We start from the raw sequence: 115,343 nt of genomic DNA on the forward strand, positions 1-115,343 counted from the left end.
CCTCATCGAACCATTGCTGCAGTACACGCTCGGCTTCGCGCCGGTTCGGCAGCGCCGTCAGCACGTCGTGGCTGGCGCGGTATTCCAGCTGGCGCATCAACGCTTCGCGTTCCTGGCTGGCCTGCTGCAGCGCCAGGTTCTTGTCGCTCAGTTCGCGCGTGCGCCGGTCGATGACGGTATTGAGCTGGCGCTGACGCAGGCGATAGCTGGCGGTACGCCACAGATACAACCCGTAGATCACGCTGGCCAGGCCGAGGATGCCCAGGCCGACCACTTCGCCGCGGCGCCACCACGGCGGCGCCAGTTCGATGACCAAGCTGGCTTCGCCCAGCAGGTCGTTCTGCCGCCAATCCACCGGCAGCGACATCGCTTGCACGCGGAAGCGGAAACGGCCCGGCGGCAAATTGGTGTAGACCGCTTCGCTGGCATTGTCGGCATCCACCCACTCCGGGTCGAAGCCCTCCAGCCGGTAGCGATACCGCACCTTGTCCGGGCCGCGGAAATTCAGCCCGGCATACACGATCGCGATACGCCGGGTCTCGGCGCCGAACCGGTGCGGGCCACTGAGCGGCTGCACCATGCCATCGACCAGCAGGCGCTCGAAGACGATCGGCACCCGATGGCCTTGCAAGGTGCCCACGCGGGCCGGGTCGATCACGCCCAGGCCTGCGGCGGTGGGGAACAGCAACTGCCCGGACTGGGTCAGCCAGCCAGCCGGCGCGCTGCTGCCGTTGCCCTGGTTGCTGGGCATGCCGTCGCTGCGGTCGACCACTTCCACGCTCAATTGCTCGCGCGTGCCCGCATCGAGCTGGTCGAAGTTATCGCGTGCGATGCGGAACACCCCGTGGTTGCTCGACAGCCAGAAATAGCCACGGCCGTCGTCGATCACGCGAAACACCTTGTCGCGCGGTAGCCCGACCCGGTGGTCGTAGACGCGGAAGCTGTCGCCGCGCAACCGCAGCAGGCCGCGATCGCTGGCAATCCACACATCGCCAGCGGCATCGCGCAGGAAATCGAAGGCGTTCTGCCCGGGGAAATCCTGCTCGCCCAGCCAGGCGCGGGTACTGCCGTCCGGCGACAGCGCAGTCACGCCGCGATCGGTGCCGATCCAGACGATGCCCTGCGCATCGCGGTACAACACCTGCACCGAGCCATCCGGTACGCCGTCGGCTGCGGTGTAGCGGCGTGCCTTGCCGTTGCGCCACCGCACCAGCCCGGCGGTGGTGCCGATCCACAGATCGTCGCCGTCCGGCAACACCGCACGCACCGACATGGAGGGCAGGCCATCGGCCGCGCCGATGCGCACCAGCACGTGGCCTTGCGCGTCCAGACGCACCACGCCCTGGCTATAGGTACCGGCCCACACGCCGCCATCGCCAGCATCGGCCAGCGCCAGCACCGATTGCTCGAGCACGCGCCCTCCTTCGCTGGGCGACAGCGACACGCGGCTGATGGTGCCCTCGCGCCAACGATCCAGGCCGACGGCATTGCCCACCCACACCGTGCCCTCGCCGGTCTGCAGCACGCAGCGCACGTAGTCCGAACTCAGACCCTCGTCGTGGGTGACGCCGTGCGCGGCGCCCTCGGCAATGCGGAACAGCCCGTGGGTGCTGCCGACCCAGATCAGGCCTTCGGCGTCTTCCAGCAGCGCCGGGCTGGCGACGCCGGAAATGGCGATCTGCTCGTCCGGGTCGTTCGGCCCGCTGTGCACCACCAGCGTGCCCGAAGACAGGCTCATCCACAGGTGCCCGCGGCGGTCCAGCAACACCGAGTCCACGCGTTGGCCCTGGCGGAAACGCTGCAGGCCACCGCCACGGCTCCACCACCACACGCCATCGTCGCCGGCGACCAACAGGCCGCCCTGACGGTCGCTGGCCAGCCGCCGTACCGGCGCATCGCGCATCCCGTGCCCCCTTCCCCAGGCCACCGCCTGGACGCCATCGTGCGGCAGCCGATACAGCCCGACCTCGGTACCAACCCACAGGTCGCCGCGTTCGTCCGCAGACAATGCCGTGACGCGCGCACGCGGCAAGCCGGTCTGGCGGCCGACGTCGACCACCCGCCCGTCGCCCTCGATGCGGTACAGCGTCTGCGGCGTGCCCACCCACAGCGCGCCATCGGCACGCCGCAGCAGGGCGCTGACCGCAAGATGCCGCGCCGACGCATCGCCCAGTTGCTGCCAATGACCGTCCTGATAGTGGTAGACGCCGTCGAACGCAGTGCCGAACAGCATGCCGCCGGTGCTGTCGCGAACCACCACAAATACCCCGCCCAGCTCGACGCCGGGAGTGTTCTGGCGGTCGTACACGGTGAAATCGCGCCCATTGAAGCGCGCCACGCCTTCCCAGGTACCCAGCCAGATCAGCCCGTCTTCGCCCTGGGCCACCGCGTGCACCAGGTTGTGCGGCAGGCCGTCGTCCATGTTCCAGCGCGTGACGGTGTGGTACGCGGCGTGCTTGAGCACCTGCGCGGCCGCGGGCCAGGCGTTGAGCAGTGCGCAACACAACAGCAGCCACAGCCACGCCAGCCCGATCCGCCGCACGCACGTGCTGCGAACGCAGCTTATGTGCGCCTGCGTACCGCCCCTTCCCACGCTCCCCGTCCCCTCGTCCGTGCTCGCTGGAGATACCTGCCCGTATGCACCGGCAGGCCTACGGCCAATTTATCACCGGGGTTTTTGTGCTGCCTTCGGTGGATCCCTGACAGCTGCCGGGAGCGGCACGACACCGGGAACCGGGCAGGCGGAACCGTTAACGTAGCGGTCGGGCGCCGAGTATAAATATAGAACCCGATGGTCTAGTATTGACGGCATGTCCAGCTCGTCCCCCCTCAATTCCAAGACCAAGAGCAATGGCCCTGGTCGTCCCAAGGATCTTGGAAAGCGTGCCGCCATCCTGGGTGCCGCCCGCACCATGTTCATGGAGCAGGGCTATGCAGGGGTCAGCATGGATGGGATCGCCGCGCAGGCCGGCGTCTCCAAACTGACCGTGTACAGCCACTTCGGCGACAAGGAGAGCCTGTTTTCCGAGGCGATCCGCGCCCAGTGCCAGCACATGATGCCGGACGACCTGTTCGATCACGCCCCCAAGGGCGCATTGCGCGACCAGCTCACCGAGATTGCCCATGCGTTCTTCGCCATGGTCAGCACCGAATCGGCCATCTCCACCCACCGCATGATGATGGCGCCCGGGACCGGCGACGTGCATATCCGCGAGATGTTCTGGGATGCAGGCCCCAAGCGCACGCAGCGGGCGCTGGCGGATTTCCTGTCTGCGCGGGTGGCCGACGGCCAGCTGGAGATCCCGGACGTGGCGCGCGCTGCCTCGCAATTCTTCTGCCTGCTCAAGGGCGAGCTCTACGCCTTGATGATGTGCGGCCTGCACGGCCAGCCCACCCGCGCCCAGGTCAATGAGCACATCGACACCAGCGTGGACTTCTTTTTGAGGGCCTATGCGCCGCGCTGAGCGCCCCCGGCCTTTGGTGGCGATGACTTCCGGCACTGCGCCGGATGGCAGCGCGCGGCGATGCTAGATGCGCCAGGTGCCTCGCGCACCGGTAAAATGTTCGCCCCACCGCGTTGGATACCCGCACCATGACGATCGATTTCACCCAGGCCCGCGAAAAGATGGTCGAGCAGCAGATCCGGCCGTGGGACGTGCTGGACCTGCGCGTACTCGACGTGCTGGCGCGCATGCCGCGCGAAGCCTTCGTGCCGGAGGCCTACAAGACGCTGGCCTATGTCGACGTGGAAATTCCGCTGTCGGCCGGTCACAAGATGATGAAGCCGGTGGTCGAAGGCCGCATGTTGCAGGCACTGGACCTGCAACCGGGCGAGGACGTACTGGAAATCGGCACCGGCAGCGGCTTTGCCACCGCCTGCCTGGCCGCACTGGCGCGCGAAGTCCTCAGCCTGGAGATCGACCCGGCGCTGGCCGCGGCTGCGCGCGCCAATCTGGACCGCACCGGCCTGGGCAGCAACGTCCGTATCGAAACCGCCGATGTCTTCGGCTGGCAGAGCGAGCGTCGCTTCGACGCCATCTGCGTGACCGGCGCGGTCGACACGCTGCCCGTCCAGTGGCTGCAGTGGTTGCGCCCGAACGGCCGGTTGTTCGTCGTGCGCGGTCACGACCCGGTGATGGAAGCGGTCCTGGTCCGTGGCGAGGTCAACGCCCCGCGCATCGAATCGTTGTTCGAAACCGACCTCGCCTATCTCCAGGGCGCCGCACCGACGCCCCGATTCCAATTCTGATTCCCAAGGAAGCTCCCCCGATGATCCGCCGATCCCTTGTCCTGGCCCTGGCCGCCGCCCTGTCTCCGATGGCTGCGCACGCCACCGACCTGCTGCAGGTCTACGAAATGGCCCGCAACGGCGATCCGCAGCTGGCCGTGGCCGAGTCCACGCGCCTGGTCAATCGGGAGGGTCAGGTGCAGGCGCGTGCGGCGTTGTTGCCGCAGCTGGACGGTAGCGCCAGCTACACCCAGTCGCATCGTGAGCTGGAGGGCGTCGATGGCCGCTCCACGACCAAGCAGCGCCAGTACGCGATTCAAGGCAGCCAGACCATCTTCAATTGGGCGCAGTTTTCCAACCTGCGTGCGCAACGCGAAGTGGCCAAGGCTGCGGATTTCACCCTGGCATCGGCCAATAACGACCTGATCACCCGCACCTCGGCGGCATATTTCCAGGTGCTGGTGGGGATCGAGTCGCTGGCGGCAGCCGAGACCAACGAGGCGGCCGCAAAGAAGCAGTTCGACTACGCCGACAAGCGTCTGGAAGTGGGTCTTGCACCGATCACCGACGTGCACGAGGCCCGCGCCCAGTACGACCAGGCACGGGCAGACACCATCAACGCGCGCAATACGCTCAAGGACTACTACCAGGCACTGACCGAGCTCACCGGCCAGCCTGTGGTCGGCTTGCGCGCATTGCCAGATGAGTTCCGCCCCGAAGTACCGGCCGCCTACAGCAACGTAGATCAATTGGTTGCCACCGCGATCGCCGACAATCCGGCGCTGAGGGCGCAGCAGTTGCAGGTCAGTGCTGCCGAGGCGCAGGTCAGTGCCGCCCGTGCCGGCCATCTGCCCACGCTGAGCCTGGGTGCCAATGTCGGCCGCAGCAATAGCTGGGGTGGTCAGGGAACGGTGGATGAGGCGGCGGGCAACTTCACCACCGCAGGCCGCGACATCGACACCGATTCCGTGGGCATCACGCTGACGATTCCGATCTTTGCCGGCGGCGCGACCCAGTCGGCCGTGCGTCAGGCACTGTCGCAACGCGATATCCAGCAGGACACCTACGAGCAGCAGAAGCGCGCGCTGGATCGCAACACCCGCAATGCCTACCAGACTGTTGTTGCCGGTATCAGCGAAGTGGAAGCCCGCCGCCTGGCCGTGGTGTCGGCGCAAGCCGCCTACGACGCCTCGCAAGTGGGTCTGGAAGTGGGCACGCGCACGGTGCTGGACGTGGTGCAAAACCAGCGCACGCTGTTCCAGGCGCAACTGAACTACGCACAGTCGCGTTACAACTTCCTGCAGAACCGCCTGCTGCTGGGCCAGGCCATCGGCAAGCTCGACATCACCGATCTGCAGGACGTCAACCGCCTGCTATCGCAGGACGCCGAATCCAAGCTGCAGGGCAGTGGGTCGTTGCAGTAAGGCGAGCTGGATGCACAAAAAAAAAGCGGGCTAAGGCCCGCTTTTTTTGTGCGCGATGCAACCGCATGCGCGCCTGTCGTGACGGCGGCTGCAAGTGCGCTAACCCGGCCACGCCGGCGTGCAGCATCCGGTGCAAGTGAACCCACCACGCGTCTCACTGCCCGGCGCAAGTTCTCACCGTTGAGCGCAACGAGGGCTGCACTCCGGCGACAGGCTCGGCGGAGTGTGGCACGGCCATGCACGCAGCCACGCAGCGAGCGACAAACCTCATGCCACAACGCCCGCGCTCGCCAGCGGCGGCAGATCGGCAGCGATCTGCACCAAGGTGCGGGCCACCGCGCCCTTGCCGTTGGCGACCAGCGCCAGGCCTGCAGTGGTCATCGCCTCGCGTTGTGCGGGGTCGGCGAGCAGGCGCGCCAAGGCCTGGTAGACGCACTCGGCATCCTCGCAGATGGCAACCGCATCGGCTTGGCGCATGCGCCGCGAAATCTCCGAGAAGTTATGCAGATGCGGGCCAGTGATTGCCGGCGTTCCGACGGCGGCCGGCTCAAGCAGGTTATGCCCGCCGATCGGCTGCAGGCTGCCACCGACGAAAGCCACCTGCGCGCACGCATAGAAGCTCATCAGCTCGCCCAGGGTGTCGATGACGAATACCTTGTCGCCCGCCTGCGGCCATTGCTGCGCCTTGCGCGTGGCAACGCGCCAGCCGCGCTCGCGTGCCAACGTCTCGACCTTGGGAAAGCGCTCGGGATGGCGCGGTGCCCACAACAGCAGCAAATCCGGAAATTGCAGCAGCAACCGTGCGTGGATATCGGCAACGGCGGCCTCTTCGCCTTCGTGCGTGCTGGCGGCGATCCACACCGGGCGCGTGGCCGGCACGTGCATGCGAAACTGCGCGACCAACGCCTGCAATTGCGTTGGCGCTGCGATATCGAACTTGAGATTGCCCAGCGCGATCACCTGATCCGGGCGCGCGCCCAGGGTGACGAACCGCTCGGCATCGTCCTGCGACTGCGCCGCCACGCAGGTGACGGTGCGCAGCGCACGACTGATCAACGGCGCCAGCAACCGATAGCCGCGCAACGAGCGCGCCGACAACCGTGCGTTGAGGATGTACACCGGAATCTGGCGATCGCGGCAGCCGAACAACATGTTTGGCCACAGCTCGGTTTCCAGGATCAAGGCCAGGCGCGGGCGGAAGTGTTCGAGAAACCGCCCCACGCTGCCCGGCACGTCGTAGGGCAGATACACATGGTCCACCGCATCGCCCCACAGCGCGCGCACGCGCTCGGAGCCGGTGGGGGTGATGGTGGTGATGACCCAACGGATATCCGGGCGCTGCGCTCGTAGCGCATTGACCAGCGGCGCGGACGCGTTGACCTCGCCCACCGACACCGCATGCACCCACACCCGCGGGCGCCCGCAGGCGTGCGTGTAGGACGCATAGCGCTCGTTCCAGCGATTGAAGTATTCGCGCACGCGGAAACCGCGCCACACCAGGTGGTACACCGTGACCGGCAACAACAGGTAGAGCAGCGCCGAGTACAGCCCGCGCAACAGCCATTCGATCGGATCTTTCCGCATCCGTGCAGGATACGGGAGCGTCCGTGCGTGCGCATGTGCACGCTGCCTGCTGGGCGCAATCCCTTAGAGCGTGTTATGCACGTTGAGGTGAGTGCGAAGCGTCTTGTGGCGCGTCGAGACACCGCGTGCGCCTTGCCCAGGCGACCAGCCTGGGCAAGGCGCGCAACGCAGTATCGGTGTGCCACAGGGCGCTCCCGGAGGGTTGGCCGTCAGCGGCGCGGAGCGGGCACCGCGCCGCTGACGGCCAACGCATCTCATCTCAAAGTGCATCACACGCTCTAGAATTGACGCATGTCCGAGCCCGCCAACGTCGCCGTCCGCCCTTCCCTGCGCAACCCCAAGCACTGGCCGATGTATCTGGGCCTGGCGGTGATGGTGGTGGCAGGGCGCCTGCCCTGGACGCTGCAACGTGCCGTGGGCCGCGGCGTGGGCTGGATTGCCATGCGCCTGGCGGGCACGCGTCGGCGCGCGGCCGAGGTCAACCTGAAACTGTGTTTCCCCGAGCAGGACGATGCCTGGCGGGCGCGGCTGTTGCGCGACAGTTTCGACGCGCTCGGCGTGGGCCTGTTCGAGTTCGCGCGCGCCTGGTGGGGCAGCATCGATGTCATTCGACCAGGCGTGCAGATCGAGGGCCTGGAGCATCTGCAGCAACTGCAGCAGCAAAAACGCGGCGTGTTGCTGGTATCCGGCCACTTCATGACGCTGGAAATGTGCGGGCGCCTGCTATGCGACCACGTGCCGCTGGCCGGCATGTACCGCAGGCATCGCAACCCGGTGTTCGAGTGGGCGGTCAAGCGTGGGCGCTTGCGCTATGCCACGCACATGTTCGCCAACGAAGACCTGCGCGCCACCATCAAGCATCTCAAGCGCGGCGGTTTTCTGTGGTATGCGCCGGATCAGGACATGCGCGGCAAGGACACCGTGTTCGTGCCGTTCTTCGGACATCCCGCCTCCACCATTACCGCCACGCATCAGCTGGCACGGTTGACCGGCTGCGCGGTCGTGCCGTACTTCCATCGTCGCGAAGGTGGCCGTTACATCCTCAAGATCGCACCGCCGTTGGCCGACATTCCGTCCGATGACGTCATCGCCGATACCACGCAGGTCAATGCCGCCATCGAAGACATGGTGCGCGAAGCGCCGGACCAATACCTGTGGATCCATCGGCGCTTCAAGCGCCAACCGGGTGGACGTAGCGATTTCTATCGCTGACGCCGGCTCGGCGAACGCCTGCAACGCATGTGTGGGCGTCGCCGCCGCAGCTCGCGAAGGGAGGAAGTGCCGATCAACCGCGTGCGCCGCGCTACTGCGGCGCGCGGTCCGCATCGTCGTTGAGCAAGGCGCCGGCATACAGCCCGGCCAGCATCAGGCTCAGCCCGCCCCAGAAGCTGGAATAGAACGCCAGATGGGTGTTGAACGGAAATACCGTGGCCACCAACGCAATCATCGCCGGCCGCGCCTGCTCGCGTGCCACCACGCTTGAGTAGCGCCACGCACGCCATGCCTGCGCCGCGCCAGCCAGCCACAGCAGCAAGCCGATCACGCCGGTTTCGGCCAGGATCTCCAGCACGATCTGATGCGCATGAAAGGCCGGCCCGCCGCCCCAGGCCGGCGCTTGGCCAGGTGCCGGATTGCAGGCCGGATAGGCCTGCCGGAACCCGCGCACGCCCACGCCGTTGAGCGGATGCGCGCGGATCATGCACAGCGATGCCCCCCATATCTGGGCACGCCCGGACAAGGCCTGGTCCACGCCCTGTTCGCCATTGCCGAACGCCAGCGTGGTGCGCTGGATGCGCTCGCGCGCCTGTGGCGCCACCGCCACCACCGCCACGGCCAACAGTGCGCCGACCACCGCCGCGGCCAGCAAACGACGCCCGCCCAGCAGCTGCCAACCGGACAACAGCATGATCACGCCATAGGTGATCCACGACGCGCGCGAGCCGGCCAGGACCAACACAATGCCGACCGCCGCCGCGCCGACAAGCCAGGCCAAGACATGACGCCGCCCCAACGCCAGCAACAGGAACGGCGACAGGCTGGCCAGGGTCTGCCCGAATTTCAGATTGCAGGGGCCCAGCACGCCGCTCAACCGGTCCACCAGCGCCAGTTCCTGGGCCGTGCACAGGCCATGGCCGCTGATCAGCTGCTTGATCTGATCGATGCCAAAAAACAACGGGCTGGTGCCGAAGGCGGCCTGCAGCAACGCGTCCAGCGTCCACACCCCACCGATGACCGCCAGCCCGGTAAAGGTGCGACCCCGACGCTGTGCATTGGCCACGGCGATGGCGCATAACCACATGAACGGCAGGTAGCGCAGATCGGTGGCCGACTTGCGTAGTGCGCGGCCGGCATCCATCGCGTCGAACGCCGACAGCATCTGCGGCAACCAGTACGCCAGGAACAACACGCTGGTCAGCGCCCAGGCTGCGCCGCTGAGCAGGCGCGTGCCGCCGCGAAAGCGCGCATGCAACAGGCGGTACGCCGCGAACAACGCACCCAGCGACAACACCGTTTCGGCCAGGCCGGGCGTAGGCCATAGCGCCACGAACACGATCACCCACAGCGGCGCCCAGCGGCCGGCATCGGGCGTCAACACGGGCGCCCGCGGGAGGGCCTCAGCGGCGGAGTTCGTCATAGACCTTCAGGGTGGCCGTTTGCATGGCCTGCAACGTGTAGGGGATCACGGCCGGCGCTGCCGGGGCGTGCTGCAGCAACTGCAGCGCCTGCGTGCATAAGGCCCGGGCATCGAAAGCGGCGACCGCACCACCGGGCTGCAACTCGGCCAGCAATTCGCCAACGCCGCCGTGTGCCCAGCCCAGCACCGGACGGCCGACCGACAGCGCCTCCACCACGGTGCGGCCGAAGGCTTCCGGCTTGCGCGAAAGCTGCAGCACCAGATCGCTGGCCGCATAGGCCTCGGCGATGCGGGCAGTGGGCTCGGTCAAGGCGATTGCCTCGGCAACGCCCAGCCTCGACGCTTCTGTCTCCAGCTCCCGCACGTACGCCTCGCGCCCGGGCTCGCATGCGCCGGGCAACCACAAAAAGGCCGGCACGCCGGCTGCACGGATGTCGGCGAGCAGCTGCAGGCCATCGGAATGCCCCTTCAGGCGCGTGCCACGGCCCGGCAGCAATAGCAGCGGTGCATCGGCCGGCAGAGCGGGCAGCAGCGTCTGTGCCCAAGCACGTGCGCGGCGGTCCGGCTGCAGCCGGCGCGGGAACTGCGCGATATCCACCCCACGCGGAATGGTGCGCAGCCGCGCCGGATCGGTCTGCGGGTAATGCGTGCACACGTATTCGCGCACCGTCTTGGACACGCAGATCACGCGCTCGCCGTAGGTCATCACTGCGCTGTAGCGGCTAGGCGAATTAAGCCCGTGCACGGTGGTCACCAGGCGCGGCCGCGTTGCCTCGGGCATGCCGCGCAGCGCGTACCAACCCAGCCAGGCCGGCAGCCGCGAACGTGCATGCACGATGTCGGCCCCGAGTTCGGCGAACAAGCGACGCAAGCCGATCACATGCCGCAGCGTCAGCAACGATTTGCGGCCGATCTCTAGAGTGAGATGCTCGCCACCCACATCCAACAGCGGCTGCACCAGGCGTCCGCCGGCCGACACGACGACGGCGCGATGACCGGCGCGCACCAGCGCGGCAGCGATTTCCAGGGTGGAGCGCTCGACGCCGCCGGACTGCAGTGCCGGCAGCAGTTGCACCACGGTCAGGCGGTGCATCCGGCCAGTATCAGTCGGCGAGCACGAACAGCGCGCCGCAATACGGGCACTTGGCTTCGCCGTTGGGCTCGTCTTCGATCGGCAGGTACACGCGCGGATGCGAGTTCCACAGCGCCATCTGCGGCGTCGGGCAGCTCAGCGGCAGGTCGCCGCGGTGCACGGTGTAACGCTTTTCGGCATTGGCGGGCGCGGTGGCGGTCTGGCTCATGGCGGTGCGATCGGAAGGCAAAGGCAGAGCGCGGATTCTAGCAGCCCGCGTGGTGATCGGCCCATCGACCGGGCGGTACAGGCCCGCGCGGGGGTGAGTTGCAAGAGTTGCCAATCCAATCGCCGAGGCCGCTATGGAATCGGCGATTCTGCAGCAGCCCCCAATCGGCGGCGCGACAGCGCAACGACACCGCACCGCGCATGCCGCCTATCATCGGGAGCCGGCGTCTATCCAACCGGCGACGTGAACCATACCGGGCGCAACATCGGCCCAGCGCACGTGCCGTTACGTGCCCCAAGGAGACACTGCCCCGTGACCTTGCCTGTTGTCCTGCTGCATAAGCGTGGTCTGCCGCGCACCATCGCCATTGCCCTGTTCTGTCTCGCTGCGCTGCCGGCGATGGCCGCCACGCACTTCGCAAGCGCGTTCGAGGACGGTGACCCCTCACCGATGCCGGTGACCGACACTGCCGTGCAGGTTGCCGTCGGCGCCGGCCCGGCAGCGCCGTACGCCGCCAAGCCAAATGCCGGCTACAGCGGGGCGCATGCGCTGCGTTACGCGAGCAACGGCGCAGGTGGGCGACGCGCGTTGTTCACCACCGATCTGCTGATCCAGACGCAGACCACGCTGTCGTGGATGGTCTTGCCGGAAAGTGTCGGCAACGACCATGTGGCATCCACGTATGTCTCGCTGGACCTGCTGCTGGACGACGGCACACATGTCTCTGCCAGCGCAGCGCGCGATCAACATGGCGTGGCATTGGGTGCGCAGGCGCAGGGCGATTCGAAGACGCTGTACCCGCAACAGTGGGCGCGCAAGCAGGTGCGGTTGGGAGATGTGCCCGGGCTGCGTGGGCGGCGTGTGCGTGCGATCGAACTGGACGTGGCGCCGCCTGCGGGCGCGCGCGCTGCCGGGTGGATCGACGATATCACCATTGCCGAGGTGCCGCTGGCAACGCCGGCGCGGCCCTCGGATCGGGTGCTGACCACGCGCGGCACGCAATCCAATGGCACGTTTTCGCGCGGCAATAATTTTCCCGCGACGGCCGTGCCGCACGGTTTCAACTTCTGGACGCCGGTCACCGATGCGGGAACGCTGACCTGGCTATATCGCTGGAACGAGCACAACGGTGCAGACAATCGCCCGCGTCTGCAGGCGCTGTCGCTGAGCCATCAACCGAGCCCGTGGATGGGCGACCGGCAGACGTTTCAGGTGATGCCCTCGCTCACTGCCGGCGTGCCGGACGCCGATCGCAGCAGGCGTGCACTGGGGTTTTCGCATGACGACGAACAGGCCCGCCCCTATCGCTACGCCGTGCAACTGGACAACGGCATCCATGCCGAGATCGCACCGACCGATCACGCGGCGCTGTTTCGTTTTCGCTTCCCGGCGCGGGGCGATGCCAACCTGCTGTTCGACAACGTGGACGCGCGCGGCGGGCTAAAGTTGGATGCTGCGACCCAGACACTGTCCGGTTACACCGATGTGCGCAGCGGTTTGTCGACGGGCGCAACGCGCATGTACGTCTATGCCAGCTTCGACAGGCCCTGGCACAGCAGCGGCCTGCTCGACACTGGCCGCCCGACCGGATGGATCAAGTTCGATGCCGGCAGCACGCGACAGGTGCAGATGCGCATTGCCACTTCGCTGATGTCGGTGGATCAGGCAAAACACAATGCAGAACTGGAAATTGCCGCAGACGCGAGCTTCGAGCAGGTCGCCGCGCGCGCGCAGGAGGCCTGGGATGCATTGCTGGGGCGCTTCGAAGTGCCCGATGCCACTGCCGACCAGGCAACCACGCTGTATTCCAACCTGTACCGGTTGTACCTGTATCCGAACTCGGCGCATGAAAACGTGGGCACTGCGACTGCCCCGGATTGGCGCTACGCCAGCCAGAACAGCTGGTCGGACGACACTATCGACGGCAGCGCGGTGCGCAGCTTCGCACCGATCCGCGATGGCCGGGTGTACGTCAACAACGGGCTGTGGGATACGTTTCGCACGGCCTGGCCTGCGTATGCGCTATTTGCGCCCGATGATGCCGGCGCCCTGGTGCAGGGGTTTGTCGAACAATCCCGGGCGGGCGGCTGGATTGCGCGCTGGTCGTCGCCCGGTTATGCAGACCTGATGGTGGGTACCAGCTCGGATGTGGCGTTTGCTGATGCCTGGCGAAAAGGCGTGCAAGGCTTCGACCCGGCCGAGGCCTACGCCGCTGCACTGAAGAACGCCACGGTCGTTGCGCCGGACCGGCATGTCGGGCGCAAGGGCATGGCGCGCTCGACCTTCCGCGGCTATACCGATACCGACACGCATGAAGGCATGTCGTGGTCGATGGAGGGCGCCCTCAACGACTTCGGCATTGCCAACATGGCCGAGGCGTTGTCCATCCAGGCCAACACTGCCGCAGCGCGCGAGCGCTATGCGACCGAAGCGCTGTATTTTCGCTACCGCGCAGCCGGGTATGCGGCGCTGTTCGACCCGGCGGTCGGCTTCTTCCAGGGGCGCAAACCCGACGGCACGTGGCGCGTGGACGCGGCGCAGTACGATCCACGCGTGTGGGGCAACGATTACACCGAATCCAGCGGGTGGACGTTTGCATTCACCGCGCCACACGATGGCGAAGGCCTGGCTACGCTCTACGGTGGCCGCGCGGCACTGGCCGCCAAGCTGGACATGTTTTTCGCCACGCCCGAGACTGCCCAAGCGCAGTTTGCAGGCTCGTATGGCAACACCATTCACGAGATGACCGAAGCACGCGATGTGCGCATGGGCATGTACGCGCACAGCAACCAGACTGCGCACCACATTCCATGGATGTATTTGTATGCAGGGCAACCGTGGAAGACACAGCGCATTACGCGCGAAGTTCTGGCGCGCCTGTACTTGGGTAGCGAGATCGGCCAGGGTTACCCTGGCGACGAAGACAATGGCGAGATGTCGGCGTGGTATCTGTTCGCTGCGCTGGGGTTGTATCCGTTGCGGATGGGAGCGCCGGAGTATGTGATCGGCTCGCCGCTGTTCAAGCAGGCGCGCGTGCGCTTGCCGGGCGGCGGTACGCTGACGATCAATGCGCCGCAGAATTCGCCGGAAAATGTGTATGTGCAATCGCTCAGGCTCAACGGCAAGCCATGGCGCAAGACCTGGTTGCCGCATGCGGCGATCGCCAAGGGTGCCACGCTGGACTTCGAGATGGGGCCCACGCCCTCGCGCTGGGGCAGCGCACCAGAGGATGTGCCGCCGTCGTTGACCGCGCCAGGCAAGCGCCCTGCCCCGTTGCGTGACCTGCTGGGTGCCAGCGCACGCGTGACGCAGGCCGATGGTCGCGCGCTGACGGCTTTGCATGACGACGATGCGGGCAGCGCGAGCGCGGTGTCGCCCGCCACGGTGCTGACGTTGAGCGGTCTTGATCGCGGTGAGGCCATGCTTTACACCGTGACCAGCGGCGACGCTGCGATTGCGTCGGCCGCGTGGACGCTGGAAGCACGCACTGCAGGAGGCACGTGGCGCGTCGTCGATACGCGCCGCGAGGAGCGTTTTCAATGGCCGCTTCAAACGCGCCCGTTCCGGATCGCGACGCCCGGTTCGTATGCGGAGTATCGGCTGCATTGGACCGCGCCTGCGCGTGCACAGGTGGCGGAGATCGAGTTACTGGGTGCGGTGCCGGATGCGCGCTGAGGACTGAGGTTTTGGGCGTGATCGCTGGGATGATGACGCCCCGCGACGCCTGCTGTTTGCGTCGCTCGTCAACGTTTTGGATGGTCGACGCTGAGTCGCTGCCAAGGGTAGGCCGTACCCTCACCCCAACCCCTCTCCCGCGGGGAGAGGGGCTTGTGGGTTATTGCTGCAGACTGGGGACTAAGAGCAGCTAACAAAACTACTGCGCTACGTTTTGTTAGCCGCTCTAAGTGCCTGGGCGCCTTGCAACACCCTATCGAGGAAGACACTTCTCGGCCGTTGTCTTGCCGGCCGAGCGCTTGCTGCTTCAAATCAAGCAGCACTCGGCCAAGTCTTGGACACCTGGCAAGTCTGAACATCTCGAGTCAGTCGGTGCCCTTGTCGGCTGCCGCCTTTTCCGCATCGCGCTGCCTGCGGATCTGCGCATCCACCGCTGCGATGGCGGTCATGTTCATCACCCGGCGCGAGGTGGCGCTGGTGGTGAGGATATGCACCGGCTTGGAGATGCCCATCAGGATCGGGCCGATCGCCACGCCATCGGTGAACACGCGCACCAGGTTGTAGGCGATGTTGGCCGCTTCCAGGTTCGGCAACACGAACAGGTTGGCGCGGCCCTTCAAGGTGCTGTTGGGCATGATCTGCTTGCGTAGCGCCTCGTCCCAGGCGGTGTCGCCCTGCATTTCGCCGTCGATGTTGAGCTCGGGCTTGCGCTTGAGCAGTGCCTCGCGCACCTGGCGCATCTTCAGCGCATCGCGCGAGTCGTGGCTGCCGAAGTTGGAGTGCGACAGCAGCGCGATATTCGGCTCGATGCCGAACAGCTTGAGGCGGTACGCGGCCTGCAATGTGGCTTCCACCACCTGCTCCACCGTGGGGTCTTCCTGCACGTGGGTGTCCAGGAAGAAGAACACGCCGAGCTGGTTGATCACGCCGGTCATCGCCGAGGTGGAGCTCACCCGCGGTTCCAGCGGGATCACGCTGCGCGCGTAGCCCAGCTTCTTGTGGAAGCGGCCAACCACGCCGGACAGCATCGCGTCGGCTTCGCCGCGCGCCACCATCACTGCCGCGATCAGGGTCGGGCGCGAGCGCATCAACTCCTTGGCCGCGGTGACGGTCACGCCACGACGCTCGGTCAGCGCGTGGTAGTACTGCCAGTAATCGTTGAAGCGGGGGTCGTCGAGGATGTTGGTGATCTCGAAATCCACGCCGGCGGTCAGGCGCAGGCCCATGCGTTCGATGCGTGCTTCGATCACGTCCGGGCGGCCGATCAGGATCGGGAAGGCCAGGCCCTCGTCGACCACGTTCTGCACCGCGCGCAGCACCACTTCTTCTTCGCCTTCGGCATACACCACGCGCTGCTTGTCGGCGCGCGCGCGGTCGTAGACCGGCTTCATCATCAGGCTGGTGCGGTAGACGAACTGGCCGAGCTTGTCGCGGTAGGCCTCCATGTCGGTGATCGGGCGCGTGGCCACGCCCGAATCCATGGCCGCCTGCGCAACCGCAGACGACAGTTCCACCAGCAGGCGCGGGTCCAGCGGACGCGGAATCAGGTAGTCGGGGCCGAAGCTCGGGGTCTCGCCGCCATAGGCCGCACCCAGGTCGGAGGCCTCGCGCCGCGCCATCGCCGCGATCGCCTTGACGCAGGCGATCTTCATTTCCTCGTTGATGCCGGTGGCGCCCACGTCCAGCGCGCCGCGGAACAGGTACGGGAAGCACAGCACGTTGTTGATCTGGTTCGGATAGTCCGACCGACCGGTGCCGATGATGCAATCCGGACGCACCGCCTTGGCCACTTCCGGGGTGATTTCCGGATTGGGGTTGGCCAGCGCGAAGATCACCGGCTGGCGCGCCATGCTGGCGACCATCTCCGGCTTGAGGATGCCGGCGGCCGACAGGCCCAGGAAGATATCGGCGCCTTCGACGATTTCGGCCAGGGTGCGCTTGTCGGTATCGCGGGCGTAGCGCTGCTTGTCCGGGTCCAGATCGGTGCGGCCGGTGTGGATCACGCCATCGCGGTCCAGCGCCAGGATGTTCTCCGGCTTCAGGCCCAGCGATACCAGCATGTTGACGCAGGAAATGCCGGCCGCGCCCATGCCGGTGGTGGCCAGCTTGACCTCTTCGATCTTCTTGCCAGTGACCACCAGCGCATTGAGCACGGCGGCGCCAACGATGATCGCGGTGCCGTGCTGGTCGTCGTGGAACACCGGGATGTTCATGCGCTCGCGCAGCTTGCGCTCGACGATGAAGCATTCCGGCGCCTTGATGTCTTCCAGGTTGATGCCGCCGAAGGTCGGCTCCAGGCTGGCGATGATGTCCACCAGCTTGTCCGGGTCGTTCTCGTTGATTTCGATATCGAACACGTCGATGCCGGCGAACTTCTGAAACAGCACGCCCTTGCCTTCCATCACCGGCTTGGAGGCCAGCGGGCCGATGTTGCCCAGGCCCAGCACCGCCGTGCCGTTGGTGATGACCGCCACCAAATTGCCGCGCGCAGTAAGCTCGCTGGCCTGGGTGGCATCTTCGACGATGGCCTCGCAGGCGAACGCCACGCCCGGCGAATACGCTAGCGACAGATCGCGCTGGGTCAGCATCGGCTTGGTCGCGGTGACCTTGATCTTGCCGGCCGGCTGCTGGCGGTGGTAGTCGAGGGCGGCCTGTTTGAAGTCGTCGGTGGACATCGGTGGTGTGGTTCTCGAAGGCGCAGGAGGCTGAATTCTACCCTCCTGCCTGAACAAGGGCCTGTCGCGCAGCTGTCAGCGCGGCAGGGAAATCACGGGTGCGGCGTGACGCGCAGCGCAGCCGGCGTGGAGGCCAAACAAGAACGGCCCTGCATCCCGTCGCTAACACCGACGGAAGACAGGGCCGTAGGAAGCATCAACGCAGGCTGGCAGGTGCCACGCCGGGTTGGCCGACCGGGGCCAGCAGCGGCGGTTCGCCGCCGTCCAGCACCAGCTTGAGCCGGTCGCGGTCCAGGGCGTTTTCCCAGCGCGAGACCACCACGGTGGCGACCGCGTTGCCGATGAAGTTGGTCAGCGAGCGGCATTCGCTCATGAAACGGTCCACGCCCAGGATCAGCGCCATGCCGGCCACCGGCACTTCAGGCACCACGGCCAGCGTGGCGGCCAGGGTGATGAAGCCGGCACCGGTGACGCCGGCCGCTCCCTTGGAGCTGAGCATCGCCACGGCCAGCAGTGCGATCTGGTGGCCCAGGGTCAGTTCGGTATTGGTGGCCTGGGCGATGAACAGCGCCGCCAGCGTCATGTAGATGTTGGTGCCGTCCAGATTGAACGAGTACCCGGTTGGCACCACCAGGCCCACCACCGACTTCTCGCAGCCGGCCTTTTCCATCTTCTCCATCAGCGACGGCAACGCCGACTCCGACGAGGACGTGCCCAGCACCAGCAGCAGCTCGGCCTTCAGGTAGCGGATCAGCTTGAGGACCGAAAACCCGCACAGCCGGCTCACCAGCCCCAGGATCACCAGCACGAACAGCAGGGATGTCAGATAAAACGAACCCACCAGCCAGGCCAGGTTGACCAGCGACTCCACGCCGTACTTGCCGATGGTGAAGGCGATGGCGCCAAAGGCACCGATCGGGGCGGCACGCATCAGGATGTGCACCAGCTTGAACACCGGGGCGATCAGCGCTTCCAGCAGGTTCAGCACCGGCTTGCCGCGCTCGCCCACCAGCGCCAGCGACACGCCGAACAGCACCGCCACGAACAGCACCTGCAGGATGTTCGGCCCGGTCAGCTTGCCGTTGACGACCTGATCGCCGGTGAACGCGCCGATCAGCGAGTTGGGGATGATGTCCATCAGGAAGCCGACCAGGGTCAGGTCATGCGACTTCTCGACGTAGCTCTTGACCGCACTCTGGTCCAGATCGGCCGGATTGATGTTCATGCCGGCGCCGGGCTGCACCACATGGGCAACCACCAGACCGACCACCAGGGCCAAGGTGGAAAAGAACAGGAAGTAGGCCATCGCCTTGCCGAACACCCGGCCCACCGTCTTGAGATGGGTCATGCCGGCGATGCCGGTGACGATGGTCAGGAAGATCACCGGGGCGATGATCATCTTCACCAGCTTGATGAACGCGTCGCCCAGCGGCTTGAGGCTTTCGGCGAAGGCGGGCTCGAAATGGCCCAGCAGGGCACCGAGAACGATCGCCACCACCACCTGAAAATACAGTTGGCGATAGAAGGGGACGGATGCCGGCAGGGGGCCGGCAGGCTTGCTGATGTGCATGACACCACTCCGAGAGACGAGAGAGGGTGCCGAGCAGGCACCCGTTGCACGCATTCTGGCCGCACGTCACAGCCCCGGCCGATAGCCCATTGGTACTACCCCGTGTCCAGCGGCTGAACGTGGGCTTACACTTCAGCCGCGCCGCCGCCGGCCGTTAATTCCGTTTAACGCAGACACCGTTTCTGTGCTGCCGTCGTCCGGACCCTGCGCGCTTGCTGAAGACATTCATTGCGACCGCCATGGCAGGACGCCCGGCCCCTTTTCATTGCCGAAGACCATACCTATGCGCCTCAATCTGCTTGTCCTGGCGTTGGCTGCTGCCATCGTCCCCGCCGCTGCCAATGCAGCCACCTCGATCGAAAACTGGCCGACCAAGTACACCTTCGGTGACGGCACCGAGCTTGGCCTGACCGGCAACTACGCCTACGACGACAACAACTTCTCCGGCGACGACCGCCTGGAAGACCGCAACGACTTCCGCCGCAAGGAATTCGGCGCCACCATCAAGAAGAAGGGCGTCTACGACGCCATGGTGTACTACGACTTCGAGTCCAAGCTGTGGCTGGACGTGTTCTACCGGTTCGAGACCAAGGCCCTGTTCGGCCAGGATTACGGCCGCGTGCGCCTGGGCTACATGAAGGTGCCGGTGGGCCTGGAAGCGGTGCAGAGCTCGCGTGCGGGCAGCTTCATGGAACTGGGCCTGCCGATCCAGGCGGTGTTCCAGGGGCGCCGTACCGGCGCGGAATGGACGCTGGAACGTCAGCAGTACCTGCTGCAGGCCGGCGCGTACGGCGGCAAGGATCTGCAGGGCGACAACCCGGGCACCACCCAGGCCGTGCACGCGGCATGGACCCCGATGAAGGCCGAAGGCGACGTGCTGCACCTGGGCATCGCCGGCTCGATCGAAAACCCGCGCGGTTACAGCGACGGCCGCGGCGTGTCGTTCAGCCCGCGTGTGCGCCTGCGTGCGCGCCCGGAAGCCGGCCTGACCGATGTGCGCCTGATCGATACCGGCACCATCCTCGATGTGGACCATGTGATCCGCACCGGCCTGGAAGCGGTCTGGATCCACGGCCCGTTCTCGCTGCAGAGCGAAGCCCTGCGTGCCGAAGTGGCGCGCAACGCGAACCAGCCGCACTTCATCGCCCAGGGCCAGTACGTCTACGGCACCTGGACGCTGACCGGCGAATCGCGCAGCTATGCCGGCGGCGTGCCGGGCAACATCAAGCCGTCGCACGACTACGGCGCGGTCGAGCTGACCGCCCGCTACAGCCGCCTGAACCTGGAAGACAACAATGTGCATGGCGGCCGTCAGCACGACACCACCATCGGCGCCAACTGGTACCTCACCAGCCACTTCAAGTTCCAGGCCAACTACAGCTGGGTGGATTCCTCGCGCAATGGCGTGCATGAAACCCCGCACGTGATGGAACTGCGTGCGCAGGTGCAGTTCTAAGCTGCACTGAGCAAAAGCAGCGCGCCGGCGATTCGCGCCGACGCACTGCCGCGTCATGGCCGCGCGCCGGTTCGCCGACGCGCCGCCGGAATCGCACCGCCACAGGCATTCGACACGGCCGCATCCATCCCGGGTGCGGCCGTTGTCGTATTCGGCGCTTGCCCAGCGTGCGATCAGAGCGGCTGACACAGATCGCGAGCAGCGGCCAGGCAACTGCGGGCCGAGCGCCCGGAACCGTCGTCGACGCGTAGCACATGCGGCACCCAGCGCCGGCTGCGTCTGTCTGGAGGTGAGCGCAACCGTTTCTTGTTGGCCGTTACGCGCCGATGGCTACGCGATCCGGCAGCAGACCGCATACTTGCGCCCATGTACGCATCGCAACGCCGTCGCCTGCTGCTCACCTTGTCCATCGTGCTGGGCGGGATGGTGGTGGCCATGGTGGCGGCCGGGCACTTCGTCGAACAGAGCGCGCTGCACGATGAAAGCGCGACCGTGCGCCGCCAGCTACGGCTCTACGCGCAGGCGCTGCAGCAGCGCGTGGACCGCTATCGCACGTTGCCGCAGATTCTGGCGCTGGACCCGGAGTTGCGCGCGGCCGTGTCCGGCCCGCTGTCGCCGGCACAGGTGGATGCGCTCAACCGCAAGCTCGAACGCGCCAACAATGTCACGCAGTCGTCCACGCTGACCTTGATCAACCATGACGGCGTGGCACTGGCCGCCAGCAACTGGCGGGCGCCACGGAGCAACGTGGGCGTGGATTACGCCTTCCGTCCGTATTACCAGCAGGCGCTGGCCACCGGCAGCGGCAGCTTCTACGGCATCGGCATGACCACCAGCGAGCCAGGCTATTTCCTGTCGCAGGCCATTGTCGATGGCGCCGGCCGGGTGCAGGGCGTGGTGGTGATCAAGATCGCGCTGGCTGCGCTGGAGCGCGAGTGGCTGCAGACCCCGGATATCGTGCTGGCGTCGGACGCGCACGATGTGGTGTTTCTGGCCAGCCAGCCGGAGTGGCGCTACCGCGTGCTGGCCCCGCTCAGCGACCGCGATCGCCGCGAACTGCAGAGCACCCGCCAGTACGCCGACCAGGAATTGCTGCCGCTGCGGCGCCGGCTGATCGAGCAGACCGGGTACGGCGGCGTGCTGGCCGACGTGCGCGACCCGCCGCTCGGTGCGCAGGTGCTGTGGCAGACCCTGGAAGTGCCCGAAAGCGGCTGGCGCCTGCATCTGCTGCACGACACCCGCGCCAGCGCCGCTGCCGGCCGCGCCGCGGCGATTGCCGCCGCCGGCGCGTGGCTGGCCTTGGCACTGCTGTGGTTGTTCGTGCAGCAACGGCGGCGGCTGTCGGCGCTACGCCAGCGCAGCCGGCACGAACTGGAAACCTTGCTGCAGCAACACGCCGAAGAACTGCGCACGGCCCAGGACGGCGTGGTGACCGCCGCGCAGCAGGCCAATGCCGGCCTGAGCCGCAGCCTGGAACATCTGCCGCAAGGCGTGGTGGTGATCGACGAGGCGCTCAACCTGGTGGCGTGGAATTCGCGCTATGTGGAGCTATTCCGGTTCCCGCCGGAACTGCTCAAGATCGGCCGCCCGATCGAAGACCTGTTCCGCTTCAATGCACGCCGCGGCCTGCTGGGGCCGGGGCCGATCGAGGCGGCGATCGAGCGGCGCCTGAATCATTTGCGCAGCGGCAAGCCGCATATGCGCGAGAGCGAAAAAGAAGACGGCACCGTGCTGGAAATCCGCGGCAATCCACTGCCCGATGGCGGCTTTGTCACCAGTTACGCCGACATCACCAGCTACAAGAACGCCGCACGCGAACTGCGTTCGCTGGCCGACGCGCTGGAACACCGCGTGGCCGAGCGCACCCGCGACCTGGCGGCGGCCAAGCGCGAAGCCGAAAGCGCCAACCGCTACAAGACCCGCTTCGTCGCCTCGGCGGTGCACGACCTGCTGCAGCCCCTCAACGCCGCGCGCATGTTCGTCTCGGTGCTGCGCGGGCAAGTGCGCGAGGCTGGCAGCGCACGCGTGGTCGACAACATCGACGGTGCGCTGGCTGCGCAGGACGCCATCCTCAACAGCCTGCTCGACATCTCGCGCCTGGAAGCGGGCAGCCTGAAGACCCAGGTGCGCGACTTTGCGCTTGCGCCCTTGCTGGACACCCTGGCGCGCGACTTCGGCATCCTGGCCGAAGACCGCGGGCTGGTACTGGAATCGGTACCGACCTCGGCGGTGGTATTGAGCGATGAAAACCTGCTGCGCCGCATCCTGCAGAACTTTCTGTCCAACGCCATCCGCTACACGCCGCGCGGGCGCGTGCTGATCGGCTGCCGTCGCCGTGGCGGCTGGCTGCGTATCGAAGTGCACGACCAGGGCCCCGGCATCCCCGACGCCTTGCAACACGAAATCTTCGAAGAATTCCGCCGCCTCGACGACGGCGTGGCCAACGACCGCGGCGCAGGCCTGGGCCTGGCCATCGTCGAGCGCATCGGCCGTCTGCTCGGCCATCGCATCGGGCTGCGTTCCACCCTGGGCGCCGGCAGCGTGTTTTCGGTGACTGTCCCGCTGGGCGATCGCACCGCCATCGCACGGCAACTGCCAGCGCCGGCCAGCACTGCCGAACACGGCAACGACCCCATCCTGCACGGCTGCCGGGTATGGTGCGTGGACGATGAGCCATTGGTGTGCGAAGCCACCCGCACGCTGCTGGAACGCTGGGAATGCCGCGTGGATTTCGCCGGTGGCCCGGATGAGGCATTGAGCGCGGCCAATGCCGAGGAGGTGCCGGAACTGCTGCTGCTGGATGTGCGCATGGGCGCACACCACGGCCCCATGCTGCTGTCGCAGTTGGTGGAACGCTGGCAACGCGAGCCACGGGTGATCCTGGTCACCGCAGAACCCGACCCTGTCCTGCGCGAGCATGCGCTGGATCTGGGTTGGGGATTTTTGTCCAAACCGGTCCGCCCGCCCGCCTTGCGTGCGCTGGTGACGCAGATGTTGATGCGGCGCGGGTAGCGCGCTGCCAGCGCTGCCTGCTTGCTCTCATGCGCCCAAGAACGGCAGCGCACGCACCAATCTAATTGGCGCATCGGCAGGCCGCCAGCGCACCTGCGGCGACGGCATGGACGGATCGACCTTCAGGTCAGGCGGCAACGCCAGTGGCCGATGGCGAATGCGGCATGGGCGTCGTGGCGAGGTCACTGCGCGTCGCGCACTGCAGCCGCGAGGGCCGATGTTCAACGCGCATCAATCGATGAGAAAGCAGCAATTATCAACATCGACCATCTGGACCAGAATCGAGTGCCTCAGGTGTCAGACGTCCATGCATACCTATCGTGGAGGGCGATTTATGCACAGTTCCAGCGGTGAGGCAACGCAACAGTCCAAACTCGGGATGGTGCTGAGGGTGACCTCGGGCAACTTCCTCGAGCAGTTCGACTTCTTCCTGTTCGGCTTTTACGCAACGCAGATCGCCGCGGCCTTCTTCCCGGCGAGCAACGAATTCGCGTCCCTGATGATGACCTTCGCCGTGTTTGGCGCGGGCTTTCTGATGCGGCCGCTGGGTGCGGTGATCCTGGGTGCCTACATCGACGATGTCGGGCGCCGCAAAGGCCTGATCGTCACCTTGGCGATCATGGCCAGCGGTACCGTGCTGATCGTGCTGGTGCCAGGCTACGCCAGCATCGGCTTGTGGGCCCCGGCCCTGGTGCTGCTCGGGCGCTTGCTGCAGGGCTTTTCGGCCGGCGCGGAAATGGGCGGCGTGTCGGTGTATCTGGCCGAGATGGCGACACCGGGCCGGCGCGGCTTCTATGCCAGTTGGCAATCGGCCAGCCAGCAGCTTGCCATCGTCGCGGCGGCCGCGATCGGGTTTGCGCTCAACCAGCTGATGGCGCCGCAGGATCTGGCGCAATGGGGCTGGCGGATTCCGTTCGGCATCGGTTGCGTCATCATCCCTTTCATCTTCTTGCTGCGGCGAAGCCTGGAAGAGACTGCCGAATTTGCGCAGCGCCGGCAGCCGGTCACGATGAAGCAGGTGATGCGCGGGCTGGCGAACAATGCCGGCATCGTGATTGCCGGCGGCTTGATGGTCGCGCTGACGACGACCGCGTTCTATCTGATCACCGTGTACGCACCGACGTTCGGCAAGACCGTGCTCAAACTCAGCACCGGCGATGCATTGATCGTGACGCTGCTGGTGGGCGTGTCCAATTTCATCTGGCTGCCGATCGGCGGCGCGCTCAGCGACCGCTTCGGCCGCAAGCCGCTGCTGGTGACCATGGCGGTGGTGTGCATCGCGACGGCCTATCCGGTGCTCGCGTTGCTTGCGGCCGCGCCGAGCTTTACGCATATGTTGCAGGCGCTGCTGTGGCTGTCCTTCATCTACGGCCTCTACAACGGCGCCATGATCCCGGCGCTCACCGAACGGATGCCAGCGCATGTGCGGGTAGCAGGATTTTCGCTCGCCTACAGCCTGGCAACCGCGGTGTTTGGCGGTTTTACGCCGGTGATCTCCACCTGGCTGATCCATGTCACCGGCGACAAGGCGGCGCCCGGCTATTGGCTGGTCTTCGCGTCGGCGTGCGCGCTGGGGGCCACGCTGTTTCTGTATCGCCGCCAAGGCAATCCAGCGACGGCGACCGGCCTGGATGCTGCGGCAGGAGCGACGAAATGATGCGGAGCAGGTGGAAAAAATGGTTGGCTGCGATCGTTGCAACGGTTCTGCTGTCCACAGCGGCGGGCGCACAGGAGTTGACCGTGATGACCTCCGGCGGTTTCACGGCCGCCTTCGATCGCCTGGCGCCGCAATACAGCAAGCAGACCGGGGTGAAGGTCACCACCCTGCTCGGTCCTTCGATGGGCGAAACGCCACAAGCCATTCCCAACCGGCTTGCACGCGGTGAGCATGCCGATGTGGTGATCATGGTCGGCAGCGCGCTGCAGACGCTGATCGACACAGGCGTGGTCGACCCGGCATCGCGGGTGGAACTGGCCGATTCCAGGATCGGCATGGTGGTGCGCAGCGGTGCACCCAAACCCAAGATCGACAGCGTCGAGCACTTCAAACAGACGCTGCTGCACGCCGATTCGGTGGCCTATTCCGACAGCGCCAGCGGCGTCTACATCGAAACCACGCTATTCAAAAAGTTGCAGATCGAAGGCCCGATGATGGCCAAGAGCAAGAAGATTCCGCGCACCCCGGTGGGCACGGTGGTGGCCGATGGCAGCTATCAGCTCGGCTTTCAGCAGGTGGCCGAGCTGCTTCCGGTGGCAGGCGTGGAGTTTGTCGGCAAGATCCCCGAACCGCTGCAGTCGATCACGCGCTATGCGGCAGGCGTTCCGGTCAACGCGGAGCATCCCGAGGCGGCCAAGCGCCTGCTTGCGTACCTGCAGTCGGGCGATGCGCAGGCGGTGGCGCGCGCGACCGGTCTGGACCCGGTGTCACCCTGAACGTGCGGGCATCCGTCGCACCAGTTCCGCCAGTTCCAGCGCGGTCGGTGTCAGCGTGCGTCCGCGACGTTTCAGCAGTCCCACGTTGCGCGACACCTCCGGTTCGACCAGCGGCACCGCCGCCAGCACCGGATGCGGGCCGGACGGCATGGCAATCGACGGCACGGCGGCAATACCGACGCCGGCCTCCACCAACCCCAGCAACGTGGTGACATGCCGGGTCTCGCAGATGCTCGGCTTGTCCGGCGTGAATGCAGCCAGCGCCCGATCCAGCACCAGCCGGTTGCCCGATGTCTTGTCCAGCGTGATGTAGTCGTAACCGTAGGCTTCCTGCCAGCTGACCTGCGCGCGCCCGGACAGCGGATGGTCCTGGCGGCAGGCAATCACATAGCGCTCCTGCAACAACGGTTCGAACTCCACCTCCGGCGCCAGGTTACCGCTGAAGCTGACCCCGAAATCCGCTTCGCCGGAGGCTACTGCCGCGCTGACATGACTGGCGCTGCCGTCGAACAGCCGGATGCGGATCTTGGGAAACAACTGATGCAGCCCGTGGATCGCCTGCGGCATGAAGTAGTACGCCGCAGACGGCACGCAGGCCACGGTCACCGTGCCCACCCTGCTGGACCCTGCATCGCCGATGCTCATCAGCGCCATGTCCAGATCGTCGAGCATGCGCTCGACCTGCGGCATGAACGCCTGGCCGACGGTGGTGAGCGTGACCTTGCGCGTGGTGCGCTCGAACAGTTTGACGTTCAACGCCGACTCGAGCTTGTCGATCCTGCGGCTGAGTGCCGGTTGCGTGATGCGGATGCGTTCGGCAGCGCGGCGAAAGCTGCCGTTTTCGGCAACCGCACGGAATGCCTGCAGATCGTTGAGGTCGAATTTGATGGTCACGGTGCCGCGGCTTCAGTGTTCGATGGCGGTCGCCATAGCATAGACGCTTGCCTGCGGTGCTGCGTCTGACGCCAAGAGAGCCGCTGCATTCGGGCGCAGTGCATGCATCGGCAGGGGAACAGCCATGACTAGCCGCGGCCATTCGGACGATCAGGCAAGGATGCCGGATAACCAGGCTCACGCTCGCCCCCCGCGCCGCGGCACAGTGGCTGGCAACACGCACCACGTCGCTACCGGGAGACATCACGCATGCATCAGCCACGCTCACTGGACCACTACCGCCTGCTCGGCCGCTCCGGCCTGCGCGTCTCGCCCCTGTCGCTGGGCACCATGACCTTCGGCGAAGCCTGGGGCTGGGGCGCAGATGCAGGCGAAGCCAAACGCATCTTCGACGCCTATGCCGACCGCGGCGGCAACTTCATCGACACCGCAGTGAACTACACCAACGGCGGCTCCGAACGCATCCTCGGCGAGTTGATCAAGGACCGACGCGAATGCTTCGTGCTGGCCACCAAATTCACCATGGCGCGCGATGCGGACAACATCAATTCCGGCGGCAATCATCGCCTGAACCTGATTCGCTCGGTTGAAACCAGCCTGCGCCAACTTGCCACCGACCGGATCGACCTGCTGTACCTGCACGCCTGGGACTTCACCACCGCACCGGACGAGGTGATGCGCGGGCTGGAGCATCTGGTGCAATCGGGCAAGGTGCTTTATCTGGGCATCTGCAATACGCCGGCCTGGCGCGTGGCGCAATTGCAGACCCTGGCCGACCTGCGCGGCTGGTCGCCGTTGGTGGCGCTGCAGATCGAGTACAGCCTGGTCGAACGCAGCGTCGAACACGAGCTGCTGCCGATGGCGCGCGAACTCGGCCTGGGCGTGTTGCCGTGGTCGCCGCTGGGCGGTGGCATCCTCACCGGCAAATACAGCCGCGCCGATCTGACCGACGACAATGCGGCAGAGGTGTCGAGCAGCCGCAAGGGCGTGATCGCCTCGACCGGGCATCTCAATGCACGCGCGCTGGAGATCGCCGATGTGGTCGGTGCGGTCGCCGATGAACTGGGCGCATCGCGCTCGCAGGTGGCGCTGGCCTGGACCTTGCGCAACCCGGCCGTCGTGTCGCCGGTGATGGGCGCACGCACCTTGCAGCAGGCCGAAGACAACTTCGGCGCGCTGGAGATCGTGCTCAGCGACGCGCATGTCGCGCGCCTGGACGCGGTCAGCGCAGTGCCGCCGATCTTTCCCGAACGCTTCATCGGCAGGCCGATGGCGCAGCAGTTGATCTACGGCACCCATCACGTGCAGCTGCGCACCTAACCACCACGGAGCAGCCATGACCAGACTCCCAACCATCACGGCAGCAGCGCTGCTTGTCGCCGCAGCGTTCGCAGGCAATGCCGGCGCGACATCCAAGGATGCTGCATCCACAGACACCTGCGCAGAGCAACTCGTGCCCATCTGCAACAAGCGCATCGTCGAAGCGGCCTTTGCGCAGTGGCGAAACGGGGGCAGCGGTATCTTCGAGACGCTGCTGTCGCCCGAGGTGGTGTGGACCATCGAAGGCTCCGGTCCGAGCGCCGGCACCTTGCGTGGTCGCGAGGTGTTGGTCGACGCCGCGGTGCGTCCGCTGAGCGAGCGCCTGGCCTCGCCACTGCGGCCGGTGCAGCAACGCATCTGGGCCGATGGCGAGCACGTCATCGTGCAGTGGGAAGGCGTGGCCACGCTGCGCGATGGCGGCAGCTATCGCAATCGCTACGCATGGATCATGCGGATGGCCGGTGGCAAGGCGGTCGAGGTCAACGCGTTCCTGGACCTGCCCGTCTACGACGCCGTGCTGCAGCGCGGTCGCAGCCAAATGCAACGCAGGGCCAGCCCATGAGCGACAGGCCGATGAAAGCCGCCATCGTGGTGGCGCTGGGCGCCGGCTCGGCGCTCGCCTGCCCGTTCGCGGCAGCTGCGCAACCGCCCACGGCACCCGCCACGATCGCGACCCAGCAACCAGGACATCCGATGCAAGCACACCCCTATCTCGGCATGTGGGTCACCGGCGACGGACGGATCCGGCAGGAACTCCTGCCGAACGGCCGCTACGACGAGGCCCGCGGCACGCGCCAAAGCGCCTACCAGGGCCGTTACGAAATCACCGGCACGCACATCGAATACTGGGACGACACCGGCTTCACCGCCGATGGCCACTTCGTTACCGACGACGAGCTGCATCATGGCGGCATGGTGTTCTATCGGCAGCCGCCGGCCTAGAGCCAATAGACACTGCGGCAGTCGCCATGCGGCTGGTGCTCGCTGCCGCATGTAGCTGCGCGTGCACCGAGGGTCCGAGTACGCAGTCCATGCTCACCTGACGACTGCGCGCTGCGTTTTGCCAGCCGCTCTTGATGCGCAGGCGCAATGCCTGCATGCGTTCTGCGGGATGTGTCATGCGGGCTGCAGACGGCAATGCGCGGCCACCCGTTGCGCAGGCTAGCTCAGCCCTCGCCTTCCGGCTCCAGCGCCTTGACCAACACCGCGGCCTGGGTGCGGCTGTAGCAGTCGAGCTTTTTCAGGATCGCGGTGACATGCACCTTGACGGTGTTCTCGGCCAGGCCCAGTTCGTGCGCGATCTGCTTGTTGAGCAGGCCATCGGCCAGGCTCAGCAGCACACGGAACTGTTGTGGCGTGAGCTGGGCGAGTTTGGAAGCCAGTTGTGCGTCGGCCTCCGAACGCTCGGCGGTCATCGGCGGGAACCAGGTGCCGCCTTCCAGCACGCTGGCCACCGCGGTGCCGATCGATTCGGCCGGCGTGGATTTGGGAATGAACCCGGCCGCGCCGAACTGCTGCGCACGCCGGATCACACGCGGATGATCGTTGGAGGAGATCACCACCACCGGAATGTCCGGGTGTTCGCCACGCACGTGCAACAACGCCGAAAAACCGCGTGCACCGGGCATGGCCAGATCCAGCAGCACCAGCTCGGCCTGCGGATGCGAACGCAGCATGGCACTCAGGGTGGCAGCGCTGGAGGCTTCCACCACGTTGGCCTGCGGCAGGGTCTGCTGCAGCACGTGGATGACGGCGGCGCGGAACAGCGGGTGGTCGTCGGCGACGAGAATGGTGAGATCAGCCATGCGCCAAGTCTGGCACAGCGCCGCCGCCGATGCCTTGCACTAGAGCGTGTCATGTACGTTGAGGTGAGTGCGAAGCGGAGGGTTGGCCGTCAGCGGCACGGAGCGGGTGCTGCGTGGCGCCGGCTTGGCTGGCGCGCCAAGACAAGCCAAGCGGTGGCCGCTCCACACCGCTGACGGCCAACGCATCTCATCTCAACGTGCATCACACGCTCTAACGCGGCGGCTGCGTGCTCGCCCGCCAGGCGTCCAGGAACTGGCGGCGTTTGAGCTTGTCCAGATATACCAGCAGACCGGGGCCGAGCGGGATCGGGCGGAACGGTGGCTGCGCCGAACCGCCGCGGCCACCGGCGGCCGGCAGGATCGGCATCAGCCGCGCCTCGCGCGACAGCACCTGCTGGCCGCGCGGCGAAAGCAGGTAGTCGAGAAACCGGCGCGCCTCCGGCGCATGCGGCGCCGTCTTGGGGATCACCGCCGTGCGCAGCGCCACCAGCGTGTAGTCCTGCGGCTGCACGATGCCCAGCGGCGCGCCCGCATCGATGCGGGCCTGCGCGTAGGAGCCAAGCACGTTGTAGGCCAGCAGGAGCTCGCCACGGCTGACCCGGTCGAGCAGGCTGCCGGTGCGCTCCTCCAATACCACCCGGTTGGCCCCCAGCGCCGCGAGCAGCGCGCCGGCGATACTGCCCACCTGGCCGTCCTGGGTCGCGAACAGATACCCCACGCCGCTGCGTTCGACATCGTAGGTGCCGACCTTGCCGCGCAGCGGTGCATCGGGCGCGCGCAACAACGCCAGCAACTGCCGGCGCGTGCGCGGCACGCGGGCGGCATCCAGCTTGCGCGTGTTGTAGACGATGGCCACAGGCTCGTAGCTGATGCCGAACACTTCATGGCGCCATTGCGCCCATGCCGGCAAGGCTTCGGTCTGTGCGGAGCGATGCGCCAACGCGTGGCCGTCGTTCACCAGTTTGGTCTGCAGATCCATGCTGGCGCTGATCAGCATGTCTGCAGCAGGTGCGCCATGACTTGGGTGCAGATAACGGTCATAGATGTCCCAGGCAATCACGTCTTCGTAGATCACCTCGGTGCCCGGATGCAGCCGCTGGTAATCCCGGATGACTGCCCCGAACACTTCCAGGTCGGTGGAGCCCTGCACGCGCAGCTGCACACGCACCGGGCCCTGTGCAGGAAAGCGCCGCACATCGCCGGCCGCCGCGCAGGCCAGGCCATGGACCAGCAGCAACAGCAGCATCCACATCGCCCGCATCACGCGTCTCCTCCGGGAAAATGCAGCGAGGCGATCAAGCCGCCACCGATGCGGTTGGACAGATCGATGCGCCCGCCATGCGCTTCCACCACGCGCTTGACGATGGCCAACCCCAGCCCGGCGCCGCCGGCCGGGGCATCCGCCCCCCGCACGAAACGCTCGAACACACGCTCGGCTTCGGCCGCCGGAATGCCCGGGCCATGATCGGCAATGGTCAGCACGTGGTGGTTGCCGTCGCTGGTGAGCGCCACCTGCAGCGGGGCACCGGCACCGGCACCGTATTTGCAGGCGTTGTCGATCAGGTTTTTCAGCGCCTCGCGGAGCAGCAAGGCATCGCCGCGCAGCAGCGCCGGTTTCGGGTCGATCGCCAGCTGCACGCGCGGTGCGCCTGGGCTGCGCGGCAGCGCTTCGTGCAGGGCCTGATGCAGTACATCGGCCAGATCCACGGTGGCAAAGCGCTGCAGGTTGGCACGGTGGATCACGCTGGCATCGCTGAGCAACTGATTGAGCAGCCGGCTCATATGGCTGGCGTTGCGCTCGATCGCCACCAGGCTGCGTTGCATCTCGTGCAGGTCATCGTCGTCCATCGCCAGCTGCGCCTGCGCGCGCAAGGCCGCCAGCGGTGTGCGCATCTGGTGCGCGGCTTCGGCCATGAAGGCGCGCAGGGTTTCGTTGCTGGACGATAGCCGCGCCATGAACCGGTTGAGCGCGGTCACCATCAACTGCATTTCCTGCGGCGCCGGCACGTTCAGCGGCTTGAGGTCGGAGGGTTCGCGCCGCGACAGATCGCGCTCGATGCGCTGCAGCGGCCGCAACGCGCGGTAGACACCCAGCCACACCAGGCCCAGCGCCAGCAGCGACAGCACGCCGATCGCCACCAAGGCGTTGAGCACCACATCGCGCGCCACCGCATCGCGTGCGCGCCGGGTCTGGCCCACCTGCACGCGCACCTCGCCCTGCCCCGAGGCCGACGCCACCCGATGCATCACCACCGCAAAGCGCACCGGCTCGCCGCTGTACTGCGCATCGAACAGCAGCGGCCGCTCGTCGCGGGGCGCACGCGGCGGCGGCGGCAGCGTGTCTTCGCCGGTAATGGTGCGGCCCTGCGCATCGAACACGCGATAGAACACGCGGTCTTCCGGCGCCATGCCGAGCAGATCCAGCGAGGCATACGGCAGATCCACCTGCCAGTCGCCGCCGACCAAGGCCACACTGTCGATGATCGACAGCGCCGAGGACACCAGCAGGTGATCGTAGGACCGATTGGCCGCCCGCTCGCCGTAATCGCGTGCGGCAAAGAACAGCACCACCGCACCCAGCAGCGACAGGCTGCCCAGGTACAGGAGCAAGGTGCGCCGGATCGACGGTGCCACCACTAGCGGCTCAGCCATCGGCGCCCGGCTCCACCGGCGCATGCGGGTCGGCTTCTTCGAGTTTGTAACCGGCACCGCGCACGGTGACGATACGCACCGGCGCGGCGGCCAGCTTGCGCCGCAGCCGGCCGACATACAGCTCGATCGCATTGGGGCCGGCGTCATCGTCGAAGCCGAACAAGCCGTTGCCGATCTCGTCCTTGCCAACCACCTGCCCGAGCCGTCCGATCAGGATCTCGAACAGGCGATATTCGCGATTGGGCAACTCGATCGGCACGCCATCCAGCAGCAGCGTGTGCGCGGCATTGTCGAAGACGAATCCGCCGATCTGCACCACCTCGCTGGCCTGCCCCCGGTTACGCCGCAGCAACACGCGGCAACGCGCTTCGAACTCACGAAAGTCGAACGGCTTGCCCAGATAATCGTCCGCGCCGACATCCAGTGCCTGCACGCGGTCTTCGATGCCATCGCGCGCGGTCAGCATCAGCACCGGCGTGGTATCGCCCCGCTCGCGCATGCCGGCCAGCACCCGCAGCCCATCGAGTTTGGGCAGACCGATATCCAGCACCACCAGATCGAAGCTCTGATACCGCAGCACGCTGGCCGCCGCCAACCCATCGGCCTGCCAATCCACCGCATGCCCGCTACGGCGCATGCGCCGCACGATGGCATCGGCGAGATCGGCATTGTCTTCGACCAGCAGAAGGCGCATGGGGCAGGGATTCGTGAATAGGGATTGGGGATTCGGAACAGCGGTTGGTCGCGGCCGGAAGGTAACAGGCCACGCGTACAAAAGCTCGCCGCTGTTGCAACTCTGCTTTTACGAATCCCAAATCCCGACTCCCCAATCCCCGCCCCCAAACGACAGGTCCATGACAGCTTCGCCGGACTAGGCTGCTGCCAACGCGCCGCGGCGGTGTGCGGTGCATTGCCAAACGTGATTCACACCTGTACCTGGGAGGGTCTGTGAGCAACGACACCTTGCGTTTGCGTGCCTTGGGCGCCTGCGCGGCGATCTGCCTGGCACCGGCGGCACATGCAGCCGACGAGGCCGGCCCGGTCACTGCCGAAGTGGGCGGGCGCGTGCATTGGGACTTCACCATGTTCGACAACGACGACCGTGGTGCACGCGAGCACAACGACACCCAGTTCCGCCGCGTGTGGCTGGACGTGTCCGGCAAGTTCTACGGTTTCAACTACAAGGCCGAGGCGGATTTCGCCGGCCTGCAATACGAGGCGGGCAGCCGCGGCATCCTGGCGCGCGATGTCTATATCTCCAGGAAGTTCTCGGCCGGTACGTTGACCGTTGGCCAATTCAAGCAGTACTTCTCGCTCGACGATCGCACCGGCTCCAACTACGGCCCGTTCCTGGAACGCGGCTACGCCTCGACCACGCTGGCGCCGATCTACCGCAAGGCCATTTCCTGGCAGACCAATCGCCCGGATGCAACCTGGTCCACGTCTGCATATAGCCTGGAAAGCATCGATAATTCTTCGACCAAGGGCGGTGCGCTCGGCACGCGCCTGACCTACGCGCCGGAGATGGGCCAGGCGCGCTTGCGCCACCTGGGTGTCTCGCTGGCGCACGAGCGCTATTCGCATCCGGGCAGTGGGGGCGCTTCATCGCTGCTGATCCGCCCACGTCCGGAAAACGATCTGGCCAACAATAGCCGCATCACCCTGGCGCGCTTTGCCGATGGCCGCGATACCGATTTCGACAAATGGTCGCTGGAATATGCCGAAGTGCTCGGCCCGTGGTCGTGGCAGAGCGAATTCAGCGGTGGCCTGCTCGACGATGGCGCGCAGCACGCCAAGGTGTTGGCCAGCTATGGGCTGGTCAGCTGGTTCGTCACCGGCGAATCGCGCGGGTACGACCGCAAGACCGGCCGCTTCAGCCGCATCGCCACGCCCAACCGCCCCTCCGGTGCGTTCGAGCTGGCATTGCGCTACGACTACATGCGTGGCGGCCAGCATCTGGACGGGCAGCCGGACTTCATCAACGCCAGCACGCAGTCGTGGACGCTGGGCGGCAACTGGTATTTCAAGCCGAACCTGCGCGTGATGCTCAACGTGATCGATAGCCACAACCGCGACCGCATCGCCAACGCAGTGGTCGACCACACGCTGGCGGTAACCGGCCGCTTTCAGTACGACTTCTGATGCGCAACTGCATCGTGTCGGCAATCAGAAACACCGACGTGCGCACGCTGTTCGCGCATAGCGGCGCAACGCGCCGCTACCGCGGCAGGCCCGCGCGCAGCGCCGCGCTTGCGCTAGCTCGCGTACGTCCAGCAGCAACCGCATACCTGCATCGTCGGCGCTGCGCACCCTGCGCAACGCTGAGCTCCACTCTCCCCCTGCCGTACGCCTCAAAGGATTCGCCCGCATGCTGACCGCGCTCGGTTTCGGAATGGTGATCACCTTCATGTACCTGATCATGAGCAAGCGGTTGTCGCCGCTGGTAGCTCTGATCACGGTGCCGATCGTGTTCGCGTTGTTGGGCGGCTTCGGCACCGGCATCAACGAGATGATGCTCGAAGGCATCAAGAAGATCGCGCCCACCGGCGTCATGCTGATGTTCGCCATCCTGTATTTCGGGGTGATGATCGATGCCGGGCTGTTCGATCCGCTGGTCGGCCGCATCCTGCGCCTGGTCAAGGGCGATCCGCTGAAGATCGTGATGGGCACGGCGATCCTGGCGCTGCTGATCTCGCTCGACGGCGACGGCTCCACCACCTACATGATCACCGTCTCTGCGATGTTGCCGCTGTACCAGCGCCTGGGCATGAACGCGCTCAACCTCACCTGCGTCACCATCCTGTCCAGCGGCGTGATGAACCTGACCCCGTGGGGCGGCCCCACCGCGCGTGCCGCTACCGCGCTGCATGTGGATCCGGCCGATGTGTTCGTGCCATTGGTGCCGGCCATGGTGTTGGCGATCGCCGGCATTCTCACGCTGGCCTGGTATCTGGGCATGCGCGAACGTCGCCGCCTGGGCGTGGTGCGCCTGCCGGCGGACGGCAAATGGCTGGACACCAGCATCCCCGAAGACAACGACGCCCTGCCGCGCGTGGAAGACACCGAAGACATGAAGCGGCCCAAGCTGCTGTGGGTGAACCTGATCCTGACCCTGGCGCTGATGGGCGCGCTGGTGGTGGGCGTGCTGCCGATGCCGGTGTTGTTCATGATCGGCTTTGCGCTGGCGCTGATGATCAACTACCCGAACCTCGCCGAACAGCGCCGCCGCCTGGTCAATCACGCCGGCAACGTGCTGTCGGTGGTGTCGCTGATTTTCGCTGCGGGCATCTTCACCGGCATCCTGTCCAACACCGGCATGGTCGAAGCGATGTCGCGCAGTTTTCTGGCCGTCATTCCCGACAGCTGGGGCCCGTATCTGGCGGTGATCACGGCGATCGTCAGCATGCCGTTCACGTTCTTCATGTCCAACGACGCCTTCTATTTCGGCGTGCTGCCGATCCTGTCCGAAGCCGCAGGCCATTACGGCATCACCCCGGTGGAAATGGCCCGCGCCTCGCTCGCCGGCCAGCCGGTGCACCTGCTCAGCCCCCTGGTGCCATCGACCTATCTGCTGGTCGGCCTGGCCAAGGTCGACTTCGCCGACCATCAACGCTTCACGCTCAAGTGGGCGGTGCTGATTTCGCTGTTGATGCTGGGCGGCGGGTTGTTGTTTGGCTTGTTTCCGCTAGCGCGTTGACCGCCGCCGGGAATGGGGAATCGGGAGTGGGGAATCGGTAGAGCAATGCTGCGCTCGCATTTCGATTCTCAACTTCCAATTTGAAAAAATCGAACTCGCAACAGTGGCTCCTGCTTTTCCGATTCCCCATTCCCCATTCCCCATTCCCAATTCCCCATTCCCCAACTCCGAAGGAGTGACACCCAATGACTCTCCGCATCGCATACGTCACCAGTGGCATGGGCAGTGTCGGTACCGCGATCTGCCAGAAACTGGCGCGCAGCGGGCACACCGTGGTTGCCGGTTGCGGGCCCAATTCGCCGCGCAAGGCGTCGTGGCTGCGCGAGCAGCGCGAGTTGGGCTTCGATTTCGTGGCATCCGAAGGCAATGCCGCCGATTGGGAATCCACCGTGGCTGCGTTCGCCAAGGTCAAGGCCGAAGTCGGCGAGATCGATGTGCTGGTCAACAATGCCGGCGGCAGCCGCGACACCTTGTTCCGGCAGATGAGCCGCGACGACTGGAATGCGGTGATCGCCAGCAACCTGCATTCGTTGTTCAACATCACCAAGCAGGTGGTCGATGGCATGACCTCGCGCGGCTGGGGGCGCATCGTCAATATCGGCTCGGTCAGCGCGCACAAGGGGCAGATCGGCCAGATCAATTTCGCCACCGCCAAGGCGGCGATGCATGGTTTCAGCCGTGCGTTGGCGCAAGAGGTCGCCTCGCGCGGGGTCACCGTCAACACCATCTCGCCCGGCTATATCGCCAGCGCCTCGATCAGCAGCTTTCCGCCGGATGTGCTCGATCGCCTGGCCACCTCGGTGCCGGTGCGCCGGCTCGGCAAACCGGCCGAAGTTGCCGGACTGTGCGCCTGGCTCGCCTCCGATGAGGCCGCCTATGTCACCGGCGCCGATTACGCGGTGAATGGCGGGCTCTACATGGGCTGAGCGAGCGCGCAAACGAGGCCCGTTGCGCTGTACGCACAACACGCTCTCGCCGCGCACCGCTGCATGTCTCGCTGCCCACCTGCCCCGCACGTCCGGCGCCCGATCTGCGGCAGCGCCCACAAGGCCAGCAGATCCGTGCGCGTGCGCGCCGCGCCCGCGCGTACAAGCAGCCGCCACCGTGCGAACAACCCGCCTCTAGTGCGAACTGATTACACTCTGGCTTTTCCGCAGCGCGCTGCCATGGCCAAACCTTCAGACCGCACCACGCTCACTGCCCGTCCGCAGATGGCCGACATCGCGCGCATGGCGGGCGTGTCCGAATCCACCGTGTCGCGGGCCCTGGCCGGCAGCCCGGTCGTGGCCGAACGCACGCGCGCCTACATCAAGCAGATTGCGGCCGATGCCGGCTACCAGGTCGACCCGGTGGCACGCAGCCTGCGCGCCAAACGCTCCAACACCGTGAGCGTGGCAGTGCCGATGATGCATGCGCTGGATCAGCCGCTTTCGGACCCGTTCCTGATGACCATGCTGGCGCTGCTGGCCGAAGAACTCACCGGACGCGGCTACAGCATGCTGCTCTCCAAACTGGACCGGCATCAGGATGGCTGGGTGGAACAACTCGCGCGCGGCAGCCGCTCCGACGGCGTCATCGTGCTGGGGCAAAGTTCCGAACACGCCGCGCTGGATGCAGCCGCACGCGACGGCCTGCCGATGGCGGTATGGGGCAGCCGCATCGATGGGCAGTCGTACATCAGCGTGGGCAGCGACAATTTCCAGGGCGGCGTGCTCGCCACCGACCATCTCATCGCCAGCGGCCGCCAGCGCATCGCCTTTCTGGGCGACGACCAATTGCCCGAGGTGGCACCGCGGTTTGCCGGCTATCGCCACGCGCTGGAGCGACACGGGCTGGAATTCGATACGCGGCTGCACGCGCGCAGCCATTTCGTCAGCGAAGATGCCTACCGCCTTACCCGCGCGATGCTCAAGAAAGCCGACCCGCCCGATGGCCTGTTCGCCGCCTCCGATGTCATCGCCGTGGGTGCAATCCGCGCCCTGGTCGAGGCCGGCCATCGCGTGCCGCAGGACATTTCGCTGGTGGGCTTTGACGACATCCCGCTGGCCGCCTACAGCCAACCGCCGTTGACCACCGTGCAGCAGGATCTGGGCCTGGCCGCGCGGCTGTTGGTAGACCGGCTGCTGGCGTTGATTGCAGGCGAGCAGGTGCAATCGGTTGAAATGCCGGTGAAGCTGGTGGTGCGCGAGTCGGCGTGAGGCGGAGATTCGGGATTCGGGATTGGGAGATACCAGACCGGCAACCCGCTTCCTTCTCCCGCCTGCGGGAAGTGCCCGAAGGGCGGATGAGGGCCGGCGGCCAGCCGATCCACCGTACTCGCCACCTCAGGCAACCCTGCAGGCACTCGCGTCTGGCATCTGCGGCAGCCAGCGATGTCAGCCCCGCATTGCTACGCCCCTGCCGGGATCGTCCCCTGCTTGCGGCCCCGCACGCACAACATCGCCGCTGCCGCTGCCAGCATCAGCGCGCCGGCCAGGCGGACCACGTTGCGCGGGTCGCCGTGCAACACATGCTCGTAATACAGCGGCAAAGTGACGATCTGGATCAGCATCGGCAGTACGATGAACAGGTTGAACAAGCCCATGTACACGCCGGTGCGCTCGGGCGGGATGCTGTCGGCCAGCATCAGATACGGGTTGCCCATCATGCTGGCCCAGGCCAGGCCAATGCCGATCATCGGCAGCAGCATCAGCCAGCGATTTTCGATGCCAGGCAGCAGCCACATGCCGATACCGGCGGCGATCAGGCAGGCCGCATGCGTGTACTTGGGACCGAAGCGACGCACCACCGGCACCATCGCAAACGCCGCCAGAAACGCAACGAAGTTATAGAACCCGCCGATCTGCCCATTGACCAGGCCGGCCTCGCGGAAACCATGCGAGGTGGGGTCGGTGGTGCCGAACAATGTGGTCGACAGCGACAGCACGATGTATTGCCAGTAGCAAAAGATCGCGTACCACTGAAACAGCATCACCGGGGCCAACTGGCGCATGGTGGGCGGCATCTCGCGCAGCGCGCTGCCGATTTCGCGCACCGTCGCACCCAGCCCGGCGCCGCGCTGGCGGATGCGTGCGATCTCTGCCGGCGCGATCGCCGGCTCGCGCACGCTGCGTGCGGTGAGCAGGATCGAGCCTGCTGAAAAGCCCGCGCCGATCACGAACGCGGCAATGGTGACGTAAGGGATGTGGTGTGCGTTGGCAGCGTCCTGGTTCATGCCCATCCACACCAGCAACGGCGGCGTGAGGTAGGCCAGCGTCTGCGCAAGGCCGGTAAATGCGCTCTGGGTGAGATATCCCAACGGTCGCTGCGGCGGCGCCAGGACGTCGCTCACCAGCGCACGGTAGGGCTCCATCGCCACGTTGTTGGCCGCATCCAGCACCCACAGCAGGCATACCGCCATCCACAGCGCGGTACTGAACGGCATCGCCAGCAGGCACAGGCTGCACACCAGCGCGCCTAGCACCATGTACGGCATGCGCCGGCCCCACCGCGTCACCGAGCGGTCGCTCCACGCCCCTACGAACGGCTGCAGCACCAGGCCGGTGATCGGCCCGGCCAGCCACAGGTACGGCAGGTTGGCGTGGTCGGCGCCCAGATAATTGTAGATCGGGCTCATGTTGCTCTGCTGCAGCCCGAAGCTGTATTGCACGCCAAAAAACCCGGCGTTGAGCGCCAGGATGCGCGCGAAGGAGAGCTTAGGAACGGTCGACGACATGCAAGGCCCTGGGCATCGGTGCGGCTCCCGGTGGCCGCAGCGCACTGTACCCTGCCGTTGATGCAATCGATTGTAACGCTGCATCGCAGCACGTTTCCCCATCTGAAATAAATCAGATGCAACTTGCCATTTATGCTGCGACGCAAGATTGCAATCGATTGTATTACAGCGTATTACTGCGCTCGCACTGCAGGCCACATGGCCACTCCCTGGGAGGGGACGATGCAGGCGTCGGCACACCACCATCTGTGAGAGAGAGAATCGCAATGTCCACCTTGCACACCATGCGCCTGCATGCCCTGGCCTGCGCGGTCGTCTCCTGCCTGTGCGCGCCCGCCGCGCTGGCCCAGGACACAGCCGCCGCTGCGCCGGCCACGCCGCCGGCTGCCGACAGCGCCGCGGTCAATCTGGATTCGGTGTTCGTCACCGGCACCTCCACCGCCACCACCAAACTGAAATCCAGCGTCTCGGTCAGTACCGTCGGCGCCGAGGCGATCGAACAATCGGCGCCGCGCAGTACGGCAGAAATCTTCCGCAATATCCCCGGCATCCGCTCAGAATCCAGCGGTGGCGAAGGCAATGCCAATATCGCCGTGCGCGGTTTGCCAGTGGCCTCCGGCGGTGCGAAATTCCTGCAACTGCAGGAAGATGGCCTGCCGGTGATGGAGTTCGGCGATATCGCCTTCGGCAACTCGGACATCTTCCTGCGTTCGGATTTCACCCTGGACCGCATCGAAGCCATCCGCGGCGGTTCGGCGTCCACCTTCACCAGCAACGCGCCCGGCGGCATCATCAACTTCATCAGCAAGACCGGTGACACCGCAGGCGGCAGTGTCGGCGTCAGCCGCGGCCTGGACTACGACAACACCCGCATCGACTTCAATTACGGCGCACCGTTCGCCGAGCAATGGCAGTTCAACATCGGCGGCTTCTTCCGCCAGGGCGATGGCGTGCGCGATGCCGGCTACACCACCGACAAGGGTGGCCAGCTCAAGGCCAACCTCACCCGCCTGTTCGACAACGGCTACGTGCGCCTGTACGGCAAATACCTCAACGACCGCGCCGCCGGCTACCTGCCGGTGCCCACCTCGGTGCGCGGCCGCGATGGCTCACCAGACCTGGGCGGCTTTCCCGGTTTCGATCCCGGCAACGACACCTTGTACAGCCGCAACTTTCGCACCGACGTGGGCCTGGACGGCAACAACCAGCCGCGCCGCACCGATCTGGGCGACGGCATGCACCCCATCTCGCGCACCATCGGTGCCGAGGCCTGGTTCGACCTGGGCAATGGCTGGAACCTGAGCGAGAAGTTCCGCGTCGCCGACAACAGCGGCCGCTTCGTCAGCCCGTTCCCGGCCGAAGTCACCGACGCCGCGTCGCTGGCCGCTTCCATCGGCGGTGCCGGTGCGCAACTGGTGGAAGCCGGCGGACCCAATGCTGGCCAGGCCTACACCGGCAACGCGATTCGCACCCACCTGTTCAACGTGGCCATCAACGACCTGGGCAACGTCACCAACGACCTCAGCGTCTCGCGCGAGTTCGGCGGCGACGGGCGCACGCTGAACCTGCGCATGGGCTATTACAGCTCACGCCAGACCATCGACATGGACTGGACCTGGAACTCGTACGTGCAGAGCCTGGGCCGCAACTCGCGCTTGCTCAACGTGGTGGACGCGGCCGGCGTCTCACGCTCGCAGAACGGCCTATACGCCTACGGCACGCCGTTCTGGGGCGACTGCTGCGTCACCCGCAGCTACGACGTGCGCTACGACGTCAACGCGCCCTACGTTGCGCTGACCTTCGACAGCGGCAAGTTCAGCGTCGACGGCAGCCTGCGCTACGACATGGGCGATGCGCGCGGCAGCTACAACGGCACTGCCATCGCACAGAACCTGGATGTCAACGGCGATGGCGTGATCCAGCCGGTGGAACAGCGCGTGGCCACGGTGGACACCGCCAATTCGCGCCCAGTGGACTACGACTGGAATTACCTGTCGTACTCGCTGGGCGGCAACTATCTGATCACCGACGACCTGGGCGCGTTTGCGCGCATCAGCCGCGGCGCACGCGCCAACGCGGACCGGTTGTTGTTCGGCGTGGTGCGCGACGACGGTTCAGTGTCTTCCGAGGAAGGCGTCAACGTGGTGCGCCAGGCCGAAGCCGGCCTGAAGTGGCGCCGCGACGGACTGAGCCTGTTCGCCACCGCGTTCTCGGCACGGACCCAGGAGCAGAATTTCGAAATCACCAGCCAGCGGTTCTTCAATCGCAGCTATGAAGCGCACGGCGTGGAACTGGAAGCCAGCTATCGCTACCAAGGTTTCACCCTCAATGGCGGCCTGACCTGGACCGATGCAGAAATCTCGCGCGATCAGATCACCCCGGAAAACACCGGCAACGTGCCGCGTCGCCAGGCCGATGTGGTGTGGCAGCTCACGCCCAGCTACCGCGGCGACAGCTACCAGTTCGGCGTGAACCTGATCGGCACCACCGACGCGTACACGCAAGACGCCAATCAGTTGAAGATGCCCGGCTATACGCAGGTGAACCTGTTCGGCGACTACCGCGTCACCGACGCGCTCACCGTGGCGCTCAACGTCAACAACCTGTTCAACACCTTTGGCCTGACCGAAGCCGAAGAGGCGACCATTCCGGCCAATGGCATCATCCGCGCGCGCTCGATAGCCGGCCGTACCACCAGCATCAGCCTGCGTTACGACTTTTAAGGACCCCGCGCCGGGCCCTGCCCGGCGGCCTCTGATGAGCACCTCCCCGATCGATTCCACCGCACTGCGCGCGGCCTTCGCCGCGCCGCTGGACCCGCAACGCGCCGACGTGCTGTTGTCGCGCTACGACCAGCACGCGTCGCGTTTGCTGGATGCCTTGCACGCGCTCTACGGCCAGCGTGCCGACTATGCATCGTGGCTGGCGCAGTGGCTGGGCGAGGTAGGCACGATCGCCCGGCAACGCCCGCAAGCCTTGCAAGCGCTCGACAGCACCCGGCACGCCGGTTGGTTCGGCGAACAGCACATGCTCGGCTACAGCGCCTACGCAGACCGCTTTGCCGGCACGCTGCAGGGCGTGGCCGAGCGCGTGCCGTATCTGCAGGAACTGGGCGTGCGCTACCTGCATCTGCTGCCGTTCCTGCGCGCACGCGCTGGCGACAACGACGGCGGCTTTGCGGTCAGCGACTACGGCCAGGTGGAACCCAGCCTGGGCACCAACGACGACTTGATCGCACTCACCACCCGCCTGCGCGAAGCGGGCATCAGCCTGTGCGCGGACTTCGTGCTCAATCACACCGCCGACGATCACGCCTGGGCACAGGCGGCCCGCGCCGGCGATGCACGTTATCTGGATTACTACCACCACTTTGCCGACCGCAGCCTGCCCGACCGGTACGAAGCCACGCTGGGGCAGGTGTTTCCGCACACAGCGCCTGGCAACTTCACCTGGGTGGACGACACCGCGCAGTGGATGTGGACCACATTCTATCCGTATCAATGGGATTTGAACTGGAGCAACCCGGCCGTATTCGGCGACATGGCCCTGGCGATGCTGCGGCTGGCCAACCTGGGCGTGGAAGCATTCCGCCTGGATTCCACGGCCTATCTGTGGAAGCGTATCGGCACCGATTGCATGAACCAGCCCGAAGCGCACACCTTGCTGGTGGCTCTGCGCGCGGTGACCGATATCGTCGCGCCGGCGGTGGTGATGAAGGCCGAAGCCATCGTGCCGATGACGCAACTGCCTCCCTACTTCGGCAGCGGCACGGACCAGGGCCACGAATGTCATCTGGCCTATCACAGCAGCTTGATGGCGGCCGGCTGGTCGGCACTGGCGTTGCAACGCGGCGACATCCTGCACAACGTGATCGCGCACAGCCCACCGCTGCCGCGCCACTGTGCATGGTTGAGTTATGTGCGTTGCCATGACGATATCGGCTGGAATGTGCTGCAGCACGAAGCCAGCGGCAATGCAGCGCAGCCGCCGTTTTCGCTACGCGATGTGGTGCGCTTCTATGCCAACGCGGTGCCTGGCAGTTACGCGCGCGGCGAGAGTTTCCAGAGCAGCGGCGACGGCGTGCATGGAACCAATGGCATGGCTGCTGCACTTGCGGGCATCCAGGCCGCGCAGGAGGCAGGCGATGCGGCGGCGTTGGCGGTTGCAGTGGACCGGCTGGTGTTGCTGTATGCCATTGCGCTTGCCATGCCGGGTGTCCCGCTGATCTACATGGGCGACGAATTGGCGATGGTCAATGACCCCGGCTATCGCGACGATCCGCTCCGCCAGCATGAAGGCCGTTGGCTGCATCGGCCGGCGATGGATTGGCAGCTTGCCGCGCAGCGTCACGATGCCAACAGCCTGAGTGGCACGGTGTACCGACGTTTGCGTGGATTGATCCGGCAACGTACCGCACTCACCGCGTTGGCGGCGGATCGGGCACTGGGCAGCATCGCGTTGAACGATGCTCGCGTGTTCGCGTTGACGCGTGGCGAGAGCTTTATCGCCTTGCATAACTTCAGTGACCAGCCGCTCGACGTGGAGCTTGCGGCGGTCGGCGTCGATGGATGGATGCTGCTGGCCATCGACGACGCGGTTGATGCCGCGGCCATGAGCGACGATGTATCGATCGTGCTTCCGCCTTACGGCGTGCGTTGGTTGCAGCGTAAGGGCTGAACATGTGCCCGCTAAGCGTAAGCGGTGATTGGCCGCGCGTTTGGTGAGCCGCATCTTCGCCTAAGCTCGCTCCGCGCAATCACCTACTGATGCAAGCGCAGCATGGCCCGCGCACCAGGAGCGCGCGGGCCATGCCTTGAGCTCCGACGGGAACGGGGCTTTTTCAAGACCCGTCAATTGCCAGGAATCAGCGCTTTGCCAGCGCCAGCAGGGTTTCTGCGGTTTTCTCCGAAGACGCCGGGTTCTGACCGGTGACCAGGGTGCCGTCGGTGACCACGTACACGCCCCAGTCGGCGCCCTTTTCGTACTTGCCGCCGAGTTCGGTCAGCACGTCTTCGACCAGGAACGGCACGATCTTGGTCAGGCCCACGCCCTCTTCTTCGCTGTTGGTGAAACCTGTGACGCGGCGACCATTGACCAGCGGCTTGCCGTCGCTGCCCCTGACCCGACGCAGCGCGCCTGGTGCGTGGCACACCAGACCATGCGGCTTGTTGGCCTTGGCGAACGTCTCGATCAGCGCGATGGAATCGGCGTCTTCAGCCAGATCCCACAGCGGGCCGTGGCCGCCCGGGTAGAACAGCACATCGAAGTCCTCGGCCTTGATGTCGGCCAGACGGTGCGTGCTAGCAAGGGCCTTCTGCGCATCCTGGTCCTGCTTGAAGCGCTTGGTGGCGTCGGTTTGTGCGTCGGGCTCGTCGCTCTTGGGATCCAGCGGCGGCTGGCCACCCTTGGGCGAGACCAGGGTAATGTCCGCGCCTGCATCCTTGAACACGTAATACGGCGCGGCAAATTCTTCCAGCCAAAACCCGGTCTTCTTGCCGGTGTCACCAAGCTGGTCGTGGGACGTCAGCACCATCAAAACTTTCATCGCATTGCCTCGTGTCATGGCCCAACTGGGCAAGGCGGCCAGTGTGCAGTTCAGCCCGTTGCAGCCTCGTGTAGAGCGCGTGGTGCCCGCTGCATGTGTTCATGAATGTTGCGATCGCGTCCAACAAGCCAATGCAGTTGACAGGCGCGCCGCCGGTGCTCCGGGCGCCGCACGTGTCTTTTTACATGCCGGCTTTTGCGCGCCATTCGCGCCCACCCAACAATGTCTCGCCAGCTGTGTCAGCAACTGTCGGGCGCTGCGATGCGCCGCAACGGCAGCAAACGCCTCGCCTCACACATTCATTGCCGGCGGCTGCAGCTGATCCATGCGGATGCGGTTGGCGAACAACGAAAACGCCAGCATGCCGGCCAGCCCGCTGACCCGGCTCACCCACGGCGGCAGCCAGCGCGGCGCGACCAGCACGCCGCTGTCGAACAACGGCGCAAAGCGCGCCACATCGCCCAATGCCATCTTGCCGGCGAACAGGTAACGGCACAGCTGCAGCTGGTCGCGCTGCAAGGAATGGCGGAAGAAGGTGTGCACCGCGACCAAACCACGCAGATACACGGTGTCCTTGGTGAACGCACCGCCGCCACTGGTCGGCACGCCGCGGAACACGCGCTGCGCCGACGAAAAACTTTCTGCAGCGCTCTGCCCGCCTGCGGTGAAATAGCGAAATACCTCGATGAAATCCGCACCCGAGCGTGCCATCGCAATCGCTTCGATGCGCAGGCTGATGCGCTTCATGCGCTCGATATCGATGCTGCCGGTGATCTGCTCGGCAAACGTGGCCAGGCCCTCCTGCGTTGCGGTCGTGCGCGGGGACGAAATGCCCAGGCTGGGCAGATGCACCTGCGCGCGCCCGTTGAGCGCGGTCAGCGAATGCACCAGCGCTTCGTGATGGAACAGCTGCGCGCGGTCGTAATCGCTGAACGTGGCACCGGTGCGCAAGCGGATGCGATGCGCGCCGGCCGCCGCCTTGGCGAGCAGATCCGGATCGAGCGTGACAGTGATGACGCGCCCCTCGAAAAACCCGTCCAGATCGTTCTGCAACTGCATGCGCAAGGCGGTGGCCGAGACCGGCACCTGCTCTTCCGGCGCCATCAGTTCGCGATCCAGCTCCTGCGCGATCTGGATGAAATGCTGCGCCGCTTCGCGTGTGCTCGGCCCGTTGCCCGGCATCGGGTCCTCCGGCACGCCGAACAATTGCGCCGAGTATTCGCTCACCGCCGGGGTGCCCAACGACTCCAGCAAACCTGCTGCAAGACTCCAGCTATGCGCCGAATCGATGAGGTATTCACCCAGCGGATGATGCGGGTCGGCGTCCTTGGCGATGGCGGCCAATTCGCGCCGGGTGTCGCCGAAATCCAGCGATGGATACTCGACCTGCGGCAATTCCGGCTGCCCGCGCGCCACGCTGTTGAGAAACGGCTCCTGCAGCGAGCGCGGCCAGCTGGCCAGGGCCAGCAGACGCACACCGCGCACGGCCTTGACCAGGCGCGCATCCAGCCCCGCGTGATGGACGATGTCCGGCGGCCCCTTGCGCGAGGGCATCAGCGCCGTCCGGGACGATCGACGCTGGCCGGCCGCTTGCCCGACCCCTTGCCGCGATTGTTCTGCGCAACGCGAGTGGCGAGCTTCTCGGCGGCGCTGGCCACTTCCACCCGCAGCTTCATGTAGTTGGCAACACGCTCCGGGTCCAGCTCGCCTGCGTCGATCGCCGCCCGCACCGCACAGCCCGGCTCGGCGATATGCGCGCAATCGTTGAAGCGGCACTGCGCCGCCAGGGCCTCCACGTCCGAAAAACCGCCTTCGGCCAGATCCTCTTCGCCGGTCGGCTTGAGCTCGCGCATACCAGGCGTGTCGATCAGGCACGCCCCGGACGGCAATGGAATCAACGCGCGATGCGTGGTGGTGTGGCGGCCGCGCGAATCGTTCTCGCGCACCGCATTGGTCTTCATCTTCTGCGTGCCGAGCAGCGTATTGGTCAGGGTCGATTTACCCGCACCGGACGAGCCCACTAGCACCGCCGTGCGGCCATCGCCCAGCCACGGCCGCAACGCGGCCACGCTGTCCGGATCCTTGGCATTGACCGCGCGTAACGGAATGTTCTGCGCCTCCAGCTCTTCCAGCACCGCCAACGCATCCTCGGCGTATTCGGTCTGATCGGCCTTGGTCAGCACCACCACCGGCTGCGCACCGCCGCCGCCCACCAGCAACAGATAGCGCTCGATGCGACGCGGGTTGAAGTCCGCATCCAGCCCGCACACGATGAACACCGTATCGATATTGGCCGCGATCACCTGCTGGTGGTAATGCTCGCCGGCCGCCCCCCGCTTGATCGAGGTGCGCCGCGGCAGCAACGCCACGATGCGCTTGCCCTCCATCAACACCCAATCGCCCACCGACGCCCGCTCATGGCTGGGAAACCGCGGCCGCTGCCACTCCGGCAACGACTCGGCCTTGAGACCGGCCTCCGGCGTATCGGCCACCACATAGCCGGTGCGGTGCTGCTCCACGACCCGCGCCGGCAACGCCTGCGGATGCGCGGCGAACACAGCCTGCCAAGCCGGCTCCTGCGGCGGCCCCGGCCAGGGCCAGCCGATGGATTGGAGGGTGGGGTAATCGGGGGGGGTGTCGCTCATGGGGCGATTCTAGCTGGCTGGCCGCAGCGGCTTGTGCAAGCGCGTGCTGCACCGCGCCTGACGCGCCGCTTGACATCGTTGCCGATGCAAGCATGCCCGCCTGTCATATTTCCGCTACCATGCCAAGCCTCACGCCTACCACCGGCCCGTCGCATGTCCACTGCCCCGCAAAAGCCGCTCGCCATCCGCGAGCGTCTGTCCGAAGTCCGCTACGAGATCCGGGGCGAACTGGCGCGGCGAGCGCGGGAGTTGGAGGCGCAGGGCCGCAAGCTGATCAAGCTCAATATCGGCAACCCCGGTGCGTTCGGATTCCGTGCGCCGGAGCATCTGCAGCGCGCCATTGCCGACGACATGGGCCGCACCGATCCCTACACCCATCAGCAGGGCCTGCCGGAAGCGCGCGAGGCGATCGCCAAGGCGTATTCGCGACGCCAGCACCCCGATGCCCATCCGGACCGTATCTTTGTCGGTAACGGGGTCAGCGAGCTGATCGACCTGTCGCTGCGCGCCCTGCTCAACCCCGGCGATGAAGTGCTGGTGCCCTCGCCCGACTACCCGCTGTGGTCGGCGGCGACCATCCTCAACGACGGCCGCCCGGTGTATTACCGCTGCGCGCCGGAGAATGGCTTCCAGCCGGACCCGGTGGAGATCGAAACGCTGGTGTCCTCGCGCACCCGCGCCATCGTGTTGATCAATCCCAACAACCCCAGCGGTGCGAGCTATTCGCGCGAGTTGCTGGAGCGCATCGTGGCGATCGCCACCAAGCACAACCTGCTGCTGATGGTCGACGAAATCTACGACCAGGTGCTGTACGACGACGCGGCCTTCGTGCCGGTGGCGCCGCTGGCCGGTGCGCACCCGTGCATCACCTTCAGCGGGCTGAGCAAGGTGCACCGCGCCTGCGGCTGGCGGGTGGGCTGGGCGCTGCTGTCGGGCGAGCAATCGCGCATCAACGATCTGCGCAACGCGATGGACCTGCTCGGCGCGCTGCGCCTGTGCGCCAACGTACCGGGCCAGTACGCCATCGATGCGGCCGTGAACGGGCCGGACACCATCTCGGCGCTGTGCGCGCCGGGCGGCCGCCTGTATGAAACCCGCCGCGCGGTGATCGAGGCCTGTGCGGCCAGCGAGCATCTGCAGCTGGTGGCACCGGCCGGGGCGCTGTATGCGTTCCCGGCGGTGGTGGGCGCGGCGGCGCGCAACTTCGACGATCATGCGTTCGCACTCGATCTGATGAACGAGGAAGGCGTGCTGGTGGTTCCCGGCTCCAGCTTCAACGTGCCGTATCGCCACCATTTCCGCGTGACCCTGATGCCGGAAGCCGGTGTGATGCGCGATGTGTTCGCCCGCATCGACCGTGCATTGGCACGCCGCGCCGAGGCCATTACCAAGGTGGTTCCACTCAAGCCACGCAGCGTGGCCTGATGACTGCGCCTGGCGCGCCGCTGCGCTATCTGGCGCTCGGCGATTCGTACACCATCGGCGAAGGCGTTGCGCCTGACCAGCGTTGGCCTTCGCAACTGGTCGATGGCTTACGTGCATACGGTTGGAACGTGGCGCCGCCGCAGATCATCGCCACCACCGGCTGGACCACCGACGAATTGCAGGCCGGGATCGACGCGGCAGCCCCGCAGGGGCCGTTCGACCTGGTGAGCTTGTTGATTGGCGTCAACAATCAGTATCGCGAGCGCCCGTTGGACGAGTACCGCCAGCAATTCGACGCCCTGCTGCTGCGTGCAATTGCATGCGCGAACGGCCACCCGGCACGCGTGTTCGTGCTGTCGATTCCCGATTGGGGCCTGACCCCGTTTGCGCGCGCGCGCAGTGGCGATGCCGCGTTGATCGGTGCGCAGATCGACGCGTTTAATGCAATCGCTGCCGACCGCTGCAGTGCGCATGCGGTGCGCTTTGTCGACATCACGGCCACCAGCCGCGATGGCGGCGATGCGGTGGACATGCTGGTGGACGACGGTTTGCATCCTTCCGGCGCAATGTATGCGCGTTGGACGGCACTGGCGCTACCGGCAGCGCGCGATGCGTTGGGCGCAACTGGGTCGTTGGACACGATCGTCTAAGCGTAGCTGGGCAACACAGACCGGGCTGCTGCCAGGTAGCTGCGGCCGGCGCCCGGAATCAGGATTCACCAACCGCACGCTGCAGTTCTTGCATGCGGCCCAAGCCCATCTGCTGGCTGCGCGCGACATCTTGGCAAGGCACCAAGTCACAGCGTTTTGCTGCGCTTCTCTGCCGCGGTTGTGCGCGCTTGGGTTTGCACGTGCCTCCACAGCGCGAGATGTCGCACGCGATCACTGCCAGCCCTCTTTACGTCGATGCGGTAGCAACAGGCGTTGCAGCCAGGTCTTTCGATCCGCGCAGGTCGGATACCAGCCACCGATGCATCCGTGGGCACGCATCGCAAACTGCCAACCCGCCCTACCCCAACCAGCCCGGCAGGCCCTAAGCTAGCCGCGCAGCACGCCTGATTGCCAAGGAACGACATTGCACACCACTGCCACCCAACCGATGAGCCGCGCGCAGGCGTTGACGATTGCACGCGCATTTCTGCCGGCGCATCCGCTGGGCAACCGCTACGACTACTACTACACGCAAGCCAAGCTGCGCACCGACCCGCTGTATCCGGGCGTGCTGGCCGAGCTGCGCACGACCACGGCGCCGGTGCTGGATCTGGGCTGCGGGCTCGGCCTGCTGGCCCATGCACTGCGCGCCGATGGCCAGGCCTTGGCCTATCACGGCGTGGATGTGGATGCGTCCAAGATTCGCCGCGCACAGCACATCGCGCAGCGCTCGAACCTGGGCGCTACCAAGTTCGAAGTGGTCGATCTGAGCGTGGCGTGGCCGCAGCATCGGGGCAGCGTCACCATCCTGGATGTGCTGCAGTATCTGCAAGCGGACATGCAGGCCAGTCTGCTGCGCAGCGTGGCGCAGATGCTCACGCCCGGCGCGAAGCTGGTGATTCGGAGCGCGCTGGGCGATGCCAGCAGCCGTGGTCGCACCAGCCGTGTCACCGACGTCCTGGCGCACCTGAGCGGCTGGATGCAGCGGATGCCGCGCAGCTATCCCACGCGCGAGAGCCTGCAGGCGCACCTAGACGCGGCCGGCCTGCGCGCCACGTTTGCGCCGCTGTATGGCAACACGCCCTTCAACAACTGGCTGATCGTTGCAGAGCCACGCTGAGCGCAGCAGGCGACGGGGCACACGTTGCGAGCAATCGTCGACCAGACGTCGAAGGGGGAAAGGACTGTCATGTCCGGGCGGCGCATGCAGCGCCAACACCGGCAGCGCCCGCCAGGCGGCGACTGCAATTGTTTTGTCCGTCGCGCTTAATCCGGCCGCCGCCCCACCAACCCGCGCGCCTGCATCGCCTCCAGCACGCCGCGCAGGATGGTGAGGTTGTGGCCGTGCGCCGCGCCTTCATGCAGCAGCACGATGGCGCCGGGTCGCAGGTCGCGCACGATGCGGGCGACGGTGGTGTCCGGCTCGCATTGCACGCCGTCGAAGCCGCGCGCGCTCCAGGCCACCCGGGTCAGCCCGTGCGCGCGCAGCGGCGAGGCGACGAAGGGGTTGGTCATGCCGACCACCGAGCGGTACAGCCGTGGCGCCTGGCCGGTAATGCACGCCAGCACGCGCTGCGCCTGGCCGATTTCCTGCGCCATCCGGCGCGGCCCCAGCGCCCAGAACCAGGCTTGCGGATGGGTGTGGCTGTGGTTGCCGATGCCATGCCCGCGCCGCACCATGTCGCGCACCAGCTCGGGCCGCTGCTCGGCACGCGCGCCGACCAGGAAGAACGTTGCCTTGGCGTCGTAGGCATCCAGCAGGTCGAGGATGGCTGGGGTGTCATCGGACGGGCCATCGTCAATGGTCAGCCAGACATGCGGCGCGCGACCGGGTAACCGCGCCAGCACCGGCGCATACAGCCGCGCGCGCGGCAGGAACACCGGCACCACGAACAGCGCGTGCGACAGCAGCAGCGCAGGCAGCCCCCAGGCCCAGCCCAGATGCCACCACAGCAGTGCCACCGCTGCCTGCGAGAGGGCCAACAGGCCCACCCAGCGGTAGGGGCGCGAAGGGGTGCGATACAGCGTTTCCGGCGTGGTCATGCCCAATGATGCCATGCGGCGTAGAATGCCCGGTCTCCACGCTGCCACCCAAGTGCTGCCATGTCTCTCGATCCCGCCCTGCGTTCCCGTATCGATACGCTGCTGCAATCCAGCCGCGTGGTGCTCTTCATGAAAGGCCAGCCCGGCATGCCGCAGTGCGGTTTTTCGGCCAAGGCGGTCGGCGTGCTGGACGGCCTGGGCATCGACTATGCCCACGTCAACGTGCTGGCCGACCAGGAAATCCGCGAGGGCATCAAGGCCTATGGCGACTGGCCGACCATCCCGCAGCTGTACGTGGACGGCGAGCTGATCGGCGGCAGCGACATCATCGTGCAGATGGCCGACAGCGGCGAGCTGAGCAGCATGCTCGGCCTGCAGGCGCCCGACCGCAGCCCGCCCAAGATCACCATCACCCCCGCCGCGGTCGAGATGCTCAAAAGTGCGCTGGCCGATGCGCCGGATGCCTCGCTGACGCTGGCCATCGATGCCAATTTCCAGCCCAATTTCCAGCTGGCGCCGACCAACCCGAACGCCATTGCGGCTGAATCCAACGGGCTGCGCGTGCAGTTCGACCTGGCCAGCGCGCGTCGTGCCGACGGCATCACCATCGACTGGGTCGACGACATCCGCGGCCGTGGCCTGGCCATCGATAACCCCAATGCGCCCAAGCCGGTGCAGGAGCTGTCGGTGCGCGATGCCGACGACCGTCTCAAAGCCGGCAGCCTGACCCTGGTGGACGTGCGCCCGGCCGACGAGCGCGCACTGGCCACAGTGGCCGCACCGTTCCGCACGCTGGATGCGCACGAGCGCGCCGCCATCGAACAGTTGCCCAAGGACACCCCGCTGGCGTTCCTGTGCCACCGCGGCGGCCGCAGCCTGCAGGCCGCCGAACATTTCCGTGGGCTGGGCTTCACCAATGTCTACAACGTCACCGGCGGCATCGATGCGTGGTCGGACGAGGTGGACAACGGCGTGGCGAAATACTGAGCAACACATCGGCGGTCGTCGCACGGTTGCGGCTGCCGCTCGCCGGTCATGCGTCCTGGGTAGACTGCCGCGCCTGCGACAACCACGCGACCGCGGTTCGCCCAGACGCAGCCTAGGCCGGCACACCGCAGACCGAAACGGGCGCTCCCTGGAGCGCCCGTTTTTTCATGGATCACCCAGCACAAGGACATCGCTGCAATGCATACCCGCCTGCTCTCTGTCGCCCTGGCCGCGCTGCTGCCGTTGGCCACCCACGCCGCCGAACCGTCGCGCGCGGTGCTACTGGTCCAGACCTACGACAACCAGCCGACCGACGATCCGCTGGAATACATCCCGGTCTGGCTCGGCGAGGGTATCGCCAGGGAATCGACCCTGCCCAAGGCGCTGCTGGGCCAGCCGTTGCGGGTCTTCAACGCAGGCGTTTCCACCGGCAACGTGCGGCTTGCGGCACTGACGGTAGACGACAACAGCATGTGCGGCGGCACCGCGAAGCTGCGCATCAAGGGCAACCCCACGCTGTCCGACTCGCCGCTGCTGTCGACCGTGGATGTGAATCCCGGCAAGCGCTTTGCCGGCCGCGCAGCCACCGTCAGCGAACGGGCCGAGCTGTTTGCACAGGTCAACAACACCGCGCCGCTGCGCAAGCGCGTCAAGCCGGCAGCCCTGGCGCAGGCGCTGGCCGCGTTCGATGCCGATCGCGCGCAGGATCTGGCGGCGCTGCAGATCGTCACCGATACGCAGCAACCGCAGCGACGCGTGGCGATCCTGACCTCCAACCATCCCATCGAGACCGGCAACCCGGAAAACCCCACCGGCGTGCTCGTCGTCCTTGCGATCTTCGAGCATGACGGCAGCCGTTGGCAGTTCCGCAAGGGTCACGCTGCCAGCGGCTGCGACGATTGCGAAGACCTTCCGCTGCGCACGCATCTGCTGCAGTTCGGGGATATCGACGGCAACGGCACGCTCGATTTCGTGCTGGCCGAAAGCGGCTACGAAAGTTACGGGTTTTCTCTGCTGCTCGGCGAAGGCGCCAGCTGGCGGTCGGAAGCATTGCCGGGCGGCTGCTGATCGGTGTTGACTGCTTGCACGCTGCCCGGTGCGGCATGCGCAGGGCGGCATCTTCTGCGTTGCGATGCCCACCTGTGCCCGGCTGCAGCAGCGTCGTTACCCACGCTGCACGGCAGACCTCGATCATCGACATGCAGATCGCCGATGCAGGTCTTCAACCGGCAAATCCACCCTCATCCAGAAACTGCTGCTCTTCTGCCGTGGTCTCACGTCCCAGCACCGCATTGCGGTGCGGGAACCGGCCAAAGCGCTCAATGATGCGCTGATGCTCCAGCGCCCAGTGGGTGGTCTGTGCATCGCCCAGTGCAGTGATCAGCTGCACCGCGCGCGCCTGCTCATCGGCGTGTTCGGCATGCTCGAAGGGCAGATAGAAAAACAGACGCAGTTGCGCCGACACCTGTTGATCGAAGCCGCTGGCGAGCGCCTGTTTGGCGTACCGCAGTGCCAGGCCATCGGTGGCATAGGCATGCGCACTGCCGCGAAACGCATTGCGTGGAAATTGATCCAGCAGGATCAGCAAGGCCAGTGCATCTTCGGCGCGTGCCATCCACTGCGCGTACTCACCCCGTGCGGCGGCAAAATGCTGCTCGCTGAATTGTTGGCGAAAATTGGCATCGAAGGCGTCGTTGTGCGTGAACCAGCGCGCCGCGCCGGCAAGCTCCCAGAAAGCCAACACCACATCGGCCTGCTTGTTGCGCTCTGTTTTGGCAATCATCGGCACATCCCCTGACGAATTCGGCATAGCATGCACGGGTGCATGTGATGAGCCCGCCGCTCTCGACCTCCAGCACTTGGCAAGCACGCCGCCGACGACTAGGTTGGCGGCTGACGTTTTCGTGTTACCGGGGAAATCCATGCGTTCCATCCTGTTCGCCGCGCTGGGCGCGGCGGTGCTGTGCGGGCCTGCGTCTGCGGCATCGGCCGCATCGCGCTTCGTGCAAGATCCCTACCCCAGCACCTATCGCGCGCTCGCGTCCGCTCCGGTGCTGATCCAGCACGCCACCGTGCTCACCGGCACCGGCGAGCGGCTGGACGATGCCGACGTGTTGCTGCGCGACGGCAAGGTGGCTGCGGTGGGCAAGGCGCTCCAGGCGCCCGCTGACGTGCGCCGTATCGACGGCACCGGCAAGTGGGTGACGCCCGGCATCATCGATGTGCACTCGCATCTGGGCGTGTATCCCAGCCCGGGCGTCAGCGCGCATAGCGACGGCAACGAGATGACCGCACCGGTGACGCCCAACGTGTGGGCCGAGCATTCGATCTGGCCGCAGGATCCCGGCTTCGGCACTGCGCTGGCCGGCGGCATCACCTCGCTGCAGGTGTTGCCGGGCTCGGCCAATCTGATCGGCGGGCGCGGCGTCACGCTCAAGAACGTTGCTTCCACCACCTATCAGGGCATGAAATTCCCCGGTGCACCATGGGGCCTGAAGATGGCCTGCGGCGAAAACCCCAAACGCGTGTACGGCCAGAAAGGTGGTCCCGGCACGCGCATGGGCAACGTGGCCGGTTACCGCGCTGCGTTCATCGACGCGGCCGAGTATCTGCAGAAGAACGCGCCGAAAAAGAAAACCGCCAAAAAGCGCCATTGGTGGAGCCGCGGCGGCGACAACGACAGCAGTGGCGATGCCGGCGGCAAGCGCGATCTCAAGCTCGACACACTGGCCGGTGCCATCAACGGCGACATCCGCGTGCACATCCACTGCTACCGCGCCGATGAGATGGCGACGATGCTGGATCTGTCCAAGGAGTTCGGCTTCCACATCGCCGCCTTCCATCACGGCGTGGAGGCCTACAAGCTGGCCGACCGCCTGGCGCAGGACAACGTCTGCGGCGCGCTGTGGGCCGACTGGTGGGGCTTCAAGATGGAAGCCTTCGACGGCATCCAGGAAAACATCGCACTGGTCGATCGCCCGGCCAACAGCTGCGCCATCGTGCATTCGGATTCGGAAGAAGGCATCCAGCGGCTCAACCAGGAGGCCGCCAAGGTGATCGCCAACGCGCGCCGCAGTGGCATGGAGATCCCGCCGGAGCGCGCCATCCGCTGGCTCACCAGCAATGCCGCCAAGGCGCTCGGGATCGAGCAGCAGACCGGCGCACTGGAGCCGGGCAAGATGGGCGATGTGGTGGTCTGGAACGGCAACCCTTTCAGCTCGTATGCGCTGGCCGAGCAGGTGTATATCGACGGCGCGCAGGTCTACGACCGGCACAACCGCGCACTGCAGCCGGTGTCGGACTTCATGCTCGGCCAGGAGGTGGCACGATGAGCCGCGCCACGCACATGCCCCCGCGGTTGCGCGCGATCGCGGCATTGGTGATGGCCACGCTGGCATTGCCGGCCTTTGCGCAGCAGGTGCTGATTCGCGGCGCCACCGTGCACACTGCCACCGCGCAAGGCACCCTGCAGAACACCGACGTGCTGGTGCAGGGCGGCGTGATTCGCGCCATCGGCCGCAACCTGGCAGTACCCACCGACGGCCGCGTGGTCGAAGCAAACGGCCGCCCACTGACGCCGGCCTTGTTCGGCGGCATCACCGAAATCGGTGTCGAAGAAGTTTCCGGCGAAGAAAGCACCGTGGACAGCGGCGTCAAGCTGGCCGATCAACCGATGCGCCCGGAATTCGACGTCACCCTGGCCTACAACCCCGATTCGGTGCTGGTGCCGGTGGCGCGCGTGGAGGGCATCGGCTTTACCGCGTTGGGGGCGACCACCAGTGGCGCCTTCATCGCTGGCCAGGGCGGCATCGTGCGGCTGGATGGCAGCCCGGATCCGGCCGGCCCGCACGCCTTGTTTCTTCGCATCGGAGCGGCGGCGTCCGATCTCACCGGCAGCTCGCGCGCCGCGCAATGGATGTTGCTGGATCAACTGGTTGCCGAAGCACGCGGGCGTATCCCGGCCGATTGGCCGCATGCATTACTGACCCCGGTTGGACGCGGTGTACTGGCAAACTACCTGGCCGGCCAGGGGCGCATCGTGGTGCAGGTGGAACGCGCAGCCGACATCCGCCAGCTGTTGCGCTGGGCGCAGCGCGAAAAGGTGCGCATTGCCATTGCCGGCGGCGCCGAAGCCTGGAAGCTTGCGCCGCAACTGGCGCAGGCCAAGGTCCCGGTGTTGGTCGACGCGCTGGCGGATCTGCCATCGACCTTCGACCAGATTGGCGCGACGCTGGAAAACGCCGCACGTCTGCGCGCTGCCGGCGTGGAGGTCAGCTTTACCCAAAACGGCGATGCCTCGCACAACGCACGCAAACTGCGCCAGCTCGCCGGCAATGCGGTCGCCAATGGCTTGCCATGGGAAGCCGGCCTGGCCGGCCTGACCCGTGTGCCGGCAGACATCTTCGGCGTGGGCGATCGCATCGGCAGCATTGCGATCGGCAAGCAGGCCGACCTGGTGCTGTGGGAAGGCGACCCGCTGGATGTGGCGCATTATGCCGAGCAGGTCTGGCTGGGCGGCCGCGACATGCCGATGCGATCGCGCCAGAGCGAGCTGCGCGACCGCTACATGCAGCAGGCCGGCCCGCTGCCGCGCGCCTATCTGAAGTAAGCGTGCGGTGGATTGCTCAAGCGCCACCTGAGCATGGTCTTTCATCGTTGGTGTGCCGGCACAGCGGGTACCGGCGCACCGCTTCGCTGCTGTGCACAGGTGATGTGCTGTCATGGCGTCCTGCCGCATCTTGCTGGCGGCCTTCGCTGTCGTGATGTTTCCCACTAGGCCTATCGCATGTTTTCGGTTTCGCTCCTGATAGCGCTTGGCCGCCTTGGCGTCTTGCCACTGCATATGCCGCGTGCCCACCTCGCCGTTGCACGCCCGTGAGCTCGCTCTTCCACGGTAGCGGCTTGCGTTCGATCGATCGGGCGGTATTGCGCCAGGCACCTGCCAATCTGCAGCGCGGGATGGAAGCGGTGGGCGGGCGTCTGATTCTCACCGCCGATGCGCTGCTGTTTCAGCCGCACGCGTTCAATGTACAGCGCCAGACGCTGAGCCTGCCCTTGCGGCAGATCGTGGCGATTCAGTCGTGCTGGACACGCCTGTTCGGCCTGCTGCCGATCGCGCCGACATCGCTGGCAGTGCGGCTGGAGGACGGAAAGCGATACCGCTTCGTGATCGGCAAGCGCACGCAATGGATGGCGGACATCGCCTCGGCGCGGGATGCCCTGCGCTGAGCCGTGCAAGGACGCCGGTGCGTCGCAGAGGCAGCTGGCAAGGCGACTGCGTCACCGCCAAGCCGGAGGCGGCCGCCGAGCCGTGCGGCATGTCCCGCTCGTGCAGCGCGGTGGCCGTGCGCCGTCCACGACAACCGACAACCGACAACCGACAAAGGCTCTCGAGGTTTTGGTAGCCTCTCCATGGCCGATGCCGGAACTGCGTATTGCAGTTGCCCACTGCGGCGACAGTCAGCGATGCCCGCAGGTAACCAACGACGCCACCCTTGATCGCTGGAATTTCGAACAGTGCGTACATTCTCTGTCTTCGGTACTGGCCTAGCATCGCGCGCACGCATCGCCACCATGCCTTGCTTCCGACAGCTTACCCGCATGCCTCGCAATCTTCGACATCACTTCGCCTGCGCACTGCTGCTCTATGCCGGCATCAGCGCACCTGCACTGGCCGACTTCGGGGTCAGCCGCAGCGGCAACCGCGTGATCGTCGACAGCGGCGCCGAGCTGGTGTTTGCGGTCGATGCCCGAAATGGCGACATCGTGTCGATGCGCTATCGCGACAACGAACTGCAGACCACCGAATCGAAGGGCTCGCACATCGCTTCGGGGTTGGGCAGTGCCAGTGTGGATGCACGCATCGTTGGCGGGACGATCGTGGTGTCGGCCAAGGCCGGCGACTTGGTCCAGTACTACATCGCACGCAAGGGCCGCAACGCGATCTACATGGCCACCGATGCGCCCACCTTGCTGCCAGTGGGCGAATTGCGCTTCGTCGCCCGCTTGAACGTGTCCAAGTTGCCCAATGCGCAGCAGGAGCCCGATTCCAATGTCGGCAGAGCGATCGAAAGTGAGGATGTCTTTCTATTGCCGGATGGGCGCACCAGCTCCAAGTTCTATTCTGCACGTCGAATGATGGACGACCAGGTGCATGGCGTCAGTGGCCCTGGCGTTGCCGTGTTCATGCTGATGGGCAACCGCGAGCGCAGCGCGGGCGGCCCGTTCTTCAAGGACATTGCGACGCAAAAAACCAGCCTGACGCATGAGCTCTATAACTACATGTATTCCGATCACACCCAGACCGAAGCCTTTCGCGGCGGCCTGCACGGGGTGTACGGGCTGCTGTTCACCGATGGAAGCTTGCCGTCGAGTGCGCAGCTGGACACCGCGTTCGTCGATGCCACGCTGGGCCTGAGCGGTTATTTGCCGGCAAGCGGGCGCGGCACCGTGAGTGGGCACGTCGGCGGCGTGCTGCCGGGCCAGCCGGCCGTCATCGGCCTGCGCAACGCGCAGGCGCAGTACTGGGCCACCGCCGACGGCAGCGGGAACTACCAGGTGACGGGTGTTCGCCCGGGCAGCTATCGCATGACGCTCTACCAAAACGAACTGGAGGTCGCACAACGCAACATCGAGGTTTCTGCCGGTGCCACTGCGCACGCCGCACTGCAGGCGGTCGTTTTGCCGGGCACGGTGAAGTGGCAGATCGGCATTCCCGACGGCACGCCGGTGGGGTTCAGCGACGCGGACCTGCTGCCGCGGGCGCACCCTTCCGATGCGCGCATGCACTGGTCTGCGGTGACCTACACCGTGGGATCGAGCAGCGTGAGCAGCTTTCCGGCAGTGCAGTGGCGCGGCATCAACACCCCGAGCCGGATCGACTTCACCCTGCCCGCCAACGAGGTGCGCGGCTATCGCCTGCGTCTTTTCGTGCCGTTGGCACAGGGCGGCGCACGTCCGCAGATCAGCGTGAACGCACGCTGGAACGGCCCGCTGCCTGCCGCGCCCACGCAACCGAAGACACGCGGCATCACGCGCGGCACTGCGCGCGGCAACAATACCCTTTACGAAGTGGACATCCCCGCCTCGGCGTTGCAGGCCGGCAACAACCGCATCGAGATCGGCATCGCCTCCGGCTCCCCGGATAACGGCTACCTCAGCCCGGCAATCGTGTTCGACAGCATCCAGCTGGTGGCGTTATAGCAACGTCCGAACACACGATTCGCGCAGTGGCCAGGCACGCGCGGCTGGTAGGTGGCGTCGGCATGCAGCGCTCAACCGTTCCGATGTTCTTCGGGCCGGCACTGCCCGCGTAGCGGCGCGTTGTTCGCCGCTCCAGATGTGCGCGCCAGCGCATCCGCGGCCACGCGCGGCGCAGGCGCAGTGATCCATGCACATCGCTCACGTGAGCTCATCCGAAATCCGATATCGAGGCGACAGGCGCCACACACCGCACGTGGCTGTCACATGCGCAGCGCTGCGCCGCCAGCCGCTCGAACAATGCACAGGCGGCGACTTGTCCAACGTTGAAAAAACCCGCGTGCGTGCCGATCGATACCGCCGACACGCACGATACAGCCGGGCTGCGCTTACTTCGCATCCAAGGTCGCGCTGACCTTGGCCCATCCATTGCCGCGTACCACTTCAAAGCCCGCTTCGGCCGCATGCAGGTACATGCTGTTGCTGTAGCGGCCATCCTTGGCGCGGTTGTTCTGCAGCCAGGTCAGGAACGGCTTGGCATCCACGTTGAGGCTGCCGCTGGTCTTCAGCGTCGGCTGGCCGGCGGTCCCGGTCGGGATGAAGGTGTAGACGTAATAGCCGGCGCCGGAATTGAAGCCTTCCCACAGATCGAAAGTGCGCCCGCCCGCGGTGATGACCTTGGTCGCGGTCACGGTGCCGACCGGCCAGGAATTGTGGTCGCCCCAGATCATCACTTCCAGCTGCGGATTGCCCTTGGCGGTGTCCCAGCGAAAGAAGATGTCGTAAGCGAAATCACCGGCCAGATTGGTGCCGCCTGCGCTGTAATTGAATTTGAATGGCAGCGAGCTGATCGAGGAGATCTGCTTGGGGAACAGCGTGTCGGTGGTCGGATTCCAGTTGTAATGCCAGCCGCGCACGATCGCTGGATAGCCGTAGAGGTTGTAGTCGGCGAAGTTGAAGGTGACCGTCAGCTCCGGCGTACTGCCGGTGCCGAACGTGCCCTGGATGATGTTGTTGGGATCGTTGAAATTGTTCACCCACGCATAGTGGTTGCCAAAGATCTTGTACGGGCCGGCGAGCGCCGCCGGGGCGAGTGCGACCAGACCGAAAGCGAGCGCCGCGGTCCACCAGCGCGAGGCGCGCCGCCGCGTGGTCGGCGCCTGGGCGCACGTCTGGACAAGGGAGCTGGATGGGCAGTTGTGCATGGTGACTCTCCGTATGATTCAGCGCGGCGGCGCTGGTGCAGCGTCGTCGGGACCTGCCGTGCGGCAGTCGGGTCGGACCGTAGCAGCGGCGCCACGCGGGGAGCTATAACGATTCCGGCGGCGCCACCCGGCCAAGCGCGATAGCGGGCGCCACCTTGCACTTGGAGCGTGCGCTGGCTAGCACTTAGGTCACCGGACACGGGCGTAGCGGCGGGTTTCGCGCCAAAGACGCCCGCGCGTGGGGCGGTAAATGGTGCACAGCCACATACGCATCGCCCGTGTCCGCACGTGCCGGCGGCGTCGCTTGCGCGTGCAATGCCTTTCAACGCAGTGCGGCGTCGCTGCCACCGGCCTGCATCAGTCCGGTCGCCATCCGCGCGATCGGCGCCCGCAACACGCTCCACCTCAGGCCTACGCGGCGGAGCCGTTTTGCGATAGCGTTCGCACTACAGACAACGCAACAGCCGGAGGGGGCGACGATGCGTATCGGAATCGTGGTGGACAGTGCGTGCGATCTGCCGCAGGACTTCATCCAACGTCACAACATCATCGTATTGCCGATCAGCGTGCGTATCGGCGAGGCCGTGCTGGCCGATCATCGCGACGAGGAAGCCACGCTGAGCTTTTTGCAGGCGCATGTGGCCGAGCGCGGGCACGAAGCGGAAACCACGCCGTTTTCGGTCAACCAGATCCGCGATCTGTTCCTGCAACAACTGGTCATCGACTACGACCATGTGTTCTGCCTGACCATTTCCAAACTCCGCAGCCAGATCTTCGACAATGCGATGCAGGCCAGCTTCGCGATCCTCAACGACTACAAGCCGATCCGGCAGGCCGCAGGCCACACCTCGCCGTTCGCGCTACGGGTGATCGACACGCTCAACCTGTTCGCCGGCCAGGGCATCACCGCCGTGGAAGCAGTCCGCCTGCGCGACCAGGGCCGGAGCGTGGCGGCCATCCGTACCCGCCTGGAACAGCTGGCCGAGCATACCTATGGCTACATGATTCCACGCGATCTCTACTACCTGCGCGCACGTGCACGCACCAAGGGCGATCGCAGCGTCGGCCTGATCGGCGCCGCGCTCGGCAGCGCGCTGGACATCAAGCCGGTGCTGCGCGCCTACCGCGGCGTTACCGAGCCAGTGGCCAAGCTCAAGGGTTTCGAACCTTCGGCCGAAAAGCTGTTCGGCTTCACCGTGCGCAAGATTCGCGACGGCCTGATGACGCCAACGGTGTGCGTGGGCTACGGCGGCGAGCTGGCCGAGCTGCATGCCCTGCCCGGCTATGCCGCACTGCAGGGCGCCTGCCAAACCCACGGCGTGGAACTGCTGGAAAGCGTGATGAGCCTGACCGGCATGGTCAACGTCGGCAAGGGCGCCTTGGCAGTCGGATTTGCTGCCGAGCCACACGCGTTTTCGGCCTGAGGCATGGGCGGGGGTGCGATGCGCTCACCAGACACGCCGTCATCCATCACGCGAGTCGATTGCTACGTTGATGCCGCCAACGGTGCCGCAATGCCGAGGCACCGCGCCAGGCAGCGTGCTGATGATTGCCTTGAATGCGGCGCAGTCCAGGACGTGGCTGCCGTCCATGGCGGCAGCCACGCCGCATTGGACACAACGAAGGACCTGCTACAGGTCGTAAGACAGCACGTCTTCGAAACCGAATGTGTCGAAATTTTCGATGCGCGAGGGATACAGGCGACCGACCAGATGGTCGTATTCGTGTTGCACCACGCGTGCGTGGAAACCTTCGGCATCGCGCTCGATCGGAGTGCCGTCGGGTGCGAAGCCGCGGTAGCGAATGAAGCGATAGCGTGGAATGACTGCGCGCAGGCCGGGAATCGACAGGCAGCCTTCCCAGCCGTTTTCCATTTCTTCCGACAGCGGTTCGATCTGCGCGTTAGCCAGGGCCGTGCGCGGCACTGCGGGCGCTTCCGGATAGCGCTCGCTGGCGTCGAAACCGAACACCATCAATTGCAGATCCACCGCGATCTGCGGTGCTGCCAGACCGACGCCACGCGCAGCGTCCATGGTTTCGAACATATCGGCCACCAGCGTGTGCAACTCGGCGCTGCCCAGGTTGCTGACCGGTGGCGCCACGCGTAGCAGGCGCTTGTCGCCCATGCGGATAATTTCGCGAATCATGCGGGTGCTCCTGACGATCGTGGCGTGGATTCTAGGGCGGCTGCCGCCCGGTAGCGAACAAGCGCCGGGCGGTGCAACGGTCCGCAGGCGCTGCAGTGTACGAGCGGTCGCTGCCGCGGGTTGTGGATGCCGGCACCGGGCAACGCTCGCGCCAGCGCACGGTGCGTGCAGCCGGCCTGCTGTGCCGCGCTCAGCAGGTGTCGTGCATGCGCAAGTGGGCGTGCAGCCGGCTTGTTCATCGCGCCGTGAATAGGCGCACTGCATCTATCGCCAGCGCTGCGGCCAGCGTGATGGCGCAACACCGGCTTGGCGCCGGTTGAACCGGCTCAAACATGTCAGCGGCCAATGCGTTGACCGGCCTCGTCCAGCACGCGTTCGCCGTCTTCCTTGATGAAGCCGTGCGTGGCTGGCGGCAACAGGTCGAGCACCAATTCGGAGGGGCGGCACAGGCGTGTGCCGCGCGTGGTCTGGACGAATGGGCGGTTAATCAGGATCGGATGGGCGAGCATTGCGCTCAACAACGCCGCATCGTCCAGGGTGGGATCGTCCAGTCCCAGTTCCAGATAGGGCGTGCCTTTTTCGCGGATGGCCTGGCGGACCGTGATGCCGGCAGCGGCGATGAGCGCCTGCAGCGTCTGGCGGCTTGGCGGATGCTGCAGGTAATCGACAATCTGCGGTTCGATGCCGGTGTGGCGGATCAGGGCAAGGGTATTGCGGGAGGTTCCGCAACCGGGATTGTGGTAGATGACGGCGTGCATGGTGGCCTGGCGCTGGATTGGCTGGTGGCTGGCGGCGCCGGCAACGGATGTCCGAACGACGCCCAGACCGGCCAGTGTACGAGTGGCGCCCGGGCATGCCGAGCGCTGCCACGACGTGCGCAGGCGCCTTGGTGACGGTGCCGGGAGAAGTGAACTCCCAGACTGCAACCCTGCCGATAACTTTTTCAGGTTGCCGCTTCGCATTCGACGGTGAATGTGTCAAAAGATTGACACGAATCACGGATTCATGATTCAGTCATGAACAGACTGAAATGGAAGGATTCTCCCGAGCGCCGGTGTCAGCACGGCGTTTTTTCCCCTGTTGGACCCAAGGAAACCCCAACGATGATGAGCTTTCGCAAGCCCGGATGGATGCTGTCCGGTGTGTTGTGTGTCGCATGCCTGCCGGCGATCGCTGCAGCGCAGGAAGCAGCTACCAGCAGTTCCAAGGTCGGTATCGACCCTGCCACCGGCAAATTGCGCCCGCTGACCGACGCCGAGAGCGCGGCCCTGGATCAGCAGGCGGCTGCAGCGGCCTCCGCAGCACGCAGCAGCGCCGCACGCAGCTCGGTTCCGCAGACCGAAGCGGCCGCACGCGCGACCGAGCGGCGCCTGCCCAATGGCACCGTGGCGCGCAAGTTGCCGGCCACCCAAATGAGTTCGCTGACGGCAACCCGCCAGGCCGATGGACGCATCGTCATCGAACACAGCGACGACGCCGACACCACCCAACCCACCCACGCCGAGCACGGAGCGCTGCCGCATGAATAAGCCCTTGTTGCTGTTGTCCCTGGCCGTGGCGGCCGCATTGGCACCGCTGCACGCCCGGGCAGCCAATGTCACGCTGATCAATGGCGATGCCGGCACCGTGGTCGGTTTGAACGACCCGACCGCTGCCGCACCGCTGGGCGGCAACCCGGGCCGCACGATCGGCGAGCAACGCCGCATCGCATACCAGTACGCCATGGACCTGTGGGGCGCGGTGCTGCAGAGCAATGTCGAGATCAAGGTGTATGCCTCGTTCGCACGGCTGACCTGTACCGCCACCGGCGGCACGCTGGGCCAGGCCGGCCCGAACTGGATCGTCAACAACTTCCCCGGCGCCAAGGCCGATACGCTGTATCCGTCCGCGCTGGGCGATGCGATCGCCGGGCAGGACCTGGTGCCGGATCCGGCCGATCCGGCCGACGTGTTTTCGCAGTTCAACGGCGACCTGGGCAAGGACGATTGCCTGGCCGGTTCGGGCTGGTATCTGGGCCTGGACGGCAAGACGCCCGAAGGCCAGATCAACTTCCTCAACGTGGTGATGCATGAGATCGGCCACGGTCTGGGCGCGGCGGGCTTTCTCAACAAGACCACCGGCGTGCTGGGTTCGGGGAGCGGCCTGACCGACGTCTACACCTCGCAGGCCTACGACAACGTCCAGAACAAGCGCTTCGACGACCCGACCATGACCAACGCCCTGCGTGCCGAAGCGATGCGCACGCCCGGCCGTACGGTTTGGGCCGGGACGCGCGTGAACCGCGAGGCGGCGCTGATCCTGGATCCGCGCACGCTGCTGCGCGTCACCGCACCGGCCAGCGCTGCGGGCAAGTTCGAAGTGGGCTTTGCCAGCTTCGGTCCGCTGGCCACCGCGGCCAATTTCCCGGCGCGTTCGGTGGTGACGGTCAATGACGGCGTGGCGGCCGCATCGGCCAGCGATGGCTGCGAAACCCCGTTCGTCAATGCGGCCGAGGTGGCCGGCAAGGTGGCGCTGATCGACCGCGGCACCTGCGCCTTCGCGATCAAGGTGAAGAATGCGCAGCTCAACGGCGCGGTGGGCGTGATCGTCGCCAACAACGCGGCCGGTGTACAGACGATGGGCAACGCAGCACCGCCCATCACCGACATCACCATCCCCGCCATCATGGTCTCGCAGGCCGACGGCGCGCGCCTGAAGGGCAGCACTGCGGTGGTTGCGGCGCTGTACGAAGATCCGCAACTGCTGCAGGGCACCGACAGCGCAGGCCGCACGCGGCTGTACTCGCCCAGCGTGGTGGCCGGTGGTTCGACGTTCTCGCACTTCGATACCGATCTGCAGCCCAATGCCTTGATGGAACCGTTCGACACGCCGGAGGTGCAGGCGCACGTGAACATCGACCTGACCCCGGCGCTGTTTGCCGACATCGGTTGGACCTTGAACACCGGGCCGGCCAAGTTGGGCACCTGCAACACCCTGGTCCCGACGGTGGAAACCGGCGGCCTGATTCCAGGTGCGAACGTGTCTGCCGAAAGCAGCCTGTGCAAGACGCAGAACGCCGGCAACCGCCTGGGTTACCTGACCTGCATGGACGAACACGCGCGCGAGCTGCAGAGCCAGGGCGTGATCAGCCGCGTACAACAGGCAGCGGTCTTCGTCTGCGCCACCAAGGTGCGTCCGTAAGCGCCGAACGCGTGATGGGATGCAATGCGAACGGCGCCGGAAGGCGCCGTTCGTTTATCTGCTGCCGCGTGGTGGCGCGCAGGCCAGGCGGTCCCTGCAGCGTGGCGGCGATGCACACCACGTCGCAGGCGAGCATGCGGACCCATGCACGCGCGGCATCCCGTCGCCTGCGCGCATCCGCTGCAGCCCCTGCTGCGCGCCTTCGGAGCGAGGCACCAGGTTTGCCGTCACCTCAATGCTCCGCCGCATACGGCGAGGTCAGCACCTGCGGCGCACGCCCCAGCGCAGCGCCCAGGCGATCCATCACGAAACGCAAGTAGAGGTTGCTGCTGAACTGGTTGTAGTCGCGTGCATTGTTGAAGGTCAGCCGCCCGCCCAGAAACAGCTGCGGGGCCACCTGCCATTCGGCCGCGCCACTGAGGTTGTAGGACACGCCGGTGCGGCTTTCGCCCGCATACACCGGGTCGGTGTAGCGATTGACCAGACCGAGCAGCGCGGCCAGCGACGCGGCGTCGTAGGCGGCCTGTTGCAAGGTCGGGTCGGTAGGGAAATACGGCGAGGCCTCGGTGCTGAAATGCTGCACACCGACGCTGGCGTCGACCTTCCAGTTCACCGTCTGCCCGGCCGTGCGCCCGCTCCAGTGCACCGGGAACCCCAGGTCCACATAGTCCTGCGGGCTGAAGTAGCCACCGTGCCCGTAAGTGAAGCCGCTGAGATTCTTGTCGTACTGCATGGTGGTCAGATTGACGCCGGCGGTGAGCGATTGATGCTCGGTCTCCAAGGCATGCACGTAGAAGCCCAGGTCGACCTGGCGATGGTCGTTGTCGGCCACGTGGTTGCCCTGCAGGCGGTGCGCGGCAAGGTTGGCGTAGCCGCCGAGCAGGCCGTTGTCGGCAGTGGCCGACAGCGAAAGACCGGTGCTGGTCACACCGCCCCATTCGCGCCCGCTGCGCGCGTCCTGCGCACCGGCAAACGACAGCACGCTATCGGTGACTGCACGCCGCGAGGCCTCGGCCGACCAGCTGACGGTGTCACCGAGCTCGCCGCGATAGCCCACGCCACCGATGAGGTTGTGCTCCTGGAACCCGATCGGCGTACTGCCCACGTCGGCACTGAAACCGCCATTGCGATACCGCACGCCGACGCCCACGCCGGTGTCGTCCTGGCTGAGCCGGCGGCTGCCGTTGCCGCTGGCGGCCATGGCATTGAGCGTGTCGGCCAGGCCGGTCGGCGTCTGCTGCGCGGCGGCCGTGCTGCCGGCCAACGCGCGCAATGCGGCCGCATCGCCTGCACCCAGCTGTTCGCTGAGCGCGGCATTGCCCAGGATGTCGCGTGCCAGCTGCGCAATCGGCGTGGTGGAGGCGTTGATGCTGAGCAGGTAGGCCGGCAGCGGCTCGTTGGCCAACGCCGCCAGCGCAGCGGCATTGCTGTTGTTGTGCTCCACCAGCAGTGCATTGAACAGGCCGGTATTCAAGCTGTAGCGGCGCAGGCGTTCGCGCGTGGCGGCGGTATCGCCTTCGGTGGCGAGCAGCTGATACACCGGCGAATCGACCAGCGTGTCGATCGGGCCACGGTTTGCGGCCAGCGCATCGCCGATGGCGCTTTGCGGGCCGGTGCCGAAGCGGCTGGCGGTGGCGTAGTCGGTGCCGAGCGTGCCGGCATCCACCACGGTCGGTGTCAGCGTGACGCCGAGCTTGCCCTCGCCGACTGCGAATTCGGCCTGCACCGGCATTTCGATGTCGTCCAGACGGCCCAGGCCGTCTTCGCCGTCGCGTGCGCGATACAGCGCGCCGCCGGCAAGGCCGCCGCTGTTTTCCGCCTGCACGGCGCGCAGTTCGTCGAGCACGCTGTTGCCGCTGCTGCGCGCAGGCAGTGCTTGCGCGAGGTTGCTGCGCGGCTGCAGATCGCTGCCCGACACAGGCGGCAGCGTGCCATGCGAGGAAGCGCGCAAGCGGCTGCCGGGCGCAGGCAACGTGGAAGGCACGGTGCTGGCGCGCACCGGTTGCGGCAACGCGTCGCTCCTGATGTCGGCGGCAGCATTGACGGGTGCGGCAGGCGCGACAGGTACGACGCTGGGCTGCATGGCGAGCGGCGCGATGGATGCGACAGGCGCGGTTGCGACATCGGTGTAGGCGCTGCCGGCGTCCATGCGTTCGGACAGCACCGCCGGCGCACGCGGCATGGCGCCGGTCATGCCGGAGAATGGGTTGAGCGGGCGACCGGATGCGGCGACGGCGGCCGGGCCACGTGCAGACGCCAGGCCATTGTCGAGCTGCCCGGCCTGACGTTGCTGCGCGGCCAGCGCTGCACGGAAATACTGCTCGGCCTTGCGGTTCTTGCCGGCACTGCGATACACGCGGCCGGCGGCCGCGAGCACCTCCGGCGACTCCGGTGCCTGCGCCAACGCGCGTTGCAGATAGCTCTCTGCATTGCGCAGGTCCGATTGCGCGGCGGCGCTGTTGGCGGCAGCGGTGAGCGTGTCCAGATCGCTGGGCTGACGTTGCAGGAGCTGCTGGTAGATCGCCAGCGCCTGGCGGTGCTCGCCGGCGGCCGCGTACAACCGCGCGAGCGCGGCCTGCGCATCGCGGTTGTCCGGCTGCTGGGCCAGTATTGGCGACAACGCGTCGTAGGCGCCTTCCAGATTGCCGAGCTCACGCAATGCATCCACCTGCCGCAGCGTGTAGGCGCTGCGCAGGCCTTGGTAGCGGCGCAGCTGCTCCGGGGTCAGGGTGGTGGCCTGCAGCTGACGCAACACCGCCGAGAGCTCGGCGTCCTGATGCGCGCGCAGCAGCACGCTGGCGTATTGCAGGCGGTCTTCGGTGCGCGGGTTGGCGCCGGTGACCAGCCGCTGGGCCAGCACCAGCGCGCGCTGGGTGTTGCCGGCGTCGGCATGCGCGCCGGCCAGGGCGGCCAGCAGTTGCGGATCGTCGAGCTGATTGCCCAGCGCCGTTTCGGTACGCGCCAGCAACTGCTGCGCCTCGCCCACCCGGCCCTGCGCAACCAGCTGCCGCGCCTGACGCGCCTGCAATTCGATCCAGGCGGTGGCGCGCAGCTGGGCCATCGCCGGCGTGCGTGCCGCCGATGGAATGCGGTCCAGACTGTCGTAGGCGCCCTGCCAGTCGCCGCTTTCCTGCGCCAGCAGCGCATTGGCGTGCAGCGCCTCGGGTTGGTCGCCATGGACCGCGAGCAGGCCGTCCATCACGCTGCGCGCCTGATCCGGGCGGCCAGCCTGCTGGTACAGGCGCGCCAGGTCGAGACGGATCCAGGCATCGCCGGGGCGTTCGACCATGGCCGCTTCCAGTTCGGTTTGCGCGCTGACCGCATCGCCGCCATCCAGAAACTGACGCGCACGGGCGCGCTGCACGTTGGAGCGCAGCAAGGCTTGGCCACCGGACTTGGCGCGCTCGGCCGCTGGCAGCCGGTCGAACAAGGCGCTGGCTTCCTGCAGACGGCCCTGGCGGCTGTACAGCCCGACCAGGCCCTGCAACGCGCCGGCATTGTCGGCCTCGCGCGACAAGGCTTTGCGATAGCTGGCTTCGGCAGCAACCGGGTCGCCGGCGGCCTGCACGTCACCCAGCGCCACGTGTCCGGCCGGCTCGTTGGGCAGCAGCTGCACCGCCTGCTCTACCAGCTGGCGCGCCTGCGCCAGATCGCCGCGCGCGCGCGCCGCTTCGGCCTGCTGCAGCTGCTGCCAGTAACGGGCACTCTCCAGCGCGCTTTTCCATTTGCCGTTGCTGGCCGCGGCCGGTCGCAGCAGTTCCTGCGCCTCGGCAAAACGCTGCTGACGCAGACGTACCGAGCCCAGGCCGCCGAGCGCTTCGGGGTCGCGCGCACGTGCACGCAAGACCTGGGTAAAGCGTTGTTCGGCGGCGCTCAGATTGTTGGCGCTCAACGCGCGAAAGCCTTCGCCCAGCAGCACGCCGTTGGGATCGGCCGGCGTGGCCGCGGCAGTGCGTTGCGCGCGCAGCTGGCCGAGTTTGGCGGCCACTTCGGCATCGTTCGGGGTACCGGCAAGAAACGCTTGGTACAGCGGCGCATCGGCCATGCCGGCGTTGAGCCACAGCAGCGCCTGGCGCCAGCTGCTGCGTGCCGGCCCACCCACGTCCGCGCGCTGGGCAAGCGTGCGCAATTGCGCAATGCCGTCGCGGCGGGTGGGTTCGCGGTAACTGAGGACCTGCGCCAGCGCCAGCTGCACGGACGGATTGCCCGGGTCGCTGGATTGCAAGCGTCGCAGGCCGTCGCGGGCGCGCTCCCAACCGGTGGGGGTGCCGGCCAGCGATTGGTAGTACTCCAGCGCCAGGTTCGGCGGCGGCGACTTGCCGGCGAAGGCGGCTTCGTAACTGCGCGCCGCTTCCACATAGCGCCCGGCAGAGGCGGCACGACGTGCATTGCGCAGATTGGAATCTTCGCCCGCGTTGCTGCTACCGCGCGCGCCGATCGCCACGCGCAGGCGCTGCGCCTGCGGCGATTGCGGATGCGCGCCTTCGAGTTGCTGCAGCCGCTTGCGCGCTTCGGATTGGCGCCCCTGCGCCAGATCGATCTGGGCCAGGCCGAGCAATGCGTCGGGTTGGTCCGGGTCGATGCCGAGCAGCTTCTTCCAGGTGTCGGCGGCCAGATCGTCGCGACCCTGGTCGTGCCAGTAATTGCCCTGCTCCACCAGCTGCTGGGCGGCGCTGGTCTGCGCGTGCGCTGCCGGTGCGGCGAGCAGGCACAGCGCGAGCATTCCGGCGAGGTAGAACGGCTTCAGGTCGTTGCGGCACATGCAGGGGTTCTCCAGGCGGGCAACAGGCGCCCGTCTGCGGCGAAGCGGTAGCGGTTCTCAAGCCATCCCTGTCCGAACAGGGCCAGCGTGCGTTCGAAATACGGCAATGCAGCGGCGGCCGGTTGCGTGGCGGCGGGCACCCGCTGCGCCTGCGCCTTGAGCAGCGCGGGCTTGCCCAGTGCGCTCAGGTACGGCAGCAAAGCCGCAGAAAATCCTACCGGCAGGGCGCCGGTGCCCACACCGCGCGCGGTGTCGATCTTTTCGGCCGGCGTCTGCTGCGCGGCGAGCAGGTCGGCCGGTCCGGACAGGTCCTTCAGCAATCGCGCGCGCAGCGGCTCGCCAGCGTCCAGCATGCCGGCCCACAGGTACACGCGGATGGCGTCGTAACTGCCGACATTGCCGCGCTTGGGATCGGCATTGAAGGTCTTGCCGTCCCACACCGTCCAATCCGGGGCAAACCCCACCGGCGCGCTGTCACGCAGCAGGCGCGCGCTGTTGGCGGCAATGGCAGCCCATGGGCCCTTGGGGTCGGCATTGGCGCAACGACGCAGCACCTGGATCGGCAGATAGCTGGGATTGAGCGTCCAGCGCCCGTTGTCGACGAAACCGGTGCGGCCCGGCAGCAGCATCGGGCCCAGCCCGGGCAGCGTGGCCACTTCCTGGGTGCGGATCAGCTGCAGCATCTGCTGGCCGGCCTTGAGGTAGCCCGGGCGGCTCCACAACCGTCCGGCTTCCAGCAGCGCATAGGCAATCCACAACTCGCCATCGCTGGCAGTGTTGGCGTCCAGCACGCGCCAGGCGCCGCTGCCATCGCGGCCCCACAGCCATGCCGGCAGGTTGAGATCCGGGCGGCCGCCGCACAGGTTGTGGCGGGTCCAGCTCAGCACCTTGTCGAACAGCACCTGGTCGTTGTTGACCAATGCGAAGAACAGCGCATACGACTGCCCTTCGGAGGTGGAGCGTTGATCGGGATTGAGAAAATCCACCACCCGCCCATCGGGCTGGATGTGCTTGTCGACGAAGGCGCTCCACAGCGGCCACGGCCCGCACTGGCTGGGCGCCGCCCGCGCGGCTGCCGGCAGCAGCGCGGCCACGCCGGCCAATGCGCCTGCATGCAGCAGGCGACGGCGCGTCATGCCACCGGTATGTGCGTGCGCGCTCATGCACCGCCACCGTCGTTGAGCCGCTCGGCGGTGTGCCTGCGCAGCAGCACGCGTGCGGCCAGGGCCAGCAACAACGCCAGCAGCACCACGGTAAGGGCCAGCCACACCGGGTGGTGCGAGAAATACCAGCGCAGCCAGGTCGGCAGCGGCAGATGCCCCACGTAATAGGCCTGGTTGCCGACCAGACTGGTGACTTTGTTCTGCTGCAGCACCACCACGCTGCCCTGGAAATCCTTGAGCAGGGTCGGGTCGAACCAGGCATCGAACAGGCGGCTCATGTTGGCCGGGTCCTCGGTCTGGAAGGCGACCACGCTGCGGCCGGCTGCCAGTGGCGACTCGAAGCCCATCAGCAGGACGTCGTCCGGCTGCGGCTGCAGGGCGATCTCGGCGGTGGTGGGCAGGTCGGTGCGGCGCGCATCGAAGGAGAGAAAGCGCGGCAATCGTTCGAACAGCCAGTCGGTCAGCGCAAAGCGGGTCGCCCGCCCGTCCTGGCCGATCGGCAGATGCGCGCGCCACTGCTTGAACAACGGTTGCGATTCGGCGCTACCGAGCAGCAACAGATCGCGGCCTGCATGCTGCTGCACTGCGCCGGCGCCGATGATCTGCGCATGCAGCGCCGGGTAACCGGTGGAAGCCCCGAAATGCCCGAGCAGGGTCAGCACATTGCTCAGGTCCTGATCGCCGGGATTGTTGGGCAGCACGATGGTGGATTCGGACAAGTCCGCCAGGCGCGTGAACGGGTAGCCGGCATTGGCGAACGCCGCCAGGTTCGGCATCGCCATGTAGTGGTGGAAGCCGCTCAGGTCGATGGTGGAATCGGCATCGATGGCACCGGACACATCCGGGAAGGTGTTCTTGCACGCTTCGCCCTGCGGGCGATCGAAGAAGAAATGGAAGCGCAGTTGGCTGTTGGCCGAAAACGCACCCACCGGCAGTGTCAGGTCCTGATGCACCGGCATGCTGCCGCGCGTCCCCAGGCTGTTCCACCAGCGCATCGGCGTGGATTGAGCGAATGGGCGACCGGTCAGCGGCAGCGTGGTCACGAACGATTCGTTGATGCTGACATTGAGCGCGGATTTGTTGTCCTGCTCCGGCAGCGTGTAGCGGTAGTTCAACGCAACCGGGATGCCGTCGCGTTCCCACACGAACAGGTCCGGCGGCAGTTGCAGGCCGACCCGGATCAGGTCGGGGTGATAGCCGGTGACGTTGAGCTGGCTGGGCTGGGTGACCAGATCGCCGAAGCGTACCGGACTCTCGCTCGACACCCAGTTGGGCGCGTCGTAGGGCCGCCGCGGCGCAGGCGCGCTGATGTCGCCGATGCGGGCCACCGCACCGGTCAACGGTGCGCGCAAGGCCAGCGCGGTGGCGGCACGCTGCAGGTCTTCGCTGTTGCGGCCGAGCACCAGCAGCAGCTTGCCGTTGCGATCGTTCGGGTTGGCCAGCACGGCCACGGTGGGGCCGCGGATGTCGGCCACGCCGCTGTCGGCGGTCGCAAATTGCGCGGGCAAGGTGCCGGGCGTAGCGAAGACGACCGCATTCCCGGACGCCGGCAAGGCCTCGGTGGAGGCCGGGAACACCGCGCCACGGTAGCCGGCCAGGCTACCGAACCACGAGGCCACCGTGCCGGCCGCCTGCAACGTGGCCGTGTCCGGGCGCTGCGGGAAATAAAACGGCAATTCCAGCCGGCGCGTGTCGCGTACATCGAAGAACGGCACCGGCAGCAACGCCAGATTGTTGGCCAAGGCCAGCGGCGTGGTGGTCAGCGACAGGCTGGTGGCCGCATCCACATTCGCCCACAGGCTGCTGTGGTCGGGATCTTCGCAATCGCGCGTGTAGTGGCCGATCAACTGCAGGTTGAGCTGGTTGTAATCGGTGACCAGGCGCGGGTCGATCGGCAGATCGGCCGAGAGCAACTTGCCGGCGTTGGCCTTGTCGGTGGGCAGCGTGGCCACGGTGACGCCGTTGATGGTGACCTTGAGGTGCGACAGGTCGGGCAACAGCGAGGGCGAGTAGCTGTATTTGAGATTCAACGTGGCCGCGGTGACGATCTCATCGCTGCGCACGCTGAAGGGCACGCCGGCGCTGCCCTGCACCCCGCGCAAGGTGATTTCGTAATCGATGCCCAGCTCGCGCAGTGTTGCCGCACGCGTGCTGCCGCCTGGCAACGGTGCCGCTGCGAAGGCGACGGGCACCTGCGCTGGGGTGACTGCCTGCATCTGGCTGCCTGCCTGCGCAGATGGCGTTGCAGGCATGGGCTGCGCCTGGGCCAGGCCTGCCAGCAAGGTCAACGCACAGCTCAACACAGCCGGGAATATCCGCATCAGCGGCATCTTGGTAAAGGAAAGGGAAACACCACGCATCACACTCACGACTCCAGATCCACCGGGCGCCTCGGACGAAAGCCCTGCCGCGCGCTGTCCACGATATGCCCGCCCAGTCGCCCGAATCCGCGTGCACTGGCTTCCAACACCTGGCCCATCGAGCGCCAGAACGCATCGCGGTCGTGCTGGCCCCACTGCAACAGCCAGATGTCGGCGCGCGCGAAGGTCGACGCCACCAGCCAGCGCTCCTGTTCCATCGACATCTGCGTGAACTGGATGCTGACCTGTCCATCGCGATCCTGGCGCACCACCGCCGGCAAGGTCTGCTCCACGCCACGGTGGCTCAGGCCGATCTGCACCGGCAGACCCGGCTCGATCGGCTGTGGCTGCGCGAGCGTGATCGCCATGCCGCCCGTGGAAAAATTCACCGAGCGACTCGGCAGCACACCGCCGTCGGGCAGATACAGGGTGACCGGCACATCCAGCGGCACACGGTGTGCGCTGCGCACCTGGCGCGTTTCGCTGGCGGTGGCAATCGTGGCGCCCAGCAGCACCATGTTGTAGAGCGTCCAGGCCAGGTTGAACCAGATGGTCTGCTGCTCGCCGCTGCCACCCACATAGATCAACCGCAGCACGCCAGCCACCACGCCCACCACGTTGAGCAACAACAGGAACAGATACGGCTTGGCGATCTGCGCGTCGAAATAGCTGCGCGACACCAACCCACCCTTGGGCGTGACGTTGAACTTGCCGAGTTTGGGATTGAGCAGGGCCACCAGCGTGGGACGGAAGATGTACCAGGCCAGCGTGGTTTCATAGACCTCGTTCCACAGCAGATGGCGGAAGCGGCTCTGCACGCGCAGGTTGGTCAGGTTGGCCTGCAGGATGTGCGGCAAGGCGTAGGCCAGGATCATCAACGCCGAGGCCTGGATCACGTGCGCGCCGAAAAACAGATAGGCCAGCGGCGCAGTCAGATAGATGATGCGCGGCAAACCATAGAAGAAGTGCAGCATCGCGTTGAGGTAGCACAGCCGCTGCGACAGTTTGAGCCCGCGCCCCAGCAAGGGGTTGTCGATGCGCGCGATCTGCGCCATGCCGCGCGCCCAGCGGATGCGCTGCGCCACGTGGCCGGACAAGCTTTCGGTGGCCAGACCCGCCGCCTGCGGCACGGCCAGGTAGGCGGTGCGGTAACCGCGGCGCTGCAGCTTGAGCGCGGTGTGCGCATCTTCGGTGACCGTTTCCACCGCCACGCCGCCCACTTCTTCCAGCGCGGTGCGCTTGATCACCGCACACGAGCCACAGAAGAACGTGGCATTCCACTGGTCGTTGCCATCCTGCAGCAGGCCGTAGAACAACTCGCCTTCGTTGGGCACCTTGCCATGCGTGTCCAGGTTGCGTTCGAACGGGTCCGGCGAAAAGAAATAGTGCGGCATCTGCACCAGTGCCAGCTTGGTGTCGTGCAGGAACCAGCCCATCGCCACCTGCAGAAAACTGCGGGTGGGAATGTGGTCGCAATCGAAGATGGCCACATAATCGCCACTGCACTTCTTCAACGCGGCATTGATGTTGCCGGCCTTGGCATGCGCGTTGTTGGTGCGGGTGACGTAATTGATGCCGACCTCGGCGCAGAACGCGCGAAACTCGTCGCGACGGCCGTCGTCCAGCAAATGGATGGTGATCTTGCCGGCCGGCCAATCGATCACGCTGGCCGCCAGCACGGTGGTGCGCACCACCGACAGCGGCTCGTTGTAGGTCGGGATGAACACGTCCACGCTGGGCCACAGGCGCTGGTCGGCCGGCAGCGGCACCGGCTTGCGGTTGAGCGGCCACAGCACCTGGAAATAGCCCAGCACCAGGATCACGAAGGCATACAGCTCGGCGCCAAGCAGGCCCAGGCCGAGGATGAAATCCACCGCGCTGCCCACGCCCATGGTCTGGGTCATGCGCCACCAGATGTAGCGGCACGACACCGCCAGCGACATCCCCATCATCATCAGGATGACCACCCGCCCGCCGCGGTTGCGCACCGCCAGCGCCACCGCGAACAACACGCCGGAAAACACCAGCTGCTGCGTCACATCCATCGGCACGGCCACCACGAACACCAGCAGCAACGCACTCAGCAACCACAGCGCCCAGGTCGCCAGCGTCGGCAGCGGTGATGCGCAATGGCGGTTGGCAGCGGTCATCAATCGTCCTTCAGGCATGGCGGCGTGCGGCACAACAAGCGACAAGCGCACCGGCGCCTGCAGCGGGAAACAACGGGCAACAGCTCAACGCGAGCGCAGGCGCTTGAGCGGGCTTTGCGCGCAGCTGCGCGCATCGGCCTGCAACAGGCGCTGGAACAAGCGCTCCAACGGCGTCTGCGCCGGCCGATCAGCCGGCTGCACGCCGCGCGGCGCAGGTTCGTCGAGCTGACGCAATTTGCGCAGCGGGGCGAGCGCATCCGGCACCGGGTCTGCTGCCGTCACGACGGGTTGCAGCGAGCGCTCTGGCGCCGGTACGGCGGCCGGCATGCCCAAGTTTGGCGTCGGCGCGGCAACCGCCACCGGCGGCTGCACGGCATCGGGCGCAACGGTGACCGGTTCGACCGCTACAGGCGCACCGGCCTGCGGCAGGCTGCAGGTGCGCGGCGACAGCTGGGTGTAGGCGAAATCGTGGTACCCCTGGCTGGCCGGCGTCCCCAAACGCGCGAACAGGCCCGACACATCGTCATGTTGGGGTGCGTCCTTGCCCTTCCTTGCTGTCATCACACTCTCCTTGCCCGATCAGACATGCTCATGCCGTGCGCGCCAACACCAGGCGGCGCAGATCGACGGTGTCGCTCGGCACGCTCTGCACCGCCAGACCCGCCAGCATCCCCAGTTGCTGAAACCACCCCTCGTAGACACCCTGCAAAAACCCATCGCTCCACGCGGCGCCATTCAGCGCGACGCTCAACGGCGCCCCCGCGTGCCGGATCTGCACATGGTCGGTGTATTCCTCCAACACGCACTGGCCCCAATCGCAGCGGTCCCAGACCGCATTGGCCGCGAGCTGCGCGTCGTCCAGCGTGGCGCACGGCGCAAGCCGCTGTTCGCGTGCGAAGCGCTGGCCGATTCGCGCCATCAACAGGGCCAGATCGTCCTCGGGCAACTCGGCGCCGAACTCCTCGGCCATCGCGCGCACAAACCCCAGCCATTGCCGGGAGCAACTGCGCGTACGGTATAGCGGCAGCGGGTCGAGTGCGCTCATTCAACAGACTTCGCAAGGAAAAAAGGGCCGTCACATGCGACGCATGCACCCGATGTGATGCATGCGTGATGACATGTTAGCGGCCGCCATCCTCGAATCGAGATCTGCGTCTCACTTTTTTCGGGCATTCCCCGACAGCGTGTAGGGAATTTCTGTAGCGGGTGGCGACGCCCGCCCGTCAGTCCCCGCCGGCATCGCCCCGAGCGATCATCCCTCTGCCATCGGCGGCAGTCCGAACACGTCGCGCAGATAGCGCAGATACCCGATGTCCTCGCACATGCTCTTGCCGGGCGAGTCGCTGAGCTTGGCCACCGGCTGGCCATTGCAGCGGACCATTTTGATCACGATCTGCAGCGGCGTCGGCCCCAGATCGTTGGTCAGGCTGGTGCCCACCCCGAAGGCCAGCCGGCAGCGCGTGTGGAAGTGCTGGTACAGCCGCATCACCTTGTCGATATTGAGCCCGTCGCTGAACACCAGCACCTTGGTCCGGGGATCGACGCGGTGCGCTTCCAGATGCGCGATGACGCGCTCGCCCCATTCGAACGGGTCACCCGAATCGTGGCGCATGCCATCGAACAACTTGCAGAAATACAGATCGAAATCGCGCAGGAACGCATCCAGCCCAACCACGTCCGACAACGCAATGCCCAGATCGCCACGGTATTCGCGCGCCCACGATTCCAGCGCCGCCACCTGCGAATCGCGCAGCCGCGGCCCCAACGCCTGGAACGCCTGCAGATACTCGTGCGCCATCGTGCCCAGCGGGGTCAGCCCGTACTGCTTGGCGAAATACACGTTGCTGGTGCCGACGAACTGTTCGCCCAGGCCATCGCGCAGCAGCGGCAGCAACTCGCCATGCCATTGCCGCGAGTAGCGCCGCCGGGTGCCGTAGTCGGCGATCTTGCAGCCGGCCGGCATGCTGCGCAGGCTCGCCACCTTCTCGCGCAGGCGGCTGCGGCCCTCTTCGAAATCCGGCTCGGAGGTATTGCGAAACCACACCTCGTTGATGATCGCCAGCAGCGGCACCTCGAACAGGATGGTGTGCAGCCAGGGGCCGCGGATGGTCAGCTCGATCTCGCCCGGATGGGTGGCCGATGCGGTCAGGCTCAGATACTTGCGATCCAGATGGAACAGCGCCAGGAAGTCGGCGAAGTCCGGCTTGATGAAGCGCAGGCTGCGCAGGTAATCCACTTCGTCCTCGCGCAGCCGCAACCGGCACAGCGCATCGATCTCGCGCGAGATCTCATCGACGAACTGCGCCAGATCCACGCCGGGGGTGCGGCACTTGAAGCGGTAATCCACCTGCGCTGCCGGGTGCTGGTGCAGCACTGCCTGCATCATGGTGAATTTGTACAGGTCGGTGTCGAGCAGCGAATGGATGATCATGCCGCCGGATTATGCCCTTGGCGGCGATGACAGCGCGTGCAGTGCGCAAGCCGCGTGAGAACGCAGCGCACCTGTGTCGTCAGGTAGACAGCCGCGATTGCCAAGCTGGGCCAGCGCGTTCCAACCCGTTCTGCGCAGCGCAGCCGCTGGCGGAAGGAGCACGTCGGAAGGCATGCAACGTGACGCCAGCACGTGCAGCTGCACCCGTCTGACGCACAGCACAGGCGCACGCCATGCACGTGCAGCGCGATCTAGCGCGACCGGCAACCAGAGCGAGCCCGCATCACGTGACGTGGCCGGCGTCAGAAGCCCAAGCGTGCGAGCGGGTTTCTGGCGATCCCGGGCACTGGCCGCGCCCCGACGCTGCGGCGAACGCAGCTGTTCGCCAGTCGCCCTCAGCGCGCCAGCACCTGCTGCGCCGGCTTGCCCTGCACGGTGAAATCGCTGTCGCCCGGGCCGCCGGCCTTGGGGTCGGTATACCAGCACCACAGCGCAATGCCTTCCACGCCATGCGCCTGCAGTACCTTGCGCCACTGCTGCAACACCTGCAGCTGTAGGCGCGTATCGACGGCGGCCGTGCGCTGCTCCGGGCTTTCCCACGGCGCCGCCAGACTACCGCGCGCCGAACGCAACCCCAGCTCGGCCACCCACACCGGCTTGCCCACGCGCTGACCCAACTGCTGCAGGCGTTGCGCCGCGGCGGTCATTTCAGCGCTGCGTGCGTCGGCAGCTTCGGACAGGCGCGGATACAGGCTGGTGCCCACCGCATCGAACAACGACCAGTAACGGAAGCTCTCGGCATGCTCCATGCCGTCGGCCACGTACAACAGTTTTCCGTGGTAGACCTTGCGCACTGCCGCGACCAACGCCGGCCATTGCGGCGCGTCCTGCAACTTGCGCAACTCGGTGCCGATCACCAACGCTTCGGCGTGTTCGTCCTGGGCCAACCTGGCCAATGGCAGCAATGCCTGCTGATAGGCCGCAAACCACGCCGCCGGGTCGGTGGGCGCGGCATCGCCGGCCCAGTGTCCCGGAATCCAGACATGCACCTTGAGCGTCGGCTGCAATCCAGCCTGCAGGCTTTGCCGCAACGCAGCGCGCATGGCGTCCACACTGCTGTCGCTGCCCAGCACCGGGTCGTTGGACTGCGGGTTGGCCTGCCACACGAACGCGACCAGCAACGCCTTGCTGGCCCCCGTCTTGGCCAGTGCGTCCAGCGACTGCGCTGCAGCCTGACTTTCCCACGGGGCGTTGGCGGACACCTTGACGTTGGCGCCCATCCAGGTCGGCGCGGCGGCATTGCAGCCGTTTGCCAGCAGACACACGCCGATCAACGTTGCGACGCTTAGAACGCGCTTGAACATGCAGCAGACACCTCGGCATTCGGCGGCGCCGCGTGCCGGGAGCACGCCGTCGCACGCAAGGATGCACTGTTCTTGTCCTGCGGCACCGCCGTGACCGCTGCCGGGTTGGCCGGCTCGGCAGTGTCGGCAGATGCCGTTGCAGCCGGGGCCACCGCAGCGCTCTGGGCCATCGCCGGCTGCATCACCCCAGCCTCCTGCGTAGCGGGAGCGGCCGCCGCACGCACCGGCAACGATACCGGCGTCGTCATGACAACGGCCTCGCCCTGCATCAGGGCCTGTTCGTCGGGCGCTGCGGCACGCATCCAGCTACCCCAACCCTGCGGTTGTGCCCAGATCGCACCCACCAGGCCCAACACCAGCAATCCGGCCGCCTGGCCGCGCTGGTCGGCGTGCAGCGCACGCAGCAACAACGCCGCCGGCACCCACAACAGCAGCAGGGCATCGAAGCCAGCCCAGCCGAACGCGAACGACAACGCAGCCGCGCAGATCACGGTGCCGGCACTGGCCACCACGCCACGCGCCAACGCACCGCTGCGCGCACGCGCCACCAGCGCAAGCACCGGGAAGCACGCCACGGCCGCCACACCCCAGCGGACCGCCGGCAACCAGCCGTCGGCATGGCCGGCCAGTGGCAACGGCAACGGATGCGACGCCTGGGCAATGCTGGACAGCGTCGGCCACGGCGCATTGAACACGACCAGATTCACGTAGGCCCACATGCCGACCAGGAATGCGAAAGGCAGATAGCACACCAGATAGAACGAGCCTGGTGCCTTGCGCAGCATCTGCGGCGGCATGACCAGCAGCAGCCACGGCGCGACCATTGTCGACAGCGCCAGCGTCTGCAGATCCAGGCACAGCAAAATGCACAACCAGCCCGCAATGCGCAGATAGGTGAAGGCTTCCACCGGCGCCTGCAAGCGGCGCAAGGTGCGGCACAAACCGTAGAAGGCCAGCAACCCCACTGCCTGGCTGCCGCCGGCAGCGATCGGCAGCAGGAACAGCGGGTTGCAGCCCACCAGCAGCGTCAGCGCGCTGGCCCAGCCGCGCCCGAACACGCCAGCCAGATCGCGCCACAGCAGCGACAGGAACAGCGCGTTCGCAGCCACCGCGACACATGGCCAGACCTGGAACGGCAGATTCCAGCGATGCAAGGTGAGATCGACCGCCCACGCCAGCAACCCGGTCGCCGGCACGCCGATGTCCGGCGCAAGCGCGGGCGTCGTGGCCACCGACTGCACCAGCAGCGGCTGGCTCAGCAGCGACAGCGCCACCACGGCGATGAGAAACGCCGGCAGCCCGCTCTCGCGACGCTGCGCAACCGGCTCACTCTTCGAGTGCGGCGCGGCGCTCGTTTTCCGAATGCTTGCTGATGCCATGCGTGGTCTTCTCCCAATAGAACGGATTGTGGATCAGCTGCCAGAGACCCTTGTAGGCGGCGATCGACTGCAACGCCCAGTAGAACGGCACCGTCAGTGCGTACGGCGCCAGCTTGAAGTAGTCGCGCTTGAACGCTGCAACCAGCGTGATGTAGATGAAGAACGCATTGGCCAGCAGCAGATTGACCAGCGAGACCCCCGCCAGCCACGGCGGGAAGAAGCGTTCGAACATCGTGGTGCCGGTCAGCGCCCACGCCGCGTACAACGCCCAGAGCACCGGCACGCCCAATGCGGTGAAAAAACCGCCGCCGATGAAGAACTGGAACCCCCAAAATCCCTTGAAGCCGGTGCTGCGATACAGATGCACCGGGTCGCGCATGTGCACCAGCCAGGTCTGCATATAGCCCTTAAGCCAGCGCGACCGCTGCCGGATCCAGTTGGGAATGCTGACGTTGGCTTCTTCGAAGGTGGTGGAATTGACCACATTGACGCGGTATCCGTTCTGGATCAGCCGCACGCCCAGATCGGCGTCTTCGGTGACGTTGTACGGATCCCACGCGCGCACCTGGCGCAATACGTCCAGACGGAAGTGATTGGAGGTGCCACCCAACGGAATCGGAATGCGCAGGTATTCCAGCGCCGGCAGGTAAAAGTCGAACCAGAGCGTGTACTCCAGCGTGAACATCCGCGTCAGCCAGTTTTCGTCGGCGTTGTAGTAGTTCAGCCGCGCCTGGATGCACACCACATCCTTTTCGGCCTTGCGGAATGCCGCAACCACGCGCTTGAGCTGGTCCGGCTCGGGCTTGTCTTCGGCGTCGTAGATGGTAAGCAGCTGCCCACGCGCAAAATGCAGTGCGTAGTTGCAGGCCTTGGGCTTGGTCTTGGGCTGCGACGGCGGCACCCGGATGATTTCGAAGAACGCTTCCAGGCCGAGTTTCTTGGCCGCTTCGATGGTGTCCAGGTCGTCCGCTTCCAGCACCAGCTTGACGTCCAGCTTGCTGATCGGGTAATCCAGCTTGCGCAGCGCGTTGGCCAGGATCGGCAGGACTTCCGGCTCCTTGTACATCGGCACCAGCACGGTATAGACCGGCAGGTCGTCGTCGCGCAGCGCGGCCACCTCGTCTTCGGTGACCTTGATGTCGATGCGATGGCGCGAGCCGAACCACACCAGCAGCAACTTCAACCCGAAGGTGGCCAGAAAGCCCAGCGCCACCAGCACGTTGACGGCAATCAGGGCCGGCACCGGGAACAGCACCAACGTCGCCAGCATCACCGCCGCCAACGCCCACAACGCGAACTTCTGCCCGCGCGTGATGACCTGGCGTGCCGAATACGTCGGCGCATGCGCCGCAAGCAGGTTCAGCGCGTTGTCGGTGAGCTGCTCGTCGGCATAGCGCTGCAGGCTCCAGATGATGTCGAATTTGGCGGTACCGACAAAGCGCACGTCTTCGCCGTAATGGGCACGTGCCCAGGCGAACAAGGCCGGATCCGGATCGGCCACCGCCAGCACCAGCACACCGTCCTCGCGCCGCCACGGCAACACCAGGCGCTGCGCGTAGCTATCCAGATCGCCGGGGGTGAGCAGCGCAGGATCCGGCGGCTGCTGCACCAGATCGATGAATTGCAGCCCGAAGTGCGCGGCAACGATGGCGTAGAACCGCTGCGCCGGCACGCCGCGCTGGGCCAGGATCACATCGCCAAGGCGCGAATTCCAGCGTTGCTGCAAGGCCAGCGCCGAGCGCAGCTGTTCATCGGTGATGACGCCTGCCGACACCAGCGCACGACCCAGCAGACCGCGTTCGCGGCCGATGTCCGGTGCTCGTCCCAGCGCGTCCGTTTCGCAGGTGACCGTCATGTGCGGCCCCTCAGAAACGCCACCAGGCGGCCACGAATGGCCCGCCCGCGGCACCGGTGTTGCGCCCCATCACCGGCTGCTGATACCCCACCTGCCATTGGCTGCCACCCGGCGCCGTGTACAGCGTGGACAACTGCAACTTGGTGAGATCGTAGTTGGTGCCGGTGGCGACGAAGCCCACGCCGCCACCGCTACCGGCAACATCGAAGTTGCCACGCCCGTTGCCCAACCCCTGGATCACATTGAGTTCGCCCAACAGCAGCCAACTCGGGGTCAGACTCAGACCTGTGGACGCGTCTACCCGCAGTTCGTCGGACGCCGCGCTTCCGCGCAGGCGGACCGCGCCCCCCAGATCGACATAGCCGTTGCGGCCGCCCAGCGTGTAGCCGCGGCCGCGGCTGTAGCGCAGCTCAAGGCCATAGTCGCCCAGGCCAAGCGCAGGGTCGGAATTGGCAGAAGGATTGTTCGGGTGGTAGGTCTTGCTGCGCCCATACGCGGGGATGCTCACCAGGGCCTGCACGGCACTGCGCCAGACATCGTTCTGCGCGCTCGGCAATGCATAGCGCAAGCCGATTTCCTGATCGGCAAAACCGGTCGTCGTGGTTTGCTGACGGCCGTTGACGGCATCGTGGTTGCTGAAACCCACGTCGTTGAAATAGAAGTTGCCGATGAAGCTGAGCTTTTCGGTCAGACCATGCTCGACGTAGACGTTGAGCTGGTCCTGACGGCTGCGGCCATTGCCATCGAACTGCTGGCCGTCGCCGAAGGTCGTGCGGTGGTGGCTGTCGTCGAACCACCCGCGGCCATCGCTATGCAGCGCCTTGACGATCACCAGGGTGTCGCCCTGCGGCTGGGTCCACGCACCGGCCAATGCGGTACCCGGCAATGCGGCCAGCACACAGCTCAGTGCAAGCGCCGATGCCAGGACCGACAGCGCACGCGGTTGGGTTGGATTGGGATGACACGGCGAGGCAATCGAACTGGACTGAAGCGGGGTAGCGCACGACCGACGTACCCGCCTTTGCGGGTCGTTCTGTAAAGACATTGCACGATTCCTGATGGGGGACCCGGAAGGGACAGGAAGCTAGGGTTGATCACACTTCGGGGCGAAACGTATCACAGTTGCGGCCGGCGCCCCATCACCGACTTATCACAAATTTAACGCGATCCAACTCATTTGTTTTGCAACAAACGCGGCACCTGGGCCACTGCGTGGATCCAGATCGCAAGCCACACGCCAAGCCGCGTCGGCAGCCCGCGTCGATCAGCCTCGAATTTACGAAAATAGCGCCACAATCCACGATGTTTGTGCCACTCCACAAAGAACGGCCGCGCGCGGCTGGAGACCCCGCGTACGTGGAGCACTTGAAGATCGTTGGCCACCGCCACCAGGGCACCGGCCTGGCGGGCGCGCCGGCACAGATCCAGGTCTTCAGCATGCAGCCGGTAACTGCCGTCCCAGCCGCCCAGCCGGTCGAACAGGCTGCGCTGCATCAGCATCAACGCCCCGGAAATGGCATCCACCGGCTGCAAGGCGCGCGACGGATCGGCCGGCACCGCCAGATTGGCGGCGGCGCGCGGCGCGCGCAGCATCGCGGCGAAGTCAGGGTCGCGGCGGCGCACGGCCGCATCCGGGCGCCCCTGCTCATCCACCTGCTCCACCCCCAGCAACACCGCCGGATGTCCCGCTGCCCGGTCGTACAGCTGTAGCAAGGTATCGCGCGCGACCATCAGGTCCGGGTTGATGAAGACCAGCCAGGGTGCCTGCGAATCGCGCGCGCCCTGGTTGCAGGCAGTCGCAAAACCAGGGTTGTCGGGATTGGCGATGAAATGCAGCCGCGCATCGGCCAGGGCATGACGCTGCACCACTTCCAGGGTGTCGTCGCTGGAAGCGTTGTCGACCACGCGGATCTCGCTGATGCCCTCGGCCGCGCGCAATCGCGACAGGCACGCATCGATGGTGCTGCTGCTTTCATAAGTGACGACGACGGCGGCGATCTGGACGGGAGTCATCCGGCCATTATCCGGTGCCGGAGCGGCGCAGCGCCATCTTGGGTTGGCCGATGCTCGCTGCGCGACAGGCGCTGCCGCGGCCGCATCGCGCCGACGTCCGGACGCGATTGGAACGGCGCCACGCTTCCGCTTGCACGCAGTGACCGGGCGCGAACGCGCCTTGCAGCATGGCGACCCACCGCCGCAAGGCGCATACTGCGCGCCCGGAGCCGCACGCGGTTTCCGTTGCCACACTTTTGTGCAACCGGCAAACCGACTGCGCAGCCAGGCAAGCGCGGGCAGCACGCGATGCATGTACCAGGGGTACATCTGCGTCAGAGCGCGTCGCCCGCTGCACCTGATCGCCAGCCGGGTTGCAGGTTGCTTTTGGTGCACTCCCACACCTGATTGTTGAGATGACGGTTAGCGACCTTGCGGTTTCGCGCTGCCTTTTCATTGCTTGCATCGCCGCGACCTGATGGCGGATGCGATGCGACAACGGCCCGGCAGCGCCGTTCTTGTTCTTGCCGGCGCGCGCGCCGCGTCCGCCGCCTTACTCCCGATAACCTGGTCTATACCACTCACCGGCGCAGCACGGTTGCCGCGCCCGTCGGGAGTCAGGCCATGAACGTGCCGCATCAGGTGCATGGCATGAGCCTGGAACTGGCATTGCCGGACTGGCCAGTCCTGACCACCGATGAAATCCATCGCGTGCTGCAGCGGTTTGCGGCGGTGGGCCGCCTCACTGCGGTGCGCTGGCATAGCGCGCGCCCGTTCTCGGCAGCGGCCTGCGTGGACACTGCAAGCGGCCCGGTCATCGTCAAACGCCACCACTGCAGTGTGCGCAGCGTAGCCGCGCTGCGCGAGGAACACAGCTTCATGGCCCATCTGCGCTGGGCCGGCGCGCCGGTGGTGGAGGTGCTGCACGACGCCCGGGGCCGCACTGCGCTGGCGCACGCCGATTGGGTGTACGAAGTGCAGCGGGTGGGTGCGGGGCACGACCTCTACCGCGATGCATTGTCATGGACACCGTTCTCCGATGTTGCGCATGCGCGGGCGGCCGGCGCTGCGTTAGCGCAACTGCATTGCGCGGCCCAGGGCTTCGATGCGCCGGCACGCTCCACCAGCGTGCTGGTCGCCAATCTGCGATTGTTTGCCCAGGCAGACCCCCTGCAGGCGTTGCACGATGCCTTGCCAACGCGGCCGCACCTTGCAGCAGCCCTGCAGGACCGCCCCTGGCCAGACGATCTGGCCACCCACGTGCTGCCCTGGCATGCGCAGGCGTGGCCGCTGCTGTCTGCGCCAGGCGCGCTACCGCCGCTGTGGACCCACGGCGATTGGCATGCGTCCAACCTGCTGTGGGACACCACCGACGGAGCCACCCGCGTCAGCGCCGTCTTCGATTTCGGATTGAGCGATTGCAGCAGCGCGCTATTCGATCTGGCCACCGCGATCGAACGCAACCTCATCCCCTGGTTGCGGCTGGACACCGGCGCACGCGCACAGGCCGAGCTCGACCAGCTCGACGCGCTGCTGGAGGGCTACGCGCAGCATCGCCCACTGGACGCAAACCACTTGCACCGCCTGGCTGCGCTGCTGCCGATCGTGCATGCCGACTTCGCCTTGAGCGAAATGGAATATTTCGCCGGCATCACGCGTTCGCCCGCCAATGTCGATATCGCCTATCACCGCTATCTGCTCGGCCACGCGGACTGGTTCGCCAGCGCCGATGGCCAGCACCTGCTCGCGCATCTGCACGCACGTGCGCGCCGGCTGCCGTGAGCACTTTCCTTTCTCTGTCGAGTCCTGCCCAATGTCCGTTGCCTTCCCCCTGCTGTCCCGCTGCCCGCTCGCGCTTGCACTGGCATTGTGCTGCGCCCCCGCACTGGCGCAGCAACAACCCGGCGCCGATGCGGTCGAACTGGACACGGTCAACGTGCGTGGGGAGCGCGCGCAGACCAGCACGGCATTGAGCGGATTTGGCGCCACCCGGCTGCTGGACGCCCCCGCCTCGATCGCGGTCATCGATCGTGCGCAATTGCTCGATCGCCAGGCACGCGTACTCAGCGAGGTCTTGCGCGCCGATGCCTCTGCCGGCGATGCGTATGCGCCGATCGGCTATTACGAAAACTTCGTGGTGCGCGGCTATTCGCTCAATGCCGCCAACAGTTACCGCATCAACGGCATGAGCGCGGTGGGCGAACAATCGATCGCACTGGAAAACAAACAGCAGGTGCAACTGCTCAAGGGCCTGGCCGGGCTGCAATCGGGCGTCAACGAACCGGCCGGACTGATCGACTACCGCACCAAGCGACCCGAGCACGTGCGCAGCGTCACCCTGGGCACCGACGAACAGGGCTCGCGCTATGTCGCCGCCGATCTGGGCGACTGGTTCGGTGCCGAACGCACGCTGGGCTTACGCGTCAACGCCGCACGCGAAGACATCGACAGCTATGTCGACCATGCCGACGGCTACCGCAATTTCCTGTCGCTGGCCGGCGACTGGAAGATCACCCCGCAGGCGCTGCTGCAGCTGGACGTGGAGTATCAGCACCGGCAACAGCGCTCGGTGCCCGGCTATCAACTGCTGGGCGGCACGCAGGTACCGCGCGATATCGATGTGCACCGCCTGCTCGGCTACCAGCCGTGGGCGCGGCCAGTGGAAATGGATGCGCTCAACGCGCAGCTGCGTTACGCCTACCAGTTCAACGACGACTGGCGCGCAACCGCCGAAGCATCGCGCAGTCGCTCGAAGATCAACGATTTCTCTGCATTCGCCTGGGGCTGTTATGGCGCGGCAAGTTGCGCCGACATCGCCACGCCGAACTTCTTCAGCGCGCAGGGCGAATACGACATCTACGATTACCGCAGCCCCGACGACACCCGCATGCACGATCAGCTGCGTGCCACGCTCGAAGGACACGTCGCGACCGGCGCGTTTGAGCAACACCTGAGCATCGGCGGCGAGTGGCTGCGCCGCACCATCGACCGTTTTGGTTCGGTCAACGAATTCGTCGGCAGCGGCAGCATCGATCGCGACCCGGAGGTCTTTGCGCAGACCGATGTTGCGCTGGACCCCAAGCAGCGCCGTCTGGACAGCCGCCAACGCGCGCTGGTCATGGCCGACCGGATCGGCCTGGGCGCGCAGTGGGAACTGTCGCTTGGCGCGCGCTACGTGCAGCTGGACGAACGCAGCTTCGATCGCGACGGCCTGCTGGAGCGACGCACGCGCAAAGACACGGTACTGCCGCAGGCGGCGCTGCTGTTCAAACCGCAGCAGAACATGTCGCTGTATGCCAGCTACGCCAAGAGCCTGGCGGCCGGCGGCACGGCGCCGTGGTTTGCCGATAACGCCGACCAGATCCTGCCGCCCACCAATGCATACCAGCTGGAAACCGGCGCAAAGATCGACCTGCAGGGCCTGCGTCTGGGCGCGGCACTGTTCGACATCCGCCAGGCCTATCAGTTCACCCAACCGCAGGCCGATGGCGGTCTGCTCTATGTGCAGCAGGGCCGCCTGCACAACCGCGGCCTGGAGCTATCTGCCGACGGTGCGGCGACCCGGCAGCTGCGTCTGTTCGCCAGCGTCGCGGCAATCCGCGCGCGTGCAGAGGACACCGACATTGCCGAGTACGAAGGCCATCAGGCGATCAACGTGCCTAAGCTGCGCGCCAGCGTGCAGGCCGATTACAGCGTGCCCGGTATCGATGGTCTGGCCCTGCTGGGCGGTGTGCAATACAGCGGGCGCAAGTTTGCCGACCGCCTCGGCAACGCCAGCGTGCCGGCCTACACCGTGGCCAACCTGGGTGCCCGCTACGCCACGGCGCTGGGCGGGCTGGCGACCACCTGGCGCGTGAACGTGGACAACGTGTTCGACAAGCGCTATTGGCGCGATTCCGGCGAATATCAGGGCGATGCGTATCTGTTCCCCGGTGCGCCGCGCACCGCACGGCTGACGGTGCAGGTGGATTTCTAACCTGCAGTGTAGGCACACATTGTCGGGCAGCGTCGACAGCCGGTCACCGGCGCTGCCAGCTCGCCTGCGGATTGTGCTCGTGGACGACGAGGTGCCGTGTTCCAAGGCTGAACTGTATGCACCGTCGTCCCAACGCCTCCTACGCCGCAACACGTTGACCTATCACGCACCAGGTACCGCATGTCGCTGCTCGAATCCATCGCTGTCGTGATCAACCTGCTGGGCGTGTGGCTCACCGCGCGGCGCATTCGCTGGTGCTGGCCGGTGGGCATCGTGGCGGTGGCGTTGTATGCGTGGCTGTTCTACCAGTGGAAGCTGTACTCGGACATGCTGCTGCAAGGGGTCTACGTGCTGACCCAGCTCTACGGATGGTGGCACTGGCAACCCGGCAACGCTGCAGACACGCGGATACGCCCGCTGCCGATGCCGTCCGCCGAACGCTGGCTTTCGCTGGGCATCGGCGCGGCGTTCGCTGCGGCGCTCGGCGCCTATATGCATTACCGCACCGATGCGGTGCTGCCGTGGCTGGACGCGGCGCTGGCCAGTTTCAGCCTGGTGGCCAGCGTATGGGCAGCACGCAAGCGCATCGCCAACTGGGTATTGTGGATCGTGCTCGACTGCGTCTACGTCGGCGTCTTCATCAGCAAGGGGCTGTACCCTACTGCCCTGCTCTACGCAGGCTTCGTGGCGCTTGCGGTGTACGGCTGGCATAGCTGGAAAACCCAACAGAAACAGAACCTGGCCGTCGCACGCTAAGCCGGTCGCGGTTTGTGCGCGCGTTCTTCTTTACCATCGCAACATGCACGCCTGCCACCTCATTGCCTTGCTCACGCCCTGCGTCTTCCGCCTGCGGTTCGCCGCATGAGCGTGTCGCGCCAACACACCATCACCGAAGCGATCTCCGCACAAATCTCTGCCGGCGAATGGGGACCGGATCAACGCCTGCCGGTGGAACGCGCGTTGGCCGAGCGATTTTCCTGCACCCGCATCACGCTGCGCGAAGCGCTGCAGCAGCTTGAAGCCGAAGGCCGCATCTATCGCGAAAACCGCCGCGGCTGGTTCGTCAGCGCGCCGCGCGTGCGCTACGACCCCACCAGCATCGCGGGCTTCATGCAGTACGTGGCGGCGCAAGGACGCAAGCCGCGCACTGAATTATTGAGCGCCACCCGGCAGGTCGCGGGCGCGGCTTACGCCGCGGCGTTGCGACTGGACAGCCCGTACGACGAGGTGTTCGTCCTGCAACGTCGGCGCTGGATCGACCGCCGCGCAGTGCTGCTGGAAACCAATGTGGTGCTTGCGGACTGGGCGCCGGGCCTGCTCGAACACGATCTGGCAGGGTCGCTGTCCAGCGTGTTCAACCAGCGGCTGGGACTGTTCCTGAGCCGCGCGCAGCTGTCGATGCATCCGGCCGGATTGGACGCGACACAGGCGATGCTGCTGCAGTCCACGCCCGGCACGCCGTGTTTTCGGCTGCAGCGGATCAGCTTTGCCGAAGACGGCCGCGCGGTGGAACTGGATATCGAATCCTGGCGCCACGACGCATTGGATGTGGTGGTGCGGACCGAGGCGCCGACGCGGTCTGCTTTTTAGGGGTGGGAATCGGGAATCGGGAATCGGGAATCGGGAATCGTTGAAGAGCGTGCCGCATTATTGCGTTCGTGGTGTGTGCGGCTTTGCTGCCACCTCGGTGTCATCAACAGCAGATTCGAAGCTGCTTGATAGGACGGATGACGTTTTCGGCCAGAACGCATCGGTGACGTGCCGGCGGCATCGACGGGGCACGGCTGCTGATTGAGCGGTGGTTCCGCCTTTTGCTTGATGCAGGTGTCACGACATCGATCCGGTCATGCGACAAGTGCGATCGCGAGAGCAGCGAGGCTGCAGCGGAGTGGAACCTGCAGTTGCCATGTGCGCATGATCGGATAACGAACGTCGTCGTGCCTGCGTGATCCATGTAGATTGCGGACGATCACCGTGCCTGACGGTGGGCAGGTCGTTCCGGCGGCGACGCTAGGCGTCGAACAACGCGCGTTGCAGATCCGGTGGCGGGAGGTGCGCCAGGAGTTGCGTCAGCTGGTCGCGCTGCGCGCGCAACGGGTCGTGCATGAGGAAATTGGCCAGGCGCGCATGCCAGGCCGGCCAGCGGGTAGCCAGCGCGTCCATGTCGCCTTCGGCCGGGCGGCCCTCGTGCGGGGAGGCAACGAAGGCGGTGTCGCACAGCACGTTACGCCAGCCCAGCCCACCCATGCGCAGGCTCAGATCCACCAGCGCCGCGTACCAGGAGCCGTAACTGCTGGCGTCCAGGCCACCGGCCTTGCGCCGCGCCGTTCCACGCAACAGCACCGCATGCCCGATCGCCGACGGCAGTTCCGGGTGCAGCGGCGGCATCGCGGCACAGGCAGCCGCAAGCCGCTCGGGTGAATCCGGCATCGGGTTGAGTTCGCCCAGCCGCGGCCAGCTGCAGGCCTCGCCCACATTGCTCCATGGCGTGGCGGTGGCGATCGCGGCGTCGCGTGCAAAACACGCGGTCAGCTGCCGCAACCACCCCGGCAACGGGCAAGCATCCAACCCCAGCACCACCACATCGGCATCGCCGCAGGCGCTGAGCATTTCGTCCAGATGCGCCACCTCGCCCAGCATGCGCTGGCGACGGGTGTAATGCGCCTGCAATGGCGTGCGTGCCAGCCAAGGTTCGATCACTGCGCGCCCGCGCGGGCCGGCCTGCGCATCATCGGCCAGCCACACGCGTGTTCCTGCAGGCGTGGCCGCATCTAATGCGCCCAGACACGCATCCAGCGCCTCGTCGTCGGTGCCCACCGGCACCAGCACGACCGGCAGCGCTGCACTCATTGCGGCTTCTGGTTGGGTTTCAGAGGTTCCATGGCCTTGAATTTCTGGCCATATTCGTCGGTGAGATTGCGCGCTTCCTGCGGGTTACGCACGATCGACGGGGTGATCAGCACGATGACTTCGCGGCGGTTGCTGGTCTTGCCCTTGGTTCCGAACAGCGCACCCACTACCGGCAACTTGCTCAGGAAAGGCACACCGTCGCTTGTATCGGACGTGGTGTCGTCGATCAAACCGGCCAGCATGATGGTATCGCCACTTTGCACCGCCGCCTCGGTCTTGACACGGCGCGTATTGATGTCGACGTTACAGGCAGCAGCGTTGATGGTGGCGGTTGCCGATGTGCACGCCGCCGGCCGATCGCCCGGGCTGCTGACTTCCTGCACGATATCCAGGAACACCATGCCGTCCTTGGTCACGCGCGGACGCACCTTCAAGATGACGCCGGTGTCGATGTACTGCACAGACGAATAGCTGGTGTCGGTGCCGATGCCGGTATTGATGGACGTTGAGTTGATCGCGATACGCGAACCGACATTCAACGTTGCTTCGGCGTTGTTGCGGACGAACACCGAAGGGGTCTGCAACAACCGTACATTGGTGACCTTGTCCAAGGCGGTGATGATGGCGGCGGCATTCTTGCCGAGGAAGCTCCAGGCAAGGCCCTCGGTGCCGGTCACCTTGCCGGCGATATCACCCCAGATGTTGCGCCCTGCGGCACTGGGCAACCCCGCGCCGCCGAAACCGTAGGTGGTCGAATCGGAGGCAGCATTCACCGCATTTTCGAAATACCAATTGACGCCGTAACTCAGCGCGCCCGTCAAGTTCACCTCGGCTACCTGCGCTTCGATATGCACTTGCATCGGCATCACGTCGAGCTTCTCGATGACGTCGCGGATCGAGCTCCATGCCTGCGGCGTGGAGCGCACCAGCAAGGTATTGGTCTCGGCCACCGCCGAGACACCCACCTTGTCGCCGGCCACTTCCAGCGTCACTGCGCCGTTGCCATTGCTGCGCGGCGACAGCTGCAGGCTGCCGTTACCCAAACCACCACTGCTGCTACCGCTGGTGCCGAAACCGCTGCCCGACGAACTGCCATCGCTGCTGTCGCCGATGCTGCCGCCGGTCATGCCGGAGCTGCTGCCCAGGCTGCTGTCGCGGTTGCCGAGCGTGCCACCGAGCACGCTGGTTTCGGACCCCGGCGCCAGCGACGCATTGGAATCGCCACCGTTGCTGCGGCCACCGAACACTTCCGAAAGCCGATCGGCCAGGTCCTTGGCCTTGATGTACTTCAGCTCGTAGGAGAACAGCCGCACGCCGCCACCGGCACTGTCGATACGGTCCAGCCATTGCTGGATCTGATCCAGATAACGCGGCTGCGGGGTGATCACCAGCACCGCGTTGGCGTTTTCCAGCGGCATGAAACGGAACATGCCGGCGCTGGGGGTCTTGCTCTGCTCGCCGAACACCTTTTCCAGATCCGCGCTGACCTTTTCGGCCTTGCCGGACTGGATCGGAAACACGCCCACCGACATGCCCGACAACCAGTCCACGTCGAAGATCTGCACGGTGCGCAGGTAGTTTTCCAGCTCCGCGCGAGTGCCGCCCAGGGTGATCACATTGCGCGCCGGGTCGGTGCCGACGATGGCGTTCGGGCGCGCGTACGGCTCCAGCACCTTTTTCATTTCGCTGGCGGAAATGAACTTCAGCGGCACCACGCGCACCTCGAAACCGCGTGCGGCAGAGGGCGATGCGGTGCTGGGCGCCACGGTGCCGGCCAACGCCTGGTCGGCCGGCACGATGTTGTAGCGGCCACCGCTGAATACCATGCGGGCGTTATTCCAGCCCAGCACCATCTCCAGCAGGTTCAGCGCCTGCGCGGGCGACACCGGATTGGGCGTGGCCAAGGTCACGGTGCCCTGCACGCCGGGCGCGATGACGTAGTTCTGGCCGAGCATGTCGCCCAGGATCGCCTTGACCACCGCCTGCACCGATTCGCCTTCGAAATTGAAGGTGGCACTGCCGCTGCTGGCCATGCCCAGCGTGGGCGCCGGCGCGGACGCGGCGCCCTGGTTGATCATGGTGCCGCTGCCGCGCCGGATCACCGGACTGGGCTTGGCACTGGCGTTGGCGTTGCCATCGGCAGCCTGCTCGGCGGCGGTCTGGGTGGCGCCGGCAGCACCGACTTGCGGATCCAGGCGCGCGTTGCGGCGCACGTCCGGCGGCGGAGTGGTGGCGCAACCGGCCAGCAGGCCAATCAGCAGGGACACGGGAAACAGGCGCGGCGTCATGCGTTCACTCATTGGGTCTGACCGGGGGTAGAGCCGCTCTGGCGCTGCTGTTGCAGCAGGCGGCGTCGGGCTTCGATGCGTTCGCGGATGGCACGCATCTGATCGTCGGAGGGGCGTGGGGCTTCCTGCGCGCCATCGCTGCGCTGCGGCGGCACGGTTGGCGGTGTCTGCCCGCCTGGCTGCTGCTGTTGCACCGGCGCGACCGGTTGCGGTTGCGGCGGCTGCGGCGGGGCAAGTGCGGCAGCGTCGGGGGACGGTACCGGCGGGGTGGCAGTGGCGGCACCCCGTGCGGCGGCATTGGCGGTGGGCGGCTGCCCGCCCTGGCCGTTGAACACATGCAATTCCAGGGTTTGCGTGCCGCTGGGGCCTTCGATGGTTGCGCTACGCGGCTGCAGGGCGAGCAGGCGCCAGCCTTTCACCGCTTCGCCGCCCAGCTGCACGCGCACCGAATCCTGCGGGTCCAGGGTCAACGTCGCCATCTTGAAGTTGTCCGTCAGCAGCACGCCGGTCAGGCGTACTGTCGAAGCGGCGCTGCTGCCATCGTTGCCGGACAGGAAGAACGGATGCGGCAGGCGGTCTTCGGCAAACGCCGGGTGCGCGGCGATTTCCGAATATTTCTCGAATGCGCCCAGGCGCTCCGGCGCCGGTGCCGGCAACGTGGGCAGACGCTGCACCAGCGCCGGGTCGTCGGGCAGCAGCTCGACGCGCTTGCCCAGGCCGGCGACGGCCAGCACGCACACCAGCAGCGCCCAACCGACCACGGTGGCCAGCAGCCAGGTGCGCAGGCCGATCATGTCAAGGCGCATTGCTGGCCTCCGCGGCGTTGGGGGCAGCAGGTGCGGCCTCGTTGTTCAGCGGTGCGGCGCTGGCGCCCGGGCGCAGATAGCCGGCCAGCTCGAAGGCGATATCCAGGCCGTTGCCGCTTTCGTTGGGCGAAAGCTGGTAGCGCTGCGCCATCACGTTGAGGTTGTCCACGAACAAGCGCGGCGTGCCGTTTTCCAGGCTGTACAGCACCGAGGCCAGTTCCGGCGTGCCGCAGCGCAGACGCACCTGCACCGCCACGCGGGTGAAGCGGTTCTTGCTCTCCGGCTGCAACGGCGAGCGGTTGCTGATGGCACAGCTGCGGTTGCCAGGGCTGGCCTCCACCACCGCGCGTTCCAGCCGCTGCACCAGCCCGGCGGAGGCGAGTTCGGCCGAGGTTTCCGGCAGGAAGCCCGGGCGGCTTTCCAGCGTCTGCCGCGCCTGCTGCAGCCGCTTGCTGACTTCCGGCGCCTGCTGCAATTGCACGCGCACGCGCAGCTCGCGTTCGCGCAGCGCCTGCAGGTCGTCCTGCACCGCGATCATCGGTTGGGTGAACCATGGGTGCACCAGCACCAGGTAGGCCACGCCGATCACCAGCAACAGCAGGCCCAAAGCGATCCAGCGATCGCGCTTAACGCTGCGTGGCATCGGCCGCCTCCTTCGCATCGGGGCCGGCAAGCTCGGCGGTGATGGTGAAACGGTCGACATTCCGGCCGGCATCGCTCTGCAGCACGCCGGTCAACGACGGCGTACGCCACAACGGCGAGCCTTCCAGACGACGCACCAGCGAAGAGGCTTCGTTGCTCAATCCGATCAACTGCAGTTGCCCGCCTTCGACCGAAAATTTTTCTAGATACGTGCCACCGGGCAGGCGCCGGCTCAGTTCGTCCCAGATTTCGACCGAGGTCGGGCGGGTGGCGCGTTGCTGCTGGAAGAACCGCGCGCCTTCGACCAGGTCCATCAATTGCTGCCGTTCGGCAGCGACCTTGCGCGCGCGCGCGGCGTTGGCCTGCACCTTGGCGCGCAGATCGTCGGCGGCCTGACGGCGGTTGTCGAGCAGCAGCCAGCCGGCAACGGCCAGCAGCACCAGCGCAGAGGCGGCCAGCAACAGATTCCAGCGCTGCATCGGGTCGCTGCGGCGCAGGCGTCGCGCCGGCGGCAGCAGGTTCACGCCCAACGGCAGGCCATTGGCGTCGGTCACATCGATGCCCGACAGCGCGCTGCTCCATGCGTCCGGCACACCGGCCGGGCCATCGACCATGCGTCGCGGCACCACCACCAGTTCGGCATCGAGCTGGCCGTCTTCGCGCACATCGAGCACGCGCGCATCGAAATACACCTGGTCGGCAGTGAACGGGGTTTGTCGATCGATCTCGAAACGCGCCACGTCCTGCAGGCGCGCCGCTGCCGCTGCGGGCAGGCGCAATGGCCGGCGCAAGGCGTGCGCGGCCGGCAACAGCCAATGCCGCGGCAGGCCTTCAAGCGCTGTCGGCAGCAAGCCATTGACTTCCTGCGGATGCACCGGCCACGGCAGGCTGGCGACGGTGTCGCAGCTGTGATCGCGCTGGCGCAGCAACTGCAGCGTGTCGCCATCCTGTTGCAACAACAGGCGTGCCTGCGACAGACCCAACTGCCATTGCCACCGCTGCGGCAGCCAGGCCAGCAGCGATTGTTGCCACCAACGCCAGAAGCCTCCGGCTCCCGGCATGGCGCGTACGCCGATACGACCCAAGGTATCCCGCCATGCGGTCATTGCACTGCTGCTCCCTCTTCCCAACGCAACACGGTATAGGCCGACCCTGGTAATGCGGACGCGCTGGTCGACACCACCGCCCGCAACACGGCCTCGCGTCCCTGACTCAGTCGCGCCCGGCTCTCGATACTATAAGTGTCAGACCCACCGACCGTCGCCTCGCTGCCCGGCAAACCCAGCGGCGCGTCACGCTGGGCCAGCAGTTGCTGCGCGTCCAACCCCATCGCGGTGAGCACCGGGGCGGGCGCAAAACGCGCTTCAGGCCGCGAACGACCGCTGTACAGCGTGACGTTGGGCAACAGCTTGCGATACAACTCGCCGTCGATGCCCAACACCAGGCGCAGTTCGCCCAGGGTTTCGAATGGACTGTCTTTTGCGCCATACGGCAGCCCGGCATCGGCGTAATCGCGATCTTCCGCGCCACCGCCGGGCTGGCTCAACGAATCGCCATCGCGCCAATCGACGATGGCACCGGCGATGCGCCCGGCACTGGCCTGCTCGCCGCCCACCGCGCGCACCAGACCGGCGAGCAAGGTGGGCTCGGCCATGTTCAGATCCACCTTGCCGCTTTCATCGGTGATACGAATCTCCACGCTGGCATCGTCCATCTGCCAGCGATAACGTCGGCCGTCCGGGCGCCAGCGTGCCTGGGTGTCGGCATCTTGCAAGCGAAACAATGCGTATTCCAGGCCAGAACGTGCGTACTCCTGCGCCTGCGCACCGTTGCGCAGCATGCTGCCCTGCAGCGCTTCCACGCGTGCGGTGAGCGCGAACGCACCGATCATCGCGGTAAGCAATGCGATCAACCACAACACCAGCACCAGCGCGGCACCGCGCGAACGACTCATTGCCCTGCCCCCGGGTTGCTGGATTGCGGCAACGCCACCACCATCGGCGGCCATGCGGCATCGTCGCTGCGGATGTCGATGCGCACCATCAGCGGCAGGCGGTCGTGCCATTCCCACTGCGGCAGCCACGCGCTCAGGCGCCCGGTTTGCGGATCCATGCCGCGATACCGAAAACTCACCTGTTGCACGCCTTGGGCAAGGATCTCCGGCGGCAGCGGGCTGCTTTCTTCGATCGACTTGCCGGACTGCAGCATGGTCAAGGCAATCAGCAGGTTGCGCCGATCGCCATCGCCGGCGACCGACAGGTCGTGCAGATACGGCCCGCCGCGTCCCAGGTAATCGGGCACGTCTGCGGCAAAGCGCAGGCGTTGCGGCTCGCCGATGAACAGGATCGGCTGCTGGCTTTGCGTATCGATGCCCATGGCGATAGGCAATGCGGCGGCCAGGCGCCGCCGCAGGAATTCTTCCACCGCACGTACGCGCTCGCTGCGCTGTGCGATCGCTTCGCCGCGCTGACTCACCGCACTGGCCGAGCGCAAGGTGGCAAACGCCAACGCCAACCCACCGACCAGCAACATCGTGGCCAGCAGCACTTCGATCAAGGTGAAGCCTGCGCTGCGCGAACGGCTCATGGCGGGCTGCCCTGCGTGTTGGCCGCCACCAGCCGCAACGTGCGCCATTGCAGCATCTGATTGGGCTGCTCGCCCCAGCGCACCACCAAGGTCAATTGCAGCAGCCGGTGCGCGCCGGGCGACATCGGCGCCTGCGGGTTGCGCCGTGGCTCGTCGTACGGGCGCACGTCCATCGACCAGCGAAAGTGGCCGTTTTCGAACGTGCCTTGTTGCTGCTCGGGCTGCAGCGGCTTGTCGATGCCCTGCACGGCCAGCAGCGACTGCGCGTGCAAGGTGGCGCGCGTGCTTTCATCGGCCGCGCGCACCTGGCGTGCGGCGCCGGACAACGACCCCAGCAACAGGGTCAATGCCAACGCCAGCAACGCGAAGGCAACGATCACTTCGATCAGGGTGTAACCGCGCTGACGCTTCATGGCGCCGGCGTCCGCAAGGGGCCAGAACGCACCTCACCGGTGATCCAGCCCACGTCCACGCGCCATCGGGCGTCCTTGACCTGCAGATCGATGCGCCCCCCGGTGGACGCACCATCCGGAAAAAACTGGATCGCGCCCTGATCCTGCCGCGATTGCACCTGGCGCGCGCCGGTGAAGCGCACTTCCAGCGACGGCGGCAGATCGCCGTGATGGCCGCCGGGTGCTTCCCAGCGCCGCTGCTGCGGGTCGATCAGAAACCGCTGCGGTGTGCCGGTGGCAATCGCCTGGGTGCGCGTGTAGCGCAGCTGCGAGGCGATGGCCTTGCCGGCAGTGCGCAGGCGCATGCCGTCGATGCCGCCGTTCAATGCTGCGGCAGCAAGCACGCCGGCCATTGCGATCAACGCGATCACCAGCAGCATCTCCAGCAACGAGGTGCCACGCGCGCGTGCCCGACCAGGGCCGACCACTCCATGCCGATGACGCAACGACTGACACGCAACGCGCATGGCGAGCGCTTATTGGTACTTGATGTCCGCGTCGTAACTGCTGCCACCGGGCTTGCCGTCCTTGCCCAGGCTGATCAGATCGAACGGCTGACCGTCGCCGGGCGCGCGGTATTCGATGGCGTGGCCCCATGGGTCGTTGAGTTCGGCCGGCTTGGCGTACGGGCCCAGCCAACCGCTGCTGTCGCCGGGCTGGGTGACCAGGTCATCGAGTTTGCTCGGCAGCTTGCCGGTGTCGAGCTGGAAATTCTCGATCTTGCCGGCCAGCGTCTGGATCTGCGACTTGGCCAGATTGGCCTTGCCGCGATCGGCACCGCCCAGCACGCGGCTGCCGACCAGCGTGAGCACCGCACCGATCAGCACGATGACGATGATGATTTCCAGCAAGCTCATACCGGCCTGGCCTGCGCGCGACGGACTGCGGGTGATGGAACGCTTGATCATGAACGATTTCCTTGCACGTCGATGAAGGATGCTGCCGCCAACACATGACACGGCGGGCATTGCAAAGGTTCCCGCATGGGTGTCGTGCGGTCACCGGAACGTTGTGGTGAATACGCTGCCCGGTCAAGCGCGTGGCTGACAGGGCATTGCGCGCGCTTGGCCGTTGGACGCGGCACACGCGCGGGATGTGCAGTGTACGAGCGCGCCATGCCGATTCCGAGCAGCGGCTGTGCTCGGGTGAAGACTGCACCGTTGCGCAGAGCTCCGCTCTCAGCCGATTGCATTGGTGAGGTCATACAGCGGGACCAGGACCGAAATGATGACAAGCCCCACCACCGAGGCCAGCACCAGCGTGATGAACGGCACCAGCGCGGCCAGTGCGCGGTCGATGGCCTGCGCGGTTTCCAGCTCGAAGGTGTCGGCGGTCTTGAGCAGCATCGTGTCCAGCGCGCCGGATTCTTCGCCCACCTGGATCATCTGCAGCGCCAGCCGCGGAAAGCGCTTGCCGCGTGCCAGCGACATCGACAGGCCATGGCCGTTCTTGACGTCGTCGGCCGCATTGGCAACATCCTCCACCAATGCCAGATTGGACATGACGTTGCGCGCGATGCCGATCGCCGCCAGCAACGGCACGCCATTGCGCAGCAGGGTGCCCAGGGTGCGCGTCAGGCGTGCGGTTTCCAGCCGGGCAATCAGGCTGCCGACCACCTTCTGGCGCAGCAGCCATTGGTCCAGCGATGCACGGAACGCGGCATTGCGACGCTTGCGATCCAGCCACAGCCCCAGCACGCCCGGCACGACGATCAGCACGATCCACCAGTCGCGCACCAGCAGGCCCACGCTCAACACCGCCTGGGTAAACCATGGCAGTGCCACATCCAGGCTTTCGTACATCTGCGCAAATTGCGGCACCACGTAACCGAGCAGGAACAGCAACGCACAGCCCACCACCGCCAGCAGGATGGCCGGGTAGATCAGCGCGTTGATCACCTTGCCCCTGAGCGCACGGCTGCGCTCCAGATAATCGGCCAGCCGCTGCAGCGTGTCCTGCATGCTGCCGCCAGCTTCGCCGGCGCGCACCATGTTGATGTACAGCTTGGAAAACAGCCCGTGCTGGCGCTCGAGTGCGGACGACAACGGCGCACCGCCGCGCACGGTATCGCGCACATCGCCGATCACCCGCCGGCTTTTTTCGTCTTCGGGCAGATCCATCAGAATCGACAGCGCACGGTCCAGCGGTTGCCCCGCGCCGATCAACGTGGCCAGTTGCTGGGTGAATTGCACCAGCGCCGCATTGTCGAACGGCTTTTTGCGCAGCAGCATGCGCAGCGACGGCGAATCGTTTTCGCCGGTGGCCAGGCGCGTTTCCACCGGCAGATGGCCCTGTTCCTGCAGACGCAACGCCACCTCGGCATCGCTGGCCGCTTCCATCTGGCCGTCGAGCATTTCGCCGTGGGCGTCCAGGGCCTTGTAACGGTAGAGGGGCATCAGGCTGGGAGGCCGGGATTGTGGAATCGGGAATCGGGATTCGGGAAAAGCACGTCGCTGCGTATTGGCGACATCGCGCACGCATCGCTGTGCACGCACAGCAGAGCCGGCGGGTGGCTGTGCTGGCGGTTCGTTGGTCCGGTGCCTGCCAGGCGTGTTTCTGCCGCCTTACCGATCACGCATCCTCCGTGACGCGCAGGACTTCTTCGATGGTGGTTTCGCCGCGCAGGGCCTTGGACAGCCCATCTTCGTACATGGTGCGCATGCCGGCCTGGCGGGCGAGTTGTTCGATTTCGCCCATGCCGGCACGGCGCATCACCGCACGGCGCAATTCGTCGTTCATCACCAGGAATTCGACGATGGTGGTGCGGCCCAGATAACCGGTGGGCGCGGTGGCCGAGGGTCGCGGGCGATACAGGAAGATCTCGCCCTCCGGTTGCAGGCGACGCAGGTCGAACCTGGCGATTTCTTCCGGCGAGGCGGCGTAGCGCTCGGCGTTGGCCAGGTCGAGTTTGCGCACCAGGCGCTGCGCCAGGATGCCGTTGATGGTGGAGGTGAGCAGATAATCCTCCACGCCCATGTCGAGCAGACGGGTGATGCCGCCGGCCGCGTTGTTGGTATGCAGCGTGGACAGCACCAGGTGGCCGGTGAGCGCGGACTGGATCGCGATGCGTGCGGTTTCCAGGTCGCGCATTTCGCCGATCATGATGATGTCCGGATCCTGACGCACGATGCTGCGCAATGCGTTGGCGAAATCCAGCCCGATCTGCGGCTTGGCCTGGATCTGGTTGATGCCTTCGATCTGGTATTCCACCGGGTCTTCGACAGTGATGATTTTCACATCCGAGGTGTTGAGCTGGCTCAGCGCGGTGTACAGCGTGGTGGTCTTGCCCGAGCCGGTGGGGCCGGTGACCAGCATGATGCCGTGCGGTTGCTCCAGCACCTTGCGGAACTGCGGCAAGAAGTCTTCGGTAAAGCCCAGCTTGTAGAAGTCGAACACCACCGTTTCGCGATCCAGCAGGCGCATCACCACGCTTTCGCCATGCGCAGTTGGCACGGTACTGACGCGCAGGTCCAGCTCCTTGCCCTGCACGCGCAGCATGATGCGGCCGTCCTGCGGCAGGCGGCGCTCGGCGATGTTGAGCTTGGCCATGATCTTGATGCGGCTGATGACTGCAGCAGTGAGCTTGGCCGGTGGGCTTTCACCTTCCACCAGCACGCCGTCCACGCGGTAACGCACCTTGAGCCGGCTTTCGAACGGTTCGATATGGATGTCGGAGGCACGCAGTTCCACCGCGTGCTGGATCACCAGGTTCACCAGCCGGATCACCGGCGCTTCGGAGGCCAGATCGCGCAGCGCTTCGATGTCGTCGCTGCTGTTGGCATCGCCATCGGCGGTTTCCACGATGGTGCCCATCGCACTGCGGCCCTGGCCGTACCAGCGCTCGATCAGGTCATCGATTTCCGAACGCAGGCCCACCTGCAACAGCAACGTGCAGCCGGTGGCAAGACGCACCGCATCAATGGCGTAATCGTCGTAAGGATCGGCGATCCACAGTTCCAGCCGGCCATCGCGTTCGCCGACCGGGCACAGATGAAATTGCTTGAGAAAGCGCAGCGACAACCCCTGCACTTCCGGCAGCATTTCCGGCGGCGTGTCGCCGAGCTGGCGTGCGTCCACCAACGGCAAGCCAAGCACGTCAGCGCAGGTTTCTGCATGATCGCGTTCGGACACCAGACCCAAACGGCCGAGCAAGGCGAGCAGGCCCATGCCGGATTCGGCCTGCAATTGGCGCGCGCGCAGCAGATCGGTGTCTTTCAGACGACGGCGTTCAAGCAGCGCATCGACGATGCGCGTCTCCGCACTTCGATGCTCGATTGGATCGACGGCAACCGCGTTCACACTCGTCTCCACTGGTCCGGCGCCGACTGTAGCAGTTTGCCGCGACGATCAACCGCACGCATTTGAAACGCCCTGAAAAACAATGCCCCCGGCGATTGGCCGGGGGCATCGGTCACACTATTTCGCTACTTACTGTCGTGCAACGAGCGTCAGCTTCGCGTAGCTCGCCGCGCCGACCAACTTGATGTAGTAGGTGCCGGCCTTGGGGGCAGTGAAACGCACGGTTTCGCTGTTGCCCGGACGGGTCGACTTGGCGTCGTAGCTTGTGGCGCTGGGCTCGGCCTCGAAGCTGACGTACATCGACACATCGCCGGTGCCGCCGTAGGTCATGAAGCTGAGCACGGCGCCGGCCTTGGCCTCGAAGCTGTACAGCGTGGAGCTGCCGGCGGTACCGCTCAATCCAGCAACAGGCGCCTTGTTGGTGAGCGCAATGGCGCTCGGCGCGCAGCTCTCGGTGGCCGGGTCGCACGGCTCCTCCAGCACCGCTTCCAGCGCGGCCTTGGCGTCGACGATACCGCTGCCGATCGGGGTGCTGGCCGGCGGAGTCACCGGGAAGGGGCGGCTGGTCTGCTTGAGCAGGGCTTCGACCGCAGCCGGGGTCAGCGGGCCATCGCCCAGACCGATGGCTGCGCTCTGCACCAGCGCCACGACGCCGGCCACGTGCGGCGAGGCCATCGAGGTGCCGCCTAGACCCATATAGGTATAGCTACCGGAGGTCGGCGTGGTCGCACCGGTGTACCCGGCCTGCCAGACGTAACCGCCCGGATTGCCGTCCACGCTACCGCCGCCGCCCGGACCAGAGAGGTCGACCTTGCTGCCGTAGTTGGAGTAGTAGGCGATGCCACCGGTGATGCGCGTGGCGCCAACGGTGATGGTGTTGTTGCAGCTGGCCGGCGAATGGTTGGCCGCATCTTCGCTGCTGTTGCCGGCCGCGACCACCACGGTGGTGCCGCGCGACACCGCGCCATTGATCGCCAGCTGGGTGGCCGAATCGCAGGGCTCGCCGCCCCCGAGGCTCATGTTGATCACTTCGGCCGGATTGGTGTTGGCCGGCACGCCGTCGACGCTGCCGCCGGAGGCCCACACGATCGCATCGGCGATGTCGGAGGTGTAGCCGCCGCAACGGCCGAGCACGCGCACCGGCAGGATGGTCGCCTTCGGCGCGACGCCCGCCATGCCCACCCCGTTATTGGTCGCCTCGGCCACGGTGCCCGAAACGTGGGTGCCGTGCCAGGAACTTTCCTGCGCCTGCGAGCCCGCGTAGCAGACGTTGTCGGCCTCTTCCCAGTCGCCGTAATCGAGTGCGCCCGGCACGCGCGCATCGGTGGGACGACGCGAGACTTCGGCGTCGGTGATGAAGTCGTAGCCCTGCAGGAGATTGCCGGCAAAATCGGGGTGATCCGGCAGGATGCCGGTATCCAGCACCGCCACCACCACGCCTGCGCCCTGCGACAGATCCCAGGCGCCCGGTGCGTTGATGCCGCCGTTGGGGTTGCTCAGGTGCCACTGGTACTGGGCGTAGAACGGGTCGTTGGGAACCAGCTGCGGGCTCACGTCGGTGGCAGGCAGGCTTTTGCTGATATCGATCGGGCGCAGCATGCGGTCGATCTGCACGTCGGCCACGGATGGGTCGTTCTTGAGCTCGACCACCACTTTATCCACCTGCGCGGCGGTCAGCGTGCTGGACAGCTTGATCAGGTCCGAGCCGATGCCCAGCTTGCGCACATACGTCGCCTTGGCGGCGGCAGCGCTGCTGCGCGCGCCGGTACTGGCGCCAACGCGGCCCACCGCGGCCTGCACGGCGCTCAGCTTGCTGCTGCGATCGGTTGCAGCGGCGGTATTGTCCTTGTAGCGCACGATCAACCGGCTACCGAACGCTGCGCCGGCCGGGGCTGCCTGGGTCGGTTCCTTGACCAGCAGTTTGGGGGCGGCAGCGAGCGTGCCAGAGGCACCGAGGGCCATCATCAGGATGGCGCCGGTCAGCGGGTTGAGACGGAAATTCTTGTCGATCACGGTGAAGTCCTCTTCGTATTTTTCGTGAATCAGGCTTGGCGCAGCCGGCGCAATCGCTGCGTAGCCGCGGTGCGGTGCGCTGCGTCCTTGTCGGCCACCCCTGGTACGGCCATCACTCCATGCGAATCCGTTGGCCGGCCCAGCCACGGTCCTTGCCCGCCCCCTCAGGCCTTGCAGATCGCGACGGCGCACCTGGCGCCGCCGCGCTTGATGCGAGAACGCCTTACCAGCCGAAACCGGCACCCACGCCGATCGAGCTGTCATCGCCGCTGAGTGCGCCGCCCACGGTGAGGGTGGCGCGCGGGCTGATCGCACGCTGGTAGCCCACCGACAACGCCGACTCGCCGTTCTGGAAACCGACACCGGCACCGATGCGGTTCTGCGAGGCGATACCGGCCACGCTGGCGGACATGTTCAACATCGCCGAGCTCATCGCGCCCTGGCGATCCAGGCGACGGTTCTGCCGGCGCAGGCGGTCTTCGATATCGCCCTGGTAGCTTTCGAAGCTGTCGGCCATCGCGTTGTAGCGGCTGTCGGTGTAGCTGTTGGCGGCGGCAACGCCGCTGTCCAGCTGGCCCTTGTTGACCGCATCGGTGGCACGCGTACCGGCCGCCACATTGGCCACCTGACGCTCGCCGCCCACGCTGCCCACCGACACCGTGTCGGCACGGTCGGCAACCGAGCCCTGGCCCAGTGCGACGGCGCCTTGTGCCGTGGCACGGGCGCCCTGGCCGATCGCCGTGCCCGACGCGGCCGTCACCTGCGCGCCTTCGCCCATCGCCACGGCATTGGTCGCCACCGCCGCGATCTGCGTATTGGCACCCACCGCCGTACTGCCGTCGGCATTGACGCGGGCATTGCTGCCGATGGCGGTGTCGTTGGGGCCATGCGCATACGCGCTGCCGCCAATGGCCGTGCCGGTGACGTGGTTGGCCACTGCTGCCGTGCCCACTGCCGTGGACGTGGCCGCCGGCGTGATGCTGCCGTCCATTGCGGCGGTGGGCGTGCCCTGCACCGCGGCCGTTGCATTGCCCGCAGTGCTGGCGACATTGCTGGACATATCGCTGACCGCAGTCGCCGCCACTGCCGGTACCGTTGCGGTGCGCAGCGATGCGGTGCGTGCGGCGGTGCTGGTCGGCGTGCTGCCACTGCGTGCATCCAGCTCGCTGACCTTGCTGTCCAACGCCGTCAGTGCCGCACCGACGTTGTTGTAGCTGGCCCCCTGGATCACGTAGGTCGGCGCAACAAATACGCCTTGCGCACCGATCGCCGCACCGCCGCCGAGGAAGCTGGCCGCATTGCTCAACGACTGGAACAACTGGCCGCCATTGATTGCATCGGTGCTGGCACTGGCAATCGTGCCCGCACCCACATTGACGATACGGCGCGTGGCCGGGCCGCCGCGGCCATTGCCGCTGCCCACCGACACCGTATTGGCATCGTAGGTGCGCGAGCCCGAGCCCAGAGCCACCGAATCGGCACCGCTGGCGCCAGCATTCGCGCCCAGTGCCACGGCATTGCTGCCGCTTTCGCGGACGAAGGCGTTGTAGCCCAGCGCAACGCCGTTTTCGCCGACGGAATTGGTCTGCCGGCCCATCGCGGTGCTGTTCACGCCGCTGGCGCTGCTGTCCACACCCATTGCGCTGGCACCGGTGGCCGAGGCACGGCTGCCGGAGGCAACCGCCACGCTGCGTGCGCCACTGGCGGTGGCGCCGGCACCTGCCGCCGTGGCGCGATCGCCAGTGGCCGAGGCCACGCCGTCGCCGGTGGTCTTGAGCATGCCGCTGGTGGTCTGCACATCGGCCGCCAGCGCATCCAGTTGCCCCTTGTTGACCGCGTCGGTGGCCGCCTGGCCGGCGCTGACGTTGACGATGCGGCGCGTGGCCGGACCACCGCGGCCATTGCCGCTACCGATCGACACCGTGTCGGCTTCGTAGGTGCGCGAGCCAGACCCCAGTGCCACCGAATCGGCACCGGTCGCACCCGCATTGGCACCCAGTGCCACGCCGTTGACCGCGCTTTGGCGCACGAACGAGTTGTAGCCCACCGAGACTGCATTTTCGCCGATGGCATTCACCTGACGACCGACGCCGGTGCTGTTGATGCCGGTCGCCGACGCATCCACGCCAACCGCACTGGCGCCGACCGCATCGGCGCGGCTGCCGCCGCCCAATGCCAGGGTGTTGTCTGCAAGCGCCGCCGCGCTCTGGCCCAAGGCGCTGGCATTGACGCCGTCGGCATAGGAATTCCAGCCGATGGCGGTGGTGTAGTCCGCGGTGGCCCAGGCACCGGCACCGAATGCCGCTGCGCCCGTGCCGGAGGCACGTGCCGGGATGAACCCGAAGAACGTGCTGCCGCCCACGGCCACGCTCTCGTCGCCGGTGGCTTCGCTGAATTCGCCGACGGCGACGGCGCTGGCACCGGAGGCCAACGCAACGGCGCCGACGGCGGTGCTGTAATCGCTCGACGCGACCGCGCCATAGCCCAGTGCCGACGACAGGCGGCCGGTCGATTCGCTGTAACCACCGAAGGCGGCGCTACCGACATTGGATGCGGTACTGCGGAAACCCGCAGCGATGGCCTGATTGTCGGACGCCACCGCTTCGCTGCCCAGCGCTGTGGTGTAGGTCGAAATCGCCTGCGCGCCTGCACCATTTGCCGTGGCGCCGATATCGCTGGCCAACGCGTTGCTGCCGACCGCGCTGCTGTTTTCGCCCAGCGCCTGGGCATTGCTGCCCAGCGCTGCCGCGCCGGTGCCGCCAGCCAATGCGCCTACGCCCACGGCCGTGGCGTTCTCCACCACGGCCTGCGCGCCCGCACCCAATGCGGTGGTGCCGGTACCGGTGGCATTGGCACCCTCGCCTGCCGCCAGCGCGTTATCGCCCTCGACGTAGGCACCTGCATCGCTATTGGCGCTGCCGCTGGCCTGGAAGTATTTGCTCGTGGCTGCGCCGGCTTCGGCAACGGCGTTGAGCTGGTCCAGATTCACGGCGTCGGTGCCCTGCGTGCCGGCCGCCACGTTGGTGATCTGGCGCTCGTTGCCGGCACTGCCCACCGACACCGCGAAGTCGCGATCGGCCACCGAATCGGCGCCGAGCGCCACGCTGCTTTCGCCGGTGGACTCGGCAAAATTACCCAGCGCCGTGCTGTTGAGACCCGGCGCCCACGCCGCGCCACCGACGGCAGTGGAGTAATCGCCGGAGGCTTCGGTCGACAACAGACCGAGCAAGGCGCCGCCGACCGACACGCTGTGGTAGCCGCTGGCCACACTGCCCTGGCCGGCGGCAACACTGTAGGCACCCGTGGCGGCCGCATCGCCGCCCACGGCGACGGTATTGGAGCCGCTGGCAGTGCTGAAATTACCCAGCGCGGTGCTGTTGAAACCGCTGGCGCTGGAATACCCGCCCAAGGCGGTGGAGTAGTTGGACGTCGCCTCGGCACCGAAGCCGAACGCCGCCGCGCTGGTGCCGTTGGCAACGCTCTCCGCGCCGACGGCAGTGGCCGATTCGCCGCTTGCGCTGGCGAAATAGCCCATCGCGGTGGATTCGCTGCCCTGCGCTTCGCTCAGTGCACCGACCGCCAGCGCGCCATCGCCATACGCACCGGCGGCGGCGCCGAGTGCGGTGCTCTGCGCACCGGCCGCTTCGCTTTCGCCACCCACGGCCACGGCATAGTCGCCGCTGGCCTGGCTGAAGGCGCCATTGGACACGCTGCCAAAGCCGCTGGCCGCTGCGTTGTAACCGGCCGCATTGGCGTATTGCGCAGTGGCGCTGGCGCCGCTGCCGATGGCCACCGCACCGATGGCGGTGGCCTGGCTGCTGGACCCGAACGCACTGCTGTAATCGCCGTCGGCCGTGGCATTGGAGCCGGCGGCGGTCGCGTCTTCGCCCTGCGCATCGGCGGTGCCGGTGCCGGTGCCGGCGTACAGGCGCGCGGTGTTTTCAGCGGCGCCAGCCACGGCGTTGAGCTGATCCAGGTTCACCGCATCGGTGCCCTCGGTGCCGGCCGCAACATTGGCAATCTGCCGCTCGCTGCCGACTGTGCCAACCGACACCGTGTTGGCGCGATCGGCGAGCGAACCTGCACCCAGCGCAACGCTGTTGTCGGCAGGTGTATACGCACCGCTGCCGAGACTAATGCTCTGCTCGCCCGAAGCATTGGATTGCCAGCCCAGCGCGACACTCTCGGTACCAAGCGCAAAGGACTGGCTGCCAAGCGAAGTGGTGCTTGTCCCCACCGCGTTTGCGTAAGTGCCCAAGGCGGTTGACGAATAGTTGTTCGCCCGCGCACTCGCGCCCAGCGCTGTACTGTAGTAACCATCGGCCAAACTTTCGGTACCGATTGCGGTGCTGTTAAAACCCCGCGCAACACTGGCGGAGCCCAGCGCTGACGATGCGACACCGCTGCTGATACTTGCCTGGCCGATCGCCGTTGCATCACGCTCATTGGCGACACTGAAACCGCCGATGGCCGTACTGGAATCCCCCGACGCCATGCTGACGATACCCAGCGCGGTAGCGTTGTTAGCAACAGCACTGCTGTTGTTCCCCACTGCCGTGGCAGAAGAGGCACTGGCGCTGGCGTAGTTACCAATGGCCGTGCTCATCTCACCGGCTTGGCTGCGCGCGCCGAGCGCAATGCCCTGGTCGCCTTCAGCCTGCGCTTCCCAACCCAGCGCAATGCTCTCATCGCCGGTCGCCCTGGATTGGCCGCCGAGCGAAATGGCACGCGGACCATATGCATTTGCGTAGGTGCCCACCGCAATCGAGCCGGTATCGGCCGCAGCCGCATTCGCGCCCACTGCCGTGCTGTTGTCACCGTAGGCGAGACTTTCGGTACCGATGGCGGTACCACCGTCACCCCACGCCACACTGGCAAAACCCAGCGCGGTCGATGCAGTTCCATTGCCGATAGTTTCGTAGCCGATCGCCGTTGCACCGCGCCCATTGGCGATGCTGGTGCCGCCCACGGCGGTGCTGAAATATCCCGATGCGTTGCTGTCGCCGCCGAGTGCGGTGGCGTAGTCATCGCCGGCACTGCTGTTGAAACCGACCGCAGTGGCATTGGCGATGCTGGCGTTGGCATTGCTGCCGACGGCCGTGGTGCCCAGCGCAGAGGCCTGACTGTTCGCACCGAGCGCAATGCTGTCATCGCCCGACGCGTTGCTGGCGCCGCCCAGCGCAACGGTGCGCTCGCCGAAGGCGCTGCTGTTTGCGCCGATCGCCGTGGATGCAGTGCCGCCGGCCGCGGCATTGGCGCCGAAAGCAGCGCTGTCGGCACCGAAGGCCACGCTTGCACCACCCACGGCGGTACTGGTGTCGCCGAATGCCACGCTACCCACACCCAGTGCCGTGGCGTCCGCGCCATTGGCGATGCTCTCGTAACCCAGCGCCGTCGCGCCGCTGGCGGTGGCCTGGCTCGCGCCGCCCACTGCGGTGCTGGCATCGCCCGAGGCGCTGCTGTTGCCGCCAAGCGCCGTGGTGTTCTGTGCCACCGCAGTGCTGTTGAAGCCGACTGCCGTGGCGTTGTCGGTGGTGGCATTGGCGCCACTGCCAACGGCAGTTGCACCCTGCGCAGATGCCACGCTGCTGGAACCCAGCGCGGTGCTGTAGTCGCTGTCGGCCAATGCGTTGGAACCGGCAGCGACGCTGTCGGTGCCTTGTGCGATCGCAACGCCATCGCCGGTTGCGACGAAGGAGCGCGCAGTGGTGGACGCAACATCGGACACCGCAGTGAGCTGATCGAGATTCACCGCATCGGTGCCCTCGGTACCTGCCGCCACATGGGTGATCTGGCGCTCTGCGCCATCGGCACCCACCGACACGGTATTGGCGCGCGTGGCGACCGAGTTGGCGCCCAACGCCACCGAATTGGCGCCGCGGGCAGTGCTGTAATAGCCCAGCGCCGTGCTCAGTTCGCCGCTGGCCCACGATTCCGGACCCACGGCAGTTGCGCCTTCGCCCGGTGCATACGCGAAGTAGCCCACGGCGGTGGCTTCGGTGCCGGAGGCTTCGCTGAGCGTGCCCACTGCCGTGGTGTAGGCGCCTGATGCGATCGCACCGGCGCCGAGCGCGGTGGAGGCTTCGCCGCTGGCCTGGGTCTGCACGAAGAAGCCCAGACCCGGGATGTAATCGACCGGACCACCGACCGCGGTGCTGCTGGTGCCGCTGGCGCTGGTCTGCGTGCCCACGGCGGTGGCGTAATCGCCTGCCGCATTGGCCACCGCACCGAACGCGGAAGACTGCGTACCGGCCGCATAGGCACCGACGCCGAACGACGAGGCGGCGAAACCATCGGCATTGGCGCTGGCGCCGACTGCGGTTCCGCCGACGCCGGCACTGGTGGCGCCGGTGGTAACCGGCACGCCGCCGTTGGTGACCAACGGCTCGCCGTCTTCGTCCACGGCAGCGCCGCCCACCGCCACGCTCGCCGGACCATTGGCCTGTGCGTTGTGACCGAATGCTGCGCTGTTCTGCCCGGAGGCCAGCGCGTTTGCGCCCACCGCAGTGGCGTTGTTGGCTACCGCATTGGCACCGGTTCCCAGTGCCGTGGTCGCCGTGCCGACGGCATTGGCGCCGTCGCCGGCAGCCAGGGCGCTGTCGCCGTCGACATACGCGCCCACGCTGTCTTCGCCCGGAGAGGCCTTGAAGAACAGCGCGGTGTCTTCGGCCACATCGGCCACGTCGCGCAATTGCGCCACGTTGACCGCATCGGTGGCATTGACGCCGGCAGTGACGTTGGTGATGCGGCGCGTGGCCGGGCCACCGCGGCCATTGCCGCTGCCCACCGACACCACGTCGTCTTCGTGGGTGCGCGAGCCTGCGCCCAGCGCCACCGAATTTGCGCCGGTCACGCCGGCATTGGCGCCGAGCGCCACGCCGTTTTCGCCGCTCTGGCGCACGAAACTGTTGTAACCGATGGCCACGGCGTTTTCGCCGATCGCATTGGTCTGGCGACCGATCGCGCTGCTATTGACGCCACTGGCGCTGCTGTCGGCGCCGGTGGCCACGGCACCGGTGGCGTTGGCATGGCTATTGGCGCCGATGGCGGTGGCCTTGCTGGCCGGCGCCGCGGCGCCGCGGCCCACTTCGACCGATTGCGCATTGGCAGGAAGCGGCGTGGCCAATCCGGCGCCACCCAGCGCAAGGGCGATGGCGGCGGCCAGTGCCAGGCTCTGGCGACGATCGATGAATGCGGCTGAGGCCACCGCTCCGGGGCTGTCGCCGCTGGCCAATTCCGAGGCTACGGCCCACACGCCAAGCGATTTGTTCCAGACCTTGCGATAAATCCGATTCATCGACGCACGACTCCTGAGTTGTTGGACTGGTTTTTGTGGCGAACACCCGGCGGCAGAAGGCGTTCCAGCCTGCAGTGACCGCAGTGATTCGCGCCATGGGCCTTGCGGCGGAGCGGCTCGCGCCTGCTTCCTGGATAGTCAAAAAGTGAACGCTACCCAACCATAGAACTGAGCGGAGTGTTAACAGCCGTCATTTCGGGCGTCAAGTTTTTGACAGAAAGCGAAGAGAAGTGCGCGATTGATCACACTTCGGCTTGCTTTTATTAGATTTTTGATAAATCTTTGGAAAACAGCGACCTAGATCATGTCCTTCGAGACATTTCAGGGCTGAATAGGCGGAACTGGAAAAGACAAAAAAACCCGCTGGCAGGACGCCAGCGGGCTTGGTTGCGCAAAATGCAGGGGTGGCCGGTCAGATCTGCGGCCAACATGCCCCACAGCCAGCATGCGCGGTCGATCGGCGCGCGAGGTGGCCGTGTTTCAGGCGTTCACCGCCAAGGAAATGACGATTTCGCCGAACCGATGGCGACGTGTCGGATCATTGGCGCGCCAGCAGGCTCACCGCGTCGAAACCGCTGCCTTCCAGCTTGAGGATGTAGGTGCCGGCACGCGGCGCAGTGAAGCGCACCGTCTGGCTGGTGCCGCGACGCGTGGACGCGCCGTCGTTGTCGGTGGCGGTGGGCTCGCGCCCGAATGCCACGTACAACCCCGCCTGGCCGCTGCCACCGAAGCTGATGAAACTCAGCACCGCACCCGCCTGCGCTTGGAACGTGAACACCCCCGCATCGCCCGACAGATTGGAGATGCCGCTTTGGACCACGCCATTACGCAGAGGCTGCGCATCCACCTGACACCCCACATCGCCCCTATCGCAGCGACGTAACGCGCGCGCAACTGCGGCTCCGGCATCCACGATGCCGGCCCCGGCCGGCGTTGCCACCGGAATCGACACCGGGAATGCGCGCGCAGTGCGCTTGAGCAGGCTCTCCATTGCGGCCGGCGACAACGGCGGTTTGCCGTCGGCGATCAATGCGCTCTGCACCAATGCGGCGGTGCCGGCCACATGCGGCGACGCCATCGAGGTGCCGGCGTAACGCGTGCCGCCATAGGTGAACTGCCCGGAGGTTGGTGTGGTTTTGCCGGTGTAGAGGGTTTGCCAAACAAAACTGCGGACCGGGCCATCGTTGGTGATGAAGGACATCGAGCTGCCGCCCGGGCCGGCCAGGTCGATCTGACGGCCGAAATTGCTGTAATCGGCAAGCGCACCGGTTGCGCGTGTGGCGGCAACGGCAATCACATTGGCGCAGTTGGCGGGAGTCGTCGTCGATACATCGGCCGTTGAATTACCCGCCGCCACCACCACGGTGGTGCCGCGCGCCACTGCGCCATCGATCGCGGCCTGCATTGCCGAACCGCATGCGCCGCCACCGCCCAGGCTCAGGTTGATCACTTCGGCCGGATCGCGGTTGTCCGGTACGCCATCGACGTGACCGCCGGACGCCCAGACGATGGCATCGGAGATGTCGGAGAGTCGCCCGCCGCAGTGCCCGAGCACGCGCACCGGCAGCACTTTCG

General features: G+C 66.3%; 82 protein-coding genes (2 of these 82 cut by a window edge). 34 read left to right on the forward strand and 48 right to left on the reverse strand.

The window, feature by feature from the left end; all coding sequences use genetic code 11:
• Window positions 1–2,593, reverse strand: the 5' portion of a protein-coding gene (locus tag HLH45_RS00210) for a ligand-binding sensor domain-containing diguanylate cyclase (RefSeq protein ID WP_033478777.1). Its footprint begins 410 nt before the window's first position; 2,593 of the gene's 3,003 nt are visible here — the first part of the coding sequence; its start codon is at window positions 2,591–2,593; the stop codon falls past the left edge of the window.
• 217 nt (window positions 2,594–2,810) lie between these two features.
• Here HLH45_RS00210 and HLH45_RS00215 point away from each other — a divergent pair, with 217 nt between their 5' ends.
• The 3 genes from HLH45_RS00215 (at window position 2,811) to HLH45_RS00225 (ending at window position 5,652) form a co-directional block, all read left to right on the forward strand.
• The gene (locus HLH45_RS00215) at window positions 2,811–3,464 is read left to right on the forward strand and encodes a TetR/AcrR family transcriptional regulator (RefSeq protein WP_003483364.1); all 654 of its coding nucleotides are present in this window, start codon (window positions 2,811–2,813) and stop codon (window positions 3,462–3,464) included.
• A gap of 128 nt (window positions 3,465–3,592) precedes the next feature.
• A complete protein-coding gene (locus HLH45_RS00220) occupies window positions 3,593–4,249 on the forward strand; it encodes a protein-L-isoaspartate O-methyltransferase family protein (protein ID WP_008573687.1) in 657 nt (218 codons plus the stop codon).
• A gap of 20 nt (window positions 4,250–4,269) precedes the next feature.
• Window positions 4,270–5,652, forward strand: a complete 1,383-nt coding sequence (locus HLH45_RS00225) for a TolC family outer membrane protein (RefSeq protein ID WP_008573685.1) — start codon at window positions 4,270–4,272, stop codon at window positions 5,650–5,652.
• Window positions 5,653–5,919: 267 nt separating this feature from the next.
• Here HLH45_RS00225 and waaA read toward each other — a convergent pair whose 3' ends face one another.
• Window positions 5,920–7,236, reverse strand: a complete 1,317-nt coding sequence (waaA, locus tag HLH45_RS00230; RefSeq protein WP_008573684.1) for a lipid IV(A) 3-deoxy-D-manno-octulosonic acid transferase — start codon at window positions 7,234–7,236, stop codon at window positions 5,920–5,922.
• Window positions 7,237–7,527: 291 nt separating this feature from the next.
• Here waaA and HLH45_RS00235 point away from each other — a divergent pair, with 291 nt between their 5' ends.
• Window positions 7,528–8,448 carry an LpxL/LpxP family Kdo(2)-lipid IV(A) lauroyl/palmitoleoyl acyltransferase gene (locus HLH45_RS00235; RefSeq protein WP_008573681.1) on the forward strand — a complete coding sequence of 307 codons (921 nt, stop codon included), beginning with the start codon at window positions 7,528–7,530 and terminating at the stop codon, window positions 8,446–8,448.
• A gap of 91 nt (window positions 8,449–8,539) precedes the next feature.
• On the opposite strand, the gene HLH45_RS00240 is transcribed toward HLH45_RS00235, so the two are convergent.
• The 3 genes from HLH45_RS00240 to HLH45_RS00250 are packed head-to-tail and all read right to left on the reverse strand — an operon-like array spanning window position 8,540 to window position 11,172.
• Complete coding sequence (locus HLH45_RS00240) at window positions 8,540–9,871, reverse strand: O-antigen ligase family protein (RefSeq protein ID WP_011348530.1); 1,332 nt, start codon at window positions 9,869–9,871, stop codon at window positions 8,540–8,542.
• Window positions 9,852–10,964, reverse strand: coding sequence for a glycosyltransferase (locus HLH45_RS00245; protein WP_008573677.1), 1,113 nt, complete (start codon window positions 10,962–10,964; stop codon window positions 9,852–9,854). Before HLH45_RS00245 ends, HLH45_RS00240 begins: the two co-directional genes overlap by 20 nt.
• A gap of 10 nt (window positions 10,965–10,974) precedes the next feature.
• Window positions 10,975–11,172, reverse strand: coding sequence for a zinc-finger domain-containing protein (locus HLH45_RS00250; RefSeq protein ID WP_008573675.1), 198 nt, complete (start codon window positions 11,170–11,172; stop codon window positions 10,975–10,977).
• 312 nt (window positions 11,173–11,484) lie between these two features.
• On the opposite strand from HLH45_RS00250, the gene HLH45_RS00255 reads away from it, so the two are divergent.
• A complete protein-coding gene (locus HLH45_RS00255; RefSeq protein WP_008573673.1) occupies window positions 11,485–14,847 on the forward strand; it encodes a GH92 family glycosyl hydrolase in 3,363 nt (1,120 codons plus the stop codon).
• Between the two features lie 365 nt (window positions 14,848–15,212).
• Here the strand turns inward: HLH45_RS00255 and HLH45_RS00260 are convergent, their stop codons facing one another.
• The gene (locus HLH45_RS00260; protein ID WP_008573671.1) at window positions 15,213–17,522 is read right to left on the reverse strand and encodes an NADP-dependent malic enzyme; all 2,310 of its coding nucleotides are present in this window, start codon (window positions 17,520–17,522) and stop codon (window positions 15,213–15,215) included.
• A 196-nt stretch (window positions 17,523–17,718) separates the two neighbouring features.
• A complete protein-coding gene (locus HLH45_RS00265; protein ID WP_003483384.1) occupies window positions 17,719–19,092 on the reverse strand; it encodes a dicarboxylate/amino acid:cation symporter in 1,374 nt (457 codons plus the stop codon).
• A 283-nt stretch (window positions 19,093–19,375) separates the two neighbouring features.
• Here HLH45_RS00265 and HLH45_RS00270 point away from each other — a divergent pair, with 283 nt between their 5' ends.
• The 4 genes from HLH45_RS00270 to HLH45_RS00285 all read left to right on the forward strand — a co-directional run bounded on the left by HLH45_RS00270 (window position 19,376) and on the right by HLH45_RS00285 (window position 25,993).
• Window positions 19,376–20,548 carry an OprO/OprP family phosphate-selective porin gene (locus tag HLH45_RS00270; RefSeq protein ID WP_008573669.1) on the forward strand — a complete coding sequence of 391 codons (1,173 nt, stop codon included), beginning with the start codon at window positions 19,376–19,378 and terminating at the stop codon, window positions 20,546–20,548.
• Between the two features lie 366 nt (window positions 20,549–20,914).
• Window positions 20,915–23,560 carry a hybrid sensor histidine kinase/response regulator gene (locus HLH45_RS00275; RefSeq protein ID WP_008573667.1) on the forward strand — a complete coding sequence of 882 codons (2,646 nt, stop codon included), beginning with the start codon at window positions 20,915–20,917 and terminating at the stop codon, window positions 23,558–23,560.
• A 307-nt stretch (window positions 23,561–23,867) separates the two neighbouring features.
• The gene (gene tcuC, locus HLH45_RS00280; protein WP_014091012.1) at window positions 23,868–25,217 is read left to right on the forward strand and encodes an MFS transporter; all 1,350 of its coding nucleotides are present in this window, start codon (window positions 23,868–23,870) and stop codon (window positions 25,215–25,217) included.
• Entirely contained in the window at window positions 25,214–25,993 is a 780-nt protein-coding gene (locus HLH45_RS00285) for a substrate-binding domain-containing protein (RefSeq protein WP_033478774.1), read from the forward strand. The genes tcuC and HLH45_RS00285 overlap by 4 nt, the downstream gene beginning before the upstream one ends.
• On the opposite strand, the gene HLH45_RS00290 is transcribed toward HLH45_RS00285, so the two are convergent.
• Entirely contained in the window at window positions 25,985–26,887 is a 903-nt protein-coding gene (locus tag HLH45_RS00290; protein WP_008573661.1) for a LysR family transcriptional regulator, read from the reverse strand. The two genes, HLH45_RS00285 and HLH45_RS00290, sit on opposite strands and share 9 nt — an antisense overlap.
• A 249-nt stretch (window positions 26,888–27,136) precedes the next feature.
• Between HLH45_RS00290 and HLH45_RS00295 the strand changes: the two genes are divergently transcribed.
• From HLH45_RS00295 to HLH45_RS00305, 3 genes are read left to right on the forward strand one after another with little or no spacing between them, the layout of a single operon-like run.
• Window positions 27,137–28,207, forward strand: a complete 1,071-nt coding sequence (locus HLH45_RS00295) for an aldo/keto reductase (protein ID WP_008573659.1) — start codon at window positions 27,137–27,139, stop codon at window positions 28,205–28,207.
• A gap of 16 nt (window positions 28,208–28,223) precedes the next feature.
• Window positions 28,224–28,769, forward strand: coding sequence for a nuclear transport factor 2 family protein (locus HLH45_RS00300; protein ID WP_008573657.1), 546 nt, complete (start codon window positions 28,224–28,226; stop codon window positions 28,767–28,769).
• An 11-nt stretch (window positions 28,770–28,780) separates the two neighbouring features.
• On the forward strand, window positions 28,781–29,149 hold the full coding sequence (locus tag HLH45_RS00305) for an Atu4866 domain-containing protein (RefSeq protein ID WP_008573655.1): 369 nt from the start codon (window positions 28,781–28,783) through the stop codon (window positions 29,147–29,149).
• A 224-nt stretch (window positions 29,150–29,373) separates the two neighbouring features.
• On the opposite strand, the gene HLH45_RS00310 is transcribed toward HLH45_RS00305, so the two are convergent.
• From HLH45_RS00310 to HLH45_RS00325, 4 genes are all read right to left on the reverse strand, one after another.
• Window positions 29,374–30,012, reverse strand: a complete 639-nt coding sequence (locus tag HLH45_RS00310; protein WP_003483405.1) for a response regulator — start codon at window positions 30,010–30,012, stop codon at window positions 29,374–29,376.
• A 211-nt stretch (window positions 30,013–30,223) separates the two neighbouring features.
• Window positions 30,224–31,273: an ABC transporter substrate-binding protein gene (locus tag HLH45_RS00315; protein WP_046932175.1), complete on the reverse strand. Its 1,050-nt coding sequence runs from the start codon at window positions 31,271–31,273 to the stop codon at window positions 30,224–30,226.
• On the reverse strand, window positions 31,273–32,664 hold the full coding sequence (locus tag HLH45_RS00320; RefSeq protein ID WP_033478771.1) for a sensor histidine kinase: 1,392 nt from the start codon (window positions 32,662–32,664) through the stop codon (window positions 31,273–31,275). The genes HLH45_RS00315 and HLH45_RS00320 overlap by 1 nt, the downstream gene beginning before the upstream one ends.
• Window positions 32,657–33,358 (reverse strand): response regulator, encoded by a 702-nt coding sequence (locus HLH45_RS00325; RefSeq protein ID WP_008573650.1) that lies wholly within the window; start codon window positions 33,356–33,358, stop codon window positions 32,657–32,659. The genes HLH45_RS00320 and HLH45_RS00325 overlap by 8 nt, the downstream gene beginning before the upstream one ends.
• A gap of 254 nt (window positions 33,359–33,612) precedes the next feature.
• On the opposite strand from HLH45_RS00325, the gene HLH45_RS00330 reads away from it, so the two are divergent.
• From HLH45_RS00330 to HLH45_RS00345, 4 genes are all read left to right on the forward strand, one after another.
• A complete protein-coding gene (locus tag HLH45_RS00330; protein WP_008573647.1) occupies window positions 33,613–34,806 on the forward strand; it encodes an OprO/OprP family phosphate-selective porin in 1,194 nt (397 codons plus the stop codon).
• A gap of 226 nt (window positions 34,807–35,032) precedes the next feature.
• Window positions 35,033–36,361, forward strand: coding sequence for a CitMHS family transporter (locus HLH45_RS00335; protein WP_008573646.1), 1,329 nt, complete (start codon window positions 35,033–35,035; stop codon window positions 36,359–36,361).
• A 185-nt stretch (window positions 36,362–36,546) separates the two neighbouring features.
• Window positions 36,547–37,287, forward strand: a complete 741-nt coding sequence (gene phbB, locus HLH45_RS00340) for an acetoacetyl-CoA reductase (protein ID WP_005912059.1) — start codon at window positions 36,547–36,549, stop codon at window positions 37,285–37,287.
• 240 nt (window positions 37,288–37,527) lie between these two features.
• Window positions 37,528–38,559, forward strand: coding sequence for a LacI family DNA-binding transcriptional regulator (locus tag HLH45_RS00345; protein ID WP_008573641.1), 1,032 nt, complete (start codon window positions 37,528–37,530; stop codon window positions 38,557–38,559).
• A gap of 191 nt (window positions 38,560–38,750) precedes the next feature.
• Here HLH45_RS00345 and HLH45_RS00350 read toward each other — a convergent pair whose 3' ends face one another.
• Entirely contained in the window at window positions 38,751–40,076 is a 1,326-nt protein-coding gene (locus HLH45_RS00350) for an MFS transporter (protein WP_008573639.1), read from the reverse strand.
• A gap of 266 nt (window positions 40,077–40,342) precedes the next feature.
• Between HLH45_RS00350 and HLH45_RS00355 the strand changes: the two genes are divergently transcribed.
• Window positions 40,343–42,799 (forward strand): TonB-dependent receptor, encoded by a 2,457-nt coding sequence (locus tag HLH45_RS00355; protein ID WP_008573638.1) that lies wholly within the window; start codon window positions 40,343–40,345, stop codon window positions 42,797–42,799.
• Between the two features lie 34 nt (window positions 42,800–42,833).
• On the forward strand, window positions 42,834–44,753 hold the full coding sequence (locus HLH45_RS00360) for an alpha-amylase family protein (protein ID WP_008573637.1): 1,920 nt from the start codon (window positions 42,834–42,836) through the stop codon (window positions 44,751–44,753).
• Between the two features lie 187 nt (window positions 44,754–44,940).
• Here HLH45_RS00360 and HLH45_RS00365 read toward each other — a convergent pair whose 3' ends face one another.
• The 3 genes from HLH45_RS00365 to rsgA all read right to left on the reverse strand — a co-directional run bounded on the left by HLH45_RS00365 (window position 44,941) and on the right by rsgA (window position 48,266).
• Entirely contained in the window at window positions 44,941–45,621 is a 681-nt protein-coding gene (locus HLH45_RS00365; RefSeq protein WP_008573636.1) for a type 1 glutamine amidotransferase domain-containing protein, read from the reverse strand.
• A gap of 291 nt (window positions 45,622–45,912) precedes the next feature.
• The gene (locus HLH45_RS00370) at window positions 45,913–47,175 is read right to left on the reverse strand and encodes a flavohemoglobin expression-modulating QEGLA motif protein (RefSeq protein WP_008573634.1); all 1,263 of its coding nucleotides are present in this window, start codon (window positions 47,173–47,175) and stop codon (window positions 45,913–45,915) included.
• Window positions 47,175–48,266, reverse strand: a complete 1,092-nt coding sequence (gene rsgA / locus HLH45_RS00375) for a ribosome small subunit-dependent GTPase A (RefSeq protein ID WP_008573633.1) — start codon at window positions 48,264–48,266, stop codon at window positions 47,175–47,177. Before rsgA ends, HLH45_RS00370 begins: the two co-directional genes overlap by 1 nt.
• A 153-nt stretch (window positions 48,267–48,419) precedes the next feature.
• Here rsgA and HLH45_RS00380 point away from each other — a divergent pair, with 153 nt between their 5' ends.
• The 3 genes from HLH45_RS00380 to HLH45_RS00390 all read left to right on the forward strand — a co-directional run bounded on the left by HLH45_RS00380 (window position 48,420) and on the right by HLH45_RS00390 (window position 51,461).
• Window positions 48,420–49,691, forward strand: a complete 1,272-nt coding sequence (locus HLH45_RS00380) for a pyridoxal phosphate-dependent aminotransferase (RefSeq protein ID WP_008573631.1) — start codon at window positions 48,420–48,422, stop codon at window positions 49,689–49,691.
• Entirely contained in the window at window positions 49,691–50,341 is a 651-nt protein-coding gene (locus HLH45_RS00385) for an SGNH/GDSL hydrolase family protein (RefSeq protein ID WP_008573629.1), read from the forward strand. Before HLH45_RS00380 ends, HLH45_RS00385 begins: the two co-directional genes overlap by 1 nt.
• A gap of 448 nt (window positions 50,342–50,789) precedes the next feature.
• Complete coding sequence (locus HLH45_RS00390; RefSeq protein WP_008573627.1) at window positions 50,790–51,461, forward strand: methyltransferase; 672 nt, start codon at window positions 50,790–50,792, stop codon at window positions 51,459–51,461.
• A 146-nt stretch (window positions 51,462–51,607) separates the two neighbouring features.
• On the opposite strand, the gene HLH45_RS00395 is transcribed toward HLH45_RS00390, so the two are convergent.
• Entirely contained in the window at window positions 51,608–52,399 is a 792-nt protein-coding gene (locus HLH45_RS00395) for a polysaccharide deacetylase family protein (protein ID WP_014091033.1), read from the reverse strand.
• 45 nt (window positions 52,400–52,444) lie between these two features.
• Here HLH45_RS00395 and grxD point away from each other — a divergent pair, with 45 nt between their 5' ends.
• Window positions 52,445–53,371 carry a Grx4 family monothiol glutaredoxin gene (gene grxD, locus HLH45_RS00400; protein ID WP_008573624.1) on the forward strand — a complete coding sequence of 309 codons (927 nt, stop codon included), beginning with the start codon at window positions 52,445–52,447 and terminating at the stop codon, window positions 53,369–53,371.
• Window positions 53,372–53,569: 198 nt separating this feature from the next.
• Entirely contained in the window at window positions 53,570–54,439 is an 870-nt protein-coding gene (locus HLH45_RS00405; RefSeq protein WP_008573787.1) for a hypothetical protein, read from the forward strand.
• Window positions 54,440–54,593: 154 nt separating this feature from the next.
• Here the strand turns inward: HLH45_RS00405 and HLH45_RS00410 are convergent, their stop codons facing one another.
• A complete protein-coding gene (locus HLH45_RS00410) occupies window positions 54,594–55,160 on the reverse strand; it encodes a DUF924 family protein (protein ID WP_171309855.1) in 567 nt (188 codons plus the stop codon).
• 133 nt (window positions 55,161–55,293) lie between these two features.
• On the opposite strand from HLH45_RS00410, the gene HLH45_RS00415 reads away from it, so the two are divergent.
• The 4 genes from HLH45_RS00415 (at window position 55,294) to HLH45_RS00430 (ending at window position 60,574) form a co-directional block, all read left to right on the forward strand.
• On the forward strand, window positions 55,294–56,703 hold the full coding sequence (locus tag HLH45_RS00415; RefSeq protein ID WP_008573784.1) for an amidohydrolase: 1,410 nt from the start codon (window positions 55,294–55,296) through the stop codon (window positions 56,701–56,703).
• Window positions 56,700–57,980, forward strand: a complete 1,281-nt coding sequence (locus tag HLH45_RS00420) for an amidohydrolase family protein (RefSeq protein WP_008573782.1) — start codon at window positions 56,700–56,702, stop codon at window positions 57,978–57,980. Before HLH45_RS00415 ends, HLH45_RS00420 begins: the two co-directional genes overlap by 4 nt.
• A gap of 293 nt (window positions 57,981–58,273) precedes the next feature.
• Window positions 58,274–58,600, forward strand: a complete 327-nt coding sequence (locus HLH45_RS00425) for a hypothetical protein (RefSeq protein WP_046932196.1) — start codon at window positions 58,274–58,276, stop codon at window positions 58,598–58,600.
• A 372-nt stretch (window positions 58,601–58,972) separates the two neighbouring features.
• Window positions 58,973–60,574 carry a rhamnogalacturonan lyase B N-terminal domain-containing protein gene (locus tag HLH45_RS00430; protein ID WP_008573779.1) on the forward strand — a complete coding sequence of 534 codons (1,602 nt, stop codon included), beginning with the start codon at window positions 58,973–58,975 and terminating at the stop codon, window positions 60,572–60,574.
• Window positions 60,575–60,960: 386 nt separating this feature from the next.
• Here HLH45_RS00430 and HLH45_RS00435 read toward each other — a convergent pair whose 3' ends face one another.
• Window positions 60,961–61,776 carry a GH12 family glycosyl hydrolase domain-containing protein gene (locus tag HLH45_RS00435; protein ID WP_005920703.1) on the reverse strand — a complete coding sequence of 272 codons (816 nt, stop codon included), beginning with the start codon at window positions 61,774–61,776 and terminating at the stop codon, window positions 60,961–60,963.
• A 479-nt stretch (window positions 61,777–62,255) separates the two neighbouring features.
• On the opposite strand from HLH45_RS00435, the gene HLH45_RS00440 reads away from it, so the two are divergent.
• A complete protein-coding gene (locus tag HLH45_RS00440) occupies window positions 62,256–63,200 on the forward strand; it encodes a DegV family protein (protein WP_008573777.1) in 945 nt (314 codons plus the stop codon).
• A gap of 207 nt (window positions 63,201–63,407) precedes the next feature.
• Here the strand turns inward: HLH45_RS00440 and def are convergent, their stop codons facing one another.
• Together def and arsC are read right to left on the reverse strand one after the other, a co-directional pair.
• Window positions 63,408–63,923 carry a peptide deformylase gene (def, locus tag HLH45_RS00445; RefSeq protein ID WP_008573775.1) on the reverse strand — a complete coding sequence of 172 codons (516 nt, stop codon included), beginning with the start codon at window positions 63,921–63,923 and terminating at the stop codon, window positions 63,408–63,410.
• A 335-nt stretch (window positions 63,924–64,258) separates the two neighbouring features.
• On the reverse strand, window positions 64,259–64,681 hold the full coding sequence (gene arsC / locus HLH45_RS00450) for an arsenate reductase (glutaredoxin) (RefSeq protein WP_008573772.1): 423 nt from the start codon (window positions 64,679–64,681) through the stop codon (window positions 64,259–64,261).
• A 345-nt stretch (window positions 64,682–65,026) separates the two neighbouring features.
• On the opposite strand from arsC, the gene HLH45_RS00455 reads away from it, so the two are divergent.
• Window positions 65,027–65,452 (forward strand): post-PEP-CTERM-1 domain-containing protein, encoded by a 426-nt coding sequence (locus HLH45_RS00455; RefSeq protein WP_014091040.1) that lies wholly within the window; start codon window positions 65,027–65,029, stop codon window positions 65,450–65,452.
• Complete coding sequence (locus tag HLH45_RS00460) at window positions 65,445–67,103, forward strand: PA domain-containing protein (RefSeq protein ID WP_008573769.1); 1,659 nt, start codon at window positions 65,445–65,447, stop codon at window positions 67,101–67,103. The genes HLH45_RS00455 and HLH45_RS00460 overlap by 8 nt, the downstream gene beginning before the upstream one ends.
• Window positions 67,104–67,335: 232 nt before the next feature.
• On the opposite strand, the gene HLH45_RS00465 is transcribed toward HLH45_RS00460, so the two are convergent.
• The 12 genes from HLH45_RS00465 to HLH45_RS00520 all read right to left on the reverse strand — a co-directional run bounded on the left by HLH45_RS00465 (window position 67,336) and on the right by HLH45_RS00520 (window position 86,580).
• A complete protein-coding gene (locus tag HLH45_RS00465; RefSeq protein ID WP_008573767.1) occupies window positions 67,336–71,865 on the reverse strand; it encodes a cellulose biosynthesis protein BcsC in 4,530 nt (1,509 codons plus the stop codon).
• Window positions 71,847–73,028: a cellulose synthase complex periplasmic endoglucanase BcsZ gene (gene bcsZ, locus HLH45_RS00470; RefSeq protein WP_008573765.1), complete on the reverse strand. Its 1,182-nt coding sequence runs from the start codon at window positions 73,026–73,028 to the stop codon at window positions 71,847–71,849. The genes HLH45_RS00465 and bcsZ overlap by 19 nt, the downstream gene beginning before the upstream one ends.
• Window positions 73,025–75,349 (reverse strand): cellulose biosynthesis cyclic di-GMP-binding regulatory protein BcsB, encoded by a 2,325-nt coding sequence (gene bcsB / locus HLH45_RS00475; RefSeq protein ID WP_033478781.1) that lies wholly within the window; start codon window positions 75,347–75,349, stop codon window positions 73,025–73,027. The genes bcsZ and bcsB overlap by 4 nt, the downstream gene beginning before the upstream one ends.
• A 44-nt stretch (window positions 75,350–75,393) precedes the next feature.
• Window positions 75,394–77,538, reverse strand: coding sequence for a UDP-forming cellulose synthase catalytic subunit (gene bcsA, locus HLH45_RS00480; protein WP_008573762.1), 2,145 nt, complete (start codon window positions 77,536–77,538; stop codon window positions 75,394–75,396).
• 84 nt (window positions 77,539–77,622) lie between these two features.
• A complete protein-coding gene (locus HLH45_RS00485; protein ID WP_011348568.1) occupies window positions 77,623–78,099 on the reverse strand; it encodes a hypothetical protein in 477 nt (158 codons plus the stop codon).
• Window positions 78,100–78,127: 28 nt separating this feature from the next.
• A complete protein-coding gene (gene bcsD / locus HLH45_RS00490; protein ID WP_008573758.1) occupies window positions 78,128–78,583 on the reverse strand; it encodes a cellulose biosynthesis protein BcsD in 456 nt (151 codons plus the stop codon).
• Between the two features lie 207 nt (window positions 78,584–78,790).
• Entirely contained in the window at window positions 78,791–79,969 is a 1,179-nt protein-coding gene (gene pncB / locus HLH45_RS00495) for a nicotinate phosphoribosyltransferase (protein WP_008573756.1), read from the reverse strand.
• 395 nt (window positions 79,970–80,364) lie between these two features.
• Complete coding sequence (locus HLH45_RS00500; RefSeq protein WP_008573755.1) at window positions 80,365–81,333, reverse strand: glycoside hydrolase family 113; 969 nt, start codon at window positions 81,331–81,333, stop codon at window positions 80,365–80,367.
• Window positions 81,315–82,610, reverse strand: coding sequence for a hypothetical protein (locus tag HLH45_RS00505; RefSeq protein ID WP_008573754.1), 1,296 nt, complete (start codon window positions 82,608–82,610; stop codon window positions 81,315–81,317). Before HLH45_RS00505 ends, HLH45_RS00500 begins: the two co-directional genes overlap by 19 nt.
• Before the next feature lie 49 nt (window positions 82,611–82,659).
• Window positions 82,660–84,567: a glycosyltransferase family 2 protein gene (locus tag HLH45_RS00510; protein ID WP_008573752.1), complete on the reverse strand. Its 1,908-nt coding sequence runs from the start codon at window positions 84,565–84,567 to the stop codon at window positions 82,660–82,662.
• A 10-nt stretch (window positions 84,568–84,577) separates the two neighbouring features.
• Window positions 84,578–85,612 (reverse strand): hypothetical protein, encoded by a 1,035-nt coding sequence (locus HLH45_RS00515; RefSeq protein ID WP_033478778.1) that lies wholly within the window; start codon window positions 85,610–85,612, stop codon window positions 84,578–84,580.
• A 128-nt stretch (window positions 85,613–85,740) separates the two neighbouring features.
• On the reverse strand, window positions 85,741–86,580 hold the full coding sequence (locus HLH45_RS00520) for a glycosyltransferase family 2 protein (protein WP_008573749.1): 840 nt from the start codon (window positions 86,578–86,580) through the stop codon (window positions 85,741–85,743).
• A 603-nt stretch (window positions 86,581–87,183) separates the two neighbouring features.
• Here HLH45_RS00520 and HLH45_RS00525 point away from each other — a divergent pair.
• The 4 genes from HLH45_RS00525 (at window position 87,184) to HLH45_RS00540 (ending at window position 92,125) form a co-directional block, all read left to right on the forward strand.
• Entirely contained in the window at window positions 87,184–88,341 is a 1,158-nt protein-coding gene (locus HLH45_RS00525) for a phosphotransferase enzyme family protein (protein WP_008573742.1), read from the forward strand.
• A 31-nt stretch (window positions 88,342–88,372) separates the two neighbouring features.
• Complete coding sequence (locus HLH45_RS00530; RefSeq protein WP_008573741.1) at window positions 88,373–90,535, forward strand: TonB-dependent receptor; 2,163 nt, start codon at window positions 88,373–88,375, stop codon at window positions 90,533–90,535.
• A gap of 180 nt (window positions 90,536–90,715) precedes the next feature.
• Window positions 90,716–91,291, forward strand: coding sequence for a nicotinamide riboside transporter PnuC (gene pnuC / locus HLH45_RS00535; RefSeq protein WP_008573740.1), 576 nt, complete (start codon window positions 90,716–90,718; stop codon window positions 91,289–91,291).
• A 105-nt stretch (window positions 91,292–91,396) separates the two neighbouring features.
• Entirely contained in the window at window positions 91,397–92,125 is a 729-nt protein-coding gene (locus tag HLH45_RS00540; RefSeq protein ID WP_008573738.1) for a UTRA domain-containing protein, read from the forward strand.
• A 420-nt stretch (window positions 92,126–92,545) separates the two neighbouring features.
• Here HLH45_RS00540 and HLH45_RS00545 read toward each other — a convergent pair whose 3' ends face one another.
• From HLH45_RS00545 to HLH45_RS00615, 15 genes are all read right to left on the reverse strand, one after another.
• The gene (locus HLH45_RS00545; RefSeq protein ID WP_008573736.1) at window positions 92,546–93,385 is read right to left on the reverse strand and encodes a glycosyltransferase family 2 protein; all 840 of its coding nucleotides are present in this window, start codon (window positions 93,383–93,385) and stop codon (window positions 92,546–92,548) included.
• Entirely contained in the window at window positions 93,382–95,685 is a 2,304-nt protein-coding gene (gene gspD / locus HLH45_RS00550; RefSeq protein WP_031424343.1) for a type II secretion system secretin GspD, read from the reverse strand. The genes HLH45_RS00545 and gspD overlap by 4 nt, the downstream gene beginning before the upstream one ends.
• Window positions 95,682–96,479, reverse strand: coding sequence for a type II secretion system protein XpsN (gene xpsN, locus HLH45_RS00555; RefSeq protein ID WP_008576222.1), 798 nt, complete (start codon window positions 96,477–96,479; stop codon window positions 95,682–95,684). Before xpsN ends, gspD begins: the two co-directional genes overlap by 4 nt.
• Window positions 96,469–97,122 carry a type II secretion system protein GspM gene (gene gspM / locus HLH45_RS00560; protein WP_005913511.1) on the reverse strand — a complete coding sequence of 218 codons (654 nt, stop codon included), beginning with the start codon at window positions 97,120–97,122 and terminating at the stop codon, window positions 96,469–96,471. The genes xpsN and gspM overlap by 11 nt, the downstream gene beginning before the upstream one ends.
• Window positions 97,106–98,227: a PilN domain-containing protein gene (locus tag HLH45_RS00565; protein WP_008576220.1), complete on the reverse strand. Its 1,122-nt coding sequence runs from the start codon at window positions 98,225–98,227 to the stop codon at window positions 97,106–97,108. Before HLH45_RS00565 ends, gspM begins: the two co-directional genes overlap by 17 nt.
• Entirely contained in the window at window positions 98,224–99,075 is an 852-nt protein-coding gene (locus tag HLH45_RS00570) for a type II secretion system minor pseudopilin (RefSeq protein ID WP_005913507.1), read from the reverse strand. The genes HLH45_RS00565 and HLH45_RS00570 overlap by 4 nt, the downstream gene beginning before the upstream one ends.
• A complete protein-coding gene (locus HLH45_RS00575) occupies window positions 99,072–99,707 on the reverse strand; it encodes a type II secretion system protein J (RefSeq protein WP_008576217.1) in 636 nt (211 codons plus the stop codon). Before HLH45_RS00575 ends, HLH45_RS00570 begins: the two co-directional genes overlap by 4 nt.
• Window positions 99,704–100,120, reverse strand: coding sequence for a type II secretion system protein XpsI (xpsI, locus tag HLH45_RS00580; RefSeq protein ID WP_008576216.1), 417 nt, complete (start codon window positions 100,118–100,120; stop codon window positions 99,704–99,706). The genes HLH45_RS00575 and xpsI overlap by 4 nt, the downstream gene beginning before the upstream one ends.
• A complete protein-coding gene (gene xpsH, locus HLH45_RS00585; RefSeq protein WP_008576214.1) occupies window positions 100,117–100,626 on the reverse strand; it encodes a type II secretion system protein XpsH in 510 nt (169 codons plus the stop codon). The genes xpsI and xpsH overlap by 4 nt, the downstream gene beginning before the upstream one ends.
• A 9-nt stretch (window positions 100,627–100,635) precedes the next feature.
• Complete coding sequence (gene gspG, locus HLH45_RS00590; RefSeq protein WP_003490502.1) at window positions 100,636–101,067, reverse strand: type II secretion system major pseudopilin GspG; 432 nt, start codon at window positions 101,065–101,067, stop codon at window positions 100,636–100,638.
• Between the two features lie 270 nt (window positions 101,068–101,337).
• A complete protein-coding gene (gene xpsF, locus HLH45_RS00595; protein ID WP_003490504.1) occupies window positions 101,338–102,555 on the reverse strand; it encodes a type II secretion system protein XpsF in 1,218 nt (405 codons plus the stop codon).
• 175 nt (window positions 102,556–102,730) lie between these two features.
• Window positions 102,731–104,458, reverse strand: coding sequence for a type II secretion system ATPase GspE (gene gspE / locus HLH45_RS00600; protein ID WP_014091052.1), 1,728 nt, complete (start codon window positions 104,456–104,458; stop codon window positions 102,731–102,733).
• A 129-nt stretch (window positions 104,459–104,587) separates the two neighbouring features.
• The gene (locus HLH45_RS00605; RefSeq protein WP_008576211.1) at window positions 104,588–106,471 is read right to left on the reverse strand and encodes a diffusible signal factor-regulated S8 family serine peptidase; all 1,884 of its coding nucleotides are present in this window, start codon (window positions 106,469–106,471) and stop codon (window positions 104,588–104,590) included.
• A 223-nt stretch (window positions 106,472–106,694) separates the two neighbouring features.
• A complete protein-coding gene (locus tag HLH45_RS00610; RefSeq protein WP_046933289.1) occupies window positions 106,695–113,768 on the reverse strand; it encodes an ESPR-type extended signal peptide-containing protein in 7,074 nt (2,357 codons plus the stop codon).
• A gap of 538 nt (window positions 113,769–114,306) precedes the next feature.
• A protein-coding gene (locus HLH45_RS00615) for a S8 family peptidase (RefSeq protein ID WP_033478556.1) crosses the window boundary here: on the reverse strand, window positions 114,307–115,343 show its 3' portion. Its footprint extends 847 nt past the window's final position; only the last 1,037 of its 1,884 coding nucleotides appear in the window; its start codon lies beyond the right edge, outside the window — the gene reads right to left on this strand; its stop codon occupies window positions 114,307–114,309.

Origin of the sequence: Xanthomonas euvesicatoria (assembly GCF_013112235.1) — a bacterium.
GTDB classification, from domain to species: domain Bacteria; phylum Pseudomonadota; class Gammaproteobacteria; order Xanthomonadales; family Xanthomonadaceae; genus Xanthomonas; species Xanthomonas euvesicatoria.

Coding starts and splice junctions, on each gene's coding strand:
- HLH45_RS00215 (WP_003483364.1), top strand. CDS start 2,811: ATGTCCAGCTCGTCCCCCCTCAATTCCAAGACCAAGAGCAATGGCCCT.
- HLH45_RS00220 (WP_008573687.1), top strand. CDS start 3,593: ATGACGATCGATTTCACCCAGGCCCGCGAAAAGATGGTCGAGCAGCAG.
- HLH45_RS00225 (WP_008573685.1), top strand. CDS start 4,270: ATGATCCGCCGATCCCTTGTCCTGGCCCTGGCCGCCGCCCTGTCTCCG.
- waaA (WP_008573684.1), bottom strand. CDS start 7,236: ATGCGGAAAGATCCGATCGAATGGCTGTTGCGCGGGCTGTACTCGGCG.
- HLH45_RS00235 (WP_008573681.1), top strand. CDS start 7,528: ATGTCCGAGCCCGCCAACGTCGCCGTCCGCCCTTCCCTGCGCAACCCC.
- HLH45_RS00240 (WP_011348530.1), bottom strand. CDS start 9,871: ATGACGAACTCCGCCGCTGAGGCCCTCCCGCGGGCGCCCGTGTTGACG.
- HLH45_RS00245 (WP_008573677.1), bottom strand. CDS start 10,964: ATGCACCGCCTGACCGTGGTGCAACTGCTGCCGGCACTGCAGTCCGGC.
- HLH45_RS00250 (WP_008573675.1), bottom strand. CDS start 11,172: ATGAGCCAGACCGCCACCGCGCCCGCCAATGCCGAAAAGCGTTACACC.
- HLH45_RS00260 (WP_008573671.1), bottom strand. CDS start 17,522: ATGTCCACCGACGACTTCAAACAGGCCGCCCTCGACTACCACCGCCAG.
- HLH45_RS00265 (WP_003483384.1), bottom strand. CDS start 19,092: ATGCACATCAGCAAGCCTGCCGGCCCCCTGCCGGCATCCGTCCCCTTC.
- HLH45_RS00270 (WP_008573669.1), top strand. CDS start 19,376: ATGCGCCTCAATCTGCTTGTCCTGGCGTTGGCTGCTGCCATCGTCCCC.
- HLH45_RS00275 (WP_008573667.1), top strand. CDS start 20,915: ATGTACGCATCGCAACGCCGTCGCCTGCTGCTCACCTTGTCCATCGTG.
- tcuC (WP_014091012.1), top strand. CDS start 23,868: ATGCATACCTATCGTGGAGGGCGATTTATGCACAGTTCCAGCGGTGAG.
- HLH45_RS00285 (WP_033478774.1), top strand. CDS start 25,214: ATGATGCGGAGCAGGTGGAAAAAATGGTTGGCTGCGATCGTTGCAACG.
- HLH45_RS00295 (WP_008573659.1), top strand. CDS start 27,137: ATGCATCAGCCACGCTCACTGGACCACTACCGCCTGCTCGGCCGCTCC.
- HLH45_RS00300 (WP_008573657.1), top strand. CDS start 28,224: ATGACCAGACTCCCAACCATCACGGCAGCAGCGCTGCTTGTCGCCGCA.
- HLH45_RS00305 (WP_008573655.1), top strand. CDS start 28,781: ATGAAAGCCGCCATCGTGGTGGCGCTGGGCGCCGGCTCGGCGCTCGCC.
- HLH45_RS00310 (WP_003483405.1), bottom strand. CDS start 30,012: ATGGCTGATCTCACCATTCTCGTCGCCGACGACCACCCGCTGTTCCGC.
- HLH45_RS00315 (WP_046932175.1), bottom strand. CDS start 31,273: ATGCGGGCGATGTGGATGCTGCTGTTGCTGCTGGTCCATGGCCTGGCC.
- HLH45_RS00320 (WP_033478771.1), bottom strand. CDS start 32,664: ATGGCTGAGCCGCTAGTGGTGGCACCGTCGATCCGGCGCACCTTGCTC.
- HLH45_RS00325 (WP_008573650.1), bottom strand. CDS start 33,358: ATGCGCCTTCTGCTGGTCGAAGACAATGCCGATCTCGCCGATGCCATC.
- HLH45_RS00335 (WP_008573646.1), top strand. CDS start 35,033: ATGCTGACCGCGCTCGGTTTCGGAATGGTGATCACCTTCATGTACCTG.
- phbB (WP_005912059.1), top strand. CDS start 36,547: ATGACTCTCCGCATCGCATACGTCACCAGTGGCATGGGCAGTGTCGGT.
- HLH45_RS00345 (WP_008573641.1), top strand. CDS start 37,528: ATGGCCAAACCTTCAGACCGCACCACGCTCACTGCCCGTCCGCAGATG.
- HLH45_RS00350 (WP_008573639.1), bottom strand. CDS start 40,076: ATGTCGTCGACCGTTCCTAAGCTCTCCTTCGCGCGCATCCTGGCGCTC.
- HLH45_RS00355 (WP_008573638.1), top strand. CDS start 40,343: ATGTCCACCTTGCACACCATGCGCCTGCATGCCCTGGCCTGCGCGGTC.
- HLH45_RS00360 (WP_008573637.1), top strand. CDS start 42,834: ATGAGCACCTCCCCGATCGATTCCACCGCACTGCGCGCGGCCTTCGCC.
- HLH45_RS00365 (WP_008573636.1), bottom strand. CDS start 45,621: ATGAAAGTTTTGATGGTGCTGACGTCCCACGACCAGCTTGGTGACACC.
- HLH45_RS00370 (WP_008573634.1), bottom strand. CDS start 47,175: ATGCCCTCGCGCAAGGGGCCGCCGGACATCGTCCATCACGCGGGGCTG.
- rsgA (WP_008573633.1), bottom strand. CDS start 48,266: ATGAGCGACACCCCCCCCGATTACCCCACCCTCCAATCCATCGGCTGG.
- HLH45_RS00380 (WP_008573631.1), top strand. CDS start 48,420: ATGTCCACTGCCCCGCAAAAGCCGCTCGCCATCCGCGAGCGTCTGTCC.
- HLH45_RS00385 (WP_008573629.1), top strand. CDS start 49,691: ATGACTGCGCCTGGCGCGCCGCTGCGCTATCTGGCGCTCGGCGATTCG.
- HLH45_RS00390 (WP_008573627.1), top strand. CDS start 50,790: ATGAGCCGCGCGCAGGCGTTGACGATTGCACGCGCATTTCTGCCGGCG.
- HLH45_RS00395 (WP_014091033.1), bottom strand. CDS start 52,399: ATGGCATCATTGGGCATGACCACGCCGGAAACGCTGTATCGCACCCCT.
- grxD (WP_008573624.1), top strand. CDS start 52,445: ATGTCTCTCGATCCCGCCCTGCGTTCCCGTATCGATACGCTGCTGCAA.
- HLH45_RS00405 (WP_008573787.1), top strand. CDS start 53,570: ATGCATACCCGCCTGCTCTCTGTCGCCCTGGCCGCGCTGCTGCCGTTG.
- HLH45_RS00415 (WP_008573784.1), top strand. CDS start 55,294: ATGCGTTCCATCCTGTTCGCCGCGCTGGGCGCGGCGGTGCTGTGCGGG.
- HLH45_RS00420 (WP_008573782.1), top strand. CDS start 56,700: ATGAGCCGCGCCACGCACATGCCCCCGCGGTTGCGCGCGATCGCGGCA.
- HLH45_RS00430 (WP_008573779.1), top strand. CDS start 58,973: ATGCCTCGCAATCTTCGACATCACTTCGCCTGCGCACTGCTGCTCTAT.
- HLH45_RS00435 (WP_005920703.1), bottom strand. CDS start 61,776: ATGCACAACTGCCCATCCAGCTCCCTTGTCCAGACGTGCGCCCAGGCG.
- HLH45_RS00440 (WP_008573777.1), top strand. CDS start 62,256: ATGCGTATCGGAATCGTGGTGGACAGTGCGTGCGATCTGCCGCAGGAC.
- def (WP_008573775.1), bottom strand. CDS start 63,923: ATGATTCGCGAAATTATCCGCATGGGCGACAAGCGCCTGCTACGCGTG.
- arsC (WP_008573772.1), bottom strand. CDS start 64,681: ATGCACGCCGTCATCTACCACAATCCCGGTTGCGGAACCTCCCGCAAT.
- HLH45_RS00455 (WP_014091040.1), top strand. CDS start 65,027: ATGATGAGCTTTCGCAAGCCCGGATGGATGCTGTCCGGTGTGTTGTGT.
- HLH45_RS00460 (WP_008573769.1), top strand. CDS start 65,445: ATGAATAAGCCCTTGTTGCTGTTGTCCCTGGCCGTGGCGGCCGCATTG.
- HLH45_RS00465 (WP_008573767.1), bottom strand. CDS start 71,865: ATGTGCCGCAACGACCTGAAGCCGTTCTACCTCGCCGGAATGCTCGCG.
- bcsZ (WP_008573765.1), bottom strand. CDS start 73,028: ATGAGCGCGCACGCACATACCGGTGGCATGACGCGCCGTCGCCTGCTG.
- bcsB (WP_033478781.1), bottom strand. CDS start 75,349: ATGCGGATATTCCCGGCTGTGTTGAGCTGTGCGTTGACCTTGCTGGCA.
- bcsA (WP_008573762.1), bottom strand. CDS start 77,538: ATGACCGCTGCCAACCGCCATTGCGCATCACCGCTGCCGACGCTGGCG.
- HLH45_RS00485 (WP_011348568.1), bottom strand. CDS start 78,099: ATGACAGCAAGGAAGGGCAAGGACGCACCCCAACATGACGATGTGTCG.
- bcsD (WP_008573758.1), bottom strand. CDS start 78,583: ATGAGCGCACTCGACCCGCTGCCGCTATACCGTACGCGCAGTTGCTCC.
- pncB (WP_008573756.1), bottom strand. CDS start 79,969: ATGATCATCCATTCGCTGCTCGACACCGACCTGTACAAATTCACCATG.
- HLH45_RS00500 (WP_008573755.1), bottom strand. CDS start 81,333: ATGTTCAAGCGCGTTCTAAGCGTCGCAACGTTGATCGGCGTGTGTCTG.
- HLH45_RS00510 (WP_008573752.1), bottom strand. CDS start 84,567: ATGACGGTCACCTGCGAAACGGACGCGCTGGGACGAGCACCGGACATC.
- HLH45_RS00515 (WP_033478778.1), bottom strand. CDS start 85,612: ATGTCTTTACAGAACGACCCGCAAAGGCGGGTACGTCGGTCGTGCGCT.
- HLH45_RS00520 (WP_008573749.1), bottom strand. CDS start 86,580: ATGACTCCCGTCCAGATCGCCGCCGTCGTCGTCACTTATGAAAGCAGC.
- HLH45_RS00525 (WP_008573742.1), top strand. CDS start 87,184: ATGAACGTGCCGCATCAGGTGCATGGCATGAGCCTGGAACTGGCATTG.
- HLH45_RS00530 (WP_008573741.1), top strand. CDS start 88,373: ATGTCCGTTGCCTTCCCCCTGCTGTCCCGCTGCCCGCTCGCGCTTGCA.
- pnuC (WP_008573740.1), top strand. CDS start 90,716: ATGTCGCTGCTCGAATCCATCGCTGTCGTGATCAACCTGCTGGGCGTG.
- HLH45_RS00540 (WP_008573738.1), top strand. CDS start 91,397: ATGAGCGTGTCGCGCCAACACACCATCACCGAAGCGATCTCCGCACAA.
- HLH45_RS00545 (WP_008573736.1), bottom strand. CDS start 93,385: ATGAGTGCAGCGCTGCCGGTCGTGCTGGTGCCGGTGGGCACCGACGAC.
- gspD (WP_031424343.1), bottom strand. CDS start 95,685: ATGAGTGAACGCATGACGCCGCGCCTGTTTCCCGTGTCCCTGCTGATT.
- xpsN (WP_008576222.1), bottom strand. CDS start 96,479: ATGCGCCTTGACATGATCGGCCTGCGCACCTGGCTGCTGGCCACCGTG.
- gspM (WP_005913511.1), bottom strand. CDS start 97,122: ATGCCACGCAGCGTTAAGCGCGATCGCTGGATCGCTTTGGGCCTGCTG.
- HLH45_RS00565 (WP_008576220.1), bottom strand. CDS start 98,227: ATGACCGCATGGCGGGATACCTTGGGTCGTATCGGCGTACGCGCCATG.
- HLH45_RS00570 (WP_005913507.1), bottom strand. CDS start 99,075: ATGAGTCGTTCGCGCGGTGCCGCGCTGGTGCTGGTGTTGTGGTTGATC.
- HLH45_RS00575 (WP_008576217.1), bottom strand. CDS start 99,707: ATGAGCCGTTCGCGCAGCGCAGGCTTCACCTTGATCGAAGTGCTGCTG.
- xpsI (WP_008576216.1), bottom strand. CDS start 100,120: ATGAAGCGTCAGCGCGGTTACACCCTGATCGAAGTGATCGTTGCCTTC.
- xpsH (WP_008576214.1), bottom strand. CDS start 100,626: ATGCGCGTTGCGTGTCAGTCGTTGCGTCATCGGCATGGAGTGGTCGGC.
- gspG (WP_003490502.1), bottom strand. CDS start 101,067: ATGATCAAGCGTTCCATCACCCGCAGTCCGTCGCGCGCAGGCCAGGCC.
- xpsF (WP_003490504.1), bottom strand. CDS start 102,555: ATGCCCCTCTACCGTTACAAGGCCCTGGACGCCCACGGCGAAATGCTC.
- HLH45_RS00610 (WP_046933289.1), bottom strand. CDS start 113,768: ATGAATCGGATTTATCGCAAGGTCTGGAACAAATCGCTTGGCGTGTGG.